68 protein-coding genes, 5 tRNA genes and 1 riboswitch are annotated in these 82,790 nt (G+C 59.7%); of the genes, 40 read left to right on the top strand and 33 right to left on the bottom strand.

Annotated elements, in window-relative coordinates; all coding sequences use genetic code 11:
• The 3 genes from B5G06_RS14160 to B5G06_RS06675 form a co-directional block, all read right to left on the bottom strand.
• Positions 1-388, bottom strand: a 388-nt coding sequence (locus B5G06_RS14160) for a hypothetical protein (protein WP_204220758.1), incomplete at its 3' end; no start/stop codon positions are given.
• A 340-nt stretch (positions 389-728) separates the two neighbouring features.
• Positions 729-2,618, bottom strand: coding sequence for a hypothetical protein (locus B5G06_RS06680; protein WP_087188313.1), 1,890 nt, complete (start codon positions 2,616-2,618; stop codon positions 729-731).
• On the bottom strand, positions 2,611-3,219 hold the full coding sequence (locus tag B5G06_RS06675) for a hypothetical protein (RefSeq protein WP_143382715.1): 609 nt from the start codon (positions 3,217-3,219) through the stop codon (positions 2,611-2,613). The genes B5G06_RS06680 and B5G06_RS06675 overlap by 8 nt, the downstream gene beginning before the upstream one ends.
• Before the next feature lie 699 nt (positions 3,220-3,918).
• Between B5G06_RS06675 and B5G06_RS06665 the strand changes: the two genes are divergently transcribed.
• From B5G06_RS06665 to B5G06_RS06655, 3 genes are all read left to right on the top strand, one after another.
• Positions 3,919-4,389, top strand: a complete 471-nt coding sequence (locus B5G06_RS06665) for a hypothetical protein (protein WP_087188310.1) — start codon at positions 3,919-3,921, stop codon at positions 4,387-4,389.
• A gap of 120 nt (positions 4,390-4,509) precedes the next feature.
• On the top strand, positions 4,510-4,848 hold the full coding sequence (locus tag B5G06_RS06660) for a hypothetical protein (RefSeq protein WP_143382714.1): 339 nt from the start codon (positions 4,510-4,512) through the stop codon (positions 4,846-4,848).
• A 5-nt stretch (positions 4,849-4,853) separates the two neighbouring features.
• On the top strand, positions 4,854-5,162 hold the full coding sequence (locus B5G06_RS06655; protein ID WP_087188308.1) for a hypothetical protein: 309 nt from the start codon (positions 4,854-4,856) through the stop codon (positions 5,160-5,162).
• 150 nt (positions 5,163-5,312) lie between these two features.
• On the opposite strand, the gene B5G06_RS06650 is transcribed toward B5G06_RS06655, so the two are convergent.
• The 3 genes from B5G06_RS06650 to B5G06_RS06640 all read right to left on the bottom strand — a co-directional run bounded on the left by B5G06_RS06650 (position 5,313) and on the right by B5G06_RS06640 (position 6,315).
• Positions 5,313-5,403, bottom strand: a tRNA-Ser gene (locus B5G06_RS06650).
• 29 nt (positions 5,404-5,432) lie between these two features.
• Positions 5,433-5,520, bottom strand: a tRNA-Ser gene (locus tag B5G06_RS06645).
• 126 nt (positions 5,521-5,646) lie between these two features.
• Positions 5,647-6,315 (bottom strand): cell wall hydrolase, encoded by a 669-nt coding sequence (locus tag B5G06_RS06640; RefSeq protein ID WP_242955380.1) that lies wholly within the window; start codon positions 6,313-6,315, stop codon positions 5,647-5,649.
• Between the two features lie 600 nt (positions 6,316-6,915).
• Here B5G06_RS06640 and B5G06_RS06635 point away from each other — a divergent pair.
• The 3 genes from B5G06_RS06635 to B5G06_RS06625 all read left to right on the top strand — a co-directional run bounded on the left by B5G06_RS06635 (position 6,916) and on the right by B5G06_RS06625 (position 7,531).
• Positions 6,916-7,007 (top strand) — tRNA-Ser (locus B5G06_RS06635).
• Between the two features lie 166 nt (positions 7,008-7,173).
• A tRNA-Pro gene (locus B5G06_RS06630) sits at positions 7,174-7,250 on the top strand.
• A gap of 206 nt (positions 7,251-7,456) precedes the next feature.
• Positions 7,457-7,531, top strand: a tRNA-Thr gene (locus B5G06_RS06625).
• A gap of 63 nt (positions 7,532-7,594) precedes the next feature.
• Here B5G06_RS06625 and B5G06_RS14360 read toward each other — a convergent pair.
• From B5G06_RS14360 to B5G06_RS06570, 10 genes are all read right to left on the bottom strand, one after another.
• Positions 7,595-7,939 carry a hypothetical protein gene (locus B5G06_RS14360; protein WP_087188306.1) on the bottom strand — a complete coding sequence of 115 codons (345 nt, stop codon included), beginning with the start codon at positions 7,937-7,939 and terminating at the stop codon, positions 7,595-7,597.
• A 734-nt stretch (positions 7,940-8,673) separates the two neighbouring features.
• A complete protein-coding gene (gene ugpC / locus B5G06_RS06610; RefSeq protein ID WP_087188317.1) occupies positions 8,674-9,795 on the bottom strand; it encodes an ABC transporter ATP-binding protein in 1,122 nt (373 codons plus the stop codon).
• Between the two features lie 192 nt (positions 9,796-9,987).
• Entirely contained in the window at positions 9,988-11,109 is a 1,122-nt protein-coding gene (nagA, locus tag B5G06_RS06605) for an N-acetylglucosamine-6-phosphate deacetylase (RefSeq protein ID WP_087188305.1), read from the bottom strand.
• Positions 11,100-11,852, bottom strand: coding sequence for a glucosamine-6-phosphate deaminase (gene nagB, locus B5G06_RS06600; protein ID WP_087188304.1), 753 nt, complete (start codon positions 11,850-11,852; stop codon positions 11,100-11,102). Before nagB ends, nagA begins: the two co-directional genes overlap by 10 nt.
• Before the next feature lie 75 nt (positions 11,853-11,927).
• Positions 11,928-12,833, bottom strand: a complete 906-nt coding sequence (locus B5G06_RS06595; RefSeq protein WP_087188303.1) for a dihydrodipicolinate synthase family protein — start codon at positions 12,831-12,833, stop codon at positions 11,928-11,930.
• 118 nt (positions 12,834-12,951) lie between these two features.
• Complete coding sequence (locus B5G06_RS06590) at positions 12,952-13,797, bottom strand: carbohydrate ABC transporter permease (protein WP_087188302.1); 846 nt, start codon at positions 13,795-13,797, stop codon at positions 12,952-12,954.
• A gap of 12 nt (positions 13,798-13,809) precedes the next feature.
• Positions 13,810-14,682 (bottom strand): carbohydrate ABC transporter permease, encoded by an 873-nt coding sequence (locus B5G06_RS06585; protein ID WP_343286355.1) that lies wholly within the window; start codon positions 14,680-14,682, stop codon positions 13,810-13,812.
• Between the two features lie 191 nt (positions 14,683-14,873).
• Entirely contained in the window at positions 14,874-16,226 is a 1,353-nt protein-coding gene (locus B5G06_RS06580) for an extracellular solute-binding protein (protein ID WP_087188300.1), read from the bottom strand.
• 159 nt (positions 16,227-16,385) lie between these two features.
• Entirely contained in the window at positions 16,386-17,243 is an 858-nt protein-coding gene (locus B5G06_RS06575) for a MurR/RpiR family transcriptional regulator (RefSeq protein ID WP_087188299.1), read from the bottom strand.
• A 10-nt stretch (positions 17,244-17,253) separates the two neighbouring features.
• Entirely contained in the window at positions 17,254-18,465 is a 1,212-nt protein-coding gene (locus B5G06_RS06570) for an AGE family epimerase/isomerase (RefSeq protein WP_087188298.1), read from the bottom strand.
• 199 nt (positions 18,466-18,664) lie between these two features.
• Between B5G06_RS06570 and B5G06_RS06565 the strand changes: the two genes are divergently transcribed.
• A complete protein-coding gene (locus B5G06_RS06565; RefSeq protein WP_087188297.1) occupies positions 18,665-20,044 on the top strand; it encodes an ROK family protein in 1,380 nt (459 codons plus the stop codon).
• Positions 20,045-20,704 (top strand): GDSL-type esterase/lipase family protein, encoded by a 660-nt coding sequence (locus B5G06_RS06560; protein ID WP_087188296.1) that lies wholly within the window; start codon positions 20,045-20,047, stop codon positions 20,702-20,704. It begins immediately after the preceding gene.
• A gap of 51 nt (positions 20,705-20,755) precedes the next feature.
• Here the strand turns inward: B5G06_RS06560 and B5G06_RS06555 are convergent, their stop codons facing one another.
• The 3 genes from B5G06_RS06555 to alr form a co-directional block, all read right to left on the bottom strand.
• Entirely contained in the window at positions 20,756-21,301 is a 546-nt protein-coding gene (locus tag B5G06_RS06555) for a hypothetical protein (RefSeq protein ID WP_087188295.1), read from the bottom strand.
• A 54-nt stretch (positions 21,302-21,355) separates the two neighbouring features.
• Positions 21,356-21,721: a type II toxin-antitoxin system PemK/MazF family toxin gene (locus tag B5G06_RS06550; RefSeq protein ID WP_087188294.1), complete on the bottom strand. Its 366-nt coding sequence runs from the start codon at positions 21,719-21,721 to the stop codon at positions 21,356-21,358.
• Positions 21,722-21,921: 200 nt separating this feature from the next.
• The gene (gene alr, locus B5G06_RS06545) at positions 21,922-23,049 is read right to left on the bottom strand and encodes an alanine racemase (protein ID WP_087188293.1); all 1,128 of its coding nucleotides are present in this window, start codon (positions 23,047-23,049) and stop codon (positions 21,922-21,924) included.
• 272 nt (positions 23,050-23,321) lie between these two features.
• Here alr and B5G06_RS06540 point away from each other — a divergent pair, with 272 nt between their 5' ends.
• Positions 23,322-23,654, top strand: coding sequence for a hypothetical protein (locus B5G06_RS06540; protein ID WP_087188292.1), 333 nt, complete (start codon positions 23,322-23,324; stop codon positions 23,652-23,654).
• Positions 23,655-23,690: 36 nt separating this feature from the next.
• Here B5G06_RS06540 and B5G06_RS06535 read toward each other — a convergent pair whose 3' ends face one another.
• Both B5G06_RS06535 and B5G06_RS06530 read right to left on the bottom strand, forming a co-directional pair.
• Positions 23,691-24,290: a hypothetical protein gene (locus B5G06_RS06535; RefSeq protein ID WP_087188291.1), complete on the bottom strand. Its 600-nt coding sequence runs from the start codon at positions 24,288-24,290 to the stop codon at positions 23,691-23,693.
• A 24-nt stretch (positions 24,291-24,314) separates the two neighbouring features.
• Positions 24,315-25,850, bottom strand: coding sequence for an NAD(P)H-hydrate dehydratase (locus B5G06_RS06530; RefSeq protein WP_242955379.1), 1,536 nt, complete (start codon positions 25,848-25,850; stop codon positions 24,315-24,317).
• 381 nt (positions 25,851-26,231) lie between these two features.
• Here B5G06_RS06530 and pheS point away from each other — a divergent pair, with 381 nt between their 5' ends.
• From pheS to B5G06_RS06515, 3 genes are all read left to right on the top strand, one after another.
• Complete coding sequence (pheS, locus tag B5G06_RS06525) at positions 26,232-27,257, top strand: phenylalanine--tRNA ligase subunit alpha (protein ID WP_087188289.1); 1,026 nt, start codon at positions 26,232-26,234, stop codon at positions 27,255-27,257.
• An 18-nt stretch (positions 27,258-27,275) separates the two neighbouring features.
• Positions 27,276-29,966 (top strand): phenylalanine--tRNA ligase subunit beta, encoded by a 2,691-nt coding sequence (pheT, locus tag B5G06_RS06520; RefSeq protein ID WP_087188288.1) that lies wholly within the window; start codon positions 27,276-27,278, stop codon positions 29,964-29,966.
• Positions 29,967-30,923: 957 nt separating this feature from the next.
• Positions 30,924-33,101: a M28 family peptidase gene (locus tag B5G06_RS06515; protein ID WP_087188287.1), complete on the top strand. Its 2,178-nt coding sequence runs from the start codon at positions 30,924-30,926 to the stop codon at positions 33,099-33,101.
• 59 nt (positions 33,102-33,160) lie between these two features.
• Here the strand turns inward: B5G06_RS06515 and spoVAC are convergent, their stop codons facing one another.
• Entirely contained in the window at positions 33,161-33,601 is a 441-nt protein-coding gene (spoVAC, locus tag B5G06_RS06510) for a stage V sporulation protein AC (protein ID WP_087188286.1), read from the bottom strand.
• 121 nt (positions 33,602-33,722) lie between these two features.
• Between spoVAC and B5G06_RS06505 the strand changes: the two genes are divergently transcribed.
• From B5G06_RS06505 to B5G06_RS06465, 9 genes are all read left to right on the top strand, one after another.
• Positions 33,723-34,373 (top strand): MerR family transcriptional regulator, encoded by a 651-nt coding sequence (locus tag B5G06_RS06505; RefSeq protein WP_087188285.1) that lies wholly within the window; start codon positions 33,723-33,725, stop codon positions 34,371-34,373.
• Positions 34,354-34,671 carry a YbjQ family protein gene (locus tag B5G06_RS06500; protein ID WP_087188284.1) on the top strand — a complete coding sequence of 106 codons (318 nt, stop codon included), beginning with the start codon at positions 34,354-34,356 and terminating at the stop codon, positions 34,669-34,671. Before B5G06_RS06505 ends, B5G06_RS06500 begins: the two co-directional genes overlap by 20 nt.
• Before the next feature lie 2 nt (positions 34,672-34,673).
• The gene (locus B5G06_RS06495; RefSeq protein WP_087188283.1) at positions 34,674-35,393 is read left to right on the top strand and encodes an ABC transporter ATP-binding protein; all 720 of its coding nucleotides are present in this window, start codon (positions 34,674-34,676) and stop codon (positions 35,391-35,393) included.
• Positions 35,386-36,975, top strand: coding sequence for a hypothetical protein (locus tag B5G06_RS06490; RefSeq protein ID WP_087188282.1), 1,590 nt, complete (start codon positions 35,386-35,388; stop codon positions 36,973-36,975). Before B5G06_RS06495 ends, B5G06_RS06490 begins: the two co-directional genes overlap by 8 nt.
• A gap of 86 nt (positions 36,976-37,061) precedes the next feature.
• Positions 37,062-38,951 (top strand): S41 family peptidase, encoded by a 1,890-nt coding sequence (locus B5G06_RS06485; protein ID WP_087188281.1) that lies wholly within the window; start codon positions 37,062-37,064, stop codon positions 38,949-38,951.
• Positions 38,952-39,114: 163 nt separating this feature from the next.
• Positions 39,115-39,837, top strand: coding sequence for a WecB/TagA/CpsF family glycosyltransferase (locus B5G06_RS06480; protein WP_087188280.1), 723 nt, complete (start codon positions 39,115-39,117; stop codon positions 39,835-39,837).
• Position 39,838: 1 nt separating this feature from the next.
• Positions 39,839-40,510 (top strand): dTMP kinase, encoded by a 672-nt coding sequence (locus B5G06_RS06475; RefSeq protein ID WP_087188279.1) that lies wholly within the window; start codon positions 39,839-39,841, stop codon positions 40,508-40,510.
• Positions 40,511-40,521: 11 nt separating this feature from the next.
• Positions 40,522-41,067, top strand: coding sequence for a DJ-1 family glyoxalase III (locus B5G06_RS06470; protein WP_087188278.1), 546 nt, complete (start codon positions 40,522-40,524; stop codon positions 41,065-41,067).
• On the top strand, positions 41,045-41,629 hold the full coding sequence (locus B5G06_RS06465; RefSeq protein ID WP_087188277.1) for a 5-formyltetrahydrofolate cyclo-ligase: 585 nt from the start codon (positions 41,045-41,047) through the stop codon (positions 41,627-41,629). The genes B5G06_RS06470 and B5G06_RS06465 overlap by 23 nt, the downstream gene beginning before the upstream one ends.
• A 46-nt stretch (positions 41,630-41,675) precedes the next feature.
• On the opposite strand, the gene B5G06_RS14155 is transcribed toward B5G06_RS06465, so the two are convergent.
• Positions 41,676-41,828, bottom strand: coding sequence for a hypothetical protein (locus tag B5G06_RS14155; protein WP_164475038.1), 153 nt, complete (start codon positions 41,826-41,828; stop codon positions 41,676-41,678).
• Positions 41,829-41,929: 101 nt separating this feature from the next.
• Here B5G06_RS14155 and mltG point away from each other — a divergent pair, with 101 nt between their 5' ends.
• Together mltG and B5G06_RS06455 are read left to right on the top strand one after the other, a co-directional pair.
• Complete coding sequence (gene mltG / locus B5G06_RS06460) at positions 41,930-43,141, top strand: endolytic transglycosylase MltG (protein WP_087188276.1); 1,212 nt, start codon at positions 41,930-41,932, stop codon at positions 43,139-43,141.
• The gene (locus B5G06_RS06455; RefSeq protein WP_087188275.1) at positions 43,134-44,348 is read left to right on the top strand and encodes a peptidase U32 family protein; all 1,215 of its coding nucleotides are present in this window, start codon (positions 43,134-43,136) and stop codon (positions 44,346-44,348) included. The genes mltG and B5G06_RS06455 overlap by 8 nt, the downstream gene beginning before the upstream one ends.
• Positions 44,349-44,518: 170 nt before the next feature.
• Here B5G06_RS06455 and B5G06_RS06450 read toward each other — a convergent pair whose 3' ends face one another.
• Positions 44,519-46,237: a stalk domain-containing protein gene (locus tag B5G06_RS06450; protein WP_087188274.1), complete on the bottom strand. Its 1,719-nt coding sequence runs from the start codon at positions 46,235-46,237 to the stop codon at positions 44,519-44,521.
• Between the two features lie 419 nt (positions 46,238-46,656).
• On the opposite strand from B5G06_RS06450, the gene alaS reads away from it, so the two are divergent.
• Together alaS and B5G06_RS06440 are read left to right on the top strand one after the other, a co-directional pair.
• On the top strand, positions 46,657-49,335 hold the full coding sequence (alaS, locus tag B5G06_RS06445; RefSeq protein ID WP_087188273.1) for an alanine--tRNA ligase: 2,679 nt from the start codon (positions 46,657-46,659) through the stop codon (positions 49,333-49,335).
• 261 nt (positions 49,336-49,596) lie between these two features.
• Positions 49,597-49,776: a DUF4250 domain-containing protein gene (locus B5G06_RS06440; RefSeq protein WP_087188272.1), complete on the top strand. Its 180-nt coding sequence runs from the start codon at positions 49,597-49,599 to the stop codon at positions 49,774-49,776.
• Between the two features lie 63 nt (positions 49,777-49,839).
• Here the strand turns inward: B5G06_RS06440 and B5G06_RS06435 are convergent, their stop codons facing one another.
• The 3 genes from B5G06_RS06435 to B5G06_RS06425 are packed head-to-tail and all read right to left on the bottom strand — an operon-like array spanning position 49,840 to position 51,718.
• Positions 49,840-50,484, bottom strand: coding sequence for an ABC-2 transporter permease (locus B5G06_RS06435; protein WP_087188271.1), 645 nt, complete (start codon positions 50,482-50,484; stop codon positions 49,840-49,842).
• The gene (locus B5G06_RS06430; RefSeq protein ID WP_087188270.1) at positions 50,481-51,341 is read right to left on the bottom strand and encodes an ABC transporter ATP-binding protein; all 861 of its coding nucleotides are present in this window, start codon (positions 51,339-51,341) and stop codon (positions 50,481-50,483) included. The genes B5G06_RS06435 and B5G06_RS06430 overlap by 4 nt, the downstream gene beginning before the upstream one ends.
• Positions 51,338-51,718, bottom strand: a complete 381-nt coding sequence (locus B5G06_RS06425; protein WP_087188269.1) for a GntR family transcriptional regulator — start codon at positions 51,716-51,718, stop codon at positions 51,338-51,340. Before B5G06_RS06425 ends, B5G06_RS06430 begins: the two co-directional genes overlap by 4 nt.
• Before the next feature lie 150 nt (positions 51,719-51,868).
• Here B5G06_RS06425 and B5G06_RS06420 point away from each other — a divergent pair, with 150 nt between their 5' ends.
• Positions 51,869-52,939: an alanine racemase gene (locus B5G06_RS06420; RefSeq protein ID WP_087188268.1), complete on the top strand. Its 1,071-nt coding sequence runs from the start codon at positions 51,869-51,871 to the stop codon at positions 52,937-52,939.
• Between the two features lie 40 nt (positions 52,940-52,979).
• On the opposite strand, the gene B5G06_RS06415 is transcribed toward B5G06_RS06420, so the two are convergent.
• Positions 52,980-54,056 (bottom strand): DUF4179 domain-containing protein, encoded by a 1,077-nt coding sequence (locus tag B5G06_RS06415; RefSeq protein ID WP_143382712.1) that lies wholly within the window; start codon positions 54,054-54,056, stop codon positions 52,980-52,982.
• Entirely contained in the window at positions 54,037-54,597 is a 561-nt protein-coding gene (locus B5G06_RS06410) for an RNA polymerase sigma factor (protein ID WP_087188266.1), read from the bottom strand. The genes B5G06_RS06415 and B5G06_RS06410 overlap by 20 nt, the downstream gene beginning before the upstream one ends.
• 186 nt (positions 54,598-54,783) lie before the next feature.
• Here B5G06_RS06410 and B5G06_RS14350 point away from each other — a divergent pair, with 186 nt between their 5' ends.
• A complete protein-coding gene (locus B5G06_RS14350; protein WP_087188265.1) occupies positions 54,784-57,129 on the top strand; it encodes a SpoIIE family protein phosphatase in 2,346 nt (781 codons plus the stop codon).
• 58 nt (positions 57,130-57,187) lie between these two features.
• On the opposite strand, the gene B5G06_RS06400 is transcribed toward B5G06_RS14350, so the two are convergent.
• Positions 57,188-58,066, bottom strand: coding sequence for a rhomboid family intramembrane serine protease (locus B5G06_RS06400; RefSeq protein ID WP_242955381.1), 879 nt, complete (start codon positions 58,064-58,066; stop codon positions 57,188-57,190).
• Between the two features lie 112 nt (positions 58,067-58,178).
• Positions 58,179-60,497, bottom strand: a complete 2,319-nt coding sequence (locus B5G06_RS06395) for a polysaccharide pyruvyl transferase family protein (protein WP_087188264.1) — start codon at positions 60,495-60,497, stop codon at positions 58,179-58,181.
• 273 nt (positions 60,498-60,770) lie between these two features.
• Here B5G06_RS06395 and B5G06_RS06390 point away from each other — a divergent pair, with 273 nt between their 5' ends.
• The 6 genes from B5G06_RS06390 (at position 60,771) to B5G06_RS06365 (ending at position 69,011) form a co-directional block, all read left to right on the top strand.
• Positions 60,771-61,724: a radical SAM protein gene (locus B5G06_RS06390; protein ID WP_087188263.1), complete on the top strand. Its 954-nt coding sequence runs from the start codon at positions 60,771-60,773 to the stop codon at positions 61,722-61,724.
• A gap of 4 nt (positions 61,725-61,728) precedes the next feature.
• Positions 61,729-62,973 carry an adenosylhomocysteinase gene (locus B5G06_RS06385; protein WP_087188262.1) on the top strand — a complete coding sequence of 415 codons (1,245 nt, stop codon included), beginning with the start codon at positions 61,729-61,731 and terminating at the stop codon, positions 62,971-62,973.
• Positions 62,974-63,066: 93 nt separating this feature from the next.
• A riboswitch (SAM riboswitch) is annotated at positions 63,067-63,163 on the top strand.
• Between the two features lie 74 nt (positions 63,164-63,237).
• Positions 63,238-64,419: a methionine adenosyltransferase gene (metK, locus tag B5G06_RS06380; protein WP_087188261.1), complete on the top strand. Its 1,182-nt coding sequence runs from the start codon at positions 63,238-63,240 to the stop codon at positions 64,417-64,419.
• Positions 64,420-64,563: 144 nt separating this feature from the next.
• A complete protein-coding gene (locus tag B5G06_RS06375) occupies positions 64,564-67,104 on the top strand; it encodes an RNA polymerase sigma factor (protein ID WP_158094669.1) in 2,541 nt (846 codons plus the stop codon).
• Between the two features lie 121 nt (positions 67,105-67,225).
• Positions 67,226-67,732 (top strand): RNA polymerase sigma factor, encoded by a 507-nt coding sequence (locus B5G06_RS06370; RefSeq protein ID WP_158094668.1) that lies wholly within the window; start codon positions 67,226-67,228, stop codon positions 67,730-67,732.
• A gap of 31 nt (positions 67,733-67,763) precedes the next feature.
• On the top strand, positions 67,764-69,011 hold the full coding sequence (locus tag B5G06_RS06365; RefSeq protein ID WP_087188258.1) for a WG repeat-containing protein: 1,248 nt from the start codon (positions 67,764-67,766) through the stop codon (positions 69,009-69,011).
• 197 nt (positions 69,012-69,208) lie between these two features.
• On the opposite strand, the gene B5G06_RS06360 is transcribed toward B5G06_RS06365, so the two are convergent.
• Positions 69,209-70,252, bottom strand: coding sequence for a LacI family DNA-binding transcriptional regulator (locus B5G06_RS06360; protein ID WP_087188257.1), 1,044 nt, complete (start codon positions 70,250-70,252; stop codon positions 69,209-69,211).
• Positions 70,253-70,626: 374 nt separating this feature from the next.
• Here B5G06_RS06360 and B5G06_RS06355 point away from each other — a divergent pair, with 374 nt between their 5' ends.
• The 7 genes from B5G06_RS06355 (at position 70,627) to B5G06_RS06325 (ending at position 79,889) form a co-directional block, all read left to right on the top strand.
• Complete coding sequence (locus B5G06_RS06355; protein ID WP_087188256.1) at positions 70,627-72,003, top strand: ABC transporter substrate-binding protein; 1,377 nt, start codon at positions 70,627-70,629, stop codon at positions 72,001-72,003.
• Between the two features lie 12 nt (positions 72,004-72,015).
• Entirely contained in the window at positions 72,016-72,888 is an 873-nt protein-coding gene (locus B5G06_RS06350; RefSeq protein ID WP_087188255.1) for a carbohydrate ABC transporter permease, read from the top strand.
• Positions 72,888-73,748 (top strand): carbohydrate ABC transporter permease, encoded by an 861-nt coding sequence (locus tag B5G06_RS06345; protein ID WP_087188254.1) that lies wholly within the window; start codon positions 72,888-72,890, stop codon positions 73,746-73,748. Before B5G06_RS06350 ends, B5G06_RS06345 begins: the two co-directional genes overlap by 1 nt.
• A gap of 112 nt (positions 73,749-73,860) precedes the next feature.
• On the top strand, positions 73,861-75,201 hold the full coding sequence (locus B5G06_RS06340; RefSeq protein WP_087188253.1) for a glycoside hydrolase family 32 protein: 1,341 nt from the start codon (positions 73,861-73,863) through the stop codon (positions 75,199-75,201).
• Between the two features lie 34 nt (positions 75,202-75,235).
• The gene (locus tag B5G06_RS06335) at positions 75,236-76,192 is read left to right on the top strand and encodes a carbohydrate kinase family protein (protein ID WP_242955378.1); all 957 of its coding nucleotides are present in this window, start codon (positions 75,236-75,238) and stop codon (positions 76,190-76,192) included.
• Positions 76,182-78,185 carry an alpha-amylase family protein gene (locus B5G06_RS06330; RefSeq protein WP_087188252.1) on the top strand — a complete coding sequence of 668 codons (2,004 nt, stop codon included), beginning with the start codon at positions 76,182-76,184 and terminating at the stop codon, positions 78,183-78,185. Before B5G06_RS06335 ends, B5G06_RS06330 begins: the two co-directional genes overlap by 11 nt.
• 6 nt (positions 78,186-78,191) lie before the next feature.
• Complete coding sequence (locus B5G06_RS06325) at positions 78,192-79,889, top strand: glycoside hydrolase family 13 protein (protein ID WP_087188251.1); 1,698 nt, start codon at positions 78,192-78,194, stop codon at positions 79,887-79,889.
• Positions 79,890-79,936: 47 nt separating this feature from the next.
• Here the strand turns inward: B5G06_RS06325 and B5G06_RS06320 are convergent, their stop codons facing one another.
• Entirely contained in the window at positions 79,937-82,117 is a 2,181-nt protein-coding gene (locus B5G06_RS06320) for an alpha-galactosidase (RefSeq protein WP_087188250.1), read from the bottom strand.
• Positions 82,118-82,790 lie beyond the last annotated feature (673 nt).

Genomic DNA, 82,790 nt, shown 5'->3' with positions numbered 1-82,790 from the left:
TTCTCCCGCCGGGCTTTTTCTTCCGGCGTGCGATTCTTTCTGGCCATATGTATAACCTCCTGTGTGATGCTTCTATTTTACACCACTCAGGAGGTTTACACATAATTTGAAGAAGTCTCGGGTTGATGATCCCCATACCGGCTACCTGCTGGTCATACTGGCGTTGCAGGCGCTCGGTCGTCTCCTGTTCTGCGCGAATCCGGGCCGCTCTGGCGGCGGCATTGTCCTGGTGCGACTGTCCGCCTTCCTGGCGCTGACTTGCGGGGCCAGCGTTATCCCCTTCGCCGGGGTCCTGGTGGTTTTCGGTCACATCTTCTTCCTGAGAGTCCACGACACTCTCCTGACCAGCGGTTTCCTGTTCGGTCACCTGGTTTTCAAGTTCTTCCATGCTGTTCTCCTTTCGCCGTTATTCGCCCCGGCCGCGAAATAAAAAAGCGTGAGCAACCTGTAAGGATTTCTTACAAGTTACCCACGCTCGGGTCCTCCGACGGAACGCTTACCGTCGGGAGCAATGTTTACTTGATTTCTTTCCGTTGCACCTGTATCACCTTCACCCCGTCTTTAACGGGGATCAGTTCCACTCTGTCGCCTTTGGCAAGAATGGATTCAATGGCCTTGATGGTATCACCACTCACTGCTCTGCCACCACCTTCCCCTTGTTTTCGCACTTGGGGTCCCGGCAGATATAGAGGATTTTTCCTTCTCTCCGGACCACCTGGCAGTCCGTCTTACACCGTGGGCACAGCACTTGCACCGCCTCCCATCATGTCAAACTGGGCCGCCGTGGGGTTGCCGCCCATCTGGCCCGTAGGCACCTGCTGGGCGCTCTGCATCTGCTGAACTGTCTGCTGGGCGGTCACAGCCTGGGTCACAAGCTGCAAAAGCTGGGGATTCTGTGCGAGGGCCTGCACGATCTCAGGCGGCACCGCCGGGGCAAACTTGCTTTCCCAGTCCTGGATGATCTCCTGCTTCTGCGGGATGTCCAGCACGTCCACCATGGCCTCAAACAGCTTGTAATTGTCCGGGGTGACCTGCGCCGCAACAAGGTTTTGGAGGGCCTGGAGCGTCGCCGCCTTGCTACGGATCACGCCGTCACCAGCGTTTACGGTCACATCCACCCGGGGCCAGTACCGGCGCTTCTCAGAAATGATGTCACCGGTCATAAAGTCACGCTGAACCGGTACATAACCAGCCATCCGGTCGGAATTGAAGCTGAAATTCACCGGGTCTTCGTCCGGCTTCTCTGCCCCGATAAAGATTTGCCGCTCCTCGTCGTAGAACTCCAGCACCGACCAGTCAATCAGCTCATAAAGCCGCTCAAAACCGGCGTTTCGGTCGGCCTTTTTGATCTCCATTTGGGTGTCTACGTCGGAGCGAATCATAGCCAGCTCAGAAGCCGTCTTGACAGAACTGGAGACCTTGCCCTGGTTGGTCTCATAGTTGCGGTTGGTGCGCTGGATCTGAGTGAGCAGCCACTCCACCATAGGAAGGGAATTAGAACCGCTGTTCAGTCCGCCCAGGCGGGCAATCTTTCCGACGGCGTTCTGCCGGACGGTAACCACAGCACCGGGGACGTTGGTAAACTCCTCACCAGGGGCAAGGGCGTTTTCCTCCACCAGCACAATGTCGTTGGCGGTAAAGGCGTCATTCAGCAGGCCATTGGCAAGTTCCCTGTCGGCTGCGTCCACCATGGGAATGATAGGCTCCAGCTCAGAACGGTTATAGAACTGGTTTTCGTCCCGAATCCGCCAGTAATGGACGAACGGGAAAAGCCGGTTCTGATCGCCGGTGCGCGCCCAATAATCCGGATTGTGCTTGACCTCATGCCCACCGGCCTGAATGGTATAGCCCACTCGGCCGGTCTCCGGGTCTTTGTACCAAAACTCCATCACCTGCACGGTATCTTCGGAGTCCTCGACATTGGGGGTCACCATGTCAAAAATGCCGCCACGCTCCGTGTACTCGCTCTCCAAAATGGTGTCTACCGTCATGCCATCCTTGCGCAGCGCGTCCCCGTAGGTTTGCCAAAACACCACCTTGTGGAGCCGGTAGAGATAGGCCACATACTGCCCAGCCTGGATGCCGTCCGGGCCTGCGGTGGGGTCGATGTACAGCGCATCCACCGGAACGTCCCGCACTCGGATGTCGCCCCAGTTGGGGCCGCAGGGCATACCATCGTCCCAGTACACTTTCCAAAAGGCGTCGCCGTACTTGGTCAGCCGCCGTTCATTGCTGGTGTTGAGATCGTCCAGGCGGTTGTTTTGGCAGACGAACTTGCACGCATATTCACGCTGTTTGGCCTTGCTGCTGTCCAGATCGTCGTCCCGCCCCCGGAACTCCGGCTCGGGCACCACGGGGTCCACCTGGCTCTCGACCATAATAAACGGGTCAGGCACCACCGCCGGGTCCCATCCAATGTCAGAGTCCCGCACGGCCTCCCGGATCTCGTCCGATACCGCGTGGATGAAATTATAGTAATCGTTGTACCGCACCCACTCCGTCTCGCGGAATGTGCGGGCGTTTTTGGCCTTGGCAAAGAGCTGCCCCGCCGTTTCCTCCCTGGCCTGCCGGTCAGAAAAATCATATCCGGGGATTGCTCCTCTCTTTTTCTTAGGCACGGCGGCGTCTCCTCCTGTCCTTTGCGTTGAGTATGTCTATCAGCTTCTTGTGGGGTTCCTCCGGCGTCTCCAGAACCACCATGGACTGCTGGGGCCGGATGTGGTTTGCAATGGCAAGGCTCATGACCAGGTCGTCATGCTTGCCCGGTAGCGCCTCGGCGCGTCCTTTGTCGTTCTTGGCGAAGCTGAGCATTTCGGCCAGTGTGGCATCGTCCACGATGTTCTCCAGGTTGTCCCGGGCCGCCTCCACCAGCTCGGCAATGATAACCGGCCGTGTGGCCGTGTTGGTGTTGAATCCATAGGCCTTTTTGAGCGCCCCGGTATAGGTGTCTGTCTGCTCCCGGGTGTACTGCCTCGGATAGTTCAGCCGTTGCAGCTCCTTGACGGGGTGGGTGCTGTAATTGACCTCGACACCCACCAACGCCTCGTTGTAGTACATACCCAGGCAGTAAATTTGACGGGCAAATACATCCTCGTCCATTTTTCCGTGCAGGACTGCCACCTGCTCCCCTGTGGTGTTGTCCAGCACATGGGCCGCGAAGAAGTCACTCCATGCCGTCCCGCTGTCTCCGGCGGTATCTCCGCCTATGACGTACGGCACACCATCCGCAGGCTGCTTGTAAATGGTTATATCCCCATCGGCGCACGGCTCCCAGGTGATCCCGGCAACCGTCAGGCCGTCGTACTCATAGACAAATCGGCCACGCTCCCCGGCCTTGGCCTTTGTGGCCTGCCGCCATGCGGCTAATGCCGTGAATGGGGGGGCTGAATAATGGCAAAGGCAACCCAGACAACCACAAAGAAAACCACCAAGACCACGCGGAAAACGGTGATCGGCGGCAGCAAACCCGGAAAGACCTGCCCCACTTGCCATAAGCCCCTATGAGCAGCCGGCACATTGAGGACCGCCGCCGGGTCGAGTCCGTCACCAGCACCAAGCGCCTGATGGACGCCATCAACGGCACTGTCTTAAAACCCCGGGAACGTGATGTGCTCATGCTGAAAATCTTTGATGATCTATCCCACTATGAAATCGCTGACCGGCTGAACATAACAGAGAAAACATCGCAGCGGCTATTCGCAAAAGCTATACGGAAATTACAGGACGCCTTATAAACGGGGCGTCCTTTTTCTATGCCTTTTTCAGCCTATTTCAGTCATTTTGTTGTCAGTTCAAAACAAAAAATGCAGTTTAGAATGGTCTCATAAGGAGGACATGGCGAGAGCGGGCCAATGAGCCCGCGAGGACGCAAGGCGTCAATGCTGTGCCCTCCTATTTTTATGAAAGGAGATATGGAAAATGGCTGAATTTGCAAGCAAGGGTGTTGCTGGTGCCGGTCTGGGCCTCGGAATCGCTGGTACTGCGCTGGGCCTTCTGAACGGGGGCGCCGGCCTGCTGAATCTGCACAGCGGCATGGCCGGCTGCTGCTCCGAGAACACCGCCGTCAACCGCTACGAACTGAACCTGACCCAGGAGATCGCCTCCAAGGACGCCCGCATTGGCCTGCTGGAGTCCCAGGTCTACGTTGACCAGAAGCTGACCGACGTTGTGAAGGACTACACCGGCCAGATCAACGCGCTCCAGGCGCAGCTGGCGCAGCAGGCGGTCTTTAATGCCACCATCAACGGTACTGTGTCTTGTATGCAGGGCCAGATTGCGCAGCTCCAGAGCCTGACCAAGCTGGTTGTGCCCAACGCCAGCGTCTGTCCCGGCTGGGGCAACGTGACTATCACCCCCGCCACCACCACCACTACCACGCCCGCCGCCTGAAGGGCTGTTCCTGTCTCGGCATTCGCCCTGACAGCAGAGGAGCCGGCACCAAAGAAGGCCCGGACACGGAAAAAGGGGAAGGGTTGACGCCCTTCCCCTTTTTTAAATCAGGAGGTATTTATGGTTACAATGCAGCAGGTCAAAACCGGCCTTGTTAAATACATTGATACTGACGTTCTTCCCCATCTGACCGGCATTAAAAAGCTGGGCCTGGGCGTCTACACGGCGCTGGCCGCCAACAACGTGGTCGGCCTGATAGAAAAATACCGTGAACATCCGGCGGTTGCCGTGTTGGACGTGATCGACACCGACGGCAACGTGGATATCGACAAGCTATACCAGGCTCTTGCGCCGCAGTTTGCCAACGACGAAAAGCAGACTATCAGCATCCCGCTGATCGGTGACATGACTGTTGACCGCACCGACCTGGAAAAACTCTACCGCTACATCAAGGGGTGATAACCATGAAAATGATTGCTGAAATCGTTGAGGATATCCGCGAGGAGCTGGACAGCGCCGAGCACTACGCAAAGAAGGCCACCCAGTACAAGGGTATGGACGACCGCCTGTCCTCTATGTACGCCACTATGAGCGCTCAGGAACTGTCCCACGTTGATACTCTCCATGAGCAGGCTGTACGCCTGATTCAGGCGCAGCGGTCCGAGGGAAAGGAAATCCCCGCCGGTATGCAGGCCGTGTGGGATTGGGAGCACTCGCACATGATGGACCGCGTGGCCCGCATCAAGGTACTGTTGGAGACCGCCCGCCGGTAAACCCGTGTGTAACACCGTGTGCAATTTGTGTGTTAATTTTCGGTTTTCAATTACCGAAACCGGAATCACAAAACGTAATGCGGAAACTCCCAATCGTTTGCGAGAGTAAGAAAAAACCCTGTAGCTGTTGAAGCTACAGGGTTTTCTTTTTGGCGCAGAAGGAGGGATTTGAACCCTCGCGACGGTTTCCCGCCCTACTCCCTTAGCAGGGGAGCCCCTTCGGCCACTTGGGTACTTCTGCGTGCCGAATGAACATACCTTATAAAAGTGTGGCGGAGAGAGTGGGATTCGAACCCACGGATGCTTCCACATCGCCGGTTTTCAAGACCGGTTCCTTCAACCACTCGGACATCTCTCCACGTCCTGTCCAGGTCAAATGCAAAAAAGATTATACAATATAGTTCCCTACTTGTCAATCTCTTTTTTCATTTTCTTCAAAAACATAAAAAATGCCGCCGCGCTGTCTGCGCGGCGGCATAACTCATCATGCGAAGAACGCGTGGGCGCCGATGGTAGCAACATAAGTGCAGTTGCGGCTGAACCAGCGGCTGGAGGAAATGGAGGGATTGATAAAGTACAGGGCATTGCCTGCGGTATTAGTACCCTCCATAGCCAGCTTGGCGGCGATGACGCACTCCGCAGTGGGGGTACGATTGATGCGGCCGTTGGAAGCCGGCGTGAACTGATTCCGCTGGAAGATCACGCTGTAGACCGAGTTGGGGAACTGAGGGCTGGCCACACGGTTGAGCACCACGTTGCCCACAGCGATCTTACCCTCCAGAGACTGGTTGCCGCTCTCAGCGTAAATGATACGGGAGAGCCAGTACAGATCCTCCTGGTCGTAGAAGCTGTCACCGGAAGCAATAGGACCGCTGCCGGAAGTGATCTCGATCACGCTCTCTGCACCGTTCCAAACCACCTTGGCACCCAGGGCCTGACACAGGGTGCGGACAGGCACCAGCACCACACCATTCTCCAGCTTCACGCCATCGGGCACATACAGGTACCGGCCGTTGGCCACAATATACTTGGCGCCGGGGGCGATCTGCAGCTTCAGGCCGGGGGCGGTAACCTCCGCCTGGCCATTGTTCCACACGGCCACAGCTTCAGGATAAAGGGCCTGCACGATAGGCCAATAGGAGACGTACGTCATTTCATTTTCTACCTTGGTGGCAAACTCAGTCACCAGGGACGTACCATTTACTTCAAAGCTGACGCCGCTCTCAGCAGCGTACGCAGGCCCGGTCAAAGACACACAAAGGACCAGACTTGCGAGCGCGCAAAGGGCTCGTTTTTTCATTGTTAGGAATCCTCCTGTTACAGACTGTTACTTGTTGTTCATCTTTTTGTAACCACATTGTAACCACTTTCAAGCTAAAAAGTCAATAGGAAATTTTCCCGTTTTTTCTGAATCCATTGCAGCACAATGGATTCAGCTTTTAAATTTTTTCATCAAGTAAACATTTTATTGAATTATGTAACCAAAGATGGATACAAAAAATAACAAAAAGAAACAGTCTTTTACCATATGTTTCTCCCTGAAACTCTCTGTTGATTTACCACAATTCCCTGCTTGATTTTATAGTCTGGCCCACGCTTCCTATAGCCGCGCGCAGAGCCCCAGTTTTCGCCTTCCGCCCCATCAAATCAAAATTTTTTCTTTTTTCATTTTACCCCTTGACGTAGCAAAAAAATCTGCTATAATATAGTCCGTTGCCTGTCCTATGCAGTCAACTTGTAGAGCACTCACCATGGAGAGATGGCTGAGTTGGTCGAAGGCGCACGATTGGAAATCGTGTAGGCGTTAATAGCGTCTCGAGGGTTCGAATCCCTCTCTCTCCGCCAAAGAAGGACATGACCAAGGTCATGTCCTTCTTTTTATTTTCCTGCCGTCTGGTGCGCTATCGTCTCTATTTTTCCTTGACAATTTATCTTCTCCCCTCTATAATATTATTCAGCGCTCAGTTGGTCGGAATAATCTGATCCCCTGTTCAGCGCAGTTCAATTTCATCCGGGTGTGGCGAAGCTTGGTATCGCGCTTGGTTCGGGTCCAAGAGGCCGTGGGTTCAAATCCCGCCACTCGGACCATGCGGAGTGTCCTTATAGGATCTGAGTATCCTGCAAAGGCACTCCGCATTTTATTTACATCCATAGCAACACAAAACGCTAGATTGTGTGGGGGGCTTACCATAATGTCAGAGCATTATGAGCAGCTCCCCCACCACCGAGAATTCTCCTTGACAATTTGTTTCTTCTATTGTATCATGTTACAAGTAATTTGGAATAAATTATGCGCTAGTGTGGCTCAGAGGTAGAGCAGCTCACTCGTAATGAGCAGGCCGTGGGTTCGATTCCCACCACTAGCTCCAAAAAAGGCACGACATATGTCGTGCCTTTTTTGTTATTTTCCGGCGTTCTTGGTGCCCTCGCTGTCAAAGCGCCCGGCGCAGCTTCAGAATAGTTAGATTAATCTCTCCATCCACCGCATCTCCAGAGCCGGAATAGGTCAACGTAAACGTTGTGGCTGCTGGCGCCCGCAGAATAAGAAAGCTCGAGCCTGCCGCACTCCCACCGGCTGTACTGACAGCAAAATAGATCCCTGTCTCCAAATGGGTGGTACCGTTATAAGATGGCGTTACCTGCATATAGTTGGCCTGCCGAAAAACCGCTGATACCTTATAAGAAATCAAATAATAGCCAGGTTCCAGCGCAATAACCGTGGGACTGGCCTGGGTGATCTGCCCGGTTGGATCTGTCACATCCGGAAACACCACCAACTGACTCCCTCGAACAAGCGGATACTGATAATTTACATACGACGCAAACACATCATCTGGAGCGGTGCCGGCAGATCCAGTAGGGCCTGTGGGACCCGTGGGACCTTCTCCCCCCGCAGGGCCAGTTGGCCCCTGCGCTCCCGTCGGCCCTGTGGGGCCGGTGCTGCCCACCGCTCCTGTTGGGCCCATGGGACCCGTTGCTCCTGTTCCTGCAGGGCCTGTGGGGCCTGTTGGGCCGACAGGGCCCGTATCACCCGCTGCCCCTGTGGGACCTGTTGGGCCTGTGGAACCGGCTCCATCGGCCCCTGCAGGGCCTGTAGGACCTACTGGGCCAATACTGCCAGTCGCCCCTGTGGGACCCGTAGGGCCTGTTGGACCGGTACTGCCCACTGTCCCCGCCGGACCCATGGGACCTGTTGGGCCGGCATTGCCCGTTGCTCCTATGGGGCCTGTGGGACCAACACCGCCTGTTGCCCCTGTAGGGCCGGTAGGTCCCTGCCAGATACAGCAGGGCGGTCCGCTCGGGCGAAGCGGGTCCGGATTATAATATCGATACTGCTCGTTTTCCCATCGCCGCACGGCCGCTCCCTCGTCTCTCCTTAAATTCTCCGGCAACTCATGAAAGGATTGCCGTCTGCTTCATCCTATTCTCTCCCCTGGCCGCTGGTGCTGTCGACAAAGAAAAACCGGCCCCTGCCGCAGCTGCGGCAGGGGCCGGTTCTGTCTGCTGGAGATCAATACAGCAGGTTCTTCTCGGTCTGAGGATCAAACAGGTGAATGAGCTCAGGACGGAACGCAAAGTTGATGGCGGTACCATAGGGGATACCGGCACGATGCTCCTCAGGCAGCTCGGTGGTGGGAATACGCAGCACCACGTCCTTGCCGGCGGCGGTCACATGGAGGTACACCTCGCTGCCCATCATCTCGGACACATCCACCGTGCTGGACACGGTGTGAGGACCAGCCACAGGGGCAAAGGAGATGTGCTCAGGACGGATACCGGCCACCACATCCATGTCGCCCACACCCTTCTCGGTGAGGATCTTCTGGGCCTTGTCAGCCAGCTCAATCACAGCGTCGGCCACAGCGATCTGATACTTGCCGTCCTTCTTCTGCAGCTTGGCATCGAAGAAGTTCATCTGGGGAGAGCCGATGAAGCCGGCCACAAACAGGTTGGCGGGACGATCGAACACTTCCTGAGGAGTACCGATCTGCTGAATGAAGCCATCCTTCATGATGACGATACGGTCGCCCAGGGTCATAGCCTCGGTCTGATCGTGAGTCACGTAGATGAAGGTGGTGTTGATGCGCTGGCGCAGCTTGATGATCTCGGCACGCATCTGGTTACGCAGCTTGGCGTCCAGGTTGGACAGAGGTTCGTCCATCAGGAACACCTGAGGATCGCGGACGATGGCGCGGCCGATGGCCACACGCTGACGCTGGCCGCCGGACAGAGCCTTGGGCTTACGATCCAGGTACTGGGTGATATCCAGGATGGCAGCAGCCTCACGCACCTTCTTGTCGATCTCATCCTTGGGCACCTTGCGCAGCTTCAGGGCAAAGGCCATGTTCTCATACACGGTCATGTGGGGATAGAGCGCGTAGCTCTGGAACACCATGGCGATATCGCGGTCCTTGGGCTCCACATCGTTCATCCGCTTGCCGCCGATGAGCAGATCGCCCTCGGAGATATCCTCCAGGCCGGCCACCATCCGCAGAGTGGTGGACTTGCCGCAGCCGGAAGGACCGACCAGCACGATGAACTCCTTATCCGCGATCTCCAGATTGAAGTCGTGGACAGCGGTCACCTTGTTGTCATAGATCTTCTTGACGCCTTTCAGAACTACAGTTGCCATATACATGGACCGTAAGGGCAATGCCTCCGCAAATACCCTCTCGCCCCGGGAGAGCAAAACTCCCAGAACGTTACGACAGGTCTCCACACTGCCGCACCGCCGGTCCGGCGGATTTTCCTCCTTTTTTTCGACTCTTCCGGCCTATAGGAATGGAGTAGGACCGGAAGGCCTGTATTTGGGGGTGCGCTCTATTCAGCCGCGGACTAATTCGCCGCGGAAGAATACATCTTTCAGTTCCAGATTCTCATCCAGAACAACCACATTGGCCCGCTTGCCGGGCTCCAGGCTGCCGGCCCGGCTGAAAATGCCGATAGCCTTGGCAGGATTGACCGCAGCAGCCCGCACGGCATCCGCCAGAGGGATGCCAAAAGACACGGCGGTCTTCATACAATTCATCAGATCGGTAACAGAACCGGCCAGGGTGCCGTCCTCCAGGGTAGCATACTTGCCCTTTACCTTGACGGCCTGGCCGCCCAGAGTATAATCGCCGTCAGGCATACCGGCGGCCCGCATGGTATCGGAAATCAGGATGACACGCTTGGCGCCGAACATCTTGAACACCGCCCGCACCACAGAGGGATGGATGTGAACGCCGTCACAGATCAATTCCACATTGCACAGCGGAGTGTCCAGAGCCGCGCCCACCACACCGGGAGCCCGGTGGGTAAAGGCCGGCATGGCGTTAAACAGGTGGGTCACCTGCCGGGCGCCCAGCCGGAAGGCCTCCATAGCGGTATCGTAATCGGCGGTGGTGTGGGCCAGGGAGATGGTAACCTCGCTCTCCATAGCCTCGATAAACTCCATGGCGCCAGGCTCCTCGGGAGCCAGGGACACCAGTTTTACCAGGCCCTGAGAGGCAGCAATAAGGCGGCGCAGCATCTCCACATCAGGGGCATGGAGCCAATCGCCGTTCTGAGCGCCCTTCTTGGCCATGGAGAGGAAGGGCCCCTCCAGATTAATGCCGCACAGGGCAGCGCCGGGCTTGTCGGCAGCTTTATGGGCGGCCGCCACCTGGCAGACCTTGGTGAGCTGATCCTCCAGCAGAGTCATGCCGGCGGGGCAGATCTGGGTCACGCCCCGGGACAGCTCATACTGGGCCATGATCTCCAGTCCCTCGGGATCAGCATCAGAGAAGTCGTGGCCTTTACAGCCATGAAAATGTACATCGGTCAGACCGGGGATCACATAGCAGCCGGTGGCATCATAGGTCTTGCCATCGCTGCTGGAGTTGGAAAGAAGCCGACCGTCAAAGCAGACGTCCCGCTTGACAAATCCCTCCTGCAGGTCAAAAACCTGGCCGCCGGTTATCCGCATACGGGAACACCTGCTTCCACAAGCTTATGGAGGGCAGCCTTATCGCCCACCAGGGTTACGTCGGGATGGAGCTGGAGCACGGAAGCAGGCACGTCCTTGGTGACGGGGCCGGTAAAGGCCTCCTTCACGATGTCGGCCTTCTCCTCGCCGCTGACGATAATCAGGATGCGGCGGGCATTCATGATGTTCTTGATGCCCATGCTCAGAGCGTGGCGGGGCACCTCGTCCCGGCTCTCAAAGAAGCGCTTGTTAGCCTCGATGGTGCTCTCGGTCAGGTCCACCAGATGAGTCTCCAGGCCGAAGTCGTCGCCCGGCTCGTTGAAGGCAATGTGGCCGTTATGGCCCATACCCAGCAGCTGCAGGTCAATGCCGCCCAGATCCCGGATCAGCTTGTTGTAAGCCTCGCACTCGGCCTCGGGATTCTTGGCCAGACCGTTGAGCACATGGGTGTTCTCCGGCTTGATGTCGATGTGATTGAACAGGTTATCCTGCATGAAATAGCGGTAGCTCTGCTCATGGTGGGGAGAAAGGCCCAGGTACTCGTCCAGGTTGACGGAGCGGACCTCCGCGAAGGACAGATCGCCCTTCTTGTACCAGTCCACCAGCTGCTTGTAGGTTCCCACAGGGGTACCGCCGGTAGCGAGACCCAGCACGCAGTCGGGCTTGTAGATGACCTGGGCGGAGATGATGTTGGCCGCCCGGCGGCTCATGGCCTGATAATCTTCCGATTGATAAATACGCATAATAATGTAACTCCTAGCCTTTCATATCAAAGTGGGGCGGACGGGTCACCGCCCGCCCCGAAACTTGATCTGGGATCAGCAGTATTTGGCAATGGCAGCGGTGATCATGGCATAGGCCTCGTCCACCACGGCGGCATCGCTGTCGATCAGGCCGGGCATGGGCTTGCGGACGGAGCCGCAGTTCACGCCGTTCTTGGCCAGGATGGCCTTCATCACGGCATACAGGTTGCCGTGAGCGGAGCACATCTTATAGATGATGCGGCAGATATCGTTCTGAATCTGGCGGGCAGGCTCCATCTCGCCCTTCTGGAAGTGCTCATACACCTTCAGGAAGAGCTCGGGCATAACGGCATAGGTGCCGCCGATGCCGGCGCAGGCGCCCATGGCCAGACCGGACACATACTGCTCGTCGGGACCGTTGAACACGATGACCCCGGCATCCTTCCACATCTGGATGTCCTGAACAGGCATGGAGGAGTTCTTCACGCCGATGACCCGGGGATTCTTCTGCATCTCAGCCAGCAGAGAGGGAGTCAGGGCCACACCGGCCAGCTGGGGAATGTTGTAGATGATGAAGTCGGTGTTGGGAGCGGCAGAAGAGATGTCGTTCCAGTAGCCGGCGATGCCATACTCGGGCAGGTGGAAGTAGATGGGGGGAATGGCGGCAATGGCATCCACACCCAGGCTCTCAGCATGAGCAGCCAGCTCCATGCTGTCGGCGGTGTTGTTGCAGGCAACGTGGGCAATGACGACCACCTTGCCCTTGGCCTCGGCCATCACGTTCTCCAGTACCACCTTGCGCTCAGCCACGCTCTGGTAGATGCACTCTCCGGAGGAGCCGCCCACATACAGACCGTTGACACCCTTGCCAATCAGGTAGCGGGTCAGGGCGCGGACCTCGTCGGGAGAAATGTTGCCGGCCTCATCATAGCAGGCGTAAAAGGCCGGAATCACGCCCTGGTATTTTTTCAGATCGCTCATGTTAATATTCCTTCTCTCAAAACGATAATAAACGAACTTCTAAGATAAATCAACCCTTAAATACGCACGCCGCAGGGTAAAATAACTGTGCCAGCGGAGCAGCGTCCGGTCAGCGGGATCAGCCCTTGACCGCGCCCATGGCGATGCCCTGGGTGAAGTACTTCTGGAAGGCGATGAACACGGCCACGATGGGGATGGCGGCCAGGGTGGCGCCAGCCATGATGAGGCCGAAGTCGCTGGACATCTCGCCCTGCAGGCGGGCAATACCCAGAGAGATGGTCCAGTTGACACGGCTGGTCAGCATGATCAGCTGGAGGAAGTAGTCGTTCCAGGAGTTGACGAAGGTAAAGATGGCCAGAGCACCGATGCCGGGCTTGATCATGGGGAACACCACGCTGAAGAAGGTGCGCAGCTCCCCGGCGCCGTCCACCCGGGCCGCTTCCAGGATCTCATTGGGTATGGTCTCCGAGAACTGTTTCATCAGGAACACGCCGAAGGGCCAGCCCACGGTGGGCAGGATAACGGCCCACAGGGTATCCGCCAGGTGCAGGAGGTTCATCTCACGCAGCAGGGGGATGACGATAACCTGCTTGGGCAGGGCCATGGCGCAGATGATGATGGTGAAAAGGAGGGCCCGGCCATAGAACCGCTTCTTAGCCAGAGCGTAGCCGGCCAGAGCGGCGGTGAGGCAGGTGAGCACCAGCGCGCCCACAGCCATGATGATGGTGTTGAGCAGCCACTGGCCGGCGGGATTCTTGAACAGCTCGGCGTAGTTCTCCAGAGTAGGACTCAGGGGGAACCACTGAGGTGTACGTGCGTTGATGGTCATGGCGTCCTTGAAGGAGCCGGTGACGATCCAGTACAGCGGGAAGATAAAGAAAATCGCCAGAAGGATCAGGATCACGACGGTGATCACCTTATAGCCGGTGGAAGTACCGGCCAGCTTGCTTTTCGCGTTATTCATCTTCTCACCTCCTTAACCGTTGTCGGTCTTCGCGAACTTGAACTGGATGGCAGAGAAGATCGCGATGATGATGGCCAGGATCACGCCCATGGCGTTGGCGTAACCGAAGTTCTGGTTGTTGTACGCCATCTGGAAGATGTAGTACATAATGGTGTCGGTGGCATGGTTGGGTCCACCGGAGGTCAGCAACTGGATCAGTGCGAAGCACTGGAAGGAGTTGATGGTGGTGATGACCAGGATGTACAGGGTGGTGGGCATGATCTGGGGCCACTTGATCTTCCAGAACACCTGGAGCTTGGTGGCGCCGTCCACCTGGGCCGCCTCCACCAGAGACTGGTCCACGTTGCCCAGAGCGGCCACATACAGCACGATGGGCTGGCCAATGGAGGTGGTGAACAGGATCAGGATGATACACCAGATGGCGGTGGCGGAATTACCCAGCCAGTCATAGCCGGTGGTACCAAAGATCTGGTTCAGCAGACCGTTATAGGGGTTGAACATCCACTTCCACACCACGGTAACTGCCACAGTACCGGTAACCACGGGCAGGTAGAACACGCAGCGGAAGAAGGAGCGGGTCACCGCCTTCATCTGATAGATGGCGGAGCTGACCCACAGGGAAAAGGCGGTAACGGCGGGCACCGCTACCACGACGATGATGACGGTATTCAGGAATCCCTTCCAGAAGACGGGGTCCTGTGCCATCTTAACATAGTTGGCAAAACCAATGAACTTGGTGGCGGAGCTGTCCAGGCCCATCTCCTGGAAGCTGAACACCACGCACATGATCATTGGGATCACCACAAAGCCGATAAAGAAGACCAGGCTGGGCAGCAGGAACAGGTAGGCGGAAATGGTCTCCCGCCGGACCAGGGCCTTGCTCATGCCGGAGAACTGGGACCGCTTCTCCTTCTTGGGCTTCTTCGCGACCGTTGCTACGGCGTTTTGTGCCATGAGATTCTCCCCTCTTTTCGAACTTATTTGCACACCTCTCCAAATCATTTTGGAAAAGCAACTGTGCCCGCCCCCTCACAGGGAGCGGGCACAGAAAGTGCGTCAGATCATACTTGCGCCGCTTAGCCGATGGCAGCGTTGCTGGCGCTGACAAACTCGTCAGCAGCAGTCTGAGCATCCACGCCGCCGGTCAGGATCTTCTGGAGCATATTCCACCAGTTGGTGCGCTGCTCGGTCCAGCCGCCGATGACGTTGTAGTAGTCGCCCATGTAAGGCATCAGGGTCAGGAACTCAGCGGCATCAGCCTCGGTGTCGGTACCCTCGTACACGTTGCCCAGAGAAGCACGGACGGGGAAGAAACCGGTCAGCTGCACGCTCTCCTTGGACTGCTCGGGATCGTCGCAGATGTAGCGGATGAAGTCCTTGGCAGCCTCGATCTTGGCCTCGTCGCCGTTGTCAAAGATACCGAAGCCCCAGATGCCGCCGCACAGCTCGGGCACGCCGTCGTCAGAGGGGAAAGCCATGGCATAGGGGGTGAAAGCAACCTGAGAAGCGTACTGAGCCTTGTTGGAAGCGTTCCAGCAGAAGGTCACAGCAGCGGTGCCGTTGGCAAACTGCTGCAGCTCATCAGCAGCCTGGAAGCCGGCGTTGGCGTTCAGAGAGCCATTGTCCACCATGGACTTGATGAGCTCCAGAGCCTTCACGTTCTCAGGAGAGTTTGCGGTGTACTCAGTGTGGTCGGCATTGGTGTAGGTGCCGGAGTACAGGTTGTTGACGAGAGCGCGGGTGCCCTGGTCGCCGCCCTGGCCGCCGCAGTAGACGATACCGGGCACGGCCACCAGACCGGAGTCGCGGACGGCCTCCATGGCCTTCACGAAGTTGTCAGTAGTCCAGGTGCGGGTCTCCTCGTCGATGTACTGCAGAGCACCAGCCTGCTCAAAGACCTCATAGTTGATGGCCATGCAGTGGGTGGTCATGCACAGAGGATACTCATAGTACTTGCCGTCCAGCTGGCAGGCATTCACAACAGCCTCGCTGGTGGCGGCGATGTCGGCAGTGGCCTCTTCGGTCCACAGGTCGGACAGGTCCACCATCAGGTTGTTGGCGCCCCAGTTGGTCACCAGACGCTCGGGACCCTCCATGATGATGTCAGGAGCAGTGCCGCTGGTGATAGCGGAAGTGACCTGAGTATCACCGTTGGTGTAGTCCAGCAGCTCGAACTTGATGGACACGCCGGGGTTGGCGGCGGTGTACTCATCGATCAGAGCCTGCATGGTGTCATAGTCACCAAACTTGCCGATGGGGTAGGTCCAGATGGTCAGCTCCACAGTTTCGCCGGAGCCGGAGGGAGTGTTGCCGGACGGGGTGTCGGTGTTGCCGGCGGGGGATTCGCTAGTGCCGCCGCCGCCGCAGGCAGCCAGGCCCAGAGACATGGAGGCAGCCAGCATGAGCGCAAGAATACGTTTCTTCTTCATCATTCATCCTCCTCATTTTCGATAATTTTCGTGATTACTCAGTGGTAACCCGTTGTGTAGATTGTACAGTTCAACACAAGATTTGTCAATAGCGAATTGCACATTTTCTTTCTTCTTTTGCGGTGTCTGCAAATTTTTTTCAAATTCCACTGTTGACGGTCAAATGTGTTTGTCTGACAACACTTCAGCCACCAGTTCCTGTCTGGCACGGCAGCCCTCCCGATCCCGGCGGCATACCTCATGGAAGAGTACATCCATCAGATAGAGCTGGGCAATACGGGCAGCTACGGAACCGCCCTGGAGGGGGCCCTCCCGGGAACCGCATTGAAGCACAATGTCGGCATAGGCGGCGCCGGGAGACTTGGGGAACCGGGTAACCAGGATAATCCGTGCTTTCCGGTCCCGGATAATCTGGAGGTTCTTCATCAGCTCTTTGGTGGAGCCGGAGTAGGAGAAATAGATGACCAGATCGCCGGGGGTGAGCTGAGAGGCGGCAATCGCCTGAAGATGGGAGTCCATGACCGCTGTAAAATTCAGCTGAATGGTGCTGAACAGGTGGGCACACTCCTGGGAAAGGATCATGGATCCTCCCTGGCCCATGCACAGTACCCGGCCGGCGGAGACGATCATATCCGCCGCCTTGCGCACCGCATCCGCCTGGATCAGCTCCAGAGTCTGGGCCAGGGCCTCGGAATCACTGCGATAAACAGCGCGGCACATTCCCTCCACGCTGTCCTCTTCCTCCAGCTCTCCCGCCTCTGCGGCACTGTGATCCATCCGGCCGGCAGTAGCGTTGGCAATGGCCAGCTTAAAAGCGCTGTAGCCCTTGTAACCCAGCCGTTTGCAGAAACGGGAGATGGTGGCCTCGGCCACGCCGGCCTCCTCCGCCAGCTCCGAGATGGACATAAACTGGGTCTGCTGCTGGTGGATAACGGCGTAGTCGGCCACCTTTTTCTCCGCGCTGGTCAGCTGGTAGTACTCGCTGTTGATCCGTTCAAAGACATTTACTAACGGCATTGCCGCCCTCTCAATTCCGCTCCAGGATCTGGCCGATCATCTGATCGCACATGATGAGCATCCGAGGCAGGTGGAAGGGACCTTTGAAGGTGGAACCCTTGCAGGGAGGCTCGGTGGGCTTGCCGTCCCGGCGCAGATAGCCGTACCAGTCGCCGTACTCAGGATCAGAGAAGTATTTCTTGCAGTAATCCAGGGTCTTTTCAAACCACTCCAGATACTTCTCGTCGCCGGTATCACGATAGATCATCATAGAGGCGATGAGGATCTCGTCGTGAGGCCACCACAGCTTCATGTCGTGCTCGTAGGCCTCGGGGGGACGGCCCAGGCAGTCAATAAAGTAGAGCAGTCCGCCGTACTCCTTGTCCCAGCCAGCATTGATGGCCTGGTCAAAGATCTTGATGGCGGTGGCGTGCTGTTCCTTGTTGCCCCGCAGGTTGGCGTCCTCCATCAGGAACCAGGAGCACTCGATATCGTGGCCGGGATTGACCACACGGCCCTCGGTCACATCGCCCCGGAACTCGCCGTTGGGACCCACGCTCTCCAGAGTGCAGCCCAGCTCGGGCTTATAGTGGTAGCGGAAGATCTCGTCCACACACTGAGCGGCCCGCTGGTTATACAGCTCAGCCTGCTCGGGGTCCACCCGGCGCAGCACGGAGGTGATGTTCAGGTAGATCATGGGGTTGGCCAGAGCGCGGCCGGAACGGGTCTCAGGAATGGTCTTGGGGCCCAGTCCGGTGGGGTCCTTGATCAGGCCCTGATTCAGATTCCAGATCAGCTCATAGGCAGCGCGGGCACGCTCCAGGCACTCCTTGTCCCCGGTAACACCATAATATTCGGCGTTGGCGATGGCGTAGAACCCCTCGGAGAAACAATAGCGGCGCTGACGCAGGGGCTTGCCGTCACCGGTCACGGTGAAGTACATCCGGTTGCCTGCCTCCCGGTTGATGCAGCAGCGCTCCATAAAGTCCAGGCAGCTCTTGCTGGCAGCCAGCCACTCGTCCTTCACCCCATAGGTGTGGCACAGATAGGCAAACATCCAGGCGCAGCGGCCCTGCATCCATACGCTCTTGTCGGTGGAGAAGATCTTGCCTTCCCGGTCCAGGCAGGTGTAGACGCCCCCGTTTACCGGGTCCATGCCATTTTTCAGCCAGAAGTTGACGCTCCGCTCCAGCTCTTCCTTGATCCATTTCTGATGATCCTGCAGACGTGCAGTGATATCCATAATCGCAATTCCCACCTTTCCATTGTTGGGAGATGATCCCCCGTTGGTTCCATCATACCCGTCGGTCCATCCCCCGTCAAGACCTGGGAAGAAAATAATTTTCAGAATCCTGAAAATATGCTTGACAGATTTAAAAAAACTGGTAGCCTATACATATAACGAGCTTTCTGTTTCCCATATATGTTAAGGAGGATGTCTCATGAAACATCTTGGCATTGAAGTCCCTGTCAAACACATCCCCGAGCTGGACCCCGGTTTCCTCCCCCTGGGCAAATTTTTTGCATCCTTCCTGAAGGACGCCAAAAAGCCTCTGGATCTGGCCGTTGAGCGGGCCGGCGGCGAGGTAGCCGTCTACAAGACCTTCATCCACGGTACCCCCGACATGGCTGAGGCCGACCGCTACTATGTGGACCGGCTCATCAAGACGATGCTGTGGTATATGGGCGGCTTCAAGGTCTACATCAGCGGCGACAAGGAGATCTTTGAGGCCATGAAGGCCACCTACTGTGTGGGCGGCAAGCGCTCCTTCGATGCCGACTTCATGTCCAATGTGTATGAGAAGCCTTTTGAGGTTGTGTACTGCGACCAGGTGCCCGCCGAGAAGAGCAATCCTCAGGCTGTGGGCCGTCACCTGGGCGGCTGCCGCATTGGCTTCGACGCCGGCGGCTCCGACCGGAAGGTGTCCGCCGTCATCGATGGCGAGCCCGTGTTCAGCGAGGAAGTGGTCTGGTATCCCAAGGTCACTGCCGACCCCGACTACCACTATGAGGGCATCGTGTCCGCCCTCAAGTCCGCCGCCCAGCATATGCCCCGGGTGGATGCGGTGGGCGTCTCCTCCGCTGGTATCTACATCGAGAACCGCACCATGGTGGCCTCCCTGTTCCTGAAGGTGCCCAAGGAGGACTTTGACGCCAAGGTGAAGGACATCTACATCCGCGCCATTAAGGACACCTTTGGCGATGTGCCCTATGTGGTGGCCAACGACGGCGACGTGTCCGCTCTGGCCGGTGCCATGAGCCTGGAAGAGAACAACATTATGGGCATTGCCATGGGCACCAGCGAGGCCGTGGGCTATGTGGACCAGAATGGCAATATCACCGGCTGGCTCAACGAGCTGGCCTTCGCCCCCGTGGACGCCAACCCCGGCGCCATGGAGGACGAGTGGTCCGGCGACATCGGCTGCGGCGTGAAGTATTTCTCTCAGGACGGTGTCATCAAGCTGGCCCCCGCCGGCGGCATTGAGCTGGACCCCGCCCTCTCCCCCGCCGAGAAGCTGAAGGCGGTGCAGAAGGCTATGGAGGAGGGCAACCCCGGCGCCGCCGCGGTGTACCGCTCCATCGGCGTATATCTGGCCCACTCTCTGGCTCTGTACTATCACTTCTACGGCTTCAAGCACGTGCTGCTGCTGGGCCGCGTTATGTCCGGCAAGGGCGGCGACCTGCTGCTGGATACTTGCAAGAGCGTGCTGGCTGACGAGTATCCCGAGATCGCTTCCAAGATCAACCCCACCATGCCCGACGAGAAGGCCCGCCGTGTGGGTCAGTCTGTGGCCGCCGCCTCCCTGCCCGAGATCAAGTAAATGCGGCGCCACATCGTCTGTCTGGGAGACTCCAACACCCATGGCTACTGTCCCGATCCTGCCGACTGCGCCGACGGTTCCTGCTTCCGCTTCAATGAGGAGGAGCGTTGGACCTGCCGGCTGCAGCAGGCCTTGGGAGATGGATACCTGGTGGTGGAGGAGGGTTTGTCCGGCCGCACCACCGTGTTTGATGACCCGGTGGAGGAGGGCCTGTCCGCCCTGTCCTGCCTCTATTCCTGTCTGAAAAGCCACAAGCCGGTGGATCTGCTGGTGGTCATGCTGGGTACCAACGATTCCAAGGAACGCTTCGGGACCAACGCCTACACCATCGGCCGGGGTATGGAACGGCTGGTCCGGGCCGCTCAGGCTATGGACTGCTGGGTAAAGAGCAAACCCAACATCCTCATCATCGCACCCAAATCCATTGAGGAGGGGGTCTATGCCTCTCCGGTGGCCGATGAGATGGGGCTCGGCTGTGTGGAAAAGACCCGGGGGCTGGCGGCGGAATATGAGGCCGTGGCCCGGCTCACCGGCTGCGCCTTTCTGGATGCCAATACCCTGAATCTTGCCTGCAATACGGCGGACTATATGCACCTGACCCGGGAGAGCCACGCCAAACTGGCCCAAGCTCTGGCCCAGCTGATTCCCACCCTGATCTGAATAAAAAATGTGGACGGCGCTGCCGTCCACATTTTTTGTCTCTATACATTATTATTTAATAGTATAGCCGCCACGGACCATGATGGTCACATCGGTGGAGGCCTTGACCCCCCGGCCATCGATGGTTGCCAAATACAGGTGGTTGGCGGTCAGGTTTTTCCCGCCGGCCAGGGCCGAGCCGTCAGTGGTGTCGATGAGGCCGGGGGCTGTATCGGACACACAGACTGCCGTGCCGGTCCGCAGCAGAAACTCGCAGGCCGCGGTGCCCACCACAGTCTGTCCCGCCTTCAGGTTGACAATCTGGAACACACCGCCGGCGGAAGTGGAATCGGAACTGCCGCTGAGGGCTTTTTCCACCTCATCCACATAGCCGTCCACCACACCAGACAGCTTCTTTTCCAACTCAGACTGCTTGTCCGCCACTTTGTCATCCACCTGATCCAAAATGGCCGGGATCGCCTGATCCTCCAGATAGCTGAGGGTAACCAGGGGGTCATTCTTGCTGCCCTGCTGCCCGGCGGCCACCGCCACCCCTACCAGCGCCAATGTAACCAAGCCGCCGGAGATCAGCCGGACCAGCCCTTTTCTCTGCTTCATATGTACCTCCTGTCTGACGGGGAGCCGCCCTCGGGGACGGCTCCCTTCTTGTCTTTAAACCATGGTTCCTGTGTGCAGGCCAAAGCTGACCGCGATGGCGTTGTCCACCCGCTGCATCTGCGCTTCGTCCAGCCGACCCATGTGCTCTCTCAGCCGCCTTTTGTCCAGCGTCCGGATCTGTTCCAGCAGCACCACCGACTCCTTGGGGAGACCGTAGGTGTTGGCTGAGAGCTCGATGTGGGTGGGCAGACGGGCCTTGCCGGTCTGGGACGTGATGGCCGCCGCGATCACGGTGGGGCTGTGCCGGTTGCCGGTGTCGTTCTGCACGATGAGTACCGGCCGCACGCCTCCCTGCTCGCTGCCCACCACAGGGCTCAGATCGGCATAAAAAATGTCTCCGCGTTTTACGCTGTTGTCCACAAAAGCTCACACTCCGCCGGAAAATAGTCACCAGCGTCACACGACCGGAGGCCTATGTAACGCGGTCACTATGATTCTCCCACGGGGCGGCGGGAATTATACCCGTCCTGCAAAATTTCGCGGGGCAGGCCGGTCCTCCGCCGCTTGGCCGAGCCTTTCTCCCCCGGTCCATTGTATGCGTCTGCCGGACAGCCGGTGCCTCAGTCCAGGTAGGCCCGGTGGACCCGGGGGGACACAGCGCACAGCAGCTCATACTGGATGGTGCCCGCCAGAGCAGCCACATCCTCAATGGGCAGGTGCTCGCCGAACACCTCCACCTCATCTCCCGGCGCCACGTCCAGCCCGGTGACGTCCGCCATACACATATCCATACAGATCCGGCCCACAACGGGAGCCCGCTGGCCGCCAATCAGCACCTCCAGCTTGTCGGAGCACAGCCGTGGCAGACCGTCGGCATAACCGATGGTAAGAGCGGCCAGTTTGGTCTCCCGATCCAGCACATGGGTGCAGCCGTAGCTCACCGGCGTACCGGCAGGCACAGTCTTTACCGAGGCCACTCGGGTCTTGAGGGTCATCACCGGCCGCAGTCCGGGGCCGTCCAGCCCCTCGCAGGAGGGGTCTGGATAGTGTCCGTACAGGGCGATGCCTGGCCGGACCATGTCCAGGTGGGTGCAGGGGAACTTCAGGGCGGCAGCACTGGCGGCGCAGTGCCGGATGGCAAAGGTGATCCCCCGCTCCTTCAGCGCCTCCAACAGATCCAGAAAACGGGTAAACTGGAGCATGGTATAGTCCTCATCCCCGTCGGCATTGGCAAAGTGGGTGTAGATGCCCTCCGCCTCCAGGCCGGGCAGAGCGCACACCTGGGCAATGGCCTCCACAGCGGCGCTCTGATCCTCCCCGCCGCACAGCCAGCCCAGCCGGGACATCCCGGTATCCGCCTTCACATGGATCTTCAGGGTCTTGCCCGCAGCAGCTGCCGCGTCGGACAGGGCACGGGCCATCTCCACATCATAGACCGTCTGGGTGATGCCATTGTCCAGCAGAGCTTCCGCCCGCTCGGTGGGCGTATAACCCAGAATCAGGATAGGGGTGGTGATTCCAGCCTGGCGCAGCTCCAGAGCCTCGTCCAGGCAGGCCACTGCCAGATATTCCGCGCCCAGCGTCTCCAGCCGCCGGGCTACCTGTACCGCGCCGTGGCCATAGGCGTCCGCCTTCACCACGCCCAGAAACCGGCAGCCTTGGGGCAGCATGGCCCGCAGCGCCCGATAATTATGTTCCAGATTGGACAGGTCGATCTCCGTCCATGTTCTTGTCTGCGTTTGTTTCATCTGATTTCCTCTTTACCTTGAGATACAAAATGCCCGCCGCCGGGCGGCTGACACAGCAAAGCTGCCAAAGGACAGTTCATTGGTCCTTATTATACTACGCCGCCCCGCCGGTCACAACCCCGAACCGAACGCTCTTTCATGGATTTTTCATCTAATGTTCATACAATTTCCAAGACATTTTTCCTGCTTCCGGATATACTATAGGCATAGAAACAGTTTTCGCACCATGCTCCCGCCGCCTGTATCAGGCGGGATCTAAGGAGGTTTGTTCCATGATGGAAGATGTAGGAAAGGTATTTGCCGATGTAGGCCTGGCCAGCGTAGGCCTGGTAGCTCTGGCTGCCGAGCAGATGGGTAAGGCCGGCAAGTTCCTGGTGGAAAAGGGCGCCGCCGCGGTGGAGGAAGGCCGCAAGCACGGCGCCGAGCTCCAGCGCAAATGTCAGGAGGAGGCCCAGCGCCGCCGGGAGGAGCAGTTCGACCGGCACGTCAGCCAGATGAATGCCCAGCAGCGGGAAGAGCTGCGCCGCCGTCTGGCAGAGCTGGACGACCTGGAGCAGGAAGCCGCTCAGGCCGACTCTGAGGACAACGATACCACCGCATTTTAATACAGCGGGGTGCTGCCAGGCAGCACCCCGCTGTATTTATTCCATCGTTGCAAAGCCGGAAAAGACGCACTGGATCACGGTAAAGCCGTCCTGGGACAACTCTCCCCGAAGGAGGGCGTGGCTGTCCGGATCAAACCAGAGGGAGCACTCCTGGCCCTCCCCTGCCTTGGCCTCCGGGTCCCGGCAGATCACCCGCAGAACCTGCCCCTCTCCGGTCTCCTCCATGGCACACTCTGCGATAAAACCCTCGGTGGCGTAGCGCAGTAAGACGGGTACCGCCTCCATGGGACTCATGCCGCTGTCGTCCAAGGGGCCGGTCTCCACCCACACGCCGTCATATTCCAGATACCCGCTGCCGTCCTTCAGCCGGGCGGTCACTCCGGCCACGGCGTCCGGGCTGGTGACAGTGAGTACGCTCTCCCCTTCCCGCCGGTACTCCAGATCCAGGCCATATTCATAGACCCGCTGTCCATAGTCAGCGGTCACAGTTAATTGGGCGGTACAGCCCTCCATGGCCAGATATTCGCCCCGGATGTCCAGGGCCAGCTGCTCTGCGCCGGTAGCCCCGCCGCCGCAGGCAGCCAGAGCCAGGCACAGGGTTATCGTCAGTACGCACAAACCAAACCGGCGGCGCACTCCGTCTCCCCCTTTATTCCATGCTTATTCCACAGATTCCTTGATCACCCGGGGCAGCGCCGCCACCACGTCGGTAGGCGTCATGCCGTACTCCCCAATCTCCTGGGCGCACAGATCACCGGCCGCGCCGTGGAGCCACACCGCCATGGGCACCGCCTGCCGGGCGGGCAGGCCCTGTCCCAGCAGGGAGAGGATCACTCCTGCCAGCACGTCGCCGCTGCCTCCCTTGGCCATACCGGGGTTGCCGGTGGTATTGATGTAAGCGGTACCGTCGGGAAAAGCGGTGATGGTGCGGTGGCCCTTGAGCACCAGACAGCAGGTATGCTCCATGGCAAAGCGCCGGGCCGCTCCCAGCCGGTCCCCGTCGGACAGATCGCCTCCCAGCCGGGCAAACTCCCCGTCATGGGGGGTGAGCACCGTGTGAAGACCCTGCCGGGCATCCAGTACATCTATATGTCCTTCCAGAGCGTTTATGCCGTCGGCATCCAGGATCACGGGGATATGGATCTCATGCAGCAGGTGACGCACCACAGCCGCCACACCATTGCCCCGGCCCAGGCCAGGGCCGATGAGGCACACACCGCAGCCCGCCAGCTTATGATGGATCACTTCTCCAGCCTCCAGAGACAGCTGCCCCTCCTTGCCTGCCGGCAGGGGGTAGGGCATAGCCTCGTCCAGCTTGGCTGCGGCTACCGCCCAGATGGGGGCAGGCACTCCCACCGACACCAGCCCCGCGCCGGAGCGCACTGCCGCCTGGGCAGCCAGCACCGGAGCGCCGGTATAGCCCACACAGCCTCCCAGAATGGCGCATCGCCCAAAGTCCCCCTTATGGGCGTCCAGAGGCCGGCGGGGCAGGCGTACATCGGCCGCCTCCACGGTACTTACCGGGCAGTCCAGAGCATCCACCAAATCTTTGGGAATCCCAATATCGGCTACCGTCAGCTTGCCGGTACACAGTCCGCCTTTCCCTACATAGTGGCCCGCTTTGGGCAGGGTGAAGGTAACAGTGCGGGCGGCGTGTACCGCCTCCCCCAGCACCCGGCCGGTGTCGGTCTCTACTCCGCTGGGGATATCGGCGGACACCACCGGGATATCGCAGGTGTTCATCATATGGACGGCGGTAAGGGCATCCCCCCGTATATCGCTGTTCAGCCCGATGCCGAAGAGGGCGTCCACCATCACATTGGCCTCCAGGCACCAGGCGGCAAACTCAGCATCATCGGGCTGGAAGGGTTCCAGCTTTCCTCCTGCCGCCGCCAGTTTCGCCTCCATGGCTCGGGTATCCTGGGTCATCTTCTCATGGCTGCCCACCAGGACACATCGCACTTCAAATCCCGCCTCCAGCAGCTGCCGGGCGCAGGCCACGCCGTCGCCGCCGTTGTTGCCCGGCCCGCAAAAGCACACCACCCGTCCGGCACAATCCCCCGCCAGGCTCATGACCTCCTCAGCCAAGGCCGCCGCCGCCCGCTCCATCAGGTCGGTGGAGGGAATTCCCCGCTCCTGAATGGCGATCCGGTCGGTTTCCCGCATCTGCTGTGCTGTGGCGATCCACATATTCATACACACTCCTGTTCCTTGGTTCTTTCGTTCAGGCAGCCCCATTATATGCTGTCCATCCCGCCTCGTCAATTTTAATCTTGCACTTTCTGTCAAACTGTGCTATAAATAATCTTACTTGCGAAGAAGGGAAAAAGAGCGGTTCCCCGCCCGGCAGAGAGCGTCCGTCACCGGCTGAAAGCGGATGTGGGGTTGGCCCGTTCGGTTCGTCCTGGAGCGGCCCTGGAGACAGGGACGGATTTGCCCCACGTTATCGGGGCCAAAGTGCCCGCTGCGTGCGGGAATTGCGGGTGGTACCGCGGAAGGTTTGCCTTTCGTCCCAATGGATTGGGATGGAAGGCTTTTTTGTTTACAAATCGTATCACTGCAAAAGGAGCTGCGAATATGAAGGAAACACTGGATACCATACGCCGGGAAGCGCTGGCCGCGCTGGACGGCGCCGGCAATGCCCAGGAGCTGGACGCCCTGCGGGTGAAGTACCTGGGTAAGAAGGGCGAGCTTACCGCCGTTCTGAAAATGATGGGCAAGCTGTCCGCTGAGGAGCGCCCCGCCATGGGTCAGTTGGCCAACGAGGTCCGCTCCGCCCTGGAGAGCGCCCTGGAGGCCAAGGGCAAGGAGCTGGAGGCCAAGGCCCTGGAGGACCGGCTGAAGGCTGAGGCCCTGGACATCACTGTCCCCGGCAAGGCTGTTAAGGCCGGCCACCGCCACCCCATGTATATCGCCCTGGATGAGATCAAGGAGATCTTCATCGGCATGGGCTTCACCGTTCTGGACGGCCCCGAGGTGGAGCTGGCCAAGCTGAACTTTGACCGCCTCAACGCCGAGGAGGGCCACCCCTCCCGTGACTGGTCGGATACCTTCTACTTTGATGAGGATAGCCGTGTGATGCTCCGCTCCCAGACCTCCCCCATGCAGGTCCGGGCCATGGACACCATGGAGCTGCCCATCCGCATCATCGCACCCGGCCGTGTGTACCGCAAGGACGAGGTGGACGCCACCCACTCCCCCATGTTCCATCAGGTGGAGGGCATGGTCATCGACAAGGGTGTCACCATGGCCGACCTGAAGGGCACCCTAAATACCGTGGTGGAGCAGCTGTACGGCAAGGGTACCAAGACCCGGTTCCGTCCCCACCATTTCCCCTTCACCGAGCCCTCCTGCGAGATGGACGTGCAGTGCCACAAGTGCGGCGGCGTGGGCTGCCCCACCTGTAAGGGCGAGGGCTGGATCGAGCTGCTGGGCGCGGGCATGATCCACCCCCGCGTGCTGGAGATGAGCGGCATCGACCCCAACGTGTACTCCGGCTGGGCCTTCGGCATCGGTCTGGAGCGTACCGCCATGCGCCGGTTCAAGATCGCCGACCTGCGGCTGATCTTCGAAAACGACGTGCGGTTCCTGGAGCAATTCTAAGAAAGGAGTGTAGGAACAATGAATCTGAGCAGAAAATGGCTGAATGAATTTGTCACTGTGACTGCCTCCGACAAGGAATTTGCCGAGGCCATGACCCTGTCCGGCTCCAAGGTGGAGCTGACTCACGACCTGGGAGAGGAAATCTCCAATGTGGTGGTGGGCCGCCTGCTGTCCATGGAGCGCCACCCCGATTCCGACCATATGTGGATCTGCCAGGTGGACGTGGCTCAGGAGGAGCCCATCCAGATCGTCACCGGCGCCTGGAACATCCACCCCGGCGACCTGATGCCGGTGGCTCTTCACAAGTCCACCCTGCCCGGCGGCGTGAAGATTCAGAAGGGCAAGCTGCGGGGCGCGGTGTCCAACGGTATGTTCTGCGGCCTGGCTGAGCTGGGTCTGGATACCCGCGACTTCCCCTACGGCGTCATTACCCCCGCCGCCATTCTGGGTGACTATCACCCCCTGGATAAAGACAAGCCCTCCATCCCTGCCGACATCCAGCCCGGCCACAAAGTCTATGGTCCCGTGGTGTGCGCCAAGGTGACCGGCGTCACCACCACCGGCTATTCCGCCTATGACATCGTTCTGGATACCGGCGACGGCACTGCTACCGTCTCCACCACCTGCCCCAACCTCCACGAGGAGGACCTGGTTGCCTACAACACCAAGAGCAATACCATTTGCACCCTGGAGGATCTCCACGCCCAGCAGGCCGAGTTCCCCCACTGCATCCCCGACGGCATTTTTGTGCTGAACGAGGACTGCAAGCCCGGCGACGACATCAAGCCCATCATCGGCGCCGACGACCACGTGGTCGAGTTTGAGATCACCCCCAACCGCCCCGACTGTCTCTCCGTCATCGGTCTGGCCCGGGAGGCCGCCGCCACCTTTGACGCCCCCCTTACCCTCCACGAGCCTGTGGTCAAGGGCGGCGGAAACGGCAGCCTGATGGAGCTGCTGGATGTGGAGACCCCCGCCAGCGATCTGTGCCCCCGGTACACCGCCCGGATGGTGCGCAACGTAAAGATCGCCCCCTCCCCCAAGTGGATGCGGGAGCGGCTGCGTGCCATGGGTGTGCGCCCCATCAACAACATCGTGGACATCACCAACTACGTCATGCTGGAGTACGGCCAGCCCATGCACGCCTTTGACTACCGCTATGTGAAGGGCGGCAAGATCATCGTCCGCCGTGCAGAAGAGGGTGAAGAGCTCACCACTCTGGACGGCCAGGTGCGCAAGCTCAACGCCAACCACCTGGTCATTGCCGACGAACACCGGGCCGTGGGCCTTGCCGGCATCATGGGCGGCGAGAACAGCGAGATCGTGGACGACACTGTGGACGTGGTCTTTGAGTCCGCCTGCTTCGACGGCACCTGCATCCGCAAGGGCGCACTGGCCCTGGGTATGCGTACCGAGGCTTCCGCCAAGTTCGAGAAGGGTCTGGACCCCCTGAACACCCTGCCTGCTGTCAACCGGGCCTGCGAGCTGGTGGAGCTGCTGGGCGCCGGCGAGGTGCTGGACGGCACCATCGATATCCTCAACTATGTGCCCCAGCCCCGTGTCCTCAAGCTGGAGCCCGAGAAGATCAACGGCCTGCTGGGCACCGACATCGCCGAGAGCGAGATGGTGTCCATCCTGAAGAAGCTGGACTTCCAGGTGGAAGGCGATCAGGTCACCGTACCCTCCTGGCGTGGCGACGTGATCGGCATGGCCGACCTGGCCGAGGAAGTGGCCCGGTTCCACGGCTACAACAACATCCCCATCACCCTCATGCGGGGCCAGACCACCCTGGGCGGCTTCTCTGTGGAGGAGAAGCTGGAGCGCCAGCTGGGCTCCCTGTGCCGGGCCATGGGCTTTGACGAGATCATCACCTACTCCTTCATCTCTCCCACCTGCTATGACAAGATCCGCTGGGACGCCGACGATGCCCGCCGCCAGTCCTTCAAGATCCTCAACCCCCTGGGCGAGGATACCTCCATCATGCGTACCACCGTACTGCCCTCCATGCTGGAGATCCTGACCCGGAACTACAACTACCGCAACCAGAACGTGCGCCTCTATGAGGTGGGCCGTATCTACCTGCCCGGCGGCGAGGACGGCCTGGCCGTGGAGAACAAGGTGCTGTCCATGGGCGCCTATGGCAGCGATATGGACTTCTACGCCCTCAAGGGCTGTGTGGAGGCCATTCTCAAGGATCTGCGGGCCGAGGATGTCCACTTCGAGGTCCCCAGCGAGACCAATCCCTCCTATCACCCCGGCCGGGTGGCCGATGTGTACGCCGGTGACCAGCGCATCGGTGTGCTGGGCCAGGTCCATCCCCTGGTGGCTCAGAACTACGGCGTGGACGCCCAGTTCTACTGCGCCGAGCTGGAACTGAACGCGCTCATGGCCGCCAAGGGCGCCGATCCCGAGTATGTGTCTCTGCCCAAGTTCCCCAACCTCACCCGCGACATCGCCGTGGTGTGCGACGAGGCGGTAACCGTGGGCGCTCTGGAGGCCTGCATCCGCAAGGGAGCCAAGGGCCTGCTGAAGGAGTGCAAGCTCTTCGACATCTACCGCGGCAAGGGCGTGGACGAAGGCAAGAAGTCTGTGGCCTTCAACCTGGTCCTCCGGGCCGACGACCGTTCCCTCACCAGCGAGGAGGCCGACGAGGATGTGAAGAGCATCCTGGCCGCTCTGGAGAAGGAACTGGGCGCCGTACTGCGCTAACTTCCCCAAAATGTGAAAAGTCCCCCCGGCAGTGCCGGGGGACTTTTTATGTTGAGAGGTTTGCCGCATTTTTGCCCAGGAACAGCACAACCCCCCGGCCATCCATCGTGACCGGGGGGCTACTTTTCGACCTGGGGTTCAATCACTTGGTCTACCTCTACTTTCTACAGATTTGCCACGCATTGGGAAGGACTCGGTTTTGGGATTCGCCTGGATCACTGTCTCCTGCAACGTACTACCCTGATTTCCGTCTTCAGCGAACTTCGCATCTGAGGTTTCCGGGTCTCCTCGCTTCAATGAGTTTGTTGGGAACACGTGTTGCCTAAAACGAACCGTTCCTTTTCCTTCTGCGTTGAGGCTTTGATGATTTGGACTTTACTAGCCCATCGGGTTCACCTCTTTCTTTCTGGCTTTAGTATACTATTGGGTCTGCCGTTTGTCAAGTCTTTTTTATTTGTTTTTCACAATTTCTCATCTTTTCTCTTATTGGCTTCCAGTATATTTACACATACCAGGATCCATCCCACTTACCCGAAATTCAGGATTGACACCTGCATTGACCTGTGGTATAAATTGTATGTTCGTTTTTGAACGCCTGTGCGAATGCACGTCCTGACCATCCTTTCACAAGGATCAAGGCTACACGGACGGCCGGGTCAAATGCCGAAAACCCGTCGAAGAGCCGGGGACCGTACCGCGGGTACGGACTGGCAACTTTGTTGCCTTATTGATTGAGCGGAAAGGCTCAAGTTTTATAAGTTGGTTACTTCATAACCGATGCGTAGATACGCACATCAACTTGTGAACGGTCAATAAGAGTGATGAATCGGACTGCACGGTACGGGCCCCCGTAACAGGCGAACTATAACTCTCTTTGTGTTCCAGCCATGGTGTGTATCTGCGCCATGGCTTTTTTGCTGCCTTTCCGCTCCACACGTTTGGAGGAGAGAAAAAAAGATGAGGAAACGCCTGATTGCCGCAACCGCCGCAGCAGCTCTGCTGCTGTCCCTGACCGCCTGCTCCCAACCGGATGAGCAGCCGGAGCCCTCTGCCGGACAGGATACCCAGGCCCTGGTATCCGCCTATCTGGAACAGGTAGACCAGGAATACGCCTACCAGATCGCCGAGACCCTGGCCTACGATCCCGCCTATCTGTCCAACGAACTGGGCTGGCGCACCGCCGGTTCCGATGCCGAGCACGCTGCCGCCGACTACATTGCCGCCGAGATGGAGTCCATCGGCCTGACGGTGGAGAAGGTGCCTGTCACCGTGGATAAGTGGCAGTTCAACGACGCCTCTCTCACCATCGCCGACACCGACATCCAGATCATGCCCGCCTCCTACGCCACCAACGGCACGGACGCTGACGGCATTACCGCCCAGCTGGTGGATGTGGGCACCGGTACCGCCGCCGAGTACGAGGGGGTGGACGTGGAAGGCAAGATCGCTCTGGTGGGCGTGGACCAGTGGAATGTGGCCTGGATCGACCAGTATATGAATGAGGCCGCTCTCCACGGCGCCAGCGCCATCGTCACCTACGATGTGGGCGGCTACGCCACCTATTCCGACGACATGATCAATATGCAGGACGTTTGCTCCAAGGATGTGATCCCCTGCGTCAGCATCAGCAAGAACCAGTATCTCCAGCTGGCGGAGGCTCTGGCCGCGGGACACGACACCGCTACCCTGATGGTGGACAACGTCATGGAGCCGGAGCAGGGAACCAGCTACAATGTGGTGGGCACCCTGAAGGGCCGCAGCTCTGAGCAGCAGATCCTGGTGGCCGGCCACTATGACGTCTACTTCAACGGCTTCCAGGACGACAGCTGCGCCATCGGCCTGGTGCTGGCCATGGCCAAAGCCATGGTGGATTCCGGTTACCAGCCGGAAAACGACATCCGCTTCATCGCCCACGCCTCCGAGGAGTGGGGCGCCTCAGGCACCCAGTTTGACTGGACCACCGGCGCCTGGGAAATGATCAACACCGCCCATCCCGAGTGGGCCGGCAAGACCATCGCCCTGCTGAACTTTGAGCTGCCCGCCTTCTACGACGGCATGGAGGAGGGACAGATCAGCTGCGTCCCCGAGTTTTCCACATTGACCCAGTCCTTTGTGGAAGAATCCGGTCTTTTGACCCAGCCTGTTAACAACGTGTACCCCGGCGGCATCAGCGGCCAGTCAGTGGATACCAACACCATGGAGGACGGGGTCTCCTATCGGGCCTCCGGCGTCCCTTACTTCATCAACATTCCCGGCACCCAGGATGGCGAGGAGGGTTGGATTCAGCAGCGCTACCACACCGCCGCCGACGACCGGGATACCTACAGCGCCGACGTGATGCACACCAATCTGAACACCTTCGGTACGCTGGCCATCTACCTGGATCAGACACCCGCCCTGGAGCTGGACCTGACCGCCACCTGCGACGATCTGGCGGAGGCTCTGGATGCCGATCTGGTGGCCGCCGCCGGCGGCGACGGCGAGGCCTACACCACCGCCCTGGAGGCGCTGCGGACAGCCGCCGACGAGTGGAATCAGGAAATCGCCGCTGTCAACAGCCGCTATCAGCAGGCTCTGTCCGAAGGAGCCAGCCAGGAGGACCTGGACGCCATCCGGGCCGAAGGCCGGGCACTGAATGCCAAGACCCTGGAGGCCTTCCGGTTTATCCAGGACCACTTCATCGGCATCGCCTCCACCTCCACCATTCTCATCAAGCATCAGGCCTATCAGGAGAATATCGCTCTGATCTCCGGCGTGGTCGACGCCCTGGAGCAGGGAGTCCTGGGCAATGAGGAGGGTACCGGCGCGCTGGATCTGGCCTGGATGATCAACGGCGGCACCGAGTACGGCTACTATAATTTCAGCCTGGAGACCAACGCCCGGTCCAAGGAGGCTCTGCTGGAGGACTCCAACCCGGGCAACCTGTTCTGGGGTACCGGCAAGGGCTCCATCCTGGCGGAGACCTATCCCGCCACCATGTCTCTGCTGGCCAAGAGCATGGAGGAGGCCCCCTCCTTTGATGAGGAGATCGCCCTCTACAACGATGCTCTGACCCAGCAGCAGCAGCTTTTGGCCCAGCAGGTGGCTGAGGAGACGGCCGCCATGGGCGAGCTGACCCAGCTGCTTCAGGCTTAACTCCATGAGAAAACGCGGAGCACGGCAAAGCCGTGCTCCGCGTTTTCTGTTTATAGCAATCAGGCACCCATCAACACCAGGATAACACCATAGATTACACTGGCCACCAGGCCATAGACAATGACCGGCCCGGCGATGATAAACATCCGGGCGCCTACCCCCAGCACCAGTCCCTCGCTTTTGAACTCCAGAGCGGGAGAGGCCACCGCATTGGCAAAGCCGGTGATGGGTACCAGAGTACCCGCTCCAGCGTGCTGGGCCAGCTTATCAAACCACCCCAGGGCGGTGAAAAAGGCGGAAAGGAAAATCAGCGTGACGGACACCGCTGTCCCTGCGTCGGTCTTATCCAATCCCCAGCTCTGGTACAGGTCGCTCAGCCCCTGTCCCAGGGTGCAGATCAAACCGCCCACCAGAAAGGCCCAGATCAGATCCTTCCACAGGGGAGAGGGCTTGGCCATCTCAGCCACATAGCGGCTGTACTCCTCGTTGGTCATGTCCATGGTACGCGCCTCCTTTTCCTCCATTATGTCCGCCAGCCACGGGAATATGTACAATGGAATATTTTTTTCTTGACTTTCCACCCGGTGGAGGGTATACCTTTTTGCGTCGGAGGTGAGCGGCATGAAGATCAACGAGGTGGAGCAGCTGGTGGGCATCACCAAGCGCAACATCCGCTTCTATGAAAAAGAGGGGCTGCTGAACCCCGGACGCAATGCGGACAACGGCTATCGGGATTATACCGACGCCGACGTGGAGGCCCTGCGTAAGATCAAGCTGCTGCGGAAGCTGGACGTGCCCATGGAAGAGATCCGAAAAATGCAGCAGGGCATCCTGACCCTGGACGACGGACTGCGGCGGCACATCATTCAGTTGGAACGGGAGCAGGCCAACCTGGCCACCATCCGGACCCTGTGCCAGACATTGGCCGACGCCGGCCAGCAGCTGGCCGACCTGGACGCGGACCGGTGGCTGTCGGAAATGGACCGTATGGAAGGAGAGGGGACCCGCTTTGTGAACATCCATAAGAAAGATACTGTGTCCCACTACATCCCGCCGGTGGTATGCGCCCTCCTTTTCGTGGTCCTGATGGGGGGCGTCATGGCTCTGCTGGTGTGGGCTGCCGTGGCCTTCCCCACCGACGCGCCCCCGCTGCCGGTAGTGGTGGTACTCACCCTCATCCCGGCTGTGTTCATCGTCGGGGTCCTGCTGGCCCTCATCCAGCGCATCAAACAGATCCAAGGAGGAGAAGAAAATGCTGCTTCTAAATATTGAGTACATCCCCGGCAAAGAGATCCAGGCCCTGGGTATCGCCAAGGGCAGCGTGGTCCAGTCCAAGCACTTCGGCAAGGACTTTATGGCCGGTATGAAGACCCTGGTGGGCGGCGAGATCGAGAGCTATACCAAAATGCTCACCGAGGCCCGTCAGATCGCCACCAAGCGCATGGTGGATGATGCCGAGGCCATGGGGGCCGACGCCGTGGTGGGCGTACGCTATACCTCCGCCTCCATCATGCAGGGCGCGGCTGAGATCACCGCCTACGGCACCGCCGTCAAAATCGTGGAGGGATAACCATGCTGCACATCGAACACTTTTCCAAGAGCTATCCCGGTCACAAGCGGGCGGTGGATGACCTGAGCCTCCATGTGGCTCCCGGTGAGATCTTCGGGTTCATTGGCCACAACGGCGCGGGTAAGACTACCACCCTCCGGGCGGTGGCCGGCGTCATGGACTTTACAGAGGGCACCATCACCATTGACGGGCACAACGTCCGCACCGACGCCCTGGCTGCCAAGAAGGTCACCGCCTTCCTGCCCGACAACCCCGACCTCTATGAATTTCTCACCGGCATCCAGTTTCTCAATTTCATCGCCGATCTATACGAAATCTCCGGGGATACCCGTCAGAATCTTATCGCCAGGTACGGCGACGCTTTTCAGCTCACCGGCCATCTGGGCAGCCCCATCGGCAGCTACTCCCACGGCATGAAGCAGAAGCTGGCCCTCATCTCCGCCCTCATCCGCCAGCCCAAGCTGCTCATTTTGGACGAGCCCTTCGTAGGCCTGGACCCGTCGGCGGCCCACCTGCTCAAACAGTTCTGGGCGGAGCTGTGCGCCGCCGGCAGCGCGGTATTCTTCTCCACCCATGTGCTGGAGGTGGCCGAAAAGCTGTGCCACCGAGTGGCTATCATCAAGCAGGGCAAGCTGATCCGCATGGGCAATACCGCTGAACTTGTGGGAGACTCCACCCTGGAGGACGTATTCCTGGAACTGGAGGGAGACGGGCATGGCTAAATTTCTCGCCCTGCTGAAGCTGAATTTCCGCTCCCTGCTCTCCGCCATGCGGGTGGGCCGGAAGAAGCGCTCCTTCTCCGGCATGGGCGCCCTGGCCCTGCTGGCCGGACTGTCGCTCTATGTCTCCGGGGTATACAGCGCCATGCTGGCCGGGCAGCTGGCGGCGGTGGGGGCCCTGCCCCTGCTGCTGGTGCTCATGTCCCTGGTGGCGGTCCTGCTGGGTTTCTTTTTCTCCCTCTTTGCAGCCCAGGGCGTGGTATTTGGTGCTAAGGACAACGACCTGATGCTCTCCCTGCCCATTTCCCCTTTCCAACTGATGCTCTCCCGCACGCTGGCGCTCTACCTGGAGAATCTGGTCTCCACCGTCTTTGTTTTGCTGCCCGCCGGAGTCATCTACCTGTGGTACGGCGGCCCTGGCGGCTGGACCGTCCTTCCGCTGCTGCTGGTCTCCGCTTTCTTCCTCAATCTGCTGCCCACCCTGTTGACCCTCATCGTGGGCTTCGTGCTGGCATGGTTGTCCGGCCGGTTCCCCAGAAAAGCCCTGGCCTCCTCCCTGTTCCAGCTGCTCCTGCTGGGTCTTATCCTGGTGGGCTCCTTCTGGCTGAGCAGTTCCATGGGTAATGTGCAAACCTCCGTCCCCACCATTCTGGCCTTCTTCCAGGGCTGGGGCCGCCCCTTCCTGCTGCTGGCAGAGGGGGTGAGCGGCGGAAATCTGCTCCAGCTGGCAGCGCTGTGGGCCCTGTGCCTGATCCCCTTCCTGGTGGTAGTGTGGCTGTTGGCCTGGCAGTATAAGGCCATCATCACCCGGCTGTCCACCCACCGGACCCGCTCGGATTACAAGCTGGGCAGGCTGTCCTCCTCCAGCCAGCGGGGCGCCCTGCTGCGGAAGGAGGCCCGCCGGTGGTTCGGCACCCCCAGCTATGTGTTCAACACCGGCATCGGCCTGCTCCTGCTGCCCGGCGCCGGGGTAGCCGCTCTCATCTACCGGGAATCCATCGCACAATTTTTGGAGATGGCCGACGGTCTGGCTCTGGCTCCGCTGCTGCTGGCAGGCGTTACGTTCTGCCTGTCCACCGTAGCCATCACCGGCTCCTCCATCAGCCTGGAGGGCAAACAGCTCTGGCTGCTCCAGTGCGCCCCCGTTCCGGTGACCACCATTCTGGGCATGAAGGTGGCCTTCCAGCTGCTGGTCATCCTGCCCTGTCTGGCAGTGGGGTGGCTCATGCTCTGTCTGGCCTTTGCCCTAACTCCGGCGGAGTGGGTACTCCTGCTGGTTGACGGATTACTCTTTGCCCTGATGTGCGCCCCCTTCGGGCTGTGGATCAACCTCCACTTTCCCAAGCTGGACGCGGTCAACGACGCCGTGGTGGTCAAGCAGTCGGCCTCCGCCATGCTGTCCACCTTCCTGCCCATGGTTCTGGTCCTGCTCTTTTTCCTGCTGTGGTTCTTTCTTCTGGAGCCTCTGGGCAGCGTGGGTTTGCTGCTGGTATACGCCGTTATTCTGGCCGCTGCGGCTGTCCTCTCCTTCCTTGCACTTGTGCGCCAGGGGCCCGCATTGTTCCGCAGTCTGGAGGAAAAATGACAAATTGCTACAAAGTGGGGACGGGCCTTGCGCCCGCCCCCGCTTTGCTCTAAAATGGGGTTACATAATATTACGGGAGGCGTACTATGAAACTTCGCTTTCGCCTGCCGGCCGTCGGGCTGGCCGCAAGCCTTTTGCTGACAACCGCTGCCCAGGCGCTCAATCCCTCGCAGGCTCTGACGCTGCTGAACTGGTACTACCTGGACCCTCTTCCCGACCAGGTATTTGAGCAAACGGATATGAACGGGATTATCCAGGCCCTCGGAGATCCCTACACCGAATATTTTACCGCCGAAGAGTACGCCGCCTTTCACGCCTCTCTCTCCGACTCTGAGCTGGTAGGCGCCGGCGTTTCCATTCAGCTGGCTGACGATGGTCTGCTGGTAACCCGCGTGATCCCCGGCTCCGCCGCAGAGGCGGGTGGTCTGCTGGCAGGAGACGTAATTACCGCCATCGATGGCCAGTCTTGTATGAAAATCAGCCTGGAGCAGGCCTCCGCTCTGCTGGGCGGCGAGGTGGGGACCTCCTTCCAGCTGACTTATCTGCGGGACGGCCAGGCCCACACCGTCACCCTGACCCGCTGCGCCTTTGTGGTGCCCACCGCCTATACTGAACTTTGGGAGGACCACATCGGCTATGTGGCCTGCGACGCCTTTGGTCCTGAAACCGCCGGTCATGTGCAGGAAGGTTTGGAAACCTATGGAAGTCAGGCCGACCACTGGATCATGGACCTGCGCAACAATGGCGGCGGAGAAGTGACCGCCGCCCTCAACACCATCAGCTATTTTGCTGGTCCCAACGATCAGCTGGTTTATATGCGGGCCAGCGACGGCTCCATCAACGCCCAGGGCAGTCAGAGCGCCCAGATCACCGATGAACCGCTCATCGTCCTGACCAACTTCTATTCGGCCAGCGCCTCCGAGCTGTTTGCCGCCGCCATTCGGGACACTGGCTCCGGCCTGCTGGTGGGAGACCGCACCTACGGAAAAGGAGTCGCTCAGATCCTGTTGGACAGCACCCTCTTTCCTGCCTTTTTCTCCGAGGGCGATGCTCTGAAAATGACCGCCTATCGCTTTTTCGGGCCTGCTGGTACCAGCAACGACACCATCGGCGTCATGCCGCACCTGCTGCTGAATCCGTCCCTGGCGGACGAGGCCGCCGTGCTTCTCTCCAGTCCCGAGCCCCAGGGAGACACCTCCGGTACGGCGCGCATTGATCTGAACGGTGCCTGGTACATCGATTTGGAACAAGCCTGCTCCACCTCCTACCAGGCTGCCTTTACCGCGCTGCTGGAGGCTCTGCCCGACGGAGTCCTGCTGCGGACAGGCACCGGTGATGGCTGGGAGGCCACCACCGCCGCCGATCTGGCCGCCGCCTGCGGCCTCAGTGGCTATCATCATCGGGGGTTCTCCGACACCGATCAGTCCCCCTATGCCGATGAAATCGGCCTGCTGGCCACCTACGGCGTGGTACTGGGCGCGGGAGACGGCACCTATCGTCCAGCGGAAGCTCTGACCCGGGGACAACTCTGTACCCTGCTGGCCCAGGCCCTGAACTGCAAGGTTCCTACCGGGGAGAGTGCCTTTACCGACGTGTCCATGGACGACTGGTACGGTCCCTCCGTCAATGCCCTGGCCTCCATGGGACTGGTAAACGGCGTAGGCGGCGGTCGCTTCGCCCCCAACGATCCGGTGAGCCACGAGCAGTTTATCACCATTCTGTCCCGCCTGGGCAGGAAACTTGATCTGGATCTGATCCAGACCTGGCAGAATCGTCCGGAGGCGGCGTTCGCCGAGTATCAGAACTATTCCTCCTGGTCCTGGGAGTCGGTATGGCTGCTGGCACAGGATGAGGACGGCCTGCTTTGGGCCGCCCCCAGTGAGATCGATCCCGCCGGAGTCACCACCCGGGAGGAGGCTGCCGCCCTGACCTGCACTCTGCTGTGCAAGCTGAATCTGCTTCCCTCCCTGATCTGAGCCAAAGCGCCCTTCGCTGTGCGAAGGGCGCTTTTCCGGCTTTCTTCACAGAAACTTTATCATTTCCACCCTCCTTTCTCCCTGTTTCCGCATGGACTTTTCTCTTCCGCTATGGTAGAATGGTGTGAAATTATGGACTTGATCCAATCGGAGGCAATTCATTTTGAGGACAGATGTTTTGGGCGTCGGCTTCGACGACCTGACGTTGGATGAGGCGGTACAGACTGGCTCCGGGCTGGTGGAGGCGGAAGGTTTTCACTATGCTGTGACCCCCAACCCGGAATTTATTCTGGCCGCCCGGAAAAACCCCGAATTCAAGCAGGCCCTGCTGGGGGCTGACCTGGTGCTGGCCGACGGCATCGGTGTGATCTACTCCGCCAAGATTCTGGGCCGTCCCCTGAAAAGCAAAGTGCCGGGCATCGATTTTGCCCAGCGACTGGTGGCATGGATGGCGGAACACGGAAAGCGGCTCTTTCTGCTGGGCGCCAAACCCGGCGTGGCCGAGCTGGCCGCTGCCAACCTGAAGAGTACCTATCCCGGACTTATTGTCTGCGGTACCCACGACGGCTACTTCAAGGAGGACGGTCCGGTGGTGGAGGAAATCCGCGCCGCCGCCGCAGATGTGGTCTTTGTCTGTCTGGGCGCGCCCAAGCAGGAGTTCTGGATGGTACAGAACGGTCCCGCCACCGGCGCGCACCTGATGATCGGCCTGGGCGGTTCCCTGGACGTCTTTGCCGGCGTGGTGGAGCGGGCCCCCAAGGCCTTTCAAAAGCTGGGGCTGGAATGGCTCCACCGGCTCATCAAGGAACCTAAGCGCATCGGACGCATGGCCAAGCTCCCCCTGGTGCTGTGGTATGCCGTAGGCGCCCGGGTCAGGAGGCGCTGATATGGCAGGAAAGCTGATCGTATTTGAGGGAACCGATGGCTCCGGCAAGTCCACCCAGTTCAAGCTGCTGTGTCAGCGGCTGGAGCAGGAGGATATCTCCTTCCGCCGTCTGGTCTTTCCCCAGTATCAGGAGCCCTCTTCCGCCCTGCTGCGGATGTATCTGGGCGGTGAGTTTGGCTCCCATCCCTCTGACGTAAATCCCTATGCCGCCTCCACCTTCTACGCGGTGGATCGGTACGCATCCTGGAAGAAAGTGTGGGGAGACTACTACCGGAACGGCGGGCTGGTACTCTCTGACCGGTATACCACCTCCAACGCCGTCCACCAGGCCAGCAAGCTGCCCGAAGACCAGTGGGAGGAGTTCTTTCATTGGCTCTTCGACTTTGAATGCTCCAAGCTGGGCCTGCCCTTCCCCGACCAGGTAATCTATCTGGATATGCCCACAGAACGGGCCGTGGAGCTGCTGCGCAGCCGGGAGGCGGCCACCCATACCAAAGGCGATATTCACGAAGTAGATACCGATTATCTGGCCCTGTGCCGCCGCACCGCTCTGCGGGCAGCTGACTGCCTGGGCTGGCACAAGGTCCCCTGCGTGGACCAGACAGGACGTCTGCGCTCCACGGAAGAAATCCACCAAGACATCTGGGCTATGGTGGCCCAAATCATAAAATGAGGTGCTGTTGAATGGTAGCTATTTTACTGGGTAACGGGTTTGAAGAGAGCGAAGCTCTGGTCCCCGCCGACCTGCTGCGCCGGGCCGGCGTCAAGGTAACCCTGGTGGGCCTGGACGGACTTCAGGTCACCGGCAGCCACGGGATCACTGTCACGGCGGACACCACCCTGGACCAACTGGAGCCCGACCAGCTGCGGATGCTTATGCTCCCCGGTGGACTGGGCGGCGTGGAGGCCATCAGCGGCGATATGCGGGCTCAGGCTCTCATCCAGCGCTGCTATGATCACGGCTGCTGGCTGGCCGCCATCTGTGCTGCTCCCACCATTCTGGCCAACCTGGGGATGCTGGACCGCCGCAACGCGGTGTGTTACCCCGGTATGGAGGATCTGATGGGTTCCGCTGTAGTGCAGAAGGGTTCCTCCGTCGTGGTGGATGGCCACATCGTCACCGGCGAGGCCGCCGGTTCCGCCTTCCCCTTCGGCCTGAAGCTGGTAGAGATTCTGAAGGGGCCTGCCGCTGCTGCCCAGGTAAAGGATGCCGTCCACTATCACGGCTGAGAAGGCCCGCCTGCGCCGTCAGGCGCTGGACTGGCTGACCACTCTGTCTTGTGAGGCCCGGACCGCTGGCGATGAAACGCTGTTTCACCGCTTTCTGACACTGCCGCAGGTAGAGTCCGCCCGGACCATCCTGCTCTACCACGGCATGGACACCGAGCCGGACACCGTCCGGCTGCTGCCGCCTCTGTGGGACACGGGCAAGCGGGTGTGTCTGCCCAGGTGCCTGCCGGGGAACCAAATGGAGGCCAGGCTCGTCCAAAGAGATAGTACCCTCATCCGCCATCCCTACGGAATGCTGGAGCCGGGCCTGGACTGTCCCCTCATCCCGCCGGACCAGATCGATCTGGTTCTGGTGCCCGGGCTGGCCTTTGACCGTTCCGGCGGCCGGCTTGGGCGGGGCGGCGGGTATTACGACCGCTGGCTGGCCGGATTTTCCGGCATCACCGCCGCGCTGTGCCGGGATGGACTGCTGATGGAGGCCATTCCCCGTCTCCCCCACGACCTGGGGGTGAATCTGGTGGTCACCGAGACCGGCCTGTACGGCCCGTCCGCACCGGGATAGGAGAAAAGCGGGGCCTGAGGCCCCGCTTCCCCGCGGTACGTACGGCTCAGCAGCAGCCGTCGTTGCAACCGCAGTTGTTATTGCAGCCGCAGCTGTTGCCGCAGCTGTTCCCGCCGCCGCAGCAGCAGCACAGCAGGATGATGATCAGGATGATCCACAGGCAGCTGTTGCCGCCAAAACCGTTATTGCCGAAACACATTGTCGTCTCACCTCACTTGCTTTAACTGACCTATTCTATGCGGAGGGAGCAATCGTGGTTCCGGCAGGCCACTGTTTTTCATTCGGTTAGGAGTTGAACCTATGTCTCAGGAAGATTATCACAACGAGGGCCGTCAGGAGACCTCTTCCCATGCCAACCATGGCGGAAAACGTCTGGCGCCTTCCAGCCGCTCGTCCGGCCGTGCCCCCTCCGCCCCGGAGGGGCAGCAACGGTCCCGGCCCCGCAAGAAGCGCAAGCGTCTGGGCTCATGGGGTATTTTGATCTATGTGGTATGCGTACTGGGCGCCTCCGTTCTGCTGGCAGGGGTCAGCTGGATGTGGGCCAACGACATCCTCGCCCTGAACAAAGCCCCCCTCACCGCCGTGGTGGAGATTAAGGAGGGCGACACGGTGGATCAGGTGGCCGACAAGCTGAAGGATGCCGGCCTGATCGAATACAAGTTTGTCTTTAAACTTTTCTGCAGCTTCACCCACGTCTCAGGTCAGGCTGGAGATGACGACGCCAAGATCACCCCGGGCAGCTACGAGCTGAATACCGACATGGACTATCGCGCCCTCATCAGCAGCATGGGTTCCAGTTCCGCCAACCGGCTCACCACCACGGTGACCATCCCGGAGGGCACCACCGAGGCCCAGATCTTTGAGATGCTGGAGAAGGCCGGCGTGGCCACGGTGGAAGATCTGGAGGAGACCGCCGCCAATTACGACTTCAAGTTCTCCTTCCTCCAGGGCGTGCTGCCCCTGGGCGACGCCAAGCGTCTGGAGGGCTACCTCTTCCCCGACACCTATGAGTTCTATATGGGCGAGGACCCGGTGAGCGTGCTCAACAAGATGATCCTTCGTTTTGACCAGATCTTCACCGACGAGATGCGCCAGACCATGACGGACAAGGGCATGAGCGTAAACGACGCCGTCATCATTGCCTCCATGATCGAGAAGGAAACTGACGGCACCGACCAGGGCAAGATCTCCTCGGTGATCTACAACCGTCTCAACAACCCCACCAGCGAGACGGCGGGCTATCTGAACATCGACGCCACCATCCTGTATGTCACCGGAGGCACCCAAGTAAACACGCAGGCGGACACCCCCTATAACACTTATACCCACAAGGGACTCCCCCCCACCGCCATCTCCTGTCCCGGTGTGGACGCCCTGAAGGCGGCGGTGAACCCCGACTCTACCAATTACTACTACTATGCGCTGGGCGACGACGGGGTACACCACTTCTTCCGCTCCAGCAGTGAGCACCAATCTTTCCTCAATAGCCAGGAGCTGTACAAGAATGACTAAACAAATCGAACTGCTCTCCCCCGCCGGGGACATGGAACGACTGAAAATGTCCCTGGCCTACGGGGCGGACGCGGTCTATCTGGCGGGCAATGATTTTGGTATGCGTGCCTTTGCCGGCAACTTCACCGAGGAGGAAATGCGCCAGGCGGTGGAACTGTGCCACAGCAAGGGCGTGTCCATCCATGTGACCTGCAACACCATGCCTCGCAACAACGAGGTGGCCCGGCTGCCTCAGTGGCTGGAATACCTCCAGTCTCTGGGGGTGGACGCCGCCATCGTGGCTGACGTGGGGGTGCTCTCTCTGCTGAAAAAGCACGCCCCCAAGGTTAAGGCCCACATCTCCACCCAGGCCAGCATCTCCAACTATCAGGCTGCCCGTGCCTGGTACGATCTGGGCGCCAGCCGGGTGATTCTGGCCCGGGAATTGTCTCTGGACGAGATCCGGGAGATCCGGACCAAGGCCCCCAAGGAGCTGGAGATCGAAGCTTTTGTCCACGGCGCCATGTGCGTCAGCTACTCCGGCCGCTGCCTGCTGAGCAACTATATGACTGGCCGGGACGCCAACCGGGGCGCCTGCGCCCAGCCCTGCCGCTACAAGTACGCTTTGATGGAGGAAAAGCGTCCCGGGGAATACTTCCCCATCGGCGAAGATGAGGGCGGCGCCTTCATTATGAACTCCCGGGATATGTGCATGATCGACCACATTCCGGAACTGATGGAGGCGGGCCTCACCTCTCTCAAAGTCGAGGGCCGTGCCAAGAGTGCCTACTACGCCGCCGTAGTCACTGCCGCCTACCGTCACGCCATCGACGCAGCGGCCGCCGGTCAGCCCATGGACCCGGTGTGGCGGGAAGAGGTGGACAAAGTGAGCCACCGTCCCTACTCCACCGGCTTCTACTTCGGCCAGCCAAGCCAGTACACCGGCGACGCCCGGTATGTCCGGGAGTGGCAGGTGGTGGCCATCGTCACCGCCTGCGATTCCGAGGGCAACGCCACCCTGTCCCTGCGCAACAAGTTTGCCGTGGGGGACGAGCTGGAGCTGGTGGGTCCCGATGTGGCCGCCACCCCCTTTACTGCCGGTGCCATGGAGGATGAAAACGGCTGGCCCCTCACCGAGCCCCGTACCCCCCAGATGGTATTCCGCATGAAGCTGCCCCGTCCGGTACCCCCCCTGTCCATTCTCCGGGCCTGCCGGGAAAATTCCTGATATGCAAAAGTCCAGGCGAACTTCGCCTGGACTTTTTTTGTGACCTGGAGGCCTGCCCAGTCCGGTCTTCACGCAATCTCTCCGAATCCGCGGCCAGCACAGTTGAACTGCACTCTGACAGCGGAGCTGCTGCGTCAATTCGCAGCAGCCCCGCTGTCCTCCCAAAGTTTTCAGTTTTTCACACCGGAGCCCCCGCAGCCGATGCACAGCCGCCGGCCGGTTCCGCCGCAGTAAGTGCAGCTCTGGGGAGTCTCCATCCCCATGATGGAGATAGACTGTCCCTGACCGGTGCCTCTGCAATAGGGACAGGTCACCATTCCGTCGCCGTTGCAGACGGCGCAGGGCTCGGAACCAGCAGTGGAGCCACCGCTGCCGGTGCTGCTGCCGCCCGAGGCGCTGGTGCCGTTGTTCCATATCTCCTTGACGTTGTTTCCATTACTATCCATGATATAAATGGAGGTAGCCCCCCAATTATTAGACCCATAATTGAATCCGTTCTCGTTCTCTACAAAAACCACCTTGGAGTCGTTATTGGCCAAGCGTCTGCACTGGTAGTGGCCCTGATAGAGCACCTCCTGGAGGTCGGTGCTGCGGTTGACCCGCACCACCTTGGTCTGGCTGTGGGTATAGCGCCAGTCTGCCGTCCAGGTGTAGTCGTTGGCATCCAGATAGTTATTCTTGGCGGCGTTGTAGCTGCTCTCGCTGACGGTCTGGCGGGCGCCGGTGGAGGCATTGTGGAAGTAATAGGTCTTTACATCGCCATCCTTGACATAGAAGTAGATGCCGGAGCCGTCTGCGGCACAGAAAATCTCACGCCCCACATCGTCATACTTATACAAGGTCCGACTGGCACTGGTAGCCGGATCGGCCTCAATAATGGAGTGGGACCAGCCGGAATCGGAGTCGAAGTAATCATTGAGATAGATTTTCCCATTGGCGGCAGTCATGGTAATATAACTGGAAAAATCATCGTTTTGGTAGAGCAGTTTGCTGCTTCCAGTGTTCAGGTCCACAACGTATACCGATGCGGCCAGAATACTGCTGTACTTCCCTGAGGGATCAGTATAGTGATCTGCAACACGAACCAACAGGTAGTCACGGTAAATCATCATCTCTTCGATCTCCAGCTCCCCGTTCTGGTTAAACACCATCGTCCGGGAACCGGTACTGGGGTCTATACAGAAGATGGTCTGATTGCTGTGGTTTCCGTAGTAGTAAACCTTACCGTTGTAAGGAATGATTTCAGAAGGATAGACCTCAGAATCGTAGGAGGTAACAGAGACACCGTCATACCGGTAGAGCATTTGCCGCCAGCCAAAGGAGAAATAGACAATGTCCCCATCAAACACCGCCCTGCACGGAACCTCCTTATAGCTGGTATCAGAATACACCCTGTTTTCATCCGTCGCGTTTTCATCCGCCGCCGTCTGGCCGCCAGAGGTGATGACTACCCGGTTGTTGGCGCCATCCCACTGCACATTGCAGTCCAGGGACTCAGACACCGCCCGGACAGGTACTAGAGTCCGGCCATTGAGGGCGATGGGAGCTACGTCCAGTTCGAAGTACTGAGCCTCACCGTCGCCTATCTGCTTTGCCAGCACATTTTTCCCCAACTGCATGGCAATCAGGGTATCGCCCCTCTGGGCCGCCACTCCCTGGTATTCTGGTACCCACTCCACTGTAGCACCCAGCTTCTCGAAGATGGCTCGGAAGGGCACCAGCACACGCCCGTTCTGGGCAATGGGCGGCTGGTCGAAGGTCAGCTTCTCCCCGTCCACATATACGGCAATCTCGCCCCCCGCGGCCTGGGCCACCCCTCCGGCGGGTATAAAGACCGCCGTCAGCAGCAGAGCAGAAAGTAATAGAGATAAGAGTCTGCTTCTTTTCATAGAGTTCACTCCATTTCCATTTTATTTTTCATGGAAAGTATTATACCATAATCATCCTTGAATATCAACTATTTCCTGCACCTGCCACCAGTTTACTTCTTTACTGACCGCCGCCTCCGTTTGCCGGGAAAAAGGTTGACAACGGCGTAAAATGTGATAAAATAAGGCAGTTGAAGCGCGATGACGAAGCCAAGCAGACCACGCCGCGACGAGCGAGAGGGGACGGTGAGAGCCCTCCGCGACACGAGCCTGCGCGCCACTTCTGAGCGGCCCGGGAGGACCGGGACGATTCATCCCCGTTACCGGATGCAATGAGATGCGCTCTTTGGGCGCAGATCAGGGTGGTACCGTGGAGTGAACATTGCTCCGCCCCTGACATGGGGGCGGGGCTTATTTTTTTGCAGAGGAGATTGAATCATATGCCCAAGAAGTTCGGTCTGAACGAACTGCGCGAGATGTTCCTGTCCTTCTTTGAGACCAAGGGACACCTGCGCCTGCCCAGCTTTTCCCTGATTCCCCAGAACGACGCCTCCCTGCTGCTCATCAACAGCGGCATGGCGCCCATGAAGCCCTTCTTCACCGGCGAGCAGGAGCCCCCCCGCCACCGTGTGACCACCTGCCAGAAGTGCATCCGCACCGGCGACATTGAGAACATCGGTCACACCGCCCGTCACGGCACCTACTTCGAGATGCTGGGCAACTTCTCCTTCGGTGATTACTTCAAGAAGGAGGCCATTCACTGGGCCTGGGAGTTCCTGACCTCCCCCGAGTGGGTGGGCCTGGACCCCAACCGCCTCTACCCCTCTGTGTTCGCCGGCAATGAGACCACCCCCGCCGACGACGAGGCTTTCCGCATCTGGAACGAGGAGATCGGCATCCCCGCCGACCGCATCTTCAAGTTCGGCAAGGAGGATAACTTCTGGGAGCACGGCTCCGGTCCCTGCGGCCCCTGCTCCGAGATCTACTACGACCGGGGCGAGCAGTGGGGCTGCGGCAAGCCCGGCTGCACCGTGGGCTGCGACTGCGACCGCTATATTGAGGTGTGGAACGTAGTGTTCTCCCAGTTCGACAACGACGGCGAGAACCACTACACCGAGCTCAAGCAGAAGAACATCGACACCGGCATGGGCCTGGAGCGTCTGGCCTGCGTGTGCCAGGATGTGGCCTCCCTGTTTGACGTAGACACCGTCATGAACATCACCAACAAGGTGAGCGAGATCACCCACGCCCACTACGGCGAGACCGCCGCCAAGGACGTGTCTCTTCGCGTTATCACCGACCACATCCGCTCCGCCACCTTTATGATCTGCGACGGCGTGCTCCCCTCCAACGAGGGCCGGGGCTACGTCCTCCGCCGCCTGCTCCGCCGGGCCGCCCGCCACGGCAAGCTGCTGGGCGTCAACGATCCCTTCCTGTATGAGGTGTGCGACACCGTTATTCACGAGAACGAGGGCCACTACCCCGAGCTTCGGGAGCGCCAGGACTATATTACCAAGGTCATCCGCACTGAGGAGGAGAACTTCGCCCGCACCATCGATGGCGGCCTGAAGATCTTCAACGATATGCTGGAGGGCCACAAGGCCGGCGGCGAGACCGTGTTCTCCGGCGCTGACGCCTTCAAGCTGTACGACACCTACGGCTTCCCCATCGACCTGACCATCGAGATGGTGGAGGAGCAGGGCATGACCGTGGATCAGGCCGCCTTCCAGAAGCTGATGCAGGAGCAGAAGGAGCGCGCCCGTAAGGCCCGCGAGGCTCTGGGCGATCTGGGCTGGGCCGGAGTGGAATTTGGTAAGGACGTGCCAGAGACCGAATTCATGGGCTACGAAAACACCTCCATCACCGGTGCAAAGGTGGTGGCTTTAGTGGTGGAGAACGAGCAGGCCGAGGAGCTCATGCCCGGCGTGGAGGGCATCGTGGTGCTGGACAAGACCCCCTTCTACGCTGAGATGGGCGGCCAGGTGGCTGACCACGGCGTCATTGCCAAGAGCGGGGAGGACGGCTGTCTGTTCCAGGTCACCGATGTGCAGAAGAACAAGGGCGGCAAGTATATGCACTACGGCAAAGTGACCGAGGGGGTCCTGAAGCTGGGGGACACTGTCTCCGCCCAGATCGACGTGCCCCGGCGGAAGGCCATCATGCGCGCCCACTCTGCCACCCACCTGCTGGACAAGGCCCTGCGCACCGTGCTGGGAGACCACGTGCATCAGGCGGGCTCCCTGGTGGAGCCCGACCGGCTGCGTTTTGACTTCACCCACTTTTCCGCCATGACCGCCGAGGAGCTGGGCCAGGTCAGCGCCGTAGTCAACGAGGCGGTGCTGGAGGGCTATGACATCCACACCGATGTGATGCCCATTGAAGAGGCCAAGAAGCGGGGCGCCATCGCCCTCTTCGGTGAGAAGTACGGCGACACCGTCCGCGTGGTGGACATGGGCGAGGGCTACTCCGTGGAGTTCTGCGGCGGCACCCACCTGGACAACACCGCCAAGGTGGGCGTGTTCCACATCGAGAGCGAGTTCTCCGTGGCCTCCGGCGTCCGCCGTATTGAGGCCACCACCGGCGCTCAGTCCCTGAAGATTATGAACCAGAACCAGCAGAAGCTGTTTGAGGCTGCTGCCGTGCTCAAGGCCAAGCCCAGCGATCTGCGGGAGAAGGCCGAGCAGACCATCAGCGAACTGCGTGAGCTGCGCCACATGGTGGAGGGCTTCAAGGCTAAGGAGGCCATCAATCAGGCTGGCAACTTCCTGATGGGCGCCAAGGACGTGGGCGGCCTGAAGGTGCTCACCGTCACCCTCAACGACGCCGATGCCGACCGTCTGCGCAAGATGGGCGACTTCCTGCGGGATAAGGACTCCAGCATAGTAGCCGTTCTGTCCAGTGTGAAGGACGGCAAGATCACCTTCCTGTCCGTGTGCGGTAAGGATGCCGTGGCCAAGGGCATCAAGGCCGGCGACCTGGTGAAGCAGGTGTGCTGCTGCTGCGGCGGCAAGGGCGGCGGCAAGCCCGACAGCGCCATGGGCGGCGGCTCCGACGTCCTCAAGCTGGACGACGCTCTCGCCAAAGTGGACAACTTTGTGGCCGAGAAGCTGGGGCTGTAAATCACCATTCCAGTTGCCATAACGGGCGTCGTCCAGCCCCGCCGCAAGTGCGGCGTCCCAAGCGTTTTGCCAAAGGCAAAACCTTGATGCCGGGCGGATTCATTCCGCCCGAGCAGATGTAATAAATGGGGCCCCCACACGACATGGTCGTGCGGGGAACGACGCTCTGGCTAAGGTGGACGACTTTGTGGCCGAGAAGCTGGGGCTGTAAATCATCCCCACTTTGAAGTATTTTAGACACAGAAAGTAGGCACATTTTTCATGTTTCCCCAAGATCCCATGATTCTGCTCAGTTATGTCAACACTAAACTGCGGGACTTCTATCCCTCCCTGGACGCCCTGTGCGACGATCTCCAGGCGGATAAGGACGAGATCTCCCAGAAGCTGTCCATCCTGGATTGCCAGTACGATCCGGACCGGAACCAGTTTGTACGGATGTAATCTGCACAGAATCAATTTGGGCCCGCTGCATAGCGCAGCGGGCCCATTTTTCTGTTCTGATATTCAAAATTCCTTTTTGGCGTAGATCTCCTGTGCGATGAAGTAGGAGATCAGGTAGCCGCCAATAGCCAGCAATCCCAAGAGGACGGGCAGGGCGGTCAGCAGCCACGCCGGAGGCGTGGGCAGAGTGATCTGGTTCTTGGCCAGTCCCCCAAGCAGCACAGCGCCGCCAAAAATCACTACAAAGGTGATCATGCTGATCACTCTGGCCTTCTCCGCCCCATACTTGAGCAGGAAGGGCAGAATGATGGCGTCCAACACCAGAGTAAGCACGCCGCAGGACAGGGCAATGAGTACCAGATCATCCAGCGTTGTCTCGGTCAGTCCGGCCAAGGAAAGGCACACCATCAGACCCGCCGCCACCGCCACACTGACTACAATCACCAACAGGGTGAACACATATTTTCCGGCCACCACCCCCCGCCGTCCGGCGGGGGTGGCCACCGCGTACCGGTCCCAATGGGCGGCATCGTCCAGTGCCACCGAGGACACGGGAATGGTGAGACCGAATACGGCTACCAGAGCCCCCAAGATGGAGAAATCAAACACCCCGGTCACGCAGAAGCCTCCGTACACGACGAGAAAGAGCAGCAGCGTAGAGAGCTGCTTGCGCAAAGCCACAATATCCTTATAGATCAGCCCGGTCATTGGGCATCCCCCTTTCCGGTAAAGACCATGATATCCTCCAGGGTAGCGGGGTCCACCGTCAGGCCCGGATAGCGGCGGGCAAAGGCGTGCCGGTCCTTTACCAGGGCCTCACACCCGAACTGTCCCACCCGGCTGCCCGCCAGCAGGGACCGGTCTACCCGCTCCAGATCGGCGCGGCTGCACACCAGCTTGCCGTAGGAGTCCAGCAGTTCGTCCTTGGCGCCGGACAGAACCACCCGCCCCTTGTGGAGATAGGTTACATAGTCCGCAGCCTTCTCCAAGTCGCTGGTGATATGGCTGGAAATGAGGATAGAATGCTCCTCGTCCTGAATAAAGTTGAGAAATTCATCCAGGATCTCATCCCGCACCACCGGGTCCAGGCCGGAGGTGGCCTCGTCCAGAATAAGCAGCCTGGGCCTGGCTGCAAAGGCAGCCGCAATAGCCAATTTCATTTTCATGCCCCGGGAAAAGGTTTTCACTGTCTTTTTCTCCGGCAGCTCAAATTTCCGCAGATAGCCCCCGTAGCACCTTCCATCCCAGTTGGGATAGAGTTTGGACAGGATCTTGCCAATCTGGACCGGGTTGAGGGTATCGTGGAAGAGGGACTCGTCCAGTACCACCCCCACCTGACTCTTTACTGCCCGCTCGTCACGGACAGCGTCCAGCCCAAAGACGGAGATCTCCCCACCATCCCGGTGGATCAGATTCAGAATACATTTGATGGTGGTGGACTTCCCTGCCCCGTTCTCCCCGATCAGACCCATAATGGTGCCGCCGGGCACAGTGAAGGATACGTCGTCCAGCTTAAAGGAGCCGTAATCCTTAGTGAGATGGCATACTTCCAATGCATTGCTCATACTGTTTCCTCTCCATACAGAAGGCTGAGGGTCTCGGTCAGCTCCGCCAGGGTGACGCCGCCGGTCTTGGCGATGTCCACCGCCTGGGAGAGATGCTCCTCCGCCCGGCGGAGGGTCTCCTCATGGACCAGCTCCAGGTTTCGTGGGGCTACAAAGCACCCCTTCCCCGGCACGGTGGTGATAAAGCCGTCCCGCTCCAGCTCTTCATAGGCTCGTTTGGTGGTGATGACAGAAATACGCAGTTCCTTGGCCAGCAGCCGCATGGAGGGAAGGGCCTCCCCCTCGGCCAGCTCTCCCCGGAGGATGAGGCCCTTCATCTGCCGGGTGATCTGGTCGTAAATGGGCACGCCGCCGGAGTTGCTGATGATGATATCCATGGTGCACCTCGTTGTCATACTGTATATACTTGACATATACAGTAATAACATATAGATACACAGTTGTCAAGGGGCAGGAAACATTTTCTTGCCATCTGGCTACAGACCCGGTATGATGGTGGCAAAGGATCCATAAAGGAGGAACGTGTCATGTATGCGCCTATCCTGGAGATCAACACCAACAAAGTGACCGAAAACGCCAAAAAGCTCCATGATTTCTGTGCATCCAAGGGGGTGGAGCTGGTCTTTGCCACCAAAGGCTTCTCGGCCCGGCCGGAGGTGATCCGGGCAGCCATGGCAGGGGGCATCACCTCCTTTGCCGACAGCCGGATGAAGAACATCATGGCCGCCAAACAGGCCATCCCTGGCCTCAACTACCTCCTCATCCGTATCCCCGCTATCCTGGAGGCCGAGGAGGTGGTCCGCTGGGCAGACTGGAGCCTCCAGAGCCAGATCGAGGTGATCCGGGCGGTGTCGAAGGCCGCCCTCCGGCAGGGCAAGGTCCACCCCATCATCCTGATGATTGACGTGGGAGATCTGCGGGAGGGGGTGTTTGGCAGGGAGCAGCTGGACAGCATTGTACCCCAGATTCTGGCCTGCTCCGGCGTGAAGCTGGTTGGCCTGGGCACCAACGTGGGATGCTACGGCAGCGTGTTACCCTCGGTGGACAATACAGCTATTCTGGTGGAGCTTCGGGACTACCTCAACAGGACCTACGGCTGCTCCATCTCGGTGCTGTCGGTGGGCGGCACCTGCGCCCTCAAGCTGCTGGAGGTTGGCGTTATGCCCGCCGGAATCAATCAGCTGCGGGTGGGTGAAGCGGTACTTTTCGGCGAGGACACCACCGGCAACCGGTTCCTGGACGGCTATCATCAGGATGCCTTCCTGTTCAAGGCCCAGGTGGTAGAGCTGCGGCGCAAGCCTTCGGTACCCATCGGTGAGCTGGGCCGGGATGGCAAGGGGGACACCCCAGAGTATCCTGACCGTGGTGTGCGCCTGCGGGCCATCTGCGCCGCCGGAAAACAGGACGTGGCCTGGGCCGCCCTCACCCCCGTATTGCCGGGCGCAAAGATGATCGGGGCCAGCTCCGACCATTTGATCGTGGACGTGGAGGACTGCGGCGGCCAGGTGCAGGTGGGGGACTGGCTGGAGTTCCGGTGCGGCTATATGGCAGTGCTGGACGCCACCACCTCCGCCTATATAGATATTGTGGTGAAGTAAATAAAAAAGGTCCCGGACCGCTGGTCCGGGACCTTTCTACCTATTGAGTTGTGTCCGGCAGGAAAATAGAGCAGTCCCCGAACTGGATGTGGTCGATCCGCTCCAGCGGGATGGGGATATCAAAGGCCGAGACGCCGTAGAAGTAATCTCGTCCTCCTGGTCCATCCGGACCTGGATCGCCATATCCGTTTGCCCCGTTGATGGTGACGGTGGAACCATCCTTGCAGACAAGCACCAATTCATAGTGGACAAAGGGGCCCGCGTCCGGAGGATAGGAGAGGGTGAAGCTGACCGACAGCGGGGAGAGGGTCAGCGACTCCAGCGTAACCATCGCCTGGGTCTCTGTGTCCAGGCGGACAGCCCCGGCTGGGTCTACCTCCAGAATCTTGCTCCGGTAGAGATGATCCAGTGCAAAGCTCCACGTTCCCTCCAGAATCATAGGCTCCTCTCCAGAGGTACCCTCCCTAGGGATAAGCGCCAGATCGGTGAGATACAGCGTCTTGGATACGCCATCGTTCCAGTTTACACCGCCCGGCCGACCATAGAGGATAAAGACTAGCTCCACCACATTGTCCCCAGGGGTGCGGTCAGGCAGGAACCGCGCTTTCTGCACTCCCCAGTCCAGTCTTTCGCCGGTGGCGGTGTCCCGCAGGTCCACATCCAGGAACACATGATCCTCCTGAGTACCCATATCGGGCAGGACCGTGCCCTCCGGGGCCTCCACCCGCAGGCGGAGGTAACAGTTGTACGCATCGGCCACCGAGGCCAGCGGGGTAATGGTAATGCCGTTGCTGGTGGAGGGGGCCAGATCGGTGGTACCCATCTCGTCCAGCAGGGCCTTCTGCCCCTCGTCCAGGGGGGCGCTTTCAATGGTAAAAAAAGAATCAAAGAGATTGCCGGGGCCCCAGATCTGATAGGCGGCCACAGCGGAAATGGTAAGCGCCGCCGCCAGGGCGGCGCAGGCCGCCAGACGGGGCAGCAGGCGGTGTCTGGGCTTGGTATGCAGCAGCTTCATGGTGCGTTCCCGTATCCTTTCCGGGGACACCTCCGGCCCGGGAGAAAGCTCCACCGAGCAGTCCTCCCAGCCGTCCAGCAGATCAGAAATCCGCATTTTCACAGAGATACCCCCTTTTCAGCAGTAATTCCTTCAGTTTTTTGCGCCCCCGGTGGAGGCGCACCTTGACGGTGGAGGGGTTGACAGCCAGGGCGGCGCCGATCTCAGCCACTGTCTGGCCGTAGTAATAGTGGCGCAGGAAGATGGCCCGATCCTGAAGGGACAGGGCGTCCAGCAGCTGTGCCACCAGGGCCTTCCGCTCCGCCTGCTCCAGAAAATCGGCGGGCCCCAGATCGCCGGAGGGTTCCAGGTCCAGAAGATCCTCCTCCAGAGGCATCTCCTTCCCCAATTCCCGCAGGCGGTTTTTGGCTCTGTTGCGGACGATGGCACCCAGATAGCCCCTCACCCGGCCGGGCACCAGCTTGTGGGCGTTATTCCACAGGGCCAGGAAGGAATCGGACACCACCTCCTCCACATCCCTGGGGGCGTCCCGCAGAATGGAGGAGGCCACTCCGCAGGCAAAGGCCATGTCCCGATCCATCAAAGCCTCCAGAGCGGCAGGGTCACCCCGCTTCATCCGCCGGATCAGTTCTCCTTCCTCCATCCGCTCACCTCCACACTTGAAAGCGCTTTCACCTATCTTAACACAAAAAACGAGCATCTGGTTTCAACCAACACAGACCAAACCCAAAACCGCGCCGTGTTCCGACCATATTTTTCCAGCTTATGGGTTACACTGTCTCTGATACCGGAAGGGCAAATACGCCCCAAAGCAAAGGAGACAGGGACCATGGCAACAAAAGAGAAGCTGAAAACCAAGGCGGCGCGGCTGCGGGAGGAGGCCCGGGAGACGGGAAAGGTGGTATTCCGTGCTCCGGCGCTGGTGCGCTTTGCCGAGTGCGTCATCCGCTTTTTGCTGGGGGCCCTGCTGGCGGGGGCGGAGATCTTCGGGGGCTATGCCCCCTTCGGACTGGGACTGGTGGGCGCCTCCGGCTCCGGCCTGGACGGCTTCTGCGCCCTGCTGGGAGCCTGCTTCGGCTATCTGACCATGGAGGGCTTTGTGGAGGGCCTGCGGTACGCGGCGGCCTGTGTACTGGTCTTTTCGGTGGCCTTCGCCTTCTTTGACGTAGGGGCCTACCGGAAGAGCTGGTTTATGCCGCTGGCCGCCGCCGCCATCGACGGGGCTACCGGCTTCATCTACCTGTCCGACCAGGGCTGGACGCCGGAAAGTTTGATCTTCTTCGGCACTGAACTGCTGTTGTGTGGGGCGTCGGTATACTTCTACCGCATTGCCTTCACCCCCTGGACCGAAAAGCGGGAGGAGGAGGGGCTGACCGCCCGGCAGACCATCAGCCTGCTGCTGCTGTTAGGTACCCTGCTGCTCACCCTGTCCAAGCTGACCCTGCTGGGGGATCTGTCGGTAGGCCGCTTTGCCGCCGCGGTGGCGGTGATGGCGGTGGCCTACAAGGGAGGCGTCAGCATCGGCGCCACCGCCGGCGTGGCGGTTGGTCTGGGTATGGACCTGTCCACCGGTGGGATGCCCTTTTACGCCATGGCCTACGCCCTGTCCGGGGTGATGACCGGCGTGTTCCACCGCCAGGGCAAGCTGGCCGCCACCCTGGCCTATGTACTGTCCAACGCTCTGGCGGTATTGTGGACCTGGAAGGACGGACTGCACATTCCTCTGCTCTATGAGGTGTTCGCCGCCTCGGTGGTCTTTCTCCTGCTGCCGGACAAGCTGCTGCGGCAGGTGGGCGCCCTGGTGGCCCGGGAGCCCAAACACGGCACTCAGGAGCGGGCCATGGCCTATGTAAAGGGCCGGATGGAGGATACCGCCGCCGCCTTCAAGAGTCTGTACGAATCCATGCGGGGTACCCTCCACGCCAGCCGTCCCAACGACAACGACACCGCCGCCATCTTTGACCGGGCGGCGGACCGGGTGTGTAAGCGCTGCCCACTCCAGACCTCCTGCTGGCAGCGGGACTATGTGTCCACCTACAACGCCCTCAACGACGCCCTGCCCGCTATGCTGGAGCGGGGCCGGGGCGAGGGGGGCGACTTCCCCGCTTATTTCTCCAACCGCTGCATGAAGTTTGCCGACTTCCTCACCGCCGTTAACGAGGAGCTGGCAGGACTGCTCTACCGGCGGCAGTACCAGAGCCGTCTGCGGGAGAATCGGGCGGCGGTCTGCCGGCAGTACGGCGAGCTGGCTGAGGTGCTGGGCACGGCGGCGGCGGAGCTGAGCGCCGAGCTGATCCCCGACCCGGTGCGGGAAAAGCGGCTGCGGCAGTATCTCACCGCCCAGGGCGTGGAGTGCGAGCTGGCCGTGTATTACGACGAAGCGGGCCACTTACGGGTAGAGCTGGAGGGGGCCGGGCTCTCTCCCCTGCGGCAGAGCAGCCAGGTGGACAAGCTGGCCAAGCTGATGAACTTCCCCCTCCGGCTGGTGGAGGAGGGCCGCCGGGACAGGCTGGTGCTGGTGCAAAGCGAGCCGCTGATGGCGGTGGCCGGGGTGGCCGCCCGAAAGAAGGACGGGCAGACCGTGTCGGGTGATACGGGGGCCTGGTTTAAACACGACGACGGCGCCCTCTATGTGCTGCTGTGCGACGGCATGGGCTCGGGACGGCTGGCCCAGCGGGAGAGCACCCTGGCGGTGCGGCTACTGGAGCAGTTCCTCCGGGCGGGCGTGCGGCCGGAAAATGCCCTGCGGACGCTCAGCTCCGCCCTGGCCCTCCGGGGTGAGGATGAAATCGGCTTCACCACCATCGACCTTTTGCGGGTGGATCTTTTCACCGGCGAAGGCGACATCTACAAATACGGCGCGGCCCCCAGCTATGTAAAAAAAGGGACCGCCGTCAGCCGGGTTACCGGCTGCGCCCTCCCCGCCGGACTGGCAGGAGGCGAGGGAGGCGCCCCCGACGTGACCCACCTAAAGCTGGAGGCGGGAGACTGCGTACTGCTTATCAGCGACGGAGTCACCGGCGGACAGCCAGACCAGTGGGTACGGGACAAGCTGTCCGCCTTTGACGGCCAGAGCCCCCGGGAGCTGGCCCAAGAACTCATAGACGAGAGCGAACAGCAGGCCGGCGCGGCGGACGACCGCACCGCCCTGGTACTCAGGCTGAGCAAACGGTAACACCACACAAGAAAGCGCCCCTATCGGAAGATTCCGATGGGGGCGCTTTTGGTATCTTTTATTCGATGTGAACGTGGTTGTGAATGTGCTCCGAGCAGTAGCAGTAGTAGCCGTTGCACTTGGAGCAGTACCGGAACTCCTCGTCGGGGTAGTCGGTGTCAGTCTTGCCGCAGACGGCGCACTTGTGGATATAACCCTTGGTTTGCTGGGCGTGCTTGGTAGCCTGCTTGAAGTTGACGGTCTGGCGGGAGTGGCGGTGGGCCGTCTGCCGCTTTACCCGGCCCAGGCTGGCCATCAGGTCATCCCAGAAGAAGATCAGGTAGTTGAGGATCGCCACGATGGGAGCCACGATGCCCGCCAGTGCAAACATCCCGACCGTGGGGAGCTGCACCAGGTTGTAAATGATGTCGTAGGCAAAGAGAGCGGCGTCCAGCCAGGCCAGCCATTTGACCTTTACCGGAACCACGAAGAAAAGCAGTACCTGCATTTCCCCGTACAGGGTGGCAAAGGAGAAGAACATGGACAGGTTGACGTAGTGCATAGTGGCGGTCTCCACGGGCAGAGGGATAAACAGATAGACCAGGAAGCCCGCAATGATATTAAGCACCACCCCAAGCAGGTAGAACACCGTAAACTTGGTCACGCCCCACTGCCGCTCCAGGATGGAGCCGATCCAGTAGTAGAAATACAGGGAGATGGCCAGGAAAAAGAGATTACTGGTCGTAGGCACAAAGATAAAGGTGAGCAACCGCCAGATCTCGCCTTTGTGGATGATATAGTAGGGCGCAAAGCGCAGGGCGGACGACAGGGAAAAGCCCTGACTGAACTGATCCAGCAGCCACACCAGAACATTGCCGATGACCACCACCAGCATCAGGTTGGGGATACCGAACCGGGGATGCTTATAGCAGAACCGGTCCAGCCAGCGTTGTATCACACTCAAAAATCATTACCTCCCGAGGGGCGGCTCCACCGCCCCGCTTCCATGTGTGCCCAGTGTATCAGGGCATGGGAGAAAATTCCCAAACAATTTGTAAACTTTCCATCCGTTATTTCAGGATCTTGCGGATCTTCTCTTTCATCTTGGGGGTGAGCACCTTAGCTGCCGCCCGGTAAGGCAGCGGAGGCGGGGTCAGGTATTTCTGCTCCACCTGCTCAAAGGGCATGGCGGCAAAGGCAGCGAAGAAGGCCCCACGCTTGGCGTTGTGGGTCAGAGGATAGGCCAGCCGGGGATTGCCCGCCACAGCCTCGGCCAGAGGCCGCTCCACCTGGCCCAGCTTGTCCGCCAGAGCGTCAAAGACCTTCTGTCCCTTGGCGCTGTTGACCAGAACCAGAGAAACACCCTTCTCCCGGTCAGTGGGCAGCTTCAGCTTGGGGTCAAGGCCCCAGAAGTCACCCAGAGTCAGGTCCGCCGGACGGCTGACGCTGGTATACCGGCACTTGGCACACACCGGACGCAGGAAGAGCTGCATCCCGAAGCCCCGGCCGAAGGTGGTACGGTGGAGGGGGGTCGTGGTGCTGCCTCCGTCGGCAAAGCGGACCGTCATATGGGAGTGGGACCAGCCGTGGGCCTTGTCCCGGAACCGCAGCCCGGTGACCGGCGCGCCGTGCTCCATCCCCAGCTTTTTCAGATAGGCCTGGAACACCGCCGGAGAGGGTACGCCGTTACACACCAGATCGCAGGTGAGCAAGTTGTCGTAATCCCGGCCCAGGTAATGCTTCAGGCCGTCTACCTGGCAGGCAAGGCCGGTAAAGAGCACCGGCTTACCCGCCTCCAGCTGTTCTTTCACCTGATGGAAGGTTTCCCCAAGATCGCTCTGAACATACTTGGAGCCCCGCATGGCGGCCACTTCCTCCATGGAGGCGGCACAGGTATGGCGCACTGCCATGTAGCCGTCAAAGGCAGCGCCGTACACCACGCCTCCCTGGTCCAGTACATGGCCGGCCAGCAGAGAGAACACGCCGCCGGAGGAGCTGCCCGAGCGCACCTCGTCATTTTTGTTCCACACCCCGTGGGCGCAGTTGGGATCGGGGCCCTTTACCGGCTCAGTCAGGGCGGGACAGGCGTTTTCACACTTGCGGCAGAGGATGCACTTCTCCCCCACCACAGGCCGCAGGAAGCCCTCATGGTCGGGTTTCATCTCAATGGCCCCAACCGGGCAGACAGCGGCACAGGCGGTGCAGCCGGTACAGTCCTCCGCCTTGCACAGGTTGGGCTTGGCCTGCTCCTGGGCCGCGCCCATTTCCTCCGGAAGAGCGGTGCCCTCCACCGCCGCCTTCAGATAGGCCAGAGAGTCGGCCCGGGCGGCCTCCAGCTTTTCATAAACCTGGTCATAGTCCATCTTGGCGTCGATGGGCGCAGTAGTATCCAGACCGATGATGCGGTCGGCGCACCCCAGCCGGGAGAGCAGGCTGTAGATCCGGGAGAGGGTGGGCTCCCGCCGCTCCTTGGGGGACATGGAGGTGAAGAAATCCTTCTTGAACTGGAGGGAGAAGGCCGCCCCGTGGAAGGAGTTGGTCACCACTGCGGCGGCGTGCTGGAACAGGCCCAGGAACTCCCGGGGGCCGGCGTCAAAGACAATCTCCTTGGCACCGTCGATCTTCCGGCGGGCTCCCGCCAGCTGGACGATGGGCCATCCCGTCTGTCTGGACAGCGCCTGGGCATAGGGAGCCGCCTCTCCGGGATCGGAGACAAAGTAACACAGGATGTAAGGTCCCTGGTGTCTGGGAGCCGCGGCCAGCTTGCCCCAGTCCTCGCCGTTCAGCAGCAGGGTGGGGTCCAGCACTACCCGGGCCTCCCGGCCGGCTGCCTGACGCACCAGCACCTGGCCCCGCTTCTCACGGACCGACAGGGTGGAGAAGGGTGCCAGAAAGCGCTTCAGCTCCGCTGCCTTGTCCTCCGGCAGTTGGGGCACGCCCAGACTGGGGGCATAGGCAATGCGGCGGCCCTCCTGCACAAAGTCCAGCAGGAAGGCGGGGTCAAACTGCTTGGTCTGGAAAATGTAAGGATTCCAGATCTGATCGCTGCCCGACACATAAACATCATAGGCCGGAGGCGCGTCCTGAAGTTGTCTGAAATCGGTATACCGCTGGGGAGACAGCTCCATCTCCTCCGCCACAAAGGCCTCAAAGCGCTGGAACCGGCGCTGGAAGGCGGCGTAATGGAGGGCGGTATGGGCGTCTGACGCCATATCCCGCACAGAGGTGCTCTTCTTGAACAGCTGATTGGTGCGGGTGGTATGGGGCAGGCGGTAATCAATGATCTGGCACTCATGCCCCAGGCGCTGAATGGCCTTCATGGTGGCCAGGGCCTGGAGCTGAGCGCCGTAGTGATGAGCAAAATGGAATGTGATGAGACCGGTGCGCATAGGCTCACTCCTCGTTTGCAGGCTATCCGTAATGATTCTATTTAGTATACCACAGGAATGGGCTGTTGTATATCGTCAGAATGGAAATCCGCTGCTTTCATAGACATTCCGCTTCTTCTGTCGGAAATATTGACAGGATTCCCATTTTGTCTATGGCATTGCGGACGTCAAACCGGTATGATATGCTATAGATTATTATGGACAGGCTATCCCCTGCCCTTTTTGGGGGACGGGCCTTCTTCTTACTACAGGGCGAAAGGAGGGTATACATCAATGAGCATTCCGGCCCGGCTCAAGGCATTCGGCATCTCCAAGGCCTTGGATTATCTGGATCGCGACCCGGATGCCAACCTCCCCAGGCTGATGGAGTGGCTGGACAAATACGCTGGGGAACGGCTCTCTCCTCCCTATCAGGCGTTGTTCCACCAGGTTATGACCGACCCGGACAACAACTGGCACCAGTTGATCCGCAGTATGTATACCGATATTGATAATAGTATCCTGAAAAAGATCTTTGAAAACTTTATCATTCACGGCCACCTGCTGGATTGGCCGGCAAAAAAAGAGTCCGGTCAGCTTGGGCAGTCCGAGGCACCCTGGTCGGTGATCATTGACCCCTCCTTCCCCTGCACCATGGACTGCACCGGCTGCGGCGCCTCCATTTTCGGCGTGCGCCCCTCCATGGAGTTCGACAGTCTGGATGAGGAGCTGGAGGCCCGCAAGGCCAGAGGCTGCCACCTGTTTATTTTCAGCGGCGGCAATCCCCTGGCCCGCCAGGAGGAGATCATTGCTCTGTGCAACAAGCACACCGACTGTGTATTCGCCGTGTTTACACCGCCCACCTCCATTACCCCCTCCCTGTGCGAGGATCTGCTGCGGGTACGCAACCTCTTCCCCGCCATTCAGGTGGATGTGGACCCGCTGGACGCCGAGCGTGCCTCCGTACTGCTGCGGACGCACAGGCTCCCCTTTGGCGTGGCCTGCCGCTGTACGGCGGAAAATGCGGATCGGGTAGCCACTGAGGAGTACTACGATCGGATCATCGGCAGCGGAGCCAAGTTCTGCTGGTTCTTTACCTGCCCCGCTTACGGCGGGCCAACCTCACCCACCCAGGCGCAGCTGCTGGACCTGCACCAGCGGGTCCAGGCTTTCCGGAAAACCAAGCCCCTGCTTACCCTTGATTTCTGGGACGGGCCCAGCCCCTCAGCGGCCCCCCAAGGAGGTTAATGACATGAGTATTGTAAAAGATCCTTCCCTGGCCCCCTCTGGACGCCGCAAAATCAACTGGGTGCGGGACTTCATGCCCGCTCTGGGCGGCATCGAAGCCCGTTTTGAAAAGGAGAAGCCCTTTGCCGGTCTGCGGGTGGCCGTATCCGTCCATCTGGAGGCCAAAACTGCCAATCTGGGCTATGTGCTGGCCAAGGGCGGCGCCGAGGTGCGGCTCACCGGCTCCAACCCCCTGTCCACTCAGGACGACGTAGCCGCCGGTCTGGCCGATATGGGCGTAGAGACCTTCGGCATCCACGGCGCCATGGGGGAGGACTACGAGCATCTGCTCATTGAGACCCTGAAGTTCAAGCCTCATCTCATCATCGATGACGGCGGCGATCTGGTGGATCTGCTGGGCGGCAAGTGCGCCGATCTGGGCGAAAACCTCATCGGCGGCTGCGAAGAGACCACCACCGGCATCCTGCGCCTCAAGGCCCGGGAGCGGGAGGGCATCCTGCCCTGCCCCATGATGGCGGTCAACGACGCCAAGGCCAAGCACTACTATGACAACAAGTACGGCACCGGTCAGTCCGTGTGGGACGCCATTATGCACACCTCCAACCTGGTGGTGGCCGGCAAGACCGTGGTGGTGGCCGGCTACGGCTGGTGCGGCAAGGGCGTGGCCATGCGTGCCAGCGGCATGGGCGCCAACGTGATCGTCACCGAGGTGGACCCCTTCAAGGCACTGGACGCCACCATGAATGGTTTCCGGGTCATGCCCATGGACGAGGCCGCCAAGTACGGCGATATCTTTGTCACCGTCACCGGCTGCAAGGACGTCATCACTCCCCGCCACTTTGCCGTTATGAAGCACAACGCCATCCTCACCAACGCCGGTCACTTCGACTGCGAAGTGGATGTGAAGGGACTGGCCGAAATGGCTGTCAAGCGTGAACTGCGCCGGGACAACATTGAGGGCTTTACCCTGCCTGACGGCCGGGTGCTCAATGTCATCGGCGAGGGCCGCCTGGTCAATCTGGCTGCCGGCAACGGCCACCCCGCCGAGATCATGGATATGTCCTTCTCCGTCCAGGCCCTGGCTCTGGAGTGGCTTCTCAAGCATCAGGACACCCTGGAGAAGAAGCTCTATCAGGTGCCCGCCGAGATCGACGACGAGATCGGCCGGGTCAAGCTGGCCGCCATGGGTTTTGCCATCGACAAGCTCACCCCGGAGCAGGTGGACTACCTCAACGGCTGGAAGGCCTGAGGAAGCAAGTTCTTCTAACTCTATACAAAGCCCGGTTTTTGTCTATTGAAAAAGTGGGAAAAAGTCGATAAAATACCCACAGTCAATTGAATAGCCTTATCGAGAGTGGTGGAGGGAACGGCCCGATGAAGCCCGGCAACCTGCTTTGCTGCAAGGTGCCAAATCCGGCGAGGAAATCGAAAGATGAGGATGGAAGAGCCCCATGCGCTCCGCCGTCCGGCGGAGCGCGTTTTTGCTCCAGCTTAGAAAGGAAGGTAATTACCAATGGCAAACCATCTGTTTACCTCGGAGTCCGTTACCGAGGGTCACCCCGACAAAGTGTGCGACCAGATCTCCGACGCTGTCCTGGACGACATCCTGGCCGCCGACCCCACCGCCCATGTGGCCTGTGAGACCTTCACCACCACCGGCATCGTCACCGTGATGGGCGAGATCACCACCAGCCACTACACCGACATTCCCTCCATTGTCCGCCGCACCGTGCAGCGCATCGGTTACACCGATCCCGCCTACGGCTTTGACTATCGCTCCTGCGCCGTTATGACCGCCATTGACGAGCAGTCCCCCGACATCGCCATGGGCGTCAACCAGTCCTTTGAGCACCAGGAGGGCGGCACCGACGCCGCCGACCTCATCGGCGCCGGTGACCAGGGCATGATGTTCGGCTATGCCTGCGATGAGACCCCCGAGCTGATGCCCGCCCCCATCTCCATGGCCCACAAGCTGTCCCGCCAGCTCACCGATGTGCGCAAGGCCGGCAAGCTGAAGTGGCTCCGCCCCGACGGCAAGAGCCAGGTCACCGTGGAGTACGACGACAACGGCAAGGTGCTCTCCTGCCCCGCCATCGTGGTGTCCACCCAGCACGACCCCGATATCGCTCTGAAGGACCTGCGTGAGGCCGTGGTGGAGGAAATCATCAAGCCCATCATCCCCGCTCAGTACATCACCAAGGACACCAAGTTCTACGTCAACCCCACCGGCCGCTTCGTGGTGGGCGGCCCTGTGGGCGACACCGGCCTCACCGGCCGTAAGATCATCGTGGACACCTACGGCGGTTCCGCTGCCCACGGCGGCGGCTGCTTCTCCGGCAAGGACCCCACCAAGGTGGACCGCTCCGCTGCCTACATGGCCCGCTACATCGCCAAGAACCTGGTGGCTGCCGGCCTGTGCCGCAAGTGCCAGATCGAGCTGGCCTACGCCATCGGCGTGGCTCACCCCGTCAGCGTGCTGGTAGACACCTACGGCACCGGCGTCCTCTCCGAGGAGAAGCTGTCCGCTATCGTCAACGAGTGCTTTGATATGCGTCCGGCCAAGATCATCGAGAAGCTGGACCTGCGCCGTCCCATCTACGAGCAGACTGCCGCTTACGGTCACTTCGGCCGTACCGACATCGATCTGCCCTGGGAGCACACCGACATGGTGGAGAAGCTGAAGAGCTATCTGTAAGCTTTCTAAAAAGACCTGCCGTCCGCATTTTGCGGATGGCAGGTCTTTTTATTTTTTGCACTCTGATTTCCAGCACTTGTCCCATTTTCCAGCTTATGAGATAATACATAAATAAAGCTTCTCATGAAAAGGGGCGATGTGTTCATGGAGCATGACCGGAAGCTGCTGGCCCTTCTGGACCGGGATCCGGAACAGGGCATGGCGGACTTGATCGAAGGGTACAGCGGCCTGCTTTGGTCGGTGTGCCGCACTTATCTTCAAAGTGCCGAAGATATCAAGGAGTGTGTCAACGAGACCTTCTCGGAATTCTACTTACAGAGGGACCACTTTGATCCCAGCAAGGGCACCCTGAAAGGATACCTGGCCGTCATCGCCCGGCGGTGTGCCATACGCCGGCACCAGGAAAATTGCCGTTGGGAACGTTCCTCCTCACCACAGCCGGAGGAAGTAACGGACCCCTTCGCCCATTTGGAACAGCAGGATGAACTGGAGCGGGCCCTGTCGGCGCTGGACCCGGTAGACCAGCAGATCATTCGCCTGAAATATTACGGCGGACTGACGGCCCGTGAGATCGCCGCCTCCCTGGGCCTGCCCTATGAGACGGTGAAAAAGCGGCAGCAGCGCAGTCTGAAAAAGCTGCTGCGGGCGCTGTCCCTGGGTCTGCTGGTGGCCCTCATCCTGGCCGCGCTGGCTGCCTGCGCCTACATGATCCTGCGTCACTTCGGCTTCGTGTCCGGCTACGGCGTTGACTCCGATCCTCAGGCCGGCACCTACATTCTGGAGCAAAGCGCTGTCATTCAGGGTGAGCTGTACGAGATCCATCTGGAGGACGCCTATTGGCAGAACGGCTCCTTTCTGGCCGATCTGAGCCTGTACGGCCAAACCAGTCCCTACCTCACGCCTCTGGATATCTCTCTCAGCGGCCTGGATAACCTCCAGCCCATCTCCATCAGCCAGAACGGGCTGGACGTTCTCGGAGCTTACTCCCTGCGGCTGATCTATGAGGGAGATCTGCCGCAGTCCTCCGCCTCCTCCCTGGAGCTGATTCTGACCCTGGATGGTACCGACCTGCCCATCACCCTGGTGGCCGCGGAGGAAACTGCCCTGGAGCAGGCCGGATTCTACTCGGTGACTGAGGCCGACGGCGGCCTGCTGGCGGTGCCCCGGCTTGAAAATGGGGAGCTGGTGGTCTCCATCCACCCGCTGAACACCGGCCCATTCAACACCTCTCCCTCCCTGACCAAAGGAATCTGGAGCGACTACGGAGGACCTCAGCTGCCTATCACCGTTACCGCGCCGGACGGCACCGTACTGGAGGGCGAGCCTGCCTCTTATTCTACCTTCAATGGCGATACCTATCTGGACTGGTATTTCGGCCCTGCTGAGCCGGGGGATTATGTGCTCAACGTCCCCTATGTCTATCAATATCCAGCCGCCGGTACAGACTCCCCCACGGTACAGCTGTCCCTCTCTGCTTCTGACGGAGCACCGGCCTCCCTCTCCCTGCCCGGCGGTACGCTGACTCTGGATCGCCCCTTCTCCATTGACGACGTCACCGCCTACTGTAGCACCATTTCCCACTCCTATGACGAGGCTGGCTACACCTGGTGGGCTACGGAGGCCACCTGGGAGGGAGAGGACCCGGAGCGTGTCCCGGCAGCCATTCCGGTATTGGAGGACGGGGCCGGCACTGTGATACTGAACAATACGACCTACCACAATGTGGAGGCCGGTCTATGGACAGAGCCGGTCTATGATTCGGACGGGCAATATACCCAGTTCCGAGGCTATGTGGTAGGCACACCGAACGGGCTGGATCAGGCCACCCTCTCTCTGCCTGCGGAAAAACTCTGTTACCGCTGGAACCACCCCTTCACCATTTCCATGACGGTACAGCCGGAACCGGAGCGGCCTTCCTACACCGGCACATCGGGAAACTACAGCCTTACCGCTACGCCCCGCCGGACCGACGGCGCGGTGATTCTTAATTTGTCCCCCGCCTCTTCCGACAAATATATGATTCCCACCAGCACGCTGACCCGCAGCCCATTGACTGCCTTGGGCGCCACGGACGCGCCCATTACCTTGACGGCCGCCGACGGCACCGTATATGAGGGAGAATATCAGCCTGGGCGGCAGAATGACGCCAGTGACTGGAACTTTGGAGACATCCCCGCCGGGGATTACACCCTCCATGTCCCCTACCTCTACCTGACGGCGCCGGAAAGCTGGCATATGGCCATTCCCCTGCCCCAGCAGCAGGGGCAGGTTCTGCCTGTGGGACCGGTCTATACCTGCTTCTCAGGCCGGATCGAGCTGTCATCCATCACCGGGATAGGGACCGACCCGTCCATCCTGGAGCAGTTTGCCGCCGCCGTCATCACTTACCCCTCCGGCGGAATTAACCAGCCCCAGGAGGCCCCTCTGGTATCCCGGCTGGACCTCTCCCTCCACTCCGGCATGGAGGACTATACCCTGGTAGATGTGGGTCTTCAGCTCTTTTTGACCGACGAGGCCTACTTTTCCGGCGCCTGCGAGCGACAATATGTCTTTGAGGAGGGTGAACCCCGGCTGACCAGCCTGCTGCTGCGCCACGCACCCGGCCTCTATGCCACAGACCTTACCTTTACCGATCCTGTCTTACGCTGGAACCACCCCTTCGATATCCCCGTCACCATTCCATAGTACCTCTATCAGATCCGCCTCCTCCCCCATTGGAAGGAGGCGGATTTTTTCCCAATCTTTTGTCCATCTGTCCCCTTTTTCCCTTTTGCCTGCAATTAGTATGTGGAAGGGAGGGACACACTTGGACGATCGACAGCTGCTGGAACTGTTGGATGCTGATCCCATTGCAGGTATGGACCTGCTGTGGAAGCGCTACGGGGAGCCGGTTCGCTTTGCCGCCGCTCAAAAGCTGGATTGCGACGAGGATATTCATATCTGCGTGCAGGATACCTTTTCTGACTTTTATCTGCAAAGAAAGCAGTTCGATCCGGAAAAAGGAAGTCTGCGAGCCTATCTGACGGCCATCTCCGAGCGCAAAGCCATTCGGCGCTGGAGGCAAAATCAGCAGCAATGGCTGGCAGCACAGTCGGCAGACCCACCTGATGATCCCATCGCAGTCTGGGAACAACAGGAGCACTTCCGTCAGGCGCTGGCCCGGCTCCCCGAACTGGACCGTAAGATCTTGCAGCTGAAATACTTTGAAGGACACACCATCAGAGAAATTGCCATTCGCTTGAATATCGACTACGAGCGGGTCAAAAAACGGGCCCAGCGAGCCCTGAAAAAGCTGCCCCAATTTCTGGAGTAAGCCACCCTATCTGAAAAGGAGATCTGACACTATGAAGCGCACAACCGGAAAAGTTTTTGCACTGACAGCGCTGAGCAGCCTGTTTCTGCTGGCCTCCGCCTGCGGGCAGTCCTCCGGCCAGTCCCCCTCCGGCTCCGCCAGTGGATCGGAGCCTGCCGGCGGCAACGCCTCCTACACCGACACCTACGATCCCGACGCCCTGTTCCAGTACGGCATGACCCCCGCCAAGGACAGCGAGACAGGAAAATACGGCTACAAAAATCTCCAGGGGACGTGGGTAATCGAGCCTCAGTATACCTTTGCCCGTGATTTCCAAGTCAACGGCACCGCCTTTGTCCGCACCGGCAGCAACAGCGACGAGTTCCGCCTCATTGACCGGGAGGGCAACTTTGTCTCGGACTATATCTTCATGCGCTTTTTTGACGAGCTGGCCTTCTCCGCCAACGGCATCGCCGTGGGGACGGTGTGTGAGGCCGACGGCACCAAACTGGGCACCGGCTACTTCTACCTGGAGGACGGGGAGATCGTCTTTGAGCCCCGGGAGGAAGAGAGCTTCACCGCCTTTTCCGACGACGGTTACGCCGTGGTGGACAACAAGGCCGTCATCAACGATCAGTTTGAGTATGTCATTGAACCCCAGGAGGACTACTATCTGGTCCAGGTATCCAATGGCATGGTGAGCTTTGATTTCAAGAACACCCCGAAGGGGTACTCTGAGTACGGCTACATGGATGTGGAAGGCAATATCGTCATCCGGGGCCTGAGCTCCCGGGGCGGTCCCTTCGCCGACAACGGCATCGCGGTGGTGGAAAACCAGCTCATCGACAAGAGCGGCAACGTGGTCTTTGATGTAGCCGACAGCCACTATTCCACCATCACCAGCAACTTCAACAACACCGACTGGGTGGAGGTCTCCTCCCACCTCTCCAGCCGGGGCGGTACCGACTTCAACTTCATCAACGCCGAAGGCGAGACCTTCTTCCCCACCGACGCCTACGAGCACTCCCACATGGACGGCTCCCTGGCCATCAAGAACGGGGTCTATGTGGGTCCGGCGCCCGTCCTCAAGGATGATCAGGGCAACATCACCGGCATTGGCGGCACTGAGGACTACGCCACTGTTGCTGTCAATGAGGATATGGAGATCCTGTATGTCCCCTACGACAAGGGTATCCAGGATGTGAGCGCCTATTATTCCGACGGCTATGCCAAGGCGGAAACCCAGGATGAACAACGTGTGATCGTCGATCTGGAAGGCAATATCGTCATGGAATATTGACGCTGTGCCCCCGGAACTGCCTCCCCGCTGCGGCAAATATCAGACAGTTCCTCTTCGTCTGCTGCTTCCATTCCTTTCCCTTCATTCAGCGGAACATTTCGACTGTCTCTTGCCGCCCCGGAAGTTCCGGCCAGAACGTGCGATAAAAACCGGCGGACTGCTGTAACAGCAGTCCGCCGGTTTTTATCGTTCAGTCCTCAGATTACATCCACGCCTCCGGCGGTGGCCCGCCGAAACAGGACAGGAGGGACAATTTTATGGACGGGGGCCGACTCCGCCAGCGGCTTTCCCTGTTTGCGGACCTTGATCTGATCCACCAACAGCTGGACCGCCTCATGGGCCAGCCGGTCCACCTGCTGCCCCACCGTACTGAGCGGAATAATGGCCTCTCTGGACGTGGGCGAGTTATCAAACCCAACGATGCAATACTCCTTGGGCAGATAACCATACCGCCGGATAATCAGGTTCAGCAGGGTGTTGGCCGTAGTATCGTTGGCCATAAACACACCGATTTTCTTGCGGGCGTATTTCTTGTCCCATTCCCTCAGAATGTCCTGCAGGATGGCCTGGTCCTCTTCATAGGACCGGTCCAGCTCCCGCAGAATCACCTCATGAGCCAGACCGTTGGTCTGGCAATAATCCTCAAACCCCCGGATGCGCCCGTAGGCAGGGATGCGGGGATCTGTAGGGGAGTTGATATGGATCAGAATATCACACTGCTGCTCCTCCAGCAGGGCAGCCGCCTGCCGTCCTCCCGCCTCATTGTCGGTATTCACGCTGCACACGAACTGGTCCTCCCGCTCGATGGCCACCACCGGGATCTGAAACTGGGCCAACTCCTGGGAGGAGAGGGTGTGGCTCAATACAATCATGCCCTCGATCTGATAGGAGAGCAGCTCTTTGATGTACCGGCGCTCGCTCTCCTTATTATTGTTGCCGATAAACACCAGGAATTTATAGCCAAAGGTCTCGTAAGTGGCCAGAATCTGGTTGAGCACCTCTGAATAAAAGCGGTGGTAAAACTCAGGGACGATGACGCCGATGAATTCCGTCTTTCCCATGGCCAGAATGCGGGCCACCCGGTTCTCATGGTAATCCAGCTTCTCCAGTGCATCGGAAATGATTTGCTGGCTTTTCTCCGTCAAAGAATCCGGGTCGTTAAAATATCTGGATATGGTTGTCTTGGAAAAATTGGTATATCTGGCAATGTCGTCAAAGGTCACTCTTTTTTTCTCTTCCATATCAAGCCCTTCAATCTGCCGAGGTCATGTACCAATCTGCTTTGGCGCAGACAGAACACACGGCTGGTAAAACCTTGAAGATAAATGCGCGATTTCTTCTCGGAATTGATTGAATTTTATTATAGCAAAGAGAAGAAATGGATGCAATCCCTTGGTCTCGGGGAAGCTGGGTGTAATTGTGCATAATTTCAAGCACTGGAAATGAGGCGGATTTTACAAAAATATTTCCAGCGGGGGAAAAGCATTGACGGAAGCTCATCATAAGGAGTAATATTATTTAAAAATAACCGGTTCCATTACCGGTTACACAACCGGTTTTTATATTCTTTCGTCACCAATTCAAAGAAAAAAAAGAGGAAACAGGAGGAGAGACAATGAAGAAACACGCATTGACCAAATTCATTGCGTTGGGTCTTTCGGCTTCCCTGATGGCTGGAATGCTGTCGGGATGCCGGTTCGGCTTTGCCAGCGATCCGGACGACCCCAACGCGGTGGAAGCGGTGGAGCCCATCGATATGTCGGTGGACACCTTTGAGTACGACCCGTCCCTGAGCGGCACCAACATCACCCTGCTCAACTCCAAGGCCGAGATCCAGACCGCTCTGGTGGAAATGGCAGCGGCCTTCGAGGAAAAGTCCGGTGTACACGTGGAAGTCATGCCCGTCACTGACGGCGACTCCCCCTATACCAAAGTAGTCAGCCTGTACAACTCTGGTAATCCCCCCACGCTGTCCATTTTGGACACCACTGACGTCATCGCCCTGGCTGAGGAAAAGGCGGCTGACCTGTCCGACCAGCCCTGGATCGCCGAGGCAGAGGGCTATACCACTGAAATCAACGGCAAAGTGTACAGCTTCCCGCTCTGTATTGAGGGCCGCGGCATCATCTACCACAAGGAAGTCATCGAGGAGACTCTGGGCGAGCCCTTTGATCCCACCACCATCCGGACCCAGGACGACTTTGTGGCCCTGCTGGACCGGCTGGTGGAAGCCGGCATGGAGCACCCCATCTCCCTGGCTATGGAGGACTGGTCCCTGGGCGCCCATCACCTGCAGTACATCTATGAGACCTACGACGGCACCTCTGACGGCGCCGCGGAGTGTATCAACCTCATTAAGGACGGTCAGCTGGATCTGACCACCTATGACCGTATGTCCCAGTTCCTGGATATGTTTGATATCCTGAAGAAGTACAATGTGGCCTATCGTGACCCTCTGGGCGCCGACTATGACGAGATGGCCATCGACCTGGCCGACGGCAAGACTGCTTTCTGGTTCAACGGCAACTGGGCCTGGCCCAACCTGGCCGAGGCCGACGCCGAGGAGGACGATGAGTACGGCTTCCTGCCCTACTTCATGAACAATGACCCCGACGATTTCGCTAACCAGCAGATCCAGGCCTCTCCCTCCAAGCAGGTCATGCTGGACGGGGTCGTGGCCACGGAGCAGGAGCAGGCTGCGGCTAAGGAGTTTTTGAACTGGATCGTGTTCAGCGAGATCGGCCAGCAGATGCTGGTGAAAACCTGTAAGATCATCCCTCCCTTCCAGAACAACCCCTATGAGCCTTCCGATCCCCTGAGCCGGGACATTTACAGCCGGGTGCATGAGGGTGCCGCCTTCAACGCGTCCGCCATTGTCCCCAACGACCACTGGTCCGTCCTGGGCGCGGCCATGCAGAAGTATCTGGCCGACAGAAGCGACCGGGCGGAGCTGATCGATTCCATCGTGGCCTATTGGGACGAGCAGCAATAAGGAGGAGCTAGGATGAAAAGAAAAAGCGGAGGAAAAGATTTTTGCGGATTTGCCCTGCCCGGCCTGTTCTGTTTCGCGGCAGTGGTAATCATCCCCTTTATCTACGGCATTTATCTGACCCTGACCGACTGGAACGGCGTCTCCGATACAAAGAACTTCATCGGCGGAGCCAACTTCCTCAGTGTACTTAAGGACAGCCAGTTCTGGTCCTCCCTGCTGCTGACCTTCAAATATGTGGTGGTCGTGGTAGTGGTGGTCAACATTCTGGCCTTTGCCATCGCCTACCTGCTGACCCGCGGCTTTAAGGGTCAGAACTTCTTCCGGGCCGGCTTCTTTACTCCCAACCTGATCGGCGGCCTGGTGCTGGGCTATATCTGGCAGTTCGTATTCTCCCGTGTGTTCGTGGGCATCGGCGAGGCCACCGGCTGGGAGCTCTTCGGTGCCTCCTGGCTGTCTGACCCCACCCTGGCCTTTGTGGCCCTGGTGTTCGTCTCCGTTTGGCAGCTGTCCGGCTATATGATCCTCATTTATGTGGCCGGCTTCATGGGCCTGAACAAGGACGTGATGGAGGCCGCCAGCATCGACGGCGCCACCGGCTGGACCAAGCTGCGTCACATCATCCTGCCCCTGATGATGTCCTCTATCACCATCTGCCTGTTCCTGACTCTGTCCCGTGCCTTCATGGTGTACGATGTGAACCTGTCCCTGACTGCCGGCGCTCCCTACGGCACCACCGAGATGGCCGCCATGCACGTCTACGAAAAGGCCTTTACCTCCCGTCAGTTCGGCGTGGGCCAGGCTGAGGCCCTGATCCTGTTTGTGATCGTGGCTATCATCAGCGGTATTCAGGTGTACCTGACCAAGAAACGTGAGGTGGATGCATAATGAATAATTCGACCATCGGCGGCACCAAGCGCAAGGTAGCCAATGCGCTGGCCATGACCGGCATGATCATCATCTTCATCGCCTATATGTTCCCCTTCATTATGGTGGTCATCAACTCTCTGAAGGAAAAGCGGGATATCATCACCGATCCCTTCTCCTGGCTGTTTACCATCAAGGGTCTGTCCTTCGACAACTTCGTGAAGGCCTTTACCCAGATGGACTTCCTCAACGCGTTTAAAAACTCCCTGATCGTGACGGTGTCGGCCACCGTGCTGGTCACTCTGCTGTCCTCCATGCTGGCTTACTACATTGTCCGCCGCAACAACATCATCTCCAAGATTGCCTTTGCTCTGATGGTGGCCTCCATGATCATCCCCTTCCAGGCCATCATGATTCCCCTGGTGAGCATCTACGGCGGCACCCTCAACGTGCTCAACCACCGCATCACCCTGATCTTCATGCACACCGGCTTCTCCATGGCCATGTCGGTGTTCATGTTCCACGGCTTTATCAAGGGCAATATCCCCATCGCCCTGGAGGAAGCGGCCTACATCGACGGCTGCACCCACCGGCAGACCTTCTTCAAGATCGTCTTCCCCCTGCTCAAGCCCATCATCGCCACCATGGTGATCCTCAACTCCCTGGCTTTCTGGAACGACTACCTGTTGCCCTCCCTGGTGCTGACCGACAAGGAGCTGCTCACTCTGCCCCTGTCCACCTATAGCTTCTACGGTACCTATTCCGCCGACTACGGCACAATTATGGCCGGTCTGCTGCTGTGCGTCATCCCCATCCTCATCCTCTATGTGATTCTCCAGAAGCAGATCATCGGCGGCGTTGTTTCCGGCGCAGTCAAATAATGAACCAATCAAATTCTACCACAAGGGTCTCTTGCCCTTGTGGTAGAATTTCGGTTATACTGCTTTCAGCATTGCCCCCAGGGGCTACAGGGAAAGGAGAAAAAGCACACCCATGCGGAAAGACACCCTGCATTTGAAATCGCCGGGAAACTGGATCAACGATCCCAACGGCTTTATCTATTATCGAGGTGAGTACCACCTTTTTTACCAACACTTCCCCTACGCCCCCCGCTGGGGTACCATGCACTGGGGCCATGCGGTGAGCCGCGACCTGGTCCATTGGGAGCACCTGGGGGTAGCCCTCTATCCCACCAAGAGCTACGATCAGAACGGCGTTTTTTCGGGCAGCGCCCTGGAACGGGACGGAAAGCTGTACCTGTATTACTCCGCCGTGCGCTACCTCCAGCAGAACGAGGAGGATATCCACATTCCCCCCAACGACGCATTTGTGACCAGTCAGGCCATGGTAATTTCCGACGACGGGCGCACCTTTGACAACATGGGAGCCAAGCGCCAGATCATCCCGGTACTGACCGACGAATCCATCGGTGACCCCAAGGACACCAGGGACCCCAAGGTGTGGGAAAAGGATGGGCTCTATTACATGATTCTGGGCAGCACCTTCCGCAAGGAACAGGGCAAGGCTCTCTTTTACCGCAGCCGGGACGCTCTGCACTGGGACTATGTGAACCAGTACTCCTCCCCGGAGTTCCGCACCATGCTGGAGTGCCCCGATCTGGTCCGGCTGGGGGAGGAATTTGTGCTCCTGGGCTCCCCCATGGGCGTCACCGAGCCGGAGCTCGAATACGCTCATCATGCCATGTGGGGACTGGCGGACTTCGACCACCGGACCTGCACCCTGGCCCTCAAGGGGCCGATGCAGTTTGTAGATTATGGTCTGGATCTCTATGCCCCCCAGACCGCTGTGGATCAGGAGGGCCGTCGGGTGCTCATCGCCTGGATGCGGATGCCCCAGGCGGCAGAGGACCCTGGGGACGGCCGGGGCCCCTGGAATGGCATGATGAGCCTGCCCCGGGTGCTGGAGCTGCGGCAGGGTCAGGTTTGCTTTGTCCCCCACCCCAATGTGGAAGGGCTTTTCCGTCCTGTGGACGGCAACTGGGACCAAGCGGTGCGGAACCGTCCCTTCCGGCTGAAAACCACCCTCCGGTCCGGGGACGTGCTGGACGTGTGCGGCTACCGGATTGCGCTGGAGGACGGCCGGATTGTCACCGACCGCAGCCAGGTATTCCCCCATCTGCCCAACTATCGGACCACCGCCCAGACTCCGGCGCTGGACGAGGATTGCTGCCGGCTGGATGTATTTGTAGACGATCATCTGATCGAGATATTTGTGGATGGCGGCCGTTATGTGGTCAGCCATGTGGTCTACGGCCTGAAGGACCGGCTGGAAGGTCCGGTGGAGCAGCTGCTTACCCTCAGGGAGGACGGCTGAGGACCTATTTCAAGGAGAAAGGGAAGGATTGTCCATGATGGATATTACCGCCATTGGCGAAGTATTGATCGACCTGACCCAGACTGGGGTCAATGAGCAAAAGGTACCGCTGTTTGCCGCCAATCCCGGTGGCGCACCTGCCAACGTAGCAGTTGCTGCCGCCCGGCTGGGGGCCAATACCGCGTTTATCGGAAAGGTGGGCCAGGACGGATTCGGCGCCTACCTGACCCGGGTACTGACTGAGAACCAGGTAGACGTGTCTGGCCTGCGGACCGACGATGCTGCCACCACCATGGCTGTGGTGGCCGTGTCCGACACCGGCGAGCGCTCCTTCCGCTTTGTGCGGGGGGCAGACTGCAACCTGAAGCCGGAAGAGGTGGACACTGGGCTGATCGCCAGAAGCAAAGTGCTCCACTTTGGCTCGGTGAGCCTGACCGCCGGTCCCGCCCGGGAGACCACCCTCTTTGCCGCACAGAGAGCCCGGGAGGCCGGTGTGCTGGTAAGCTATGATCCCAACTACAGAGACGCCCTGTGGAGCAGCCAGGAAGAGGCGGTAGCGTGGATGAAGAAGCCCCTGCCCCTGGTGGACGTGCTCAAGCTGTCCGACGAGGAGCTGCCCCTCATCACCGGCACCGACGCCCCCGAAGAGGGAACCCATCGGCTGGAGGCCGAGGGCATCCGTCTGATCCTTGTGACCCTGGGCGACAAGGGCGCCTTTTACCGCTGGCAGGGCAAGACCGGCTTGGTGCCCGGCGTAGCCACCACTGTGGCCGATACCAACGGCGCCGGGGACACCTTCCTGGGCGCAGTGCTCAGCCGTCTGGTACGCCGGGGCGAAAAGCCCCTGGAGGGCCTGACTACCCCGGAACTGGAAGCCATCCTTGCCTTTGCCAACCGGGCGGCCTCCAAGACCTGCTCCCGCAGCGGAGCCATTCCCGCCATGCCCACCATGGCGGAGCTGGAGGAAGGAGACAACGCCCATGAAGCGTAAGCAGACCAAGGAATCCGCCCCGACCACTGCCGGACAGACCGACCGGCTGATCCAGCAGGCGGCGGAGACAACCGCCCCCAAGGCGTCCAAACCCAAAAAGAAAACTAAGGCGGCAGCGCCCCTGACCCCCGCCCAGGTGGGGATCGGAGAAGATTCCTCCGTCTTTGAGCACCGTCTGGCCCGGCACTACGATGAATTGAAGTGGCTCTACTGCGAGCTGTACCACGGCGATTTGGGCGCCTTTGACTACTTCACCCAGATGCTCCGCCGGAGCTGGGAGGACCGCAAGGCGGACCTGCGGGTGCAGGACGCCCAGCGGGAAGCCGATCCCAACTGGTACCGCCGCCGGGAGCTGCTGGGCATGATGCTCTACACCAACGCCTTTGCCGGTACCCTCAACGGGGTGGCCGAGAAGCTGCCCTATCTGAAGGAGTGCGGGGTGAACTATCTCCATCTGATGCCCCTGCTGGAAAGCCCCAAGGGCCGCAGCGACGGCGGCTACGCTGTCTCCAACTTCCGGAAGGTGCAGCCCGAGCTGGGCACCATGGCCGACCTGGAGCATCTGGCGGATTCCTGCCGGAAGGACGGCATCAGCCTCTGTCTGGATTTCGTCATGAATCACACCAGCGAGGACCACGAGTGGGCCAAAAAGGCCCGGGCAGGCGAGCCCGGCTACCGGGAGCGCTACTTCTTCTACGACAGCTGGGATATCCCCCAGGAGTTTGAGAAGACCGTGCCCCAGGTCTTCCCCACCACGGCCCCCGGCAGCTTCACCTGGCTGGACGACTGCAAGCAGGTGGTCATGACCAACTTCTATCCCTACCAGTGGGATCTGAACTACGCCAATCCCATGGTGTTCAACGACATGACCGAGAATCTGCTCTACCTGGCCAACCGTGGTATCGACGTGATCCGGCTGGACGCGGTGCCCTACATCTGGAAGCAGCTGGGCACCGACTGCCGCAATCTGCCCCAGGTCCACACCCTGGTACGGATGATGCGCATGGTGTGCGAGATCGTCTGCCCCAGCGTGCTGCTGCTGGGCGAGGTAGTGATGGAGCCGGCCAAGGTGGCCCCCTACTTCGGCAGCACCGACAAACCGGAATGCCATATGCTCTACAACGTGACCACCATGGCCACCACCTGGCACACCCTGGCCACCGCCGATGTGTCCCTGCTGCGCCACCAGGTGGACGCGGTGTGCGCCCTGCCCCGGGACTTTCTCTTCCTCAACTATCTGCGCTGCCACGACGACATCGGCTGGGGCCTGGACTACCCCTGGCTGAAGGAGCACTTCGGCACCGACGAGGTTGCCCACAAGAAATATCTCAATGATTTCTTTACCGGTAAGCTGCCCGGCAGCAACAGCCGGGGCGAGCTCTACAACGACGATCCCCGGCTGGGTGACGCCCGGCTGTGCGGCACCACAGCCTCCCTGTGCGGAGTGGAGGCCGCCGACTATGAGCGTGACCCCTTCAAGCTGGAGCGGGCAATCTCCTGCGACCTGATGCTCCACGCCTGGATGCTCACCCAGAGCGGCATCCCCGTGCTGTACAGCGGGGACGAAGTGGGGCAGCTCAACGATTACTCCTACCACCACGACGGCGAGAAGTGGGACGACAGCCGCTACATCCACCGGGGCGACTTCCAGTGGGACCTGGCCAAGATGCGCCACGATCCCACCACCCGCCAGGGCAAGCAGTTCATCGGCCTGCGCCGGCTGGAGGAGCTGCGGGCAGCAGAGCCCGCCTTCGACGCCCGGGCGGAGATGTGGACCTTTGACACCGGGGACAGCCGGGTGCTGGGCATCGGCCGGTGGTACCAGGGCCGCAAGCTCATCGCCTTCTTCAATTTCAGCCAGGAATTTGTCACCGTCTCCAACGCTGACCAGGGTCCCTTTGAGGAGCTGATCTACGGCGGGACCTTTGATGATCTCAGGCAGGTAAAGCTCTACCCCTACGGCTTTGCCTGGTACCTGCACACGGAGGAGTGATTGGTCATGAACAAAGCATGGTGGAAAGAGAGCGTTATCTATCAGATCTATCCCCGCAGCTTCTGTGACTCCAACGGCGACGGGATCGGCGACCTGCCCGGCATCACCAGCAAACTGGACTACATCAAGGAGCTGGGCGCCAATGTGATCTGGCTCTCCCCCGTCTACCGCTCTCCCAACGACGACAATGGCTACGACATCAGCGACTATCAGGCCATTATGGAGGAGTTCGGCACCATGGCCGACTTTGACCGCCTGCTGGCCGAGGCCCACGCCCGGGGAATCAAGATCGTTATGGATCTGGTGGTCAACCACACCTCTGACGAGCACGCCTGGTTTGTGGAGAGCCGCCAGTCCCGCGACAACGCCAAGCGGGATTTCTACATCTGGCGGGAGGGCAAGGCGGGTAAAGAGCCCAACAACTGGGGCTCCGCCTTCTCCGGCTCCGCCTGGACCTATGATGACGCCACCGATATGTACTACCTCCACTGCTTTTCCCCCAAGCAGCCCGACCTGAACTGGGATAATCCAGCGGTGCGTAACGCCGTCTTTGACATGATGACCTGGTGGTGCGACAAGGGTATCGACGGTTTCCGCATGGACGTGATCTCCATGATCTCCAAGCGGGAGGGTCTGCCCGATATGCCCACCGGCGGCGCCCCCTACGCCTCCTGCAATCTGGGCTGCTGCAACGGCCCCCACGTCCACGAGTATTTGCAGGAGATGCGCCGGAAGGTACTCTCCAAGTATGACCTGCTCACCGTGGGTGAGTGCGCCGGTGTAACCATCGACCAGGCCAAGCAGTACGCCAACGCCCAGGGCACCGAGCTGAACATGGTATTCCAGTTCGAGCACGTGGACCTGGACGGCGGCGACGCGGTCACCGGCAAATGGAGTACCCGAAAGATCGATCTGGTAGCCCTCAAGAAGCTGCTGTCCCGGTGGCAGAACGAGCTGGAGGACGTGGCCTGGAACAGCCTCTACTTCTGCAATCACGATCAGCCCCGCATCGTCTCCCGGCTGGGAGACGACTCCCCCCGGTATCGGGAACTGTCGGCCAAGTGCATCGCCACCTGCCTCCACCTGATGCAGGGCACCCCCTACGTCTATCAGGGGGAGGAGCTGGGCATGACCAACGTGCCCTTTGGGCCCATTGAGAACTACCGGGACCTGGAGTCCATCAACGCCTACCATGATCTCACCGCCCGGGGCGTCTTCCAGCCGGAGGAGCTGCTGGAGGCCATCGCCTACAAGAGCCGGGACAACGCCCGTACCCCCTTCCAGTGGGACGACTCCCCCAACGCCGGCTTTACCATCGGAGAGCCCTGGATCATGGTCAATCCCAACTACCGGGAAATCAACGCCAAGGAACAGCTGGATCGGGCGGACTCTGTGTTCCACTATTACCAGAAGCTCATTGCCCTGCGCCGCAATTCCCCGGACAGCGAACTCATCGTGTACGGCAGCTACCAGCTGATCCTGCCGGACCATCCCCAGCTGTTTGCCTACCTGCGCACCCTGGATGGCAAGACCCTGCTCACCGTATGCAACCTGTCCGGCCAGCCGGCAGCCTTCGCCCTGCCGGAGGAGCTGGCGGACCGGAAGAGCCGTCTGCTCGTCGCCAACTGGGCGGAGGCCCCCGCCGCCGTTCCCGGCGCGCTGGAGTTCCGGCACTGGCAGGCTGCCGCCTGGGTTCTGGAGTAACATATAAAAAGAGGATCTGCTGCGTTATGCAGCAGATCCTCTTTTTTTTACACCTGTTTGATCTGATACTGTACCGCCTGGCACTCGTCCAGGAACGGGAGGGCCAGCCCGGCATACATCAGCTCGTCGCCGCCGTACACCTTGCCATCCACCAGATAGTCCTTGTTCGGGTCCAGTCCCTTCATACGCAGCAGGGGGCGCACCGGATTGGCGTGGCGCTGGGTCTGGACCACACTGACCACAGCCCGCTCCTGATCGGGAGAGACGTGCATCCAGGCACAGAAGCACTCATGCTGGAAGGGGTCGGTGAGGCGGTAATAGTCCCCCCGCATCACCACATCCCAGTAGGACCGGAAGGCGTCGATCTGGACCGCCACCTCCTCCAGTTCCTCCTGAGACAGCTCATTCAGGTCCAGCTCATAGCCGAAGGTACCGGCAGCGGCCACCACGCCCCGGGTATGGAGGGGAGTGGACCGGTGGGTCAGGCCGTTGGGTACAGCGGACACATGGGCACCCATGGTACAGCAGGGGTAGCAGTAGGAGGTACCGTACTGGATACGCAGCCGGTCCATGGCGTCAGTGTTGTCGGAGCACCAGATCTGGGGGGTATAGTAGAGCATCCCGCAGTCGAACCGGCCGCCACCGCCGGAGCAACCCTCAATGAGCAGATTGGGGAACTCCTGATGGAGGGCCTCCAGGATCTCATATACGCCCAGCACAAAGCGGTGGTACACCTCGCCCTGGCGCTCAGCGGGCAGACCAGCGCTCCACACATCGGTGAGGCTGCGGTTCATGTCCCACTTGACATAGGAGATGTCAGCGCTCTTGAGCATGGTCCGCAGATTGTCCAGAATATACTGCCGCACCTCGGCACGGGTGAGGTCCAGCACCAGCTGGTACCGGCCCCGGGTGACAGGACGGCCGGGGGCCTGGAAGGCCCAGTCAGGGTGAGCCCGATAGAGGTTGGAATTCTCATTGACCATCTCCGGCTCCACCCAGATGCCGAACTTCATACCCAGGCCCTTGATGCGCTCCGCCAGAGGGGCCAGTCCGCCGGGCAGCTTCTCCTGGTTGACGTTCCAGTCCCCCAGTCCGCCAAAATCGTCGTTGCGCTGGCCGAACCAGCCGTCGTCCATGACCATCATTTCCACGCCTACCTTGCTGGCAGCCTGGGCAATGGAATAGATCTTGTCCGCGTCAAAATCGAAGAGGGTGGCCTCCCAGTTGTTGATGAGGATGGGACGGCGGGCGTCCTTCCAGGGACCCCGGCACAGATTGAGGCGGATGGCCCGGTGGAACAGGCGGCTCATATGGCCCAGGCCCTGCCGGGTGAACACCATAGCGGCCTCTGGCGTGGTGAAGGTCTCGCCGGGCGCCAGCTGCCAGCAGAAGTGGAACGGATGGATCCCCATGGTCATCCGGGTCTCATGGAACTGGGTGTGCTCCACCGAAGCCTGGAAATTACCGGAGTACACCAGGGCCATGGCCCAGCAGCGGCCGGTATCCTCGGTAGTATCCGGATCGCACAGTACCAGGAAGGGGTTCTGCTGGTGGCTGGAGGAACCACGGACGCTGCCCGCGGTGTGGACACCCTGGGTCAGGGCAGTCCGTACCGGCTCGCGCTCCCGGGCATAGGCACCGCCCAGGGTAATGAAATCGTGATTGCCAACGGGGAAATCCAGGCAGGCGGAGGTTACCCGGGTCAGCCGGATGGGGGCGGCCCCGTTATTACGCACCCGGACGGCCCGGGTGATCATATCGTACTCCTCCAGAACGCCATACAGCAGCTCCACCGTCAGGCCGCTGCACTTGTCCTGGAGCTCCACGGTCAGCGTCTGGGCGGTCACACCCTCACCGTAGAAGGCGGGCAAACCCTCCAGCGCATACTTGCCCTCGGCAACCGTGTGGTTGATGTAGCGCAGGTCCACAATGTGGCTGCCATCCGCCAGGTCGGCCTCCAGGGCAGGCTGCCGGAAGTCACCCACACCGCTGGAAGAATACTCCTGGGGCTGAGTATCCAGCGACCAAGTGCGATCCATCCCTACCTCGTCCGGGTTGGGAGAGAAACCCCGGTCCTCGGGGCAAATCAGCCGGGAAAGATCTCCCTTTCGCAGTTTCTCACCATAATAGGTGTGAAGCAGCACGCCGGTGGCATCGATCTTCATCTGATAGCTGGTGCTGCGGGTGTGCAGCGTGATGGTACGGCGTTGAGGATCATATTGAATCATACGGTTTCATCCTTTAACAGAAAGAGTAGAGCATGGCAAAAATCAGGGAAACAGCGGTCCCCATATCGCCCCTGCTTAACGGACCATATTATATCACATTGCAGGCTGCGTTTCATCTGCTTTGTCGGATTCTTCTGCCAGATTTCCATTTTACCTCCATATCGCATTATAAAAGCCGGCAAAGCATTGCGATGCAATGCTTTGCCGGCTTTGTTGGCTCATTCCCACTCGCTCCTTTCAGAAGTTTTCTAAACAGATTTGTTTATGAGATTTAGTTCAGATTATTGGTATTCTTTTCATTATTCAGATAGTAAGGGCTATCTGATTTTTTGTTGCCATTGTGTTGCCACGGATGCAGGTCATAGTTACTATAACCCATCATCTCATTTTACCTCGCCAGCTTAGCGCTGTTTTACAAGATCATATCCTGCGGCATCGTTTTCACTCTTGTCGTATGCATTGTTAATATATTTAGTAGGATTCAGATGCCTCTATCCCCAAAAATCCTATTTTCACAGGTCTACATTACCGCTCATCCCGGTTATACCGCCGCGTTTGACTGCGTTTCTGCTCTTTTTCCGCCTGTTCCTGCCGCTTAACAGCGGCCACCGTTTCGGCTACCCGCTCCGGCCCATAGGCCCGGCACAGCCGGTCATAGTCTCTGGCGGTTTCC

It is taken from the genome of Flavonifractor sp. An52, from assembly GCF_002159385.1.
Classification (GTDB): Bacteria; Bacillota; Clostridia; order Oscillospirales; family Oscillospiraceae; genus Flavonifractor; species Flavonifractor avicola.
This window is presented reverse-complemented; position numbering and strand designations above follow the sequence as displayed.

Excerpts from the sequence above, each read along its gene's own strand:
- B5G06_RS06440 (WP_087188272.1), top strand. The coding sequence starts at position 49,597 with ATGTTTCCCCAAGATCCCATGATTCTGCTCAGTTATGTCAACACTAAA.
- B5G06_RS06505 (WP_087188285.1), top strand. The coding sequence starts at position 33,723 with ATGAAGATCAACGAGGTGGAGCAGCTGGTGGGCATCACCAAGCGCAAC.
- B5G06_RS06585 (WP_343286355.1), bottom strand. The coding sequence starts at position 14,682 with ATGAGCAAGGCCCTGGTCCGGCGGGAGACCATTTCCGCCTACCTGTTC.
- B5G06_RS06425 (WP_087188269.1), bottom strand. The coding sequence starts at position 51,718 with ATGGATATCATCATCAGCAACTCCGGCGGCGTGCCCATTTACGACCAG.
- ugpC (WP_087188317.1), bottom strand. The coding sequence starts at position 9,795 with ATGGCAACTGTAGTTCTGAAAGGCGTCAAGAAGATCTATGACAACAAG.
- B5G06_RS06390 (WP_087188263.1), top strand. The coding sequence starts at position 60,771 with ATGAGCATTCCGGCCCGGCTCAAGGCATTCGGCATCTCCAAGGCCTTG.
- nagA (WP_087188305.1), bottom strand. The coding sequence starts at position 11,109 with ATGCGGATAACCGGCGGCCAGGTTTTTGACCTGCAGGAGGGATTTGTC.
- B5G06_RS06665 (WP_087188310.1), top strand. The coding sequence starts at position 3,919 with ATGGCTGAATTTGCAAGCAAGGGTGTTGCTGGTGCCGGTCTGGGCCTC.
- B5G06_RS06340 (WP_087188253.1), top strand. The coding sequence starts at position 73,861 with ATGCGGAAAGACACCCTGCATTTGAAATCGCCGGGAAACTGGATCAAC.
- B5G06_RS06560 (WP_087188296.1), top strand. The coding sequence starts at position 20,045 with ATGCGGCGCCACATCGTCTGTCTGGGAGACTCCAACACCCATGGCTAC.
- B5G06_RS06515 (WP_087188287.1), top strand. The coding sequence starts at position 30,924 with ATGAGGAAACGCCTGATTGCCGCAACCGCCGCAGCAGCTCTGCTGCTG.
- B5G06_RS06410 (WP_087188266.1), bottom strand. The coding sequence starts at position 54,597 with ATGGAGGAAGGAGAACTGATCCGGCGGATGAAGCGGGGTGACCCTGCC.
- mltG (WP_087188276.1), top strand. The coding sequence starts at position 41,930 with ATGTCTCAGGAAGATTATCACAACGAGGGCCGTCAGGAGACCTCTTCC.
- B5G06_RS14350 (WP_087188265.1), top strand. The coding sequence starts at position 54,784 with ATGGCAACAAAAGAGAAGCTGAAAACCAAGGCGGCGCGGCTGCGGGAG.
- B5G06_RS06575 (WP_087188299.1), bottom strand. The coding sequence starts at position 17,243 with ATGCCGTTAGTAAATGTCTTTGAACGGATCAACAGCGAGTACTACCAG.
- B5G06_RS06450 (WP_087188274.1), bottom strand. The coding sequence starts at position 46,237 with ATGAAAAGAAGCAGACTCTTATCTCTATTACTTTCTGCTCTGCTGCTG.
- B5G06_RS06335 (WP_242955378.1), top strand. The coding sequence starts at position 75,236 with ATGATGGATATTACCGCCATTGGCGAAGTATTGATCGACCTGACCCAG.
- B5G06_RS06655 (WP_087188308.1), top strand. The coding sequence starts at position 4,854 with ATGAAAATGATTGCTGAAATCGTTGAGGATATCCGCGAGGAGCTGGAC.
- alaS (WP_087188273.1), top strand. The coding sequence starts at position 46,657 with ATGCCCAAGAAGTTCGGTCTGAACGAACTGCGCGAGATGTTCCTGTCC.
- B5G06_RS06375 (WP_158094669.1), top strand. The coding sequence starts at position 64,564 with ATGGAGCATGACCGGAAGCTGCTGGCCCTTCTGGACCGGGATCCGGAA.
- B5G06_RS06490 (WP_087188282.1), top strand. The coding sequence starts at position 35,386 with ATGGCTAAATTTCTCGCCCTGCTGAAGCTGAATTTCCGCTCCCTGCTC.
- B5G06_RS06465 (WP_087188277.1), top strand. The coding sequence starts at position 41,045 with ATGCCGTCCACTATCACGGCTGAGAAGGCCCGCCTGCGCCGTCAGGCG.
- B5G06_RS06485 (WP_087188281.1), top strand. The coding sequence starts at position 37,062 with ATGAAACTTCGCTTTCGCCTGCCGGCCGTCGGGCTGGCCGCAAGCCTT.
- B5G06_RS06530 (WP_242955379.1), bottom strand. The coding sequence starts at position 25,850 with ATGAATATGTGGATCGCCACAGCACAGCAGATGCGGGAAACCGACCGG.
- B5G06_RS06590 (WP_087188302.1), bottom strand. The coding sequence starts at position 13,797 with ATGAATAACGCGAAAAGCAAGCTGGCCGGTACTTCCACCGGCTATAAG.
- B5G06_RS06470 (WP_087188278.1), top strand. The coding sequence starts at position 40,522 with ATGGTAGCTATTTTACTGGGTAACGGGTTTGAAGAGAGCGAAGCTCTG.
- B5G06_RS06580 (WP_087188300.1), bottom strand. The coding sequence starts at position 16,226 with ATGAAGAAGAAACGTATTCTTGCGCTCATGCTGGCTGCCTCCATGTCT.
- B5G06_RS06365 (WP_087188258.1), top strand. The coding sequence starts at position 67,764 with ATGAAGCGCACAACCGGAAAAGTTTTTGCACTGACAGCGCTGAGCAGC.
- spoVAC (WP_087188286.1), bottom strand. The coding sequence starts at position 33,601 with ATGGACATGACCAACGAGGAGTACAGCCGCTATGTGGCTGAGATGGCC.
- B5G06_RS06435 (WP_087188271.1), bottom strand. The coding sequence starts at position 50,484 with ATGACCGGGCTGATCTATAAGGATATTGTGGCTTTGCGCAAGCAGCTC.
- B5G06_RS06345 (WP_087188254.1), top strand. The coding sequence starts at position 72,888 with ATGAATAATTCGACCATCGGCGGCACCAAGCGCAAGGTAGCCAATGCG.
- B5G06_RS06640 (WP_242955380.1), bottom strand. The coding sequence starts at position 6,315 with ATGACGTACGTCTCCTATTGGCCTATCGTGCAGGCCCTTTATCCTGAA.
- B5G06_RS06395 (WP_087188264.1), bottom strand. The coding sequence starts at position 60,497 with ATGCGCACCGGTCTCATCACATTCCATTTTGCTCATCACTACGGCGCT.
- B5G06_RS06540 (WP_087188292.1), top strand. The coding sequence starts at position 23,322 with ATGATGGAAGATGTAGGAAAGGTATTTGCCGATGTAGGCCTGGCCAGC.
- metK (WP_087188261.1), top strand. The coding sequence starts at position 63,238 with ATGGCAAACCATCTGTTTACCTCGGAGTCCGTTACCGAGGGTCACCCC.
- B5G06_RS06320 (WP_087188250.1), bottom strand. The coding sequence starts at position 82,117 with ATGATTCAATATGATCCTCAACGCCGTACCATCACGCTGCACACCCGC.
- B5G06_RS06570 (WP_087188298.1), bottom strand. The coding sequence starts at position 18,465 with ATGGATATCACTGCACGTCTGCAGGATCATCAGAAATGGATCAAGGAA.
- B5G06_RS06565 (WP_087188297.1), top strand. The coding sequence starts at position 18,665 with ATGAAACATCTTGGCATTGAAGTCCCTGTCAAACACATCCCCGAGCTG.
- B5G06_RS06330 (WP_087188252.1), top strand. The coding sequence starts at position 76,182 with ATGAAGCGTAAGCAGACCAAGGAATCCGCCCCGACCACTGCCGGACAG.
- B5G06_RS06325 (WP_087188251.1), top strand. The coding sequence starts at position 78,192 with ATGAACAAAGCATGGTGGAAAGAGAGCGTTATCTATCAGATCTATCCC.
- B5G06_RS06660 (WP_143382714.1), top strand. The coding sequence starts at position 4,510 with ATGGTTACAATGCAGCAGGTCAAAACCGGCCTTGTTAAATACATTGAT.
- B5G06_RS06360 (WP_087188257.1), bottom strand. The coding sequence starts at position 70,252 with ATGGAAGAGAAAAAAAGAGTGACCTTTGACGACATTGCCAGATATACC.
- pheT (WP_087188288.1), top strand. The coding sequence starts at position 27,276 with ATGAATCTGAGCAGAAAATGGCTGAATGAATTTGTCACTGTGACTGCC.
- B5G06_RS06350 (WP_087188255.1), top strand. The coding sequence starts at position 72,016 with ATGAAAAGAAAAAGCGGAGGAAAAGATTTTTGCGGATTTGCCCTGCCC.
- alr (WP_087188293.1), bottom strand. The coding sequence starts at position 23,049 with ATGAAACAAACGCAGACAAGAACATGGACGGAGATCGACCTGTCCAAT.
- B5G06_RS06355 (WP_087188256.1), top strand. The coding sequence starts at position 70,627 with ATGAAGAAACACGCATTGACCAAATTCATTGCGTTGGGTCTTTCGGCT.
- B5G06_RS06385 (WP_087188262.1), top strand. The coding sequence starts at position 61,729 with ATGAGTATTGTAAAAGATCCTTCCCTGGCCCCCTCTGGACGCCGCAAA.
- B5G06_RS06430 (WP_087188270.1), bottom strand. The coding sequence starts at position 51,341 with ATGAGCAATGCATTGGAAGTATGCCATCTCACTAAGGATTACGGCTCC.
- B5G06_RS14155 (WP_164475038.1), bottom strand. The coding sequence starts at position 41,828 with ATGTGTTTCGGCAATAACGGTTTTGGCGGCAACAGCTGCCTGTGGATC.
- nagB (WP_087188304.1), bottom strand. The coding sequence starts at position 11,852 with ATGCGTATTTATCAATCGGAAGATTATCAGGCCATGAGCCGCCGGGCG.
- B5G06_RS06455 (WP_087188275.1), top strand. The coding sequence starts at position 43,134 with ATGACTAAACAAATCGAACTGCTCTCCCCCGCCGGGGACATGGAACGA.
- B5G06_RS06555 (WP_087188295.1), bottom strand. The coding sequence starts at position 21,301 with ATGAAGCAGAGAAAAGGGCTGGTCCGGCTGATCTCCGGCGGCTTGGTT.
- B5G06_RS06495 (WP_087188283.1), top strand. The coding sequence starts at position 34,674 with ATGCTGCACATCGAACACTTTTCCAAGAGCTATCCCGGTCACAAGCGG.
- B5G06_RS06475 (WP_087188279.1), top strand. The coding sequence starts at position 39,839 with ATGGCAGGAAAGCTGATCGTATTTGAGGGAACCGATGGCTCCGGCAAG.
- B5G06_RS06595 (WP_087188303.1), bottom strand. The coding sequence starts at position 12,833 with ATGAGCGATCTGAAAAAATACCAGGGCGTGATTCCGGCCTTTTACGCC.
- pheS (WP_087188289.1), top strand. The coding sequence starts at position 26,232 with ATGAAGGAAACACTGGATACCATACGCCGGGAAGCGCTGGCCGCGCTG.
- B5G06_RS06420 (WP_087188268.1), top strand. The coding sequence starts at position 51,869 with ATGTATGCGCCTATCCTGGAGATCAACACCAACAAAGTGACCGAAAAC.
- B5G06_RS06500 (WP_087188284.1), top strand. The coding sequence starts at position 34,354 with ATGCTGCTTCTAAATATTGAGTACATCCCCGGCAAAGAGATCCAGGCC.